General features: G+C 70.8%; 100 protein-coding genes, 4 tRNA genes, 9 pseudogenes and 1 riboswitch (2 of these 114 running past the window's edge). Of the genes and pseudogenes, 48 read left to right on the top strand and 65 right to left on the bottom strand.

Annotated elements, in window-relative coordinates:
- Together ACQY0Z_RS11595 and ACQY0Z_RS11590 are read left to right on the top strand one after the other, a co-directional pair.
- Nucleotides 1-241 carry the 3' end of a carbohydrate ABC transporter permease gene (locus ACQY0Z_RS11595; protein ID WP_347225390.1) on the top strand. The gene continues 665 nt to the left of window position 1, outside the view, so 241 of the gene's 906 nt are visible here — the last part of the coding sequence; its start codon lies off the left edge, out of view; it ends in the stop codon at nt 239-241.
- Between the two features lie 115 nt (nt 242-356).
- Nucleotides 357-1796, top strand: coding sequence for a GH1 family beta-glucosidase (locus ACQY0Z_RS11590; protein WP_254586099.1), 1440 nt, complete (start codon nt 357-359; stop codon nt 1794-1796).
- Between the two features lie 228 nt (nt 1797-2024).
- Here the strand turns inward: ACQY0Z_RS11590 and ACQY0Z_RS11585 are convergent.
- The 3 genes and pseudogenes from ACQY0Z_RS11585 to ACQY0Z_RS11575 form a co-directional block, all read right to left on the bottom strand.
- Nucleotides 2025-2924, bottom strand: a pseudogene (locus tag ACQY0Z_RS11585) (chitinase); the annotation flags it as partial.
- A gap of 250 nt (nt 2925-3174) precedes the next feature.
- Nucleotides 3175-4584, bottom strand: coding sequence for a sensor histidine kinase (locus ACQY0Z_RS11580; protein ID WP_439812212.1), 1410 nt, complete (start codon nt 4582-4584; stop codon nt 3175-3177).
- Nucleotides 4581-5315 (bottom strand): response regulator transcription factor, encoded by a 735-nt coding sequence (locus ACQY0Z_RS11575; protein ID WP_439812211.1) that lies wholly within the window; start codon nt 5313-5315, stop codon nt 4581-4583. The genes ACQY0Z_RS11580 and ACQY0Z_RS11575 overlap by 4 nt, the downstream gene beginning before the upstream one ends.
- A gap of 145 nt (nt 5316-5460) precedes the next feature.
- On the opposite strand from ACQY0Z_RS11575, the gene ACQY0Z_RS11570 reads away from it, so the two are divergent.
- Nucleotides 5461-6018 carry a hypothetical protein gene (locus tag ACQY0Z_RS11570; protein WP_254586096.1) on the top strand — a complete coding sequence of 186 codons (558 nt, stop codon included), beginning with the start codon at nt 5461-5463 and terminating at the stop codon, nt 6016-6018.
- A 38-nt stretch (nt 6019-6056) separates the two neighbouring features.
- Here the strand turns inward: ACQY0Z_RS11570 and ACQY0Z_RS11565 are convergent, their stop codons facing one another.
- A complete protein-coding gene (locus ACQY0Z_RS11565; protein WP_189897958.1) occupies nt 6057-6926 on the bottom strand; it encodes a spermidine synthase in 870 nt (289 codons plus the stop codon).
- 76 nt (nt 6927-7002) lie between these two features.
- Complete coding sequence (locus ACQY0Z_RS11560; RefSeq protein ID WP_439813356.1) at nt 7003-7389, bottom strand: hypothetical protein; 387 nt, start codon at nt 7387-7389, stop codon at nt 7003-7005.
- A 284-nt stretch (nt 7390-7673) separates the two neighbouring features.
- Between ACQY0Z_RS11560 and ACQY0Z_RS11555 the strand changes: the two genes are divergently transcribed.
- A complete protein-coding gene (locus tag ACQY0Z_RS11555; RefSeq protein ID WP_189897956.1) occupies nt 7674-9128 on the top strand; it encodes a hypothetical protein in 1455 nt (484 codons plus the stop codon).
- Nucleotides 9129-9204: 76 nt separating this feature from the next.
- Here the strand turns inward: ACQY0Z_RS11555 and ACQY0Z_RS11550 are convergent, their stop codons facing one another.
- Nucleotides 9205-9777 (bottom strand): hypothetical protein, encoded by a 573-nt coding sequence (locus ACQY0Z_RS11550; RefSeq protein ID WP_439812210.1) that lies wholly within the window; start codon nt 9775-9777, stop codon nt 9205-9207.
- Nucleotides 9778-9901: 124 nt separating this feature from the next.
- On the opposite strand from ACQY0Z_RS11550, the gene ACQY0Z_RS11545 reads away from it, so the two are divergent.
- A complete protein-coding gene (locus ACQY0Z_RS11545) occupies nt 9902-10498 on the top strand; it encodes a TetR/AcrR family transcriptional regulator (RefSeq protein ID WP_381730798.1) in 597 nt (198 codons plus the stop codon).
- 92 nt (nt 10499-10590) lie between these two features.
- On the opposite strand, the gene ACQY0Z_RS11540 is transcribed toward ACQY0Z_RS11545, so the two are convergent.
- A complete protein-coding gene (locus tag ACQY0Z_RS11540) occupies nt 10591-11187 on the bottom strand; it encodes a histidine phosphatase family protein (RefSeq protein ID WP_189897951.1) in 597 nt (198 codons plus the stop codon).
- A 185-nt stretch (nt 11188-11372) separates the two neighbouring features.
- On the opposite strand from ACQY0Z_RS11540, the gene ACQY0Z_RS11535 reads away from it, so the two are divergent.
- From ACQY0Z_RS11535 to ACQY0Z_RS11515, 5 genes and pseudogenes are all read left to right on the top strand, one after another.
- A complete protein-coding gene (locus tag ACQY0Z_RS11535; protein ID WP_439812209.1) occupies nt 11373-12365 on the top strand; it encodes a phosphatase PAP2 family protein in 993 nt (330 codons plus the stop codon).
- Nucleotides 12316-13458, top strand: coding sequence for a hypothetical protein (locus ACQY0Z_RS11530; protein ID WP_439812208.1), 1143 nt, complete (start codon nt 12316-12318; stop codon nt 13456-13458). Before ACQY0Z_RS11535 ends, ACQY0Z_RS11530 begins: the two co-directional genes overlap by 50 nt.
- Complete coding sequence (locus ACQY0Z_RS11525; protein ID WP_439812207.1) at nt 13449-15050, top strand: hypothetical protein; 1602 nt, start codon at nt 13449-13451, stop codon at nt 15048-15050. Before ACQY0Z_RS11530 ends, ACQY0Z_RS11525 begins: the two co-directional genes overlap by 10 nt.
- A complete protein-coding gene (locus ACQY0Z_RS11520) occupies nt 15047-16396 on the top strand; it encodes an AAA domain-containing protein (protein ID WP_439812206.1) in 1350 nt (449 codons plus the stop codon). Before ACQY0Z_RS11525 ends, ACQY0Z_RS11520 begins: the two co-directional genes overlap by 4 nt.
- A 212-nt stretch (nt 16397-16608) precedes the next feature.
- A pseudogene (locus ACQY0Z_RS11515) lies at nt 16609-17007 on the top strand (IS5 family transposase); the annotation flags it as partial.
- Between the two features lie 10 nt (nt 17008-17017).
- Here ACQY0Z_RS11515 and ACQY0Z_RS11510 read toward each other — a convergent pair.
- A pseudogene (locus tag ACQY0Z_RS11510) lies at nt 17018-17476 on the bottom strand (IS630 family transposase); the annotation flags it as partial.
- Nucleotides 17477-17569: 93 nt separating this feature from the next.
- On the opposite strand from ACQY0Z_RS11510, the pseudogene ACQY0Z_RS11505 reads away from it, so the two are divergent.
- Nucleotides 17570-18352, top strand: a pseudogene (locus tag ACQY0Z_RS11505) (tyrosine-type recombinase/integrase); the annotation flags it as partial.
- Nucleotides 18353-18458: 106 nt separating this feature from the next.
- Here the strand turns inward: ACQY0Z_RS11505 and ACQY0Z_RS11500 are convergent.
- From ACQY0Z_RS11500 to ACQY0Z_RS11485, 4 genes are all read right to left on the bottom strand, one after another.
- Complete coding sequence (locus tag ACQY0Z_RS11500) at nt 18459-18788, bottom strand: hypothetical protein (RefSeq protein WP_189897943.1); 330 nt, start codon at nt 18786-18788, stop codon at nt 18459-18461.
- 13 nt (nt 18789-18801) lie between these two features.
- Nucleotides 18802-19095 (bottom strand): hypothetical protein, encoded by a 294-nt coding sequence (locus ACQY0Z_RS11495; RefSeq protein ID WP_381730793.1) that lies wholly within the window; start codon nt 19093-19095, stop codon nt 18802-18804.
- A 200-nt stretch (nt 19096-19295) separates the two neighbouring features.
- Nucleotides 19296-19706, bottom strand: a complete 411-nt coding sequence (locus tag ACQY0Z_RS11490; protein WP_189897941.1) for a type II toxin-antitoxin system VapC family toxin — start codon at nt 19704-19706, stop codon at nt 19296-19298.
- Nucleotides 19703-19978 (bottom strand): hypothetical protein, encoded by a 276-nt coding sequence (locus ACQY0Z_RS11485; protein WP_254705840.1) that lies wholly within the window; start codon nt 19976-19978, stop codon nt 19703-19705. Before ACQY0Z_RS11485 ends, ACQY0Z_RS11490 begins: the two co-directional genes overlap by 4 nt.
- A 408-nt stretch (nt 19979-20386) precedes the next feature.
- On the opposite strand from ACQY0Z_RS11485, the pseudogene ACQY0Z_RS11480 reads away from it, so the two are divergent.
- The 3 genes and pseudogenes from ACQY0Z_RS11480 to ACQY0Z_RS11470 form a co-directional block, all read left to right on the top strand.
- Nucleotides 20387-20817, top strand: a pseudogene (locus ACQY0Z_RS11480) (replication initiator); the annotation flags it as partial.
- Nucleotides 20814-21038 carry a helix-turn-helix domain-containing protein gene (locus tag ACQY0Z_RS11475; RefSeq protein WP_189897940.1) on the top strand — a complete coding sequence of 75 codons (225 nt, stop codon included), beginning with the start codon at nt 20814-20816 and terminating at the stop codon, nt 21036-21038. The pseudogene ACQY0Z_RS11480 and the gene ACQY0Z_RS11475, both read left to right, overlap by 4 nt.
- Before the next feature lie 36 nt (nt 21039-21074).
- Nucleotides 21075-22335 (top strand): annotated as a pseudogene (locus tag ACQY0Z_RS11470) (tyrosine-type recombinase/integrase).
- Nucleotides 22336-22932: 597 nt separating this feature from the next.
- On the opposite strand, the gene ACQY0Z_RS11465 reads toward ACQY0Z_RS11470, so the two are convergent.
- Entirely contained in the window at nt 22933-25920 is a 2988-nt protein-coding gene (locus ACQY0Z_RS11465; protein WP_439812205.1) for a polymorphic toxin-type HINT domain-containing protein, read from the bottom strand.
- Nucleotides 25921-26074: 154 nt separating this feature from the next.
- Here ACQY0Z_RS11465 and ACQY0Z_RS11460 point away from each other — a divergent pair, with 154 nt between their 5' ends.
- Nucleotides 26075-27322: an IS256 family transposase gene (locus tag ACQY0Z_RS11460; RefSeq protein WP_439812191.1), complete on the top strand. Its 1248-nt coding sequence runs from the start codon at nt 26075-26077 to the stop codon at nt 27320-27322.
- 30 nt (nt 27323-27352) lie between these two features.
- On the opposite strand, the pseudogene ACQY0Z_RS11455 reads toward ACQY0Z_RS11460, so the two are convergent.
- Both ACQY0Z_RS11455 and ACQY0Z_RS11450 read right to left on the bottom strand, forming a co-directional pair.
- A pseudogene (locus ACQY0Z_RS11455) lies at nt 27353-31215 on the bottom strand (sugar-binding protein); the annotation flags it as partial.
- Nucleotides 31216-31278: 63 nt separating this feature from the next.
- Nucleotides 31279-35526: a LamG-like jellyroll fold domain-containing protein gene (locus tag ACQY0Z_RS11450; RefSeq protein WP_439812204.1), complete on the bottom strand. Its 4248-nt coding sequence runs from the start codon at nt 35524-35526 to the stop codon at nt 31279-31281.
- A gap of 450 nt (nt 35527-35976) precedes the next feature.
- Between ACQY0Z_RS11450 and ACQY0Z_RS11445 the strand changes: the two genes are divergently transcribed.
- Nucleotides 35977-37110 (top strand): LLM class flavin-dependent oxidoreductase, encoded by a 1134-nt coding sequence (locus tag ACQY0Z_RS11445; RefSeq protein ID WP_347225402.1) that lies wholly within the window; start codon nt 35977-35979, stop codon nt 37108-37110.
- Here ACQY0Z_RS11445 and ACQY0Z_RS11440 read toward each other — a convergent pair.
- Nucleotides 37086-39107, bottom strand: coding sequence for an EAL domain-containing protein (locus ACQY0Z_RS11440; RefSeq protein WP_439812203.1), 2022 nt, complete (start codon nt 39105-39107; stop codon nt 37086-37088). The genes ACQY0Z_RS11445 and ACQY0Z_RS11440 overlap by 25 nt on opposite strands.
- 387 nt (nt 39108-39494) lie before the next feature.
- Here ACQY0Z_RS11440 and ACQY0Z_RS11435 point away from each other — a divergent pair, with 387 nt between their 5' ends.
- Entirely contained in the window at nt 39495-40733 is a 1239-nt protein-coding gene (locus tag ACQY0Z_RS11435) for a M6 family metalloprotease domain-containing protein (protein ID WP_439812202.1), read from the top strand.
- A 200-nt stretch (nt 40734-40933) separates the two neighbouring features.
- Here the strand turns inward: ACQY0Z_RS11435 and ACQY0Z_RS11430 are convergent.
- The 5 genes from ACQY0Z_RS11430 to ACQY0Z_RS11410 form a co-directional block, all read right to left on the bottom strand.
- Nucleotides 40934-41007 (bottom strand) — tRNA-Lys (locus ACQY0Z_RS11430).
- Nucleotides 40998-41582: a hypothetical protein gene (locus ACQY0Z_RS11425; protein ID WP_347225403.1), complete on the bottom strand. Its 585-nt coding sequence runs from the start codon at nt 41580-41582 to the stop codon at nt 40998-41000. Before ACQY0Z_RS11425 ends, ACQY0Z_RS11430 begins: the two co-directional genes overlap by 10 nt.
- A gap of 155 nt (nt 41583-41737) precedes the next feature.
- A complete protein-coding gene (locus tag ACQY0Z_RS11420; RefSeq protein WP_189897930.1) occupies nt 41738-42103 on the bottom strand; it encodes a hypothetical protein in 366 nt (121 codons plus the stop codon).
- A 259-nt stretch (nt 42104-42362) separates the two neighbouring features.
- A complete protein-coding gene (locus tag ACQY0Z_RS11415) occupies nt 42363-43094 on the bottom strand; it encodes a maleate cis-trans isomerase family protein (RefSeq protein ID WP_439812201.1) in 732 nt (243 codons plus the stop codon).
- The gene (locus tag ACQY0Z_RS11410) at nt 43091-43948 is read right to left on the bottom strand and encodes a maleate cis-trans isomerase family protein (protein WP_254586086.1); all 858 of its coding nucleotides are present in this window, start codon (nt 43946-43948) and stop codon (nt 43091-43093) included. Before ACQY0Z_RS11410 ends, ACQY0Z_RS11415 begins: the two co-directional genes overlap by 4 nt.
- 194 nt (nt 43949-44142) lie before the next feature.
- Here ACQY0Z_RS11410 and ACQY0Z_RS11405 point away from each other — a divergent pair, with 194 nt between their 5' ends.
- A complete protein-coding gene (locus ACQY0Z_RS11405; protein ID WP_189897925.1) occupies nt 44143-45090 on the top strand; it encodes a D-2-hydroxyacid dehydrogenase in 948 nt (315 codons plus the stop codon).
- Nucleotides 45091-45110: 20 nt separating this feature from the next.
- The gene (locus ACQY0Z_RS11400; protein WP_439812200.1) at nt 45111-46499 is read left to right on the top strand and encodes an amidase; all 1389 of its coding nucleotides are present in this window, start codon (nt 45111-45113) and stop codon (nt 46497-46499) included.
- On the opposite strand, the gene ACQY0Z_RS11395 is transcribed toward ACQY0Z_RS11400, so the two are convergent.
- Nucleotides 46480-46974, bottom strand: coding sequence for a DUF3830 family protein (locus ACQY0Z_RS11395; protein ID WP_189897922.1), 495 nt, complete (start codon nt 46972-46974; stop codon nt 46480-46482). The two genes, ACQY0Z_RS11400 and ACQY0Z_RS11395, sit on opposite strands and share 20 nt — an antisense overlap.
- Before the next feature lie 97 nt (nt 46975-47071).
- On the opposite strand from ACQY0Z_RS11395, the gene ehuB reads away from it, so the two are divergent.
- From ehuB to ACQY0Z_RS11370, 5 genes are all read left to right on the top strand, one after another.
- Nucleotides 47072-47986: an ectoine/hydroxyectoine ABC transporter substrate-binding protein EhuB gene (gene ehuB / locus ACQY0Z_RS11390; protein WP_439812199.1), complete on the top strand. Its 915-nt coding sequence runs from the start codon at nt 47072-47074 to the stop codon at nt 47984-47986.
- On the top strand, nt 47983-48687 hold the full coding sequence (gene ehuC / locus ACQY0Z_RS11385) for an ectoine/hydroxyectoine ABC transporter permease subunit EhuC (RefSeq protein ID WP_019525145.1): 705 nt from the start codon (nt 47983-47985) through the stop codon (nt 48685-48687). The genes ehuB and ehuC overlap by 4 nt, the downstream gene beginning before the upstream one ends.
- Nucleotides 48684-49334, top strand: a complete 651-nt coding sequence (gene ehuD, locus ACQY0Z_RS11380) for an ectoine/hydroxyectoine ABC transporter permease subunit EhuD (protein WP_028959193.1) — start codon at nt 48684-48686, stop codon at nt 49332-49334. Before ehuC ends, ehuD begins: the two co-directional genes overlap by 4 nt.
- On the top strand, nt 49324-50115 hold the full coding sequence (ehuA, locus tag ACQY0Z_RS11375) for an ectoine/hydroxyectoine ABC transporter ATP-binding protein EhuA (RefSeq protein ID WP_381730784.1): 792 nt from the start codon (nt 49324-49326) through the stop codon (nt 50113-50115). Before ehuD ends, ehuA begins: the two co-directional genes overlap by 11 nt.
- Nucleotides 50116-50310: 195 nt before the next feature.
- The gene (locus tag ACQY0Z_RS11370; protein WP_189897913.1) at nt 50311-51069 is read left to right on the top strand and encodes an IclR family transcriptional regulator domain-containing protein; all 759 of its coding nucleotides are present in this window, start codon (nt 50311-50313) and stop codon (nt 51067-51069) included.
- A 15-nt stretch (nt 51070-51084) separates the two neighbouring features.
- On the opposite strand, the gene ACQY0Z_RS11365 is transcribed toward ACQY0Z_RS11370, so the two are convergent.
- Complete coding sequence (locus ACQY0Z_RS11365) at nt 51085-51636, bottom strand: DUF2690 domain-containing protein (protein ID WP_439812198.1); 552 nt, start codon at nt 51634-51636, stop codon at nt 51085-51087.
- 351 nt (nt 51637-51987) lie between these two features.
- Here ACQY0Z_RS11365 and ACQY0Z_RS11360 point away from each other — a divergent pair.
- Nucleotides 51988-52061 (top strand) — tRNA-Lys (locus ACQY0Z_RS11360).
- 61 nt (nt 52062-52122) lie between these two features.
- On the opposite strand, the gene ACQY0Z_RS11355 is transcribed toward ACQY0Z_RS11360, so the two are convergent.
- The 3 genes from ACQY0Z_RS11355 to ACQY0Z_RS11345 form a co-directional block, all read right to left on the bottom strand.
- Entirely contained in the window at nt 52123-52728 is a 606-nt protein-coding gene (locus ACQY0Z_RS11355) for a lytic polysaccharide monooxygenase auxiliary activity family 9 protein (RefSeq protein WP_189897912.1), read from the bottom strand.
- Nucleotides 52729-52876: 148 nt separating this feature from the next.
- On the bottom strand, nt 52877-54052 hold the full coding sequence (locus ACQY0Z_RS11350) for an SPFH domain-containing protein (protein WP_439812197.1): 1176 nt from the start codon (nt 54050-54052) through the stop codon (nt 52877-52879).
- An 81-nt stretch (nt 54053-54133) separates the two neighbouring features.
- On the bottom strand, nt 54134-55435 hold the full coding sequence (locus ACQY0Z_RS11345) for a peptidoglycan-binding protein (protein WP_189897908.1): 1302 nt from the start codon (nt 55433-55435) through the stop codon (nt 54134-54136).
- Between the two features lie 196 nt (nt 55436-55631).
- Between ACQY0Z_RS11345 and ACQY0Z_RS11340 the strand changes: the two genes are divergently transcribed.
- The 3 genes from ACQY0Z_RS11340 to ACQY0Z_RS11330 all read left to right on the top strand — a co-directional run bounded on the left by ACQY0Z_RS11340 (nt 55632) and on the right by ACQY0Z_RS11330 (nt 60150).
- Nucleotides 55632-55705 (top strand) — tRNA-Lys (locus tag ACQY0Z_RS11340).
- A 471-nt stretch (nt 55706-56176) separates the two neighbouring features.
- The gene (locus ACQY0Z_RS11335; RefSeq protein ID WP_189897906.1) at nt 56177-58213 is read left to right on the top strand and encodes a glycosyltransferase family 2 protein; all 2037 of its coding nucleotides are present in this window, start codon (nt 56177-56179) and stop codon (nt 58211-58213) included.
- Nucleotides 58210-60150, top strand: coding sequence for a galactose oxidase-like domain-containing protein (locus tag ACQY0Z_RS11330; RefSeq protein ID WP_254586079.1), 1941 nt, complete (start codon nt 58210-58212; stop codon nt 60148-60150). The genes ACQY0Z_RS11335 and ACQY0Z_RS11330 overlap by 4 nt, the downstream gene beginning before the upstream one ends.
- 79 nt (nt 60151-60229) lie before the next feature.
- Here ACQY0Z_RS11330 and ACQY0Z_RS11325 read toward each other — a convergent pair whose 3' ends face one another.
- The 5 genes from ACQY0Z_RS11325 to ACQY0Z_RS11305 form a co-directional block, all read right to left on the bottom strand.
- Complete coding sequence (locus ACQY0Z_RS11325; RefSeq protein ID WP_439812196.1) at nt 60230-61261, bottom strand: glycoside hydrolase family 6 protein; 1032 nt, start codon at nt 61259-61261, stop codon at nt 60230-60232.
- A gap of 416 nt (nt 61262-61677) precedes the next feature.
- A complete protein-coding gene (locus ACQY0Z_RS11320; protein WP_189897900.1) occupies nt 61678-62343 on the bottom strand; it encodes a class F sortase in 666 nt (221 codons plus the stop codon).
- An 8-nt stretch (nt 62344-62351) separates the two neighbouring features.
- Complete coding sequence (locus ACQY0Z_RS11315; RefSeq protein WP_189897898.1) at nt 62352-62912, bottom strand: hypothetical protein; 561 nt, start codon at nt 62910-62912, stop codon at nt 62352-62354.
- Between the two features lie 168 nt (nt 62913-63080).
- Nucleotides 63081-63860 (bottom strand): HAD-IIA family hydrolase, encoded by a 780-nt coding sequence (locus tag ACQY0Z_RS11310; protein WP_189897896.1) that lies wholly within the window; start codon nt 63858-63860, stop codon nt 63081-63083.
- Between the two features lie 352 nt (nt 63861-64212).
- Nucleotides 64213-65298 carry an ROK family transcriptional regulator gene (locus ACQY0Z_RS11305; RefSeq protein ID WP_439813355.1) on the bottom strand — a complete coding sequence of 362 codons (1086 nt, stop codon included), beginning with the start codon at nt 65296-65298 and terminating at the stop codon, nt 64213-64215.
- Nucleotides 65299-65377: 79 nt separating this feature from the next.
- Between ACQY0Z_RS11305 and ACQY0Z_RS11300 the strand changes: the two genes are divergently transcribed.
- Both ACQY0Z_RS11300 and ACQY0Z_RS11295 read left to right on the top strand, forming a co-directional pair.
- Complete coding sequence (locus ACQY0Z_RS11300; protein ID WP_254588399.1) at nt 65378-66454, top strand: Gfo/Idh/MocA family oxidoreductase; 1077 nt, start codon at nt 65378-65380, stop codon at nt 66452-66454.
- On the top strand, nt 66451-66942 hold the full coding sequence (locus ACQY0Z_RS11295; protein ID WP_189897892.1) for a heme-degrading domain-containing protein: 492 nt from the start codon (nt 66451-66453) through the stop codon (nt 66940-66942). Before ACQY0Z_RS11300 ends, ACQY0Z_RS11295 begins: the two co-directional genes overlap by 4 nt.
- Before the next feature lie 67 nt (nt 66943-67009).
- Here ACQY0Z_RS11295 and ACQY0Z_RS11290 read toward each other — a convergent pair whose 3' ends face one another.
- The 4 genes from ACQY0Z_RS11290 to ACQY0Z_RS11275 form a co-directional block, all read right to left on the bottom strand.
- The gene (locus ACQY0Z_RS11290; protein ID WP_439812195.1) at nt 67010-67867 is read right to left on the bottom strand and encodes a fumarylacetoacetate hydrolase family protein; all 858 of its coding nucleotides are present in this window, start codon (nt 67865-67867) and stop codon (nt 67010-67012) included.
- A gap of 148 nt (nt 67868-68015) precedes the next feature.
- Nucleotides 68016-68753, bottom strand: a complete 738-nt coding sequence (locus ACQY0Z_RS11285; protein ID WP_254588401.1) for a membrane protein insertase YidC — start codon at nt 68751-68753, stop codon at nt 68016-68018.
- A gap of 151 nt (nt 68754-68904) precedes the next feature.
- A complete protein-coding gene (locus tag ACQY0Z_RS11280) occupies nt 68905-69264 on the bottom strand; it encodes a DUF6412 domain-containing protein (protein ID WP_254588402.1) in 360 nt (119 codons plus the stop codon).
- A 104-nt stretch (nt 69265-69368) separates the two neighbouring features.
- Nucleotides 69369-69896: a winged helix-turn-helix transcriptional regulator gene (locus tag ACQY0Z_RS11275; RefSeq protein WP_381727094.1), complete on the bottom strand. Its 528-nt coding sequence runs from the start codon at nt 69894-69896 to the stop codon at nt 69369-69371.
- Between the two features lie 152 nt (nt 69897-70048).
- On the opposite strand from ACQY0Z_RS11275, the gene ACQY0Z_RS11270 reads away from it, so the two are divergent.
- Nucleotides 70049-71449 (top strand): MFS transporter, encoded by a 1401-nt coding sequence (locus ACQY0Z_RS11270; RefSeq protein WP_347225414.1) that lies wholly within the window; start codon nt 70049-70051, stop codon nt 71447-71449.
- A 141-nt stretch (nt 71450-71590) separates the two neighbouring features.
- Complete coding sequence (locus tag ACQY0Z_RS11265) at nt 71591-72601, top strand: SEC-C metal-binding domain-containing protein (RefSeq protein ID WP_439812194.1); 1011 nt, start codon at nt 71591-71593, stop codon at nt 72599-72601.
- 111 nt (nt 72602-72712) lie between these two features.
- Here the strand turns inward: ACQY0Z_RS11265 and ACQY0Z_RS11260 are convergent, their stop codons facing one another.
- The 3 genes from ACQY0Z_RS11260 to ACQY0Z_RS11250 form a co-directional block, all read right to left on the bottom strand.
- A complete protein-coding gene (locus tag ACQY0Z_RS11260) occupies nt 72713-73546 on the bottom strand; it encodes an alpha/beta fold hydrolase (RefSeq protein WP_439812193.1) in 834 nt (277 codons plus the stop codon).
- Nucleotides 73547-73699: 153 nt separating this feature from the next.
- Entirely contained in the window at nt 73700-74068 is a 369-nt protein-coding gene (locus ACQY0Z_RS11255; RefSeq protein WP_439812192.1) for an iron chaperone, read from the bottom strand.
- Nucleotides 74069-74116: 48 nt separating this feature from the next.
- Nucleotides 74117-75103 carry a YDG/SRA domain-containing protein gene (locus tag ACQY0Z_RS11250; RefSeq protein ID WP_347225417.1) on the bottom strand — a complete coding sequence of 329 codons (987 nt, stop codon included), beginning with the start codon at nt 75101-75103 and terminating at the stop codon, nt 74117-74119.
- 274 nt (nt 75104-75377) lie between these two features.
- Here ACQY0Z_RS11250 and ACQY0Z_RS11245 point away from each other — a divergent pair, with 274 nt between their 5' ends.
- On the top strand, nt 75378-76625 hold the full coding sequence (locus tag ACQY0Z_RS11245) for an IS256 family transposase (RefSeq protein ID WP_439812191.1): 1248 nt from the start codon (nt 75378-75380) through the stop codon (nt 76623-76625).
- A 57-nt stretch (nt 76626-76682) separates the two neighbouring features.
- Nucleotides 76683-79838, top strand: a complete 3156-nt coding sequence (locus ACQY0Z_RS11240) for a DUF3427 domain-containing protein (RefSeq protein WP_347225418.1) — start codon at nt 76683-76685, stop codon at nt 79836-79838.
- Between the two features lie 3 nt (nt 79839-79841).
- Here the strand turns inward: ACQY0Z_RS11240 and ACQY0Z_RS11235 are convergent, their stop codons facing one another.
- A complete protein-coding gene (locus ACQY0Z_RS11235; protein WP_381727084.1) occupies nt 79842-80501 on the bottom strand; it encodes an ATP-binding protein in 660 nt (219 codons plus the stop codon).
- Nucleotides 80502-80702: 201 nt separating this feature from the next.
- Here ACQY0Z_RS11235 and ACQY0Z_RS11230 point away from each other — a divergent pair, with 201 nt between their 5' ends.
- Together ACQY0Z_RS11230 and ACQY0Z_RS11225 are read left to right on the top strand one after the other, a co-directional pair.
- On the top strand, nt 80703-81548 hold the full coding sequence (locus ACQY0Z_RS11230; RefSeq protein ID WP_347225420.1) for a helix-turn-helix domain-containing protein: 846 nt from the start codon (nt 80703-80705) through the stop codon (nt 81546-81548).
- Nucleotides 81548-81748 carry a DUF397 domain-containing protein gene (locus ACQY0Z_RS11225; protein ID WP_347225421.1) on the top strand — a complete coding sequence of 67 codons (201 nt, stop codon included), beginning with the start codon at nt 81548-81550 and terminating at the stop codon, nt 81746-81748. Before ACQY0Z_RS11230 ends, ACQY0Z_RS11225 begins: the two co-directional genes overlap by 1 nt.
- A gap of 25 nt (nt 81749-81773) precedes the next feature.
- Here ACQY0Z_RS11225 and ACQY0Z_RS11220 read toward each other — a convergent pair whose 3' ends face one another.
- Nucleotides 81774-82310 carry a GNAT family N-acetyltransferase gene (locus ACQY0Z_RS11220; RefSeq protein ID WP_439812190.1) on the bottom strand — a complete coding sequence of 179 codons (537 nt, stop codon included), beginning with the start codon at nt 82308-82310 and terminating at the stop codon, nt 81774-81776.
- A 270-nt stretch (nt 82311-82580) separates the two neighbouring features.
- On the opposite strand from ACQY0Z_RS11220, the gene ACQY0Z_RS11215 reads away from it, so the two are divergent.
- Nucleotides 82581-83063, top strand: coding sequence for a GNAT family N-acetyltransferase (locus ACQY0Z_RS11215; protein ID WP_439812189.1), 483 nt, complete (start codon nt 82581-82583; stop codon nt 83061-83063).
- A 50-nt stretch (nt 83064-83113) separates the two neighbouring features.
- On the opposite strand, the pseudogene ACQY0Z_RS11210 reads toward ACQY0Z_RS11215, so the two are convergent.
- Nucleotides 83114-83601 (bottom strand): annotated as a pseudogene (locus tag ACQY0Z_RS11210) (LysE family translocator); the annotation flags it as partial.
- On the opposite strand from ACQY0Z_RS11210, the gene ACQY0Z_RS11205 reads away from it, so the two are divergent.
- The gene (locus tag ACQY0Z_RS11205; RefSeq protein WP_439812188.1) at nt 83537-83854 is read left to right on the top strand and encodes a hypothetical protein; all 318 of its coding nucleotides are present in this window, start codon (nt 83537-83539) and stop codon (nt 83852-83854) included. The pseudogene ACQY0Z_RS11210 and the gene ACQY0Z_RS11205 overlap by 65 nt on opposite strands.
- A 54-nt stretch (nt 83855-83908) precedes the next feature.
- Here ACQY0Z_RS11205 and ACQY0Z_RS11200 read toward each other — a convergent pair whose 3' ends face one another.
- The 5 genes from ACQY0Z_RS11200 to ACQY0Z_RS11180 form a co-directional block, all read right to left on the bottom strand.
- Complete coding sequence (locus ACQY0Z_RS11200; RefSeq protein WP_381727076.1) at nt 83909-84499, bottom strand: hypothetical protein; 591 nt, start codon at nt 84497-84499, stop codon at nt 83909-83911.
- A 97-nt stretch (nt 84500-84596) separates the two neighbouring features.
- Complete coding sequence (locus ACQY0Z_RS11195) at nt 84597-85142, bottom strand: TetR/AcrR family transcriptional regulator (RefSeq protein ID WP_439812187.1); 546 nt, start codon at nt 85140-85142, stop codon at nt 84597-84599.
- A 9-nt stretch (nt 85143-85151) separates the two neighbouring features.
- Nucleotides 85152-85733: a sugar O-acetyltransferase gene (locus ACQY0Z_RS11190; protein WP_254588056.1), complete on the bottom strand. Its 582-nt coding sequence runs from the start codon at nt 85731-85733 to the stop codon at nt 85152-85154.
- Between the two features lie 138 nt (nt 85734-85871).
- The gene (locus ACQY0Z_RS11185) at nt 85872-86411 is read right to left on the bottom strand and encodes a DUF2267 domain-containing protein (protein ID WP_254588055.1); all 540 of its coding nucleotides are present in this window, start codon (nt 86409-86411) and stop codon (nt 85872-85874) included.
- 369 nt (nt 86412-86780) lie between these two features.
- Nucleotides 86781-87200, bottom strand: coding sequence for an Hsp20/alpha crystallin family protein (locus ACQY0Z_RS11180; RefSeq protein ID WP_210633940.1), 420 nt, complete (start codon nt 87198-87200; stop codon nt 86781-86783).
- Nucleotides 87201-87416: 216 nt separating this feature from the next.
- On the opposite strand from ACQY0Z_RS11180, the gene ACQY0Z_RS11175 reads away from it, so the two are divergent.
- Nucleotides 87417-87719, top strand: a complete 303-nt coding sequence (locus tag ACQY0Z_RS11175) for a hypothetical protein (protein ID WP_019525107.1) — start codon at nt 87417-87419, stop codon at nt 87717-87719.
- Nucleotides 87720-87772: 53 nt separating this feature from the next.
- On the opposite strand, the gene ACQY0Z_RS11170 is transcribed toward ACQY0Z_RS11175, so the two are convergent.
- Both ACQY0Z_RS11170 and ACQY0Z_RS11165 read right to left on the bottom strand, forming a co-directional pair.
- A complete protein-coding gene (locus ACQY0Z_RS11170) occupies nt 87773-89251 on the bottom strand; it encodes an MFS transporter (RefSeq protein WP_381727072.1) in 1479 nt (492 codons plus the stop codon).
- 92 nt (nt 89252-89343) lie between these two features.
- Nucleotides 89344-90702 carry a DUF445 domain-containing protein gene (locus ACQY0Z_RS11165; protein ID WP_439812186.1) on the bottom strand — a complete coding sequence of 453 codons (1359 nt, stop codon included), beginning with the start codon at nt 90700-90702 and terminating at the stop codon, nt 89344-89346.
- A 315-nt stretch (nt 90703-91017) separates the two neighbouring features.
- Between ACQY0Z_RS11165 and ACQY0Z_RS11160 the strand changes: the two genes are divergently transcribed.
- Complete coding sequence (locus ACQY0Z_RS11160; RefSeq protein WP_381727071.1) at nt 91018-92412, top strand: SGNH/GDSL hydrolase family protein; 1395 nt, start codon at nt 91018-91020, stop codon at nt 92410-92412.
- A gap of 24 nt (nt 92413-92436) precedes the next feature.
- On the opposite strand, the gene ACQY0Z_RS11155 is transcribed toward ACQY0Z_RS11160, so the two are convergent.
- The 4 genes from ACQY0Z_RS11155 to ACQY0Z_RS11140 are packed head-to-tail and all read right to left on the bottom strand — an operon-like array spanning nt 92437 to nt 95956.
- Nucleotides 92437-93285: a DUF1707 SHOCT-like domain-containing protein gene (locus tag ACQY0Z_RS11155; RefSeq protein ID WP_347225430.1), complete on the bottom strand. Its 849-nt coding sequence runs from the start codon at nt 93283-93285 to the stop codon at nt 92437-92439.
- 34 nt (nt 93286-93319) lie between these two features.
- Nucleotides 93320-94333 (bottom strand): ABC transporter ATP-binding protein, encoded by a 1014-nt coding sequence (locus tag ACQY0Z_RS11150; protein ID WP_439812185.1) that lies wholly within the window; start codon nt 94331-94333, stop codon nt 93320-93322.
- Nucleotides 94334-94341: 8 nt separating this feature from the next.
- Nucleotides 94342-95163 carry an ABC transporter permease gene (locus tag ACQY0Z_RS11145; protein ID WP_266473533.1) on the bottom strand — a complete coding sequence of 274 codons (822 nt, stop codon included), beginning with the start codon at nt 95161-95163 and terminating at the stop codon, nt 94342-94344.
- Nucleotides 95156-95956 carry an ABC transporter permease gene (locus ACQY0Z_RS11140; protein ID WP_266473535.1) on the bottom strand — a complete coding sequence of 267 codons (801 nt, stop codon included), beginning with the start codon at nt 95954-95956 and terminating at the stop codon, nt 95156-95158. The genes ACQY0Z_RS11145 and ACQY0Z_RS11140 overlap by 8 nt, the downstream gene beginning before the upstream one ends.
- 289 nt (nt 95957-96245) lie before the next feature.
- On the opposite strand from ACQY0Z_RS11140, the gene ACQY0Z_RS11135 reads away from it, so the two are divergent.
- A complete protein-coding gene (locus ACQY0Z_RS11135; RefSeq protein WP_439812184.1) occupies nt 96246-98807 on the top strand; it encodes a transglycosylase domain-containing protein in 2562 nt (853 codons plus the stop codon).
- Nucleotides 98808-98835: 28 nt separating this feature from the next.
- On the opposite strand, the gene ACQY0Z_RS11130 is transcribed toward ACQY0Z_RS11135, so the two are convergent.
- The 3 genes from ACQY0Z_RS11130 to ACQY0Z_RS11120 all read right to left on the bottom strand — a co-directional run bounded on the left by ACQY0Z_RS11130 (nt 98836) and on the right by ACQY0Z_RS11120 (nt 100084).
- Nucleotides 98836-99156: a DMT family transporter gene (locus tag ACQY0Z_RS11130; RefSeq protein ID WP_189897839.1), complete on the bottom strand. Its 321-nt coding sequence runs from the start codon at nt 99154-99156 to the stop codon at nt 98836-98838.
- Between the two features lie 33 nt (nt 99157-99189).
- A riboswitch (guanidine-III (ykkC-III) riboswitch) is annotated at nt 99190-99254 on the bottom strand.
- A gap of 83 nt (nt 99255-99337) precedes the next feature.
- Entirely contained in the window at nt 99338-99691 is a 354-nt protein-coding gene (locus ACQY0Z_RS11125) for a GroES family chaperonin (protein WP_189897838.1), read from the bottom strand.
- A 63-nt stretch (nt 99692-99754) separates the two neighbouring features.
- A complete protein-coding gene (locus ACQY0Z_RS11120; protein ID WP_189897836.1) occupies nt 99755-100084 on the bottom strand; it encodes a DUF3618 domain-containing protein in 330 nt (109 codons plus the stop codon).
- A 139-nt stretch (nt 100085-100223) separates the two neighbouring features.
- Between ACQY0Z_RS11120 and bcp the strand changes: the two genes are divergently transcribed.
- The 3 genes and pseudogenes from bcp to ACQY0Z_RS11105 all read left to right on the top strand — a co-directional run bounded on the left by bcp (nt 100224) and on the right by ACQY0Z_RS11105 (nt 101688).
- Nucleotides 100224-100691: a thioredoxin-dependent thiol peroxidase gene (bcp, locus tag ACQY0Z_RS11115; protein WP_019525095.1), complete on the top strand. Its 468-nt coding sequence runs from the start codon at nt 100224-100226 to the stop codon at nt 100689-100691.
- Nucleotides 100692-100827: 136 nt separating this feature from the next.
- Nucleotides 100828-101601: pseudogene (locus tag ACQY0Z_RS11110) on the top strand (HNH endonuclease signature motif containing protein).
- A 15-nt stretch (nt 101602-101616) separates the two neighbouring features.
- Nucleotides 101617-101688 (top strand) — tRNA-Leu (locus ACQY0Z_RS11105).
- A 46-nt stretch (nt 101689-101734) separates the two neighbouring features.
- Here ACQY0Z_RS11105 and rdgB read toward each other — a convergent pair.
- The 4 genes from rdgB to ACQY0Z_RS11085 form a co-directional block, all read right to left on the bottom strand.
- A complete protein-coding gene (gene rdgB / locus ACQY0Z_RS11100) occupies nt 101735-102337 on the bottom strand; it encodes an RdgB/HAM1 family non-canonical purine NTP pyrophosphatase (protein WP_189897834.1) in 603 nt (200 codons plus the stop codon).
- A 37-nt stretch (nt 102338-102374) separates the two neighbouring features.
- Nucleotides 102375-102773, bottom strand: a complete 399-nt coding sequence (locus tag ACQY0Z_RS11095; protein ID WP_189897833.1) for a hypothetical protein — start codon at nt 102771-102773, stop codon at nt 102375-102377.
- A gap of 141 nt (nt 102774-102914) precedes the next feature.
- Nucleotides 102915-103652, bottom strand: coding sequence for a ribonuclease PH (gene rph, locus ACQY0Z_RS11090; RefSeq protein ID WP_019525090.1), 738 nt, complete (start codon nt 103650-103652; stop codon nt 102915-102917).
- A 112-nt stretch (nt 103653-103764) separates the two neighbouring features.
- A complete protein-coding gene (locus tag ACQY0Z_RS11085) occupies nt 103765-103998 on the bottom strand; it encodes a glucose PTS transporter subunit EIIB (protein ID WP_006131663.1) in 234 nt (77 codons plus the stop codon).
- A 184-nt stretch (nt 103999-104182) separates the two neighbouring features.
- Here ACQY0Z_RS11085 and ACQY0Z_RS11080 point away from each other — a divergent pair, with 184 nt between their 5' ends.
- Both ACQY0Z_RS11080 and ACQY0Z_RS11075 read left to right on the top strand, forming a co-directional pair.
- Complete coding sequence (locus tag ACQY0Z_RS11080) at nt 104183-105490, top strand: PTS transporter subunit EIIC (protein WP_347225433.1); 1308 nt, start codon at nt 104183-104185, stop codon at nt 105488-105490.
- 210 nt (nt 105491-105700) lie between these two features.
- The gene (locus ACQY0Z_RS11075; protein WP_189897830.1) at nt 105701-106951 is read left to right on the top strand and encodes a PTS transporter subunit EIIC; all 1251 of its coding nucleotides are present in this window, start codon (nt 105701-105703) and stop codon (nt 106949-106951) included.
- A 107-nt stretch (nt 106952-107058) separates the two neighbouring features.
- Here ACQY0Z_RS11075 and ACQY0Z_RS11070 read toward each other — a convergent pair whose 3' ends face one another.
- Nucleotides 107059-107811 (bottom strand): MBL fold metallo-hydrolase, encoded by a 753-nt coding sequence (locus tag ACQY0Z_RS11070; RefSeq protein ID WP_254587562.1) that lies wholly within the window; start codon nt 107809-107811, stop codon nt 107059-107061.
- Between the two features lie 202 nt (nt 107812-108013).
- Here ACQY0Z_RS11070 and ACQY0Z_RS11065 point away from each other — a divergent pair, with 202 nt between their 5' ends.
- Both ACQY0Z_RS11065 and ACQY0Z_RS11060 read left to right on the top strand, forming a co-directional pair.
- A complete protein-coding gene (locus tag ACQY0Z_RS11065; RefSeq protein WP_347225439.1) occupies nt 108014-108178 on the top strand; it encodes a hypothetical protein in 165 nt (54 codons plus the stop codon).
- A 138-nt stretch (nt 108179-108316) separates the two neighbouring features.
- Complete coding sequence (locus ACQY0Z_RS11060) at nt 108317-108511, top strand: hypothetical protein (protein WP_439812183.1); 195 nt, start codon at nt 108317-108319, stop codon at nt 108509-108511.
- Nucleotides 108512-108587: 76 nt separating this feature from the next.
- Here ACQY0Z_RS11060 and ACQY0Z_RS11055 read toward each other — a convergent pair whose 3' ends face one another.
- From ACQY0Z_RS11055 to ACQY0Z_RS11035, 5 genes are all read right to left on the bottom strand, one after another.
- Nucleotides 108588-109538 carry a cysteine synthase gene (locus ACQY0Z_RS11055; RefSeq protein ID WP_137210281.1) on the bottom strand — a complete coding sequence of 317 codons (951 nt, stop codon included), beginning with the start codon at nt 109536-109538 and terminating at the stop codon, nt 108588-108590.
- Between the two features lie 5 nt (nt 109539-109543).
- Complete coding sequence (locus ACQY0Z_RS11050; protein WP_019525083.1) at nt 109544-109822, bottom strand: MoaD/ThiS family protein; 279 nt, start codon at nt 109820-109822, stop codon at nt 109544-109546.
- Between the two features lie 89 nt (nt 109823-109911).
- Nucleotides 109912-110007 carry a putative leader peptide gene (locus ACQY0Z_RS11045; RefSeq protein WP_019525082.1) on the bottom strand — a complete coding sequence of 32 codons (96 nt, stop codon included), beginning with the start codon at nt 110005-110007 and terminating at the stop codon, nt 109912-109914.
- 96 nt (nt 110008-110103) lie between these two features.
- Nucleotides 110104-110526 carry a Mov34/MPN/PAD-1 family protein gene (locus tag ACQY0Z_RS11040; RefSeq protein ID WP_189897822.1) on the bottom strand — a complete coding sequence of 141 codons (423 nt, stop codon included), beginning with the start codon at nt 110524-110526 and terminating at the stop codon, nt 110104-110106.
- A gap of 133 nt (nt 110527-110659) precedes the next feature.
- Nucleotides 110660-112002 carry the 3' portion of an amino acid permease gene (locus tag ACQY0Z_RS11035; protein ID WP_189897820.1) on the bottom strand. Its footprint extends 76 nt past the window's final position, so only the last 1343 of its 1419 coding nucleotides appear in the window; its start codon lies off the right edge, out of view; it ends in the stop codon at nt 110660-110662.

The following is a 112002-nucleotide window of genomic DNA, read 5'->3' as shown; positions in this document are numbered from 1 at the left end:
GCTGGGCATGCTGATGTTCGTGCAGGCGTGGAACGACTTCCTGTGGCCGTTCCTGGTGCTGACGCAGACCGGCAACCCGACCGTGCAGGTCGCCGTCGCGGGTCTCGGCCGCGGGTACACCCCCGACCAGTCCCTGATCATGGCGGGTGCGCTGCTCGGCACGCTGCCCCTGCTGCTGGTCTTCGCGATCTTCGGCAAGCAGATCGTGGGCGGCATCATGCAGGGCGCGGTCAAGGGCTGACGCCCGCACCCGATTCCGGTGGGGCCGGGTCGCCGCCGCCTCGGCCCCCTTTCCTTCCTCTCACGTATCCGTCGGTCTTCCACGACCCCTATGCGACCTCTATGGGAGCGCTTCCATGTCTGACTCCGCCACGCCGGCGACCCCGGTGACCTTTCCTCCGGCCTTCCTCTGGGGCGCCGCGACCTCCGCGTACCAGATCGAGGGGGCGGTGCGGGAGGACGGACGTACCCCTTCCATCTGGGACACCTTCAGTCACACGCCGGGAAAGACGGCGGGCGGCGACACCGGTGACGTCGCCGTCGACCACTACCACCGCTACCGCGACGACGTGGCGCTGATGGCCGACCTCAACCTCCAGGCCTACCGCTTCTCCGTGTCCTGGTCCCGGGTGCAGCCCACCGGACGCGGCCCTGCCGTGCAGCGCGGCCTGGACTTCTACCGCCGGCTGGTCGACGAGCTGCTGGACAAGGGCATCAAGCCGGCCGTCACCCTCTACCACTGGGACCTGCCGCAGGAACTGGAGGACGCGGGCGGCTGGCCCGAGCGCGACACCGCCTACCGCTTCGCCGAGTACGCGCAGATCGTCGGCGAGGCGCTCGGCGACCGCGTCGAGTCGTGGATGACGCTCAACGAGCCCTGGTGCGCCGCCTTCCTCGGTTACGCCTCCGGTGTGCACGCCCCCGGCCGCACCGAGCCTGCCGCCGCCCTGAAGGCCGCCCACCACCTGAACCTGGCGCACGGCCTGGGCACCAAGGCGCTGCGCTCGGTGCTGCCGGCCCGCAACGAGATCTCCCTCAGCCTCAACACCTCCGTGGTGCGCCCGCTGAACCCGGGGTCCCCGGCGGACCTGGTGGCGGCCCGCAAGATCGACGACCTGTCGGGCGGCATCTTCCACGGCCCGATCCTGCACGGCGCCTACCCGGAGACGCTGCTGGAGGCGACCTCCTCGGTGACCGACTGGTCGTGCATCCAGGACGGCGACCTGGACACGATCCACCAGCCGATCGACGCGCTGGGCCTCAACTACTACACGCCGACCCTGGTGTCGGCCGCCGACCCCGACGACAAGGGCCCGCGCGCCGACGGCCACGGGGCGAGCGAGCACTCGCCGTGGCCGGCCGCCGACGACGTGGCGTTCCACCAGTCGCCGGGCGACCAGACGGAGATGGGCTGGTCGGTCGACCCGACCGGGCTGCACGAGCTGATCATGCGCTACCACCGCGAGGCTCCCGGTCTGCCCCTCTACATCACGGAGAACGGCGCCGCCTACGACGACAAGCCGGACGCCGACGGCAGGGTCCACGACCCGGAGCGCGTGTCCTACCTGCACGGCCACCTCTCCGCGGTGCGCCGCGCCATCGCCGACGGCGCCGACGTGCGCGGGTACTTCCTGTGGTCGCTGCTGGACAACTTCGAGTGGGCGTACGGCTACGAGAAGCGCTTCGGCGCGGTGTACGTCGACTACGTCAGCCAGATGCGGACGCCGAAGTCGAGCGCGCTCTGGTACGCGAAGGCGGCCAAGGCCGGTGAGCTTCCGGACCCCGAGGGCATCTGACCTCCCTCGGCGGCCCGGAGGGAACGGGGCGCGAGGTTCGGGGGGCGGGGCGCGGCGGTCCCTTAGGAGTGCCGCGCCCCGCTCGTGCGCGTCCGGGTCCTGCCACGCGGGCCGCCGGAGGTCTGTCGCCGGACGCACGGGTGCCCCGGCCGGGTGGGGGGAAGGGTCCGGCCGGGGCACGCGCTCCCCGTTCTCTTCAGGTGGCTCGCAAAGCTGTCCCTGGAGTGCTCAGTTGTAGGCCGCGAACGCCTTCGAGAAGGCGAACTTGTCTTGAAGGACCGAGCTGCAGGTGGCGTCGGCGGCCGGCTTCTCGCCCTCGGGGCACTGCTGGTCGCGGGTGCCGGACCACATCGACAGCCGGCCAAGGCCCTTGGCCTTGGCGAACTCCACCAGCTGGGTGGCGTCCTCGACCGTGAAGATCTCGGTGACGACGTCGTTCACGCCGATCATCGGGGTGACCGCGACCGCCTTCCACGCCTCTTCCTCGCCGAGCCCGAGGACCTCCTTGAGCTGCGCCTGGGTGGCGGTGGCGGCCTGCTCGGCGTAGGTGCCCATGTCGTCGCTGTACGCCGGGCCGTAGTCCATCGCCATGATGTTGACGGCGTCGATCCGCACGCCGTTGGCCTTGGCGTCGGCGAGGAGGTTCACGCCGTCCTGGGTGAGCCCTTCCGGCATCACCGGGAGGGTGAAGGAGACGTCCAGGCCCGGGTGGGACCTCTGCAGGGCCGCGATCGCCTGGGCGCGGCGGGTGTTGGCCTCGGCGTTGGGCAGCGCGCCGCCCTCGACGTCGAAGTCCACCTTGGTGAGCTGGTAGGTGTCGACGACCTCGGTGTAGGCGGCGGTGAGCGCCTCCACCGAGCCGCAGGTGGTGCCGAGTTCGGAGCCGGCCGCGCCGCCGAAGGAGACGCGGACGTCGCCGCCCGCCTCACGCAGCGCGCCGATCCGCGCGGCCACCGGGTTGTCGCCGAGGCCGCCGGTGCCGCCCCACGTGGGGGTGCAGCCGCCGCCGTCGGTGACGAACGCGAGGGTGTACTCCTTCACGCCGGTCGCCTCGGCGCTCGCCAGCAGGTCGAACGCCGGGCTGAGCGAGGTGTCGACGTACGGGGCGAAGCCCGCGCCGGCCGCCTCGGGGGATGCGGGGGCCGTCTCGTCGGTGGCCAGTGCGGTGTTCGTGAACAGGAACGCTCCGCCGGCGGCGACGGCCGCGGCCGCCACCGCGCCGATCGCCTTGTTCCTGCCGCTGATCCTGCGCCGGTGCGTGCTCATCGCATGCCTGCCTTCGTTGCCGTTCGTGGGGGGAGGTCGCGGCAGCACGCTAGTGATCCGGAAAGGGACAACTCACCTGATCCGGACGGCGGCAGGGAACCTTAGGGTCCGCTTAAGGAAGGGATCGGGAGCGGTTAAAGGACAGGGCGCCGCGGCCCGTCCTGCGGCGGCGGACGCTCCCCCGGTGCCCGCGTCTGCGCGGCGGGCGGTCGCGGCCGTCGAGCTGGACCCAGATGCGCACCTCGGTCCCGCCGAGCACCGAGCGGCCGATGCGCACGTCGCCGCCGGTGGACTCGGCGAGACGGCGCACGATGTCCAGGCCGAGCCCCGTGGAGCCGTCCGTGCCGGAGCCCCGGCCGCGGGCGATCGCCGTCTCGGGGTCGGCTATGCCGGGGCCCGCGTCGGAGACGAGCACGATCACCGCGTCCTCGCCGTTGTGCACGTCGACCGCGAAGGCGGTGCCCTCGGGGGTGTGCCGGAAGACGTTGCCGAGCAGGGCGTCGAGGGCGGCGGCCAGGTCGGCGCGGGCGACGGGTATGCGCACGGGCCGGTCCGCGCCGGCCACGCGCCACTTGCGGCCCTCGTCCTCGGCGAGCGCCGACCAGAACGCCATCCGCTCGCGCACCACCTCGGCCGCGTCGCAGCCCGCGCCGGGCCCGGCGGCGGCCGTCTGGGGCTTGGCGTCCCGGGCGGTGCGGATGATGGTGTCGACCTCGCGCTCCAGCTGCTCGACGGCTGCGCGGGTCTGCTCGGCGGCCGGACCGTCGCCCAGGGAGGCGGCGTTGAGCCGCAGCACGGTGAGCGGGGTGCGCAGCCGGTGGGACAGGTCGGCGGCCAGCTCCCGCTCGTTGGCGAGGAGCTGGACGACCTGGTCGGCCATGGAGTTGAACGCCACGGCGGCCAGGCGCAGTTCGGTCGGCCCCTCCTCGGGCACGCGGGCGCCGAGCTTGCCCTCGCCCAGTTCGTGCGCCCCCTCGACCAGCCGCTGGGCGGGCCGCACCATGCGCACGCCCAGCCGGTCGGCGACCGCGACGGAGCCGACGACCAGGGCGGCGCCCACGGCCGCGAGGACCGCCCAGGCGGTGCCGACGCCGTTGGTGACGGCGGACTCCGGGACGAACACCTCGACGACGGCGATCTCGCCGGAGCTGAGCGCGACCGGCTGGAGCAGCGCCGAACCGCCGGGCACGGTGGAGGTGGAGGCGCGGCCGAGCTGCCGCACGGCGGCGATGTCCTCGTCGGAGGCCCGCCGCTCCCCTATGTCCAGGGCCTGCTCACCGCCCGTGGCCGGGAGGTGCACGGCCATGGCCGTGCCGGAGCCGGCGGAGGCGACGACCCGCTCCAGCTGGGCGCGGTCGGTGGTGATGGACAGCGCGGGGGCGACGGCCGCCGCCTCCCGCTCGGCGCCGGCGAAGGCGCGGTCACGGGCCATCTCCCGGATGACCAGGCCGAGCGGGACGGCGAAGGCCACCACGACCATCGCGGTCACCGCCAGCGACACCTTCACCAGGGCCCATCTCATCGCGGCGGCTCCGCTCCGGGCGCGTGCACGGGTCCGGCCGCGTCGGCCGGGGGCTCCAGCTTCACGCCGACGCCCCGGAGCGTGTGCAGATAGCGGGGGCGGGCGGCGGTCTCGCCCAGCTTCCGGCGCAGCCACGACAGATGGACGTCGATGGTCTGGTCGTCGCCGTAGGACTGCTGCCACACCTCGGCGAGCAGCTCCCGCCGGGGCACGACCACGCCGGGACGTCCGGCGAGGAAGGCGAGCAGGTCGAACTCGCGTCTGGTGAGGTCCAGTTGGATGCCGTCCAGTTCGGCCTGGCGGCGCAGCGGGTCGACGGTGAGGCCGCCGACCCGGATCACCGGGGAGGGCGCGGCCTCGCCGCCGCCGGCGCGGGCGCGGCGCAGCACGGCGGCCATCCGGGCCGAGAGGTGCTCCACCGAGAACGGCTTGGTCAGATAGTCGTCCGCGCCGGCGTTGAGCAGCCGCACGATCTCCGTCTCGTCGTCGCGGGCGGTGGCGACGATGACCGGGACGTCGGTGATGCCGCGGAGCATCTTCAGGGCCTCGGAGCCGTCGAGATCCGGCAGTCCGAGGTCCAGGACGACCACGTCGAAGCGGAAATGGGCGACCTCGCGCAGCGCCTCCAGCGCGGTCCCGACGCTGCGCACGGAGTGCGAGGCGTCGGTCAGCTGCCGTATGAGCGCCGAACGTACGAACTGGTCGTCCTCGACCACGAGAACACTTGCCATGGGCGGCACCGTACGCCATGCCGGGCGGGGGCGGCCGGGGCCTGTGGACAACTCCGGACGACCTTCCCGAAGCCTGTGGACGGGCGGTCCGGACCGTCCACAGGGCGCGACACGGGTGGGGCGTGTGGGGCACTATGGGCCGACGATGCGCAGAGGACTCCTACACGTACTGGCCTGGCTGCTCGCCACGGGCGCGGCGGTCACGCTGTCGTGGTGGGGCGTCAGCACGGTGATGGAGGGCACGGCCTACGACCCGCCGCGCGCCCTGCCGATCCCGGCGGGCGAGGAGAAGGCGCGGGCGGTGTCGTCGTCCACGCACCGCCCGGCCCCCGAGCCGTCGAAGGACGAGGACGACAAGGGGCCGGACAAGTCCCGTGAGCCGTCGGAGACTCCGTCCACCGGGTCCGCGCCGCCCGACCCGACGCCCTCGCGCGCCGCCTCCCCCTCGAAGACCCCGTCCGCGCCGGAGACGACCGCCGCCGGCGAGGTCAAGAGCTACGACACCCGGGGCGGCCGGGCGGTGTTCGACCTCGGGGAGACCTCCGCGTCGCTGGTGTCCGCGACGCCGGGGGCCGGCTGGTCGATGCAGGTGTGGAAGACGGAGACGTGGATCCGCGTGGAGTTCGCCTCGGGCGCGGACCGGGTGACGGTGTTCTGCACCTGGCACGACGGCCCGCCGCGGGTGGAGATCGCCACGTACTGACGCCCCCGGAGAGGGTGTTCGGCCTCCGGAGCGGGCGTTCAGCGGAACGCGTCGGCGGGCGGCGGAGGTGAGGCGACCGCCCTGAGGTCGGTCACGGGGACCGCGCCGCCGGCGAAGTCGGTGAGCTCCCGGCCGTGCAGGACCCGGCCGGAGTGCGGGTCGGAGGCGGCCCTGCGGGTCAGCTCGGCGACCGGCAGCGGCGCGTCGGAGGCGACCAGGACCGCGTTGCCGAACCGCTTGCCGCGCAGCACGGCCGGGTCGGTGATCAGCGCGAGTTCCGCGAACCGGGCGGCGGCGGTGGCGATCTGGCCGCGCAGATGCGTGAGCGGCGGCCCGTCGGCGAGGTTGGCGGTGTAGATCCCGCCGGGGGCGAGCGCCCTGCGGACCTCGTCGAGGAACTCGGTGGAGGTCAGATGGGCCGGGGTGCGGGCCCCGCTGAAGACGTCGGCGACGACGAGGTCGGCCCAGCCGTCGGGCACCTTGGCGAGCCCCTCGCGGGCGTCCGCCGTGCGCACCCGGATCCGCGCCCGGGGGTCGAGCGGCAGCTCCCGCCGCACCAACTGGACCAGCGCCCCGTCCCGCTCGACGACCTGCTGGGTGGAGCGTGGGCGGGTGGCGGCGACGTACCGGGCGAGGGTGAGGGCGCCGCCGCCGAGGTGCACGGCCCGCAGAGGCTTTCCGGGCGGGGCCGCGAGGTCGACGACGTGCCCGAAGCGGCGCTGGTACTCGAAGGAGAGGTGGGCGGGGTCGTCGAGGTCGACGTGCGACTGGGGCGCGTCGTCGATCAACAGCGTCCAGGCGCGGGGCCGGTCGCGGTCCGGGACCAGCCGGGCGGTCCCTCCGTCGACCTGCTCGGTGACGGCCTCGACGGCCGCCTGTCCCCGTCCGCTGCTCCTGCCCCGTGCCATGCGGCCATTGTCCCAGGCGGGGCGTCCGCACCCCGCCGGGGCCCGGCGGCCGACCGCTCCCCGGCCGCCGGGGCGCTCAACTGCAGCTGTCGGCCGCCTCGATCATCCGCTGGGCCTGACCGAGGGCCTCGCGCAGCACCGCGGGGTCCGTCGCCAGGTCGGCCTCGCCGGGCGGCACCAGCCAGCCGGAGTCCTCCGCCGGGCGGTCGGGCGTCAGACAGATGCCGCGGCCGTCGGTCTCCGTGCACACGCTGCCGGGGACGTCCCACGCGGCGGCGGTGCCGGGCGGCACCAGGAAGCCGAGGGTGTCGCAGCCGCCGTCGTGCAGCACCGGACCCACCGCGTCCCCGGCTCCGCGCCGCAGGATGTCCACCGCCTCGAGTCCCTGCCGGGCCGGGACGGTGACCACGTCACAGTCCGGGCCGACGGGTTCAAGGGGGTCGTTGTTCCGGCTGGTCATCATCCCGGCCTCCACCACACGGATCACGCTCGGACGAGGGGTCGGGAGTCGGGGGGCTCCCGTTCCACAGAGTCCAACGAGCCGCGCCGTCAAGGGCTACGCCGGAAGTCCGCCGCAAAGGATGGCACTTCATGGCAGATCGCGGACGACATATCCGGTATGTAGCCAAACTCAGCGTACCCAGCTCGTCACAGCAGGTACGTTCATGCCCGCCGGAAACAGGGTGGCACTCGGACAAGCCGCCCCGTTCCCGGCATGGTTCGACGGTTCGCAGAGAGGACCCGGCCATGGCGTCGTCAACGGTGCCCTCGTCCCAGCCAGCTCGGCCACCGCGGCCGAATCTCGTCTTCCGGCAACTGCGCGGTTCGCGCTCGCCGGCCGAGTTCGCCGCGGCGGTACGGCGGGCCGCCCGCGAGATCGGCGAGCGGGTCAGCTGTGACGCGCGGTACGTGCACCGGGTGGAGGCAGGCGAGATCCGCTGCCCCAACTACGCCTACGAACGGGTCTTCCTGCACATGTTCCCCGGCCGCACGCTGACCGACCTGGGCTTCGCGCCCCGCTCGTCGGTCCGCGGGCGCCGGACCCGGGCCGCCGGGGACCAGCCCACGGCCCGTCCCGAGAACCCGGCGAACGCCACGAGTGAGACCAGCGGGGCGTGCGAGCCGTATGAGACGCACGACAGGTACGACCCGTACGACGAGTACGACCCGCACGACCACGAGGAGAGCGACGTGCTGCGTCGCGCATTCATGACCGGCGGCGGGGCCACGGTGGCCGCCGCCCTGGGCCCGTACGGGCTCACCCCGGAGGCTTCGGCGGCACAGCGCCCGGTGCGCCGTGCGGGGACGTCGGACGCGTGCGCCCTGGAGGAGGCCGTACGCCGGATCCGGGTGCTCGACGACCGCCACGGGGCGGACGGGCTGTACCGCCGTGCGGCCGCCCCGCTGCGGGCCGCGTACGAACTGCTGGAGGCCGGGACGACCCGGCAGCGCACCGCGGACCGGCTGTACGCGGGCGCCGGGGAGCTGGCCATCTCGGTGGGCTGGCTGGCGCACGACTCGGGCCGCTTCGACGACGCCCGCTCGCACTACGCGGAGGCGCTCGCGACCGCCCGGGTGACGGGCGACGCGGCGCTGGAGGCGCACGCGTTCTGCAACACGGCGTTCCTGGCCCGGGACGCGGGCCGCCCCCGGGAGGCGGTGCGGGCGGCGCAGGCGGCGCAGCGGGCGGCGCGGCCGCTCGGATCGTCCCGGCTGATGTCGCTGCTGGCGCTGCGCGAGGCCGGCGGCTGGGCCGGGCTCGCCGACCGCACGGGGTGCGAGCAGGCGCTGGCCCGGGCCCACGCGTACTTCGGTCGCGGTCCCGCGGAGGCCGACCCCGAGTGGATGACGTTCTACGGGGAGGCCGAGCTGGAGGGCCTGGAGGCGCAGTGCTGGTCCACGCTCGGCGACTGGACACGCGCGGCGCGGCACGCCCGGCGGGCGGCGGAGCTCCAAGATCCGCACTTCACCCGCAACATCGCCCTGTACACCGCGGAGCTGGCCGACGACCTGGCCCGCGGCGGACATCCCGAGGAGGCCGCGCAGGCCGGGATGCGCGCCCTGGACCTGCTGGGCGAGGTCCAGTCGTCCCGCGTCCGCTCGATGCTGTCCGGCACCTCGCGCGTGCTGCTGCCGCACCGCCGTACGTCCGGCGTCTCGGAGTTCCTGGACCGCCACGCCTCGCTGCCGCGCATGGTGTGACCGCACGGGACACGGGCCGCGGGACCCCGCCGGCGCAGGGGGAACGCCGGCGGGGCCCCGCGGTGTCCGGGCCGGGTCACGCGCCCTTGGCGGCGCGGCCCAGGCGGAGGGCGGAGACGAGGAAGAACACGCCGCCGAGGAAGGCGTAGCCTGCCAGCGACGTGAGGTTCGCGTCGGTGGCTCCCGCCTGCGCGGCGAAGGACGCACCGGCGAGGGTGGAGATGCCGCCGCTCGCGATCATCGCCCACTGCCCGCCCATCCGGCGCCGGGCGACGCCCACCACGAGCTGGACCAGGCCGGCGGTGACGGCCCAGGCGCCCCAGACCCGCAGCACCGCCGGGATGCCGGAGGTCGCGGCGAGGGCGAGGCCGACGGTGGTGGCGGCGCTGAGCGCGATGTTCAGGTACAGGTGCCGCACGGGACCGCCGTCCGCGGCGGCGGAGCGTACGTCGACGACGGCGCAGGCGACGTCGAACAGCGGGTAGATCACCAGGAGCGTCGCGCTGAGCGGGCCGAGGGTGTCGGCGGTGGCGAACAGCAGGGCGGCCCAGACGGCGGCGAAGGCGAAGCGCACGAAGTACAGCCGGCGCAGGGCGGCGGGGGCCGCGGTGGGTGCGGGGGCCGGGGCGGTGGTGACGACGGTGTCCACGGGTGTGCCTCTCGATGGGCGCGAAGGAGGAGGGAGAACGTTCGGTCTTCTTCGATTCAAGACCCGCACCCACCCGTCCGTCAAGACCGAACGTTCTCCTTCACACTTTTGGTACGCTCGCCCCATGAGTCGGGGCACACGAAGCGGCAGGCCGTCCGAGGCGCGGACCAGGCTGCTCGGAACGGCGACGAGGATCTTCTACGCCGAGGGGATCCACTCGGTGGGCGTCGACCGGATCATCGAGGAGGCCCAGGTCACCCGGGCCACGCTGTACCGGCACTTCTCGGGCAAGGAGGAGCTGGTCCTCGCCTATCTCGGCGAAGCCGACCAGGGCATGCGGGCGCAGATCACCGGCGCCCTGTCGCCGGACGTCTCGCCGGAGGACGACGTACGGGCGGTCGCGCGGGCCATCGCCGACGGCATCCGCTCCCCCGGCTTCCGCGGCTGCGCGTTCCTCAACGCGGTGGCGGAGTATCCCGACCCGGACCACCGGGTGCACCGGGCCGTGCTGGCGCACCGGGAGTGGTTCCTGGAGACCGTCACGGAGCTGCTCGGCCGCGCGGGCGTCGAGCCCGCCGACGCGGCGGGGCGGCACTTCGTGATGCTGAGGGACGGCGCGATGGCCGCCGGCTGCCTCTTCGACCCCGAGCTGGTCTGCGAGACCTTCCTGAACGGCGTCGAGTCGTTGCTCACAGCGGGCGCCGTCACGTCACGCGCCTGACGCGCGCGTGCCGGCTCGTCCCGAGGAGATGCGCCGCGAGGAGATTCGTCGCGAGGAGATTCGCGTCACGCGCGCGTAGGCGCACACGCGGGTCAGGGGACGAGGTGCCCCACGTCGTTCCAGCTCTCCACGGCCGGTTCGCCGTAGGCCCAGCCCAGGACCGACAGGGACGTCGGGTTGAGGCGGATGCGAGCCGCGAAGTCAAGCGGCAGGCCCAGCCAGCGGGCGCCTATGGAGCGCAGGATGTGGCCGTGCGCGAAGACCAGCACGTCACGGTCGGCGGAGCGCGCCCAGGCGACCACCTCGTCCGCGCGGGCCGTCACCTCCGCGAGCGTCTCCCCCTCCGGAACCCCGTCCCGCCAGATGAGCCAGCCAGGGCGCACCGCCTGGATCTCCGCCGGGGTCATCCCCTCGTACGCGCCGTAGTCCCACTCCAGGAGCGCGTCCCAGTGCTGGGCGCGGTCGCCGAAACCGGCCAGTTCGCAGGTCTCCCGCGCGCGGGAGAGCGGGCTGGTGCGCACCTCGACGTCCGGCAGCCCGTCGTACGGCGGCCGGTGCAGGCGCTCGCCCAGCAGCTTCGCCCCCTGGCGGCCCTCCTCCAGCAACGGCACGTCCGTCCTGCCGGTGTGTTTGCCGGACAACGACCACGCGGTCTGTCCGTGCCGGGCCAGCAGGATGCGCGGAGCCATGGGGAACCTTCCGGGAATGTCACAGGCGGGACCCGTCCATCATCGCTCACCCTGGTCGGGGGCAACCCGGGGGGCGATCTCCGCGTCTATCCGGTTCCGAAGAGGTGTACGCGGGAAGACGCGCACACACCGTAGAGTGGCTGGCCGCCGACCAGGACAGCACGAGGACAAGGGGGAGCGATCGGATGCCGCACACCGAGACACCGGGCACCGAGGCGGTCCCGGCGACCCGGATGCGCTGGTGGACGGAGCTGCCGCTCATCCTCCTCGTGTACGCCTGCTACTCCGCGGGACGGCTCGTCGTGCGCGGCGACGTCTCCGACGCCGTCGACCACGGCCTGGCGCTGCTGCGCATAGAAAAGGCGTTGTCCCTCAACGCCGAACACCCGCTGAACCGCCTGTTCACCCGCGAACCGTGGATCGGCATACCCGCCGACTTCTGGTACGCCTCCCTGCACTACCTGGTCACCCCGGCGCTCCTCGTGTGGCTGTTCCGCTCCCGGGCGGTGCGCTACCGGGCGGCCAGGACCTGGCTGATGACGTCGACGTTCATCGGCCTCATCGGCTTCACCCTGCTGCCCACCTGCCCGCCCCGGCTGCTCGACCCGAGCCACGGCTTCGTCGACACGATGGCCCACTACAGCTCGTGGGGCTGGTGGGGCGGCGAGGCCAGCGCCCCGCGCGGCCTCGGCGGCATGACCAACCAGTACGCGGCGATGCCCAGCCTGCATGTGGGATGGGCGCTGTGGTGCGGCGTGATCCTGTGGAAGTACGGGCGCGGGCGCTGGGCCAGGACGGCCGCGGTGGTCTACCCGCTGGTCACCACGATCGTGGTGATGGGCACCGCCAACCACTACTTCCTCGACGCGGTCGCGGGCGCCGCCGTGATGGGCGCCGGCTATCTGCTCGCCCCGTACGTGATGCGGTACGCGGACGTCCTGAAGGCCCGCTACCGGATCGGCGCGACGGCGGTCCCGGCGGTCGCGTCCGCCACGGATGAGGCCGTCCCGGCGGTCGCGTCCGCCACGGATGCCACGATTGTCAGTGCCGGATGCCAGACTTCCGCGGGTGAGCGAATTCCACGGCAGCGGCATCCCGAGTCGCGGTACGGACCAGGAGCCGAACCGGGTGCCTCCCCCTCGGACGCGGGGGAAGGGGCTCCGGCACCGGCTCGCTGAGCTGCGCGGTCCCGAGACGCAGGCCAAGGCGCTGGACGCGCGTGCCCTGGCCGCCCTCGCCGCCAACCCGGGCTGCAGACGGCGCGCGATCCTCGACGGCGCCGGGGTGAACAAGGCGGCGCTGGCGAGCGCGCTGGGCTCGCCCTCGGTCTTCGGTCAGTCGCAGTTCGCGTTCGTCCGGGGCAACGCCTTCGAGGCGAAGGTCAAGGCCGACGGCGGCACGGAGCTGCTGCGCCTCGCCCACGAGAAGCTGGACCGCGGCGCCGAGCCGCCCGCCGAGGCGCGTGTGCCCGACCTCACCGCGCAGGGCCCCGAGGGCCGCACCGGGCGTACGGAGCTGGCGCTGCGCGAGGCCGCCGCCGAGCCCGGCGTCTGGACGCTGCTGGACCATCCGATGCTCGCCCTCGACGTGGCGGGCTCCCCTGCGTTCCTGGAGCCGGACGCGGTGGTCGTGCACCCCGACGGCAGCTGGACGGTCGTCGAGATCAAGTCGTTCCCCATGCTGGACGGGGCCGCCGACCCGGCGAAGGTCGGCGCGGCCGCCCGCCAGGCCGCGGTGTACGTGCTGGCGCTGGAGCGGGTCGCCGAGCGGCTCGACCCGCCGCCCCGGGTGCGTCACCGGGTGCTGCTGGTGTGCCCGAAGGACTTCTCCAACCTGCCCACCGCCTCCGCCGTGGACGTGCGCAAGCAGCGCGCGGTGACCGCGCGCCAGCTGGCCCGGCTCACCCGTATCGAGGAGATCGCCGACACCCTCCCCGAGGGCATCTGCTTGTCCCCCGAACTCCCCGCCGAGCAGCTCGAACAGGCCGTGGAGGCGGTCCCCGCGACGTACGCGCCGGAGTGCCTGTCCGCGTGCGAGCTGGCCTTCCACTGCCGTGACCGCTCCCGCGCGGCCGGTGCCGTGACCTCCCTGGGCCGCCCGGTGCGGGCCGAGCTGGGCGGTCTGACGACCGTCGGGGACGTGCTGGCGGCGGCCCGCGGCGAGGCGGGCGACCCCGACGACCCGGCGGTGGCCGCACTGCGCCGGGCCGCCGCCCTGCGCGCGGAGGCGCTGGCGTCCGCCGCCGAGCGGGAGGTGGCCGGGTGTCGCTGATCTCCACCCTCGCCCGGCTCGAGGCGGTCGACACCGGCCGCGCGCAGCCCGCCGCGACCGTCCGGCACCGGCATCTGTCCGAGCGGCCGCTGGTGTTCGTGCCGCTCATCACCGCCGGCGAGGCGGGCGCTCCGCTGGGCGCGCTGGTGGGCACCGACCGGGACGCGCCGCGGCTGCTGGTGGTGCCGCAGCCGCGCGACCGCGAGCTGCGGTTCGCGTTCCTCGCCGAACTGGCGGACGTCGTCCTGCCGTACGTGGACGGGTTCGCGGACGCCGTGGAGGCGGCCGAGCGCTCGGAGACCGACCCGGAGACCGGCAAGCGGGTCAAGGTCGAGGTCGAGCTGTGCGCGGACGCGCCGCAGCTGATCGTGCCCAGCCGGGCCGGCGTCGACCTCGTGCGCCTCCTCGGCCGGTCCATGCGGTTCCGGCGCACGGCGGAGCAGGACCCGGAGACGCCGTTCCCGGCGCCGCCCCGGGTGCCGCTGCTCGGCCGGTGGCTCACGCACTTCGGGGAGCGGGCCCGGGTGCCCGGGTCCTGTCTGCTGCTCGCCATGACGGACGTGCTGGGCCGGCACTGGGCGACCGGGCAGTCCACGCTGGAGGACCAGCACCTGGGGGCCTTGCTCGCCTGGATCGACCCGCCCGAGGGGCGCTCCGGCGCGGAGGCCGCCCAGGAGGCGGAGCTGGCGCGGGACGCCGACGGGCAGTTGGTGTGCCCGCCTGCGGGCCCGGCCACCGACCCGGCGTTCGACAACAAGCTGCTCGCCCCCGCCATCGAGCGCTACGACCGCGCGCGTACGGCGCTGGCCGCCGCCGAGGACGGCGTGGAGGCCGACGACCGGCTGGGCGCGCTGACCGCCGCCGAGCGGGAGATCCACGCCCTGGTCGAGAGCCGGACCCGGCCCACGTGGGACGCGGTGTGGCGGGGCCTCGACCTGCTGCGGGAGCTGCCGGAGGGCGCCCGCGTGGAGGAGCGCTGGACGCGCGACCGCTGGTCGTTCACGAGCCACCGGGACCGGGTGGCGGCCGGGGAGCCGCCGCAGCCGCGCCGCGACGACGCGGTGACGGCGGCGAACAAGCTGGCGGCCCGTGAGCGGGAGCAGGCGCGGCTGGAGGCACAGGAGGCGCTCGACGACCCGCTGGTGATGGCGGCCCGGCGGCTGTCCGGTGAGGCGTTCGCCGGGGAGGTCGTCGATGTGGTGATGGCGTACAGCGAGAGCAAGCGGCCGAGCCCCCGCCCGCTGGTCACGGTCCGCACGGACGACCGGCCGCACCTGGGCGAGCGCGTGAAGGCGTACCGCTCGCTGGGCGGGAAGCCGCAGACGGCGGAGTTCGTGGAGTACGCGGCGGGGCCCGAGGACGGTCTGCTGGTACTGCGGATCATGGACAAGATGGGGCGGGGCAAGGAGCCGGAGCCCGGTTCGGTGCCGGAGAAGGGCGACCGGCTGTGCTTCACGCTCTTCGAGCACGAACCGCGCGGCGGCGCGAAGCTGCCCGACCCGGAGGAGACCCCGTGGACCCACGGCGGCCCGCCCGGTGAGGAGCCCGCCCCCGAGCCCGCCGACCCGGTGACCGAGGAGGACGTGCTGTGACCGCCCCCGTCGAGGAGACGGTGTTCGACCCCGGCTCCGCGGCCGCCCGCGCCACGGACGCGATCCTCCACGACACACTCCACGGCGCCGCGCGCGGTGTCGTCGTCGACTCCCCGCCCGGCGCCGGCAAGTCCACGCTGGTGGTGCGCGCGGCGCTGGAGCTGGCGGAGGCGGGCCGCCCGCTGATGGTGGTCGCGCAGACGAACGCGCAGGTGGACGACCTGGTGCTGCGTCTCGCCGAGAAGAACCCCGACCTGCCGGTGGGTCGCCTGCACAGCAGCGACTCCGACCCGTACGACAAGGCGCTGGACGGCCTGGACCAGGTGCGCACGTCGGCGAAGGCGGCGGACCTCGCCGGGCTGCCGGTGGTGCTGTCGACGGCGGCGAAGTGGGCTCACGTGAAGAACGTGGAGCCGTGGCGGCACGCGATCGTCGACGAGGCGTACCAGATGCGCTCGGACGCGCTGCTCGCGGTGGCCGGGCTGTTCGAGCGGGCGCTGTTCGTGGGCGACCCGGGTCAGCTGGACCCGTTCTCCATCGTGGGCGCCGAGCAGTGGGCGGGCCTGTCGTACGACCCGTCGGGCTCGGCCGTCACGACGCTGCTCGCGCACAACCCCGACCTGCCGCAGCACCGCCTTCCGGTGTCCTGGCGGCTGCCCGCCTCGGCGGCGCCGCTGGTGTCGGACGCGTTCTACCCGTTCACGCCGTTCCGCAGCGGCACGGACCACGGCGACCGCGCCCTGACCCTGGCCGTCCCGTCGGACGGATCGGGCCCGGACCGGGTGATCGACGAGGCCGCCGAGTCCGGCTGGGGCCTGCTGGAGCTGCCCGCCCGCCACACCCCGCATACCGACCCGGAGGCGGTGGGGGCGGTCGCCCGAGTGGTCCGCCGGCTGCTGGACCGGGGCGGCGCGGCGGTCTCCGAACGCTCCCCCGACCCGACCCCGCTCACCGCGGACCGCGTCGCGGTCGGCACGGCCCACCGCGACCAGGCGGCGGCGATCCGTGCGGCGCTGGCGGACCTGGGCGTGCCCGACGTGACCGTCGACACGGCGAACCGCCTCCAGGGCCGCGAGTACGACGTGACGGTCGTCCTCCACCCGCTGTCCGGCCGCCCCGACGCGACGGCGTTCCACCTGGAGACGGGCCGCCTCTGCGTCCTCGCCTCCCGCCACCGCCACGCGTGCATCGTGGTCTGCCGCGAGGGCGTGACGGACCTCCTGGACGACTACCCGTCCACGGAACCGGTCCAGCTGGGAACGCTGGTGAAGTTCCCGGACGGCTGGGAGGCCAACCACGCGGTGCTGTCGCATCTGACGGAGCACAGGGTGCGGTGGCGGCCGTAGGGAGCGGCTTCCGGCGACCGCAGTCGTAGTTCCCGTAGACCGTCGGCCAACGACGAAGTGAGGTATTCCGCACCACACTCTTAGACGTCATCTCATTTGGCGAGTCTGTGCGACGATTCGTCGGCCAGTGGAAAGTCATGAGGGGGGCGAAGGTCGATGGAGTACGTCAGTCTCGATGCGCAGGTCTGCGACCTGTCAGGGGTCTTGGACCCGTCACCGAGCGGAACGGTCTGCCCCTGTCCGTCGGCATCTCGGGTGCCAACGTCCACGACAGCCAGGCCTTGATCCCACTGGTGCAAGGTATACCGCCCGTCCGGTCCCGGCGCGGCCGACGGCGGCGCCGGCCGGACAAGCTCCACGGGGACAAAGGCTACGACTACGACCACCTGCGCCGATGGTTACGCGGCCGTGGCATCACACCGCGTATCGCGCGCAAAGGCACGGACTCCAGCCAACGCCTTGGCCGACACCGCTGGACAATCGAACGCACCATGGCCTGGCTCGCGGGGTGCCGACGCCTGCACCGTCGCTACGAGCGCAAAGCCGATCACTTCCTGGCCTTCACCAGCATCGCCTGCACCCTCATCTGCTACCGCAGACTCACCAATTGAGATGGCTTGTTAGGACGAGGGCCTTCTCCGGCGGATCCAGGTAGAGACCCACTACGTCACGGACGTTATCGATGAACAACGGGTCCGTGGACAGCTTGAACGTCTGCGAGCGGTGCGGGGCCAGGGCGAACGCCCGCCAGATCCGCGAGATCGCGGACTGGGACATGCCGGTGGCCGCGGCCATCGACCTCGTCGACCAGTGGGTGGCGCTTTTCGGCTTCTCCTCCAGCGTCTTGTCGATGACCCGCTCGACGTCTGCGTCGGTGATCTTCCGGGGGACACCGGGCCACGGCTCGTCGGCCAGGCCGTCCAGGCCCCTTTCGATAAAACGCCGCCGCCAGGTGCGGACCGTATCCGGAGAGGCGCCCAGCCGGCGCGACACCTCCATGATCGAGCGCCCTTCGGCACACTCCAGCACGATCCGCGACCTCTGGACCAGCGCCTGAGCCGTCGAGCGACGACGCACCCAACCCTCCCTGGTCGCTGGCCGGCCCGCGGTGGCGGAGCCGAGACGGGCCGGGTGGGCGGCCGTGCCGCGCGCGACCCGCGTCAGCGGGTCGCCTTGACCGTGACCTACGTGCACTCGGTGCTCAAGTCGGCTCTGGAACACGCCGTCCGCGAGGACGAGCTGCCGCGCAACGTCGCCCGGAACGTCAAAGCCGCCACGTCCCGGCCCAGGCGCTTCCGGCCCCTGACTGCGACGGAGGCTCGTCAGTTCCTCGACGCCGCCCGCACTGACCGGCTCCACGCGCTGTACGAACTCGCGCTGCGCACCGGACTTCGCAAGGGCGAATTCCTGGGCCTCCTCTGGGAAGACCTCGACCTCACAACCGGAACGGCCAGCATCCGCCGCTCGCTCCAGCGCACCCGCACCGGCGGCCTCACGCATCTGCCCACCAAGACCCGGGCGTCTGAGCGCCGTATCGCGCTCCCGACCGAATGCCTCCACTCCCTCAAGGAGCACAAACAGCAGCAGGACAAGGAGCGCGGGACAGCAGGGTCAGCCTGGCAGGACAGCAGCCCCGTCTTCACCACCCCTACCGGCCGGCCTCTCGACCCGGCCAACCTCACCCGCCGCTTCCGCAGCTTCCTCGACCGGGCCGGACTCCGACGCATCCGCTTCCACGACCTCCGGCACTCGACCGCCACCCTGCTCCTGGAACAGGGCGTCGACCTCGTCGTGATCAAGGAACTCCTCGGACACGCCCACATCGGCGTCACCGCCGGCGTCTACGCCCACGTCCGACTCCGCCTCCAACGCCAAGCCATCGACGCTCTCAGCAACGCCCTCAGCGGCCAGGACGACGACCCCGACGATCCGCCCACCGCAGCCATCGTCCGTTGACGTTGCCGTCAGCGTTGCCGTCAGACGACCGGAAGCTCCACCGAACAATGCGTCGGTGGAGCTTCCAGAATTGACGGAACGGCCCGGCAAGAGGGCCTAAATCGCGCTACTCCAGATTACCAAGAGTCCCCTGCGGACCCTCCGCCACGATCGCGCGGAAAGCCTCGACCATGGCTGCCACTCCACCCTTGGGCACGATCACGAGATCAGAACACTGGAAGAAGACTCCACCGCCATACTCGGCGGATTCCCTCCATCGATTCATCACCGTTTCGATCGCACCGAGAGTCATGAAACTCGCACTCCACCGGGTGCCGTCAGGGAGTCTCAACTCGGCATCAACATCCTCTACTGTTTCCGGCGCGTCATCAGTACCGAGCATGAAAAGCGCAGTGAACTCAGGTTCCCTGACGACGTGGTAGATGTCGTCTTCCACAGGTTCTACGTAATCACTGTCCATAAATCTGCTTCAGCCTCGCGATCACCTTGTCGTTCCCCTTGTCCGCCTTGCCGACAACTTGTATGCCGCCGTCAACATTCCGGAAGAAGAGTCGCCCACCGTTTCGCCCTCGCGCGTAGGTCACATCCGTGCCAGTCAACGCTTTACTCCCTCTACCCGGGTTCATGTTTTCGCGGGGAAGCTGCTCAAACAGGTGGTCCAAGTCTCTTTGCATATCCTGATTCTTCCCTGCCTGCTGCGCCGCTTTCGTCAGTAGCGAATCCTGGCCGATAGCAGACGACATTGGAATGCATCCGCCAGAGTTATGAACCAGGACCGGCGTCTGCCCAGCCAGCACATAGTACGTATGCTACGCAGCCCACCCTCACCTGCGTTTTCGCAGGTCATCGGGGGTTTTGTGCTCCGCTGGCGTCCGTGACTGTGCCCTGGCGTCCGCCTTGTTGCCGTCAGTACCGCCGTCAGGGGTATAGACCACTGGTCGGGCTACGGCAGGAGCGTCAGCGCGGGGACGTGGGCGGGCTTGACGACGCTGAAGTGCCGCCGGTCGAGGGTGGCCACCCGGTCCACGCCGAAGCGCTCGGCCACCGCGATGACCGAGGCGTCGACCCCGCCGAGCGGGAAGTCGGCGTACTGGAGGACCAGCTCACCCATGCGCGTCAGGTCGGTGGGAGTGAGGTGGACCAGCTCGAATGTTCCCCGTGCGACCTCGGCAAGGAACGCCGCTTCGACCTGGGGCCAGCGCTCCAGCAGCCAGCAGACCTCGGTCATGACCGGGCTGGGCAGCAGACGGCGGCCGGTCAGCGACGTCAGCAGGGAGGCGCACTCCGGATGGCGCCGGTCGGCCGCGTTGAACGCCGCAGCCAGCGGTCCGGTGTCCAGGACCGTGGCGATCACGCCGAGTCGCCGAAGCGCTCGCGCATCCGCTCGCGGATGTAGTCGTCGTGCCGTTCAGCCAGATCCTCTGGGCCGTTCACGCTGCCGATCAGGGCGAGCAGCCCGGCCGGGACCGACTCCTCGTCCTCGTTCGCCTCGACTGCCGGCAGCGACTGGGCGACCTGGGACAGTTCCTCGTCCTGGGTGACGAGCAGGCGCAGGCGTCGCACCTGGGTCGGGGTGAGCCGGTCCACTAGGTGGTGCATGTCCTCGTAGTCGTATGCAGCGGTCACGCCAGCAGTGTAGGACGGCCCCCCTGCCTCGGGTAGCTAGATCGGCAGAGGTTCACCCCCGCTGGCGTGGTGCCAGCCACCGCCCTCGGTGAGCCTGCGCGACGCATGCGAAGGGTCGGCCCCCTGGTCGGCCCTTGCCTGCGATCCGGCCGTAGGACGGTCGTAGGCGATAGCTTGCTGTGCCAGGAGCCCGGCTCCGGTCATCCCGGCGATCTCGCCGGTTGCCCCTCCCGCAGCCCGGCTACCGCGTCGGCTCGGTGCCTCCGGTAGCGCCTGATCGCGGGAGCGGACGGCGGGGTTCGCCGGCGACGGCGGCCAGCCTTGGCGGGCGCGGGCGGTGCACGCCTTGAACCTCGCATAGAGAATCTGAACGCACCGTCCTGGCCAGCGTCAGTTGCGCAGCTCTAAACCCCGCTCCCATGCACCGCCTGCGACGGAACTGGACCGTCCCGCCCGCTGCCCCGGCTCGCGGTCGCCCGGCACGTGCGGCAGATGATCCGCACCTGCTGGGAGCTTGGCAGGCTGCCGGAATTCGCCGCCCTCAAGCTCTGGAAGTGGGCGCACATGCTCGGCTTCCGGGGCCACTTCTCCACCAAGTCCCGCCGCTACTCCCCCACCCTCGGCGCGCTGCGCGACGCCCGCCGCGCCTGGCACACCGAACAAGCCCGCGCCCACGCCGGCCTGCCCGAGCCCGACCCGGAGACCACCCTCGTCCTCGGCCACTGGGCTTACCAGGGCTCGGGCTACAGCCCCGGCGGCGCGGCGCGCTCCTCGGCACCGCCGTCTGGCACCGCCGGGAATTGGAACGCCGGTTCATCGCCGAAGGAGGCTGCGGATGAACGCGCAGGACCCCGCCCCGACCCGGCGGGGACTCAGTGCGCCGGAAGAGCTGCTGACCGTGCCCCAGGTCATGGCACGGCTCCAGCTCGGCCGTTCCGCCGTCTACGACCTGCTCCGAACCCGCCAGCTCGCCTCGATCACCCTCGGCCGCGCCCGCCGCATCCCCGCCCACGCCCTCACCCGCACCCGCACCCGCCTCGACCAGGGAGCCGCCGCCTGATGACCACACCCCCGAGACACTCCCGCCTCCCGCCGTGTGCGCGCCAACGGCGACGGGACCGTCTACCAGCGCAAGTGTGGCCGCTGGGAAGCCGCCGGATACGTCCTCGCACAGGGCAACACCCGCCGCCGCGTCCGCGTCTACGGCACCACCCGCAAGGACGCCCTGGCCAAGCTCACCGAGAAGATCGCCGCCAGCAACCGCGGCGTCCCCGTCCCGTGCTCGGCAGGCAGCGTTGCCGCGTACCTGACGTACTGGCTGGAGAACGTCGCCGTCCACCACCTCCGCGCAACCACCCACGCCTGCTACACCGCTTGCGTCCACCGGTACCTCATCCCGGGCCTGGGCAAGAAGAAGCTCGCCAAGCTCACCGCCAAGGACGTCCGCCCCTGGTTCAACCAGCTCCGCACCACCTGCCAGTGCTGCACGCGCGGCACCGACACCCGGCGCGACCAGCCCCGCTGCTGCGCCGCTGGCCGGTGCTGCTCCAAGCTGCTCTCCCCGCTGCCCCTCACCTACATCCACTCCGTCCTCAGTCCGCCCTGGAGCACGCCGTCTGCGAGGAAGAGACCACGCACAACTTCGCCCGCAACGTCCACACCGGCACCCCACGCCCCCGACGCTTCGAACTCCTCACCGCCGACGAAGCCCGCTGACTCATCACCACCGCCCAGGGCCACCGGCTGCACACGCTGTTCGAACTCGCCCTCCACACCGGACTCCGCAAGGGGGAACTCCTCGGCCTGAGCTGGGAAGACCTCGACCTCAACGCGGGCACCGCCGCCATCCGCCGCACCCTTCAGCGAACCGCCGCAGGCGGGCTCACCACGCTGCCCACCAAGACGCGGGCCTCCGAGCGCTGCATCGCCCTTCCCACCCGCTGCGTCCAGTCGCTGAAGCTCCACCACGAACAGCAGCAACGCGATCAAGAGGCCGCGGGCACCACGTGGCAGCACGACGGGCACGTGTTCACCACCGCGCGGGGCCGACCGATCGACCCGACCAACCTCACCCGCGCCTTCCTCACGCTCCTCCGAAAGGCCGGCCTCCGCCGCATTCGCTTCCACGACCTCAGGCACTCCACCGCCACGAGGCGGAGCCTCACGTGGGCGTAGACGGTGGCGGCGACCCCAATGTGGGCATGGCCGAGGAGTTCCTTGATCACGACGAGTTCGACGCCCTGTTCCAGGAGCAGGGGCAGCGCGACGCCATCGACACCCTCGGCACCGCGCTCGACGGTCCCGCTGACCACGAGCCGATCCGCGTCGGTCCACTGTGCGGAGCCACCGTCCGCTGACGTTGCCGTCAACTACTGCCGTCACCCCATGCAGAAGCCCCGCCAGGACACACCTGACGGGGCCTCAACTCTACAGTTCGAAATGACACGGGAAGGTCGACATCCCCAGCGGAACGACGCCCTCACGCCGCATTCGACGAACGGGCGAGACCCTCGAATAGAGCCTCGCCCGTTCCTGCGAACGTCAAGAAGCTACTTGCCTTCACCTCTCAGCAAGATCTGAACCTTTGACGGAAATTGCAAATCGTCCACCATTACCGAACAGATCACAGAGCCGCGGAATCCCGTGAATTGCATTCGGGCGTACTCGTTCGGATCGTGCAGTACGAGCCACCCGGACGGACACGGGAGCGACACCTCAAAGAGGTTCGCAGGAAGCACCACAGGCGGAGCCGACTTCCATACCTCGCATTCGACAGGACCGTCGACACTAGCCTGAACACCGAAGATGAGTGAACTGCCCTCTCGATGCCAGTTGCTCGACGCCGGGTCCCAGTCGCTGACGTCGTCGTCACTTCCCGCGTCCTGCAGGATCAGGCAGCCGTGCTCGATTTTCGCCAGGAATGCAACCACAGGGCTATTAGCTACCATTCCTTCTTACTCTTTTCTTGTGAAAGTTGTGAGACAAACTCCACCTTGCCGTCTAGCGCAGGGCACACAGTGAGGATACGCCGTCTGAGGAGACCCTGGAGCGACGAGACTAGACGGCGGCTGGTGATCTGGAATCCAGTCCCCGTCCTTGGTGCCCGGGGTCGTGGCATCGCAAGTGTGGCAGCCGTACTTATTTCCGGATTCGTTGACCAGATCTCGAACGCCATCTGCCTCAATGTCGCCGTTCTCCAGCCCTACTCCCTCGCGGGCATTCGGACCAGCACCCAGCGTCAGATCGCACTTCTGGCCCGGCGTTGCATTGTGAACGAGTACCGGAGTCTGTCCCGCCAGCACATAGTACGTGTGCAGGTCGGTGACAGTCAGGTTGTGGACGGTAGCCGGACGCTGCGTTAGGGAGATGCTGCTGATGCGTAGGGTCTTTCCGCTGACAGTGTGCAGTTCTTGGCCAGCAGTCAGCCGGCCGGCGTCAACCCACTCTTCGAGACCAGGCACCCAGAAGGGATGGCCGTCCGTCGCGGTGACCCTCACCTCCTCCCCGCCCACGGAGATGGAGAGCGTCACCAGGTTCTTCGGGCCCTCGCCGGTGATTTCAGCGGTGACCGTCTCTATCTCGGTCTTCCCCGTCTCCGGATCCGTGGCCACGACCTCATCGCCGACTTTGACGTCCTCGATGGGTTTCCTACTGCCGTCCGCCATCAGGACTTCGGTACCAGAGGCGAAGCTGTTGCAGGGCGGATCCACCTTGAGAACCTTCAACCCCTTGAACACTCGCCCCCAGGGCAAATCAGTCATCGCCCAGCCGCAAGCCCCGAGGCTTTCTCCGCTCAAGCAGCTCTTCCACGCGTCGACGTCGGGGGCAACCAGGGATATGACGATCTGCTGGAACAGGGTCTGTTCGTGGTGGACGATGCCGAGAGCTTCGGCCGCGCCGCAGAACGCATCGAGGCTGTCATCCATTTGCGAGCACTTGCGCTCTGCCCACGCTTCGAGTTGCTGCTCCCTTTCCTGGTACTGCGGGAACATTGCCGCCAGCTCCCGCGCTGCCGGTATTTGAATGTTCTCGATGAAGACCGCGCCATTCTTCTCGGTGACGTTGATCGTCACCGCCGGCGAGCTCGTCGCCCCCCCACCTCCCCCGGACCCGCTCGCTAGGTCGTTGCCGTCCTGGTCATAACAGGTGTAATGCGTGCAGCCCGGCCCGTTGCCCTTACTGGGGTGCCAAACCGAGTCCGGGTTGTTGGCGCTGCATCCGTCGCAGTACAGACCCGACGGGTCGGAGAAGGTGAGCGGGTTGTTGTTGCTGTACGTGTAGCCGTTGATCTGCTGCGGGTCGGTCAAGTCCATGATCGGGTCGACCGAGAGGAAACGGCCCGTGGACGGGTCGTACTCACGGGCGCCCAGATGCGTCAGGCCTGTGGATGTGTCCCGTGTGCCACCGACGAAGCCCTTGGTACCTGGCCAGTCCACCGGTTCCTCGCCCCGGATTCCACCGAAGGGGGAAGTACGGCGCTGGGTCAGCTTCTGGGTGGACGCCTCGATGGCGAGCAGGGCTGTGCCGTGGTGGTCCGCTGTGGTGAAGGAGACCGTGCCGTCGTCCTCTTGGACGGCTGTGTGTCCTCCGCCGAGGTCGATGTAGCGGGTGCCACGGGGTGTGCTGCTGCCCTTGGCGACCGTGATCTCGGTGCTTCCGAGGTAGAGCGTGGTCTCGGTGGGAGCCCGGGAGATCAGACGGTTGCCGTCGGCGTCGTAGACGTACTCGGTGACCTTGGGCGAGCTTCCTTCGACGGGTTCGGTGACCTTGGCGAGCTTGCCTTCGGCGTCCCACTCCAGATCCTGTGTGGTGCCGTCACCCAGGGTGCGGGCGTCGGTGTTGCCGATGGCGTCGTAGGTGTACGAGTCGCCGGACGTCACACCGGCCCCCACGCGGGTGACCGCCTTCAGGCCGTGCGGGCGGACCGAGGCCGCACCCGGCTCCGGGTAGGCGTACGTGCTGGTGACGTCCTTCGTGGTGTCACCGGTGGTGTCGTGCTGGACTTCGGTGCTGCGGTTGCCGGTCTTGTCGTAACCGTAAGAGGTCCAGTACGGGGCTGGGCCGCCAAGCACCGGGGCGCTGGGCGTGCTCGCGCAGGCGGTGGTGGACTGAGTCCAGGCCTCTGTCAGACGGCGCAGGTGGTCGTAAGTGAAGCACTGGGTGTCCGTGCCGGAGCGGGAGGTGTCCGAGACGGAGAGGACGTTGCCGGCCTCGTCGTAGTGGAAGGTGGAGGCTTGGTCGACGCCGGGGACGTCCTGGCGGTCAACGCGGGTGGACGCCAGCCGCTGAGTGCCTGGCTCGTACTCGTTGGTTACCCAGGAATTCTTGCTGCCAGAGTCGGACAGTTCGTACTGCAGCGGCTTCCCGGTGAGGCTGTACGACGTGGTGGCCTTGAGGTTCACGGGGCCTTCCACCGCGATGGGCCGCAGTGTGTCGTCCTCGTAGGCGTAGGCCATCGTCGACGCGGCCAGGGAGCCTGCCTTGGGCAGGCCCACAGTGAAGAGCAGACCGGACGACTTGTATGAGGCACCCGAGAGGTACGTGCCGGCCAGGCCGATGTTGGCCTCGGACTCCGGGATCGTCACCGAGGTGCGCAGCGGCCGGTAAAGCCCGTCACGGGCCAGCACCTGGGATGTGTAGGGCAGTCCGTCGTCGGCATAACGGGTGGTCTTTGCGAGGTACCCCTTGGTTCTACTGAGCGTGTCGTAGGTCCATTTGGCGCGCAGTGGGCCAGTTACGGAACCGGAGCGCAATTCGGTCTTGCGGCCGAGGCCGTCGTAGACATTGACGAGCGTGGTGTCACGGGCGTCGACCGTGGAGGTAAGCCGGCCCCGGTCGTCGTAGTGGTAGCGAGTGGTGCCCTTGTCCGGGTCGTCGGACCGTGTCATCCCGCCGAGCAGGTCGTACGCGAAATCCCACTCGTTGCCTGCCGGATCAGTCACCTTGGACAGGTAACCCGCAGGGGTGAAGGAGCAATGCTCATGACTTGTGGATCGGTCTTCGGGACGGCACGCGAAGGGCGTACCTTCCCGAATGATCCTGTATCGGTCACCAAGTCAGGCCCGCGTTCGCAGCGCGGGTCGGGAAGGCACGCCCGTGCTCAGCGTAGTCAACGAAGACGGCTCCACCGCTACCGGTTCGCTGATCGACGAGATCGTGCGGGAAGGCGCCCGCCGGATGCTCGCCGCCGCTCTGGAAGCGGAAGTCGACCAGTACATAGCCGAGTTGGCTGCCGAGCGGGACGAACGCTGCCACCGTCTGGTGGTGCGTAACGGTCACCACCGTCCCCGCACCGTGACGACAGCGGCCGGCCCGGTCGAGGTCCGCGCCCCGCGAGTGAACGACCGCCGCGTCGACGAGGCGACCGGTGAACGGCAGCGGTTCTCCTCGAAAATCCTTCCGCCCTGGTGCCGCAAGTCCCCGAAGATCAGCGAGGTCCTGCCGCTGCTCTACCTGCACGGGCTGTCCAGCGGTGACTTCGTGCCCGCCCTTGAGCAGTTCCTCGGCTCCGCGGCCGGCCTGTCGGCGGCCACCGTGAACCGGCTCACGAAGCAGTGGCAGGACGACCACACGGCCTTCCAGAACCGGGACCTGTCCGGCACCGACTACGTCTACGTGTGGGCCGACGGCGTCCACCCCAAGGTCCGCCTCGGCCAGGCCCACTCCTGCGTCCTGGTCCTGATGGGCGTGCGTCTGGACGGCACCAAGGAGCTGATCGCGCTGGCCGAGGGGCTGCGGGAGTCGACGGAGTCGTGGGCCGACCTGCTGCGGGACTGCCGACGGCGTGGCATGCGCGATCCGGCCCTCGTCGTGGGCGACGGTGCCATGGGCCTGTGGCGGGCCCTGGCGGAGGTGTTCCCGCAGGCCAGGCACCAAAGGTGCTGGGTCCACAAGACCCGTAATGTCATGAACACGCTACCGAAGTCCACGCAGCCCGGAGCGAAGAAGGCCCTGCAGGAGATCTACAACGCCGAGGACCGCACCCACGCCGAGAAGGCGGCCCGCGCGTTCGAGAAGACCTACGGGGCGAAGTGGCCCAAGGCCGTGAAGAAGATCACCGACGACCTGGACGAGCTCCTGGCGTTCTACGACTTCCCCGCCGAGCACTGGATCCATCTGCGGACCACGAACCCCATCGAGTCCACGTTCTCCACGATCAGGCTGCGGACGAAGGTCACCCGAGGAGCGGGCAGCCCGGCCGCCGCCCTGGCGATGGTGTTCAAGCTCGCCGAGGCCGCCCAGGCCCGCTGGCGGGCGGTCACCGCACCCCACCTCGTCGCCCTCGTCCGCTCCGGCGCCCGCTTCGAAAACGGCCACCTCGTCGAGGACCTCGAAGCCGCCTGAAACTCAACTCACCCACAAGTCTTGACAATTACTCGGGGTGAAGGCGTACTTGGTGGTGTCGTACGAGGCCTCCGGGATGCGCTGATGGTGCTGGCGCAGTTCTGTGGTCTGCCCGCGGGCATCGTTGAGGGTGGTGGTGGCGGTGCCGCCCTCGGGTGGGATCACGGTGGTGCGGTCGCCGCCGTGAAGAGTACGGGTAGTGCCAAGGAGCTTGCCGCCGTCTCCGTTGCCGGAGATCTGCCGGTGCTCGGTCTGCCGACCGAGACCGTCGTGGGCATATCGGTTCTGGGTCTCCACACTGAGCGCGTCCTCCGGTGCAACCAGGGATGTGGAGGGCGCGGAGGTAGCGTAATAGGGCAGAAACTCCGTTACTGTCAGGCCGCGTTCGTCATAGAAGGTATCGGTGAGCAGCCGTCCGCCGTCGGGACCCGGGGATTGGGACTGGCGAGGTCGCAGGAAACCGTCATAGAGGACGTACGAGGCGACCTGGGAATTGTCGTTACCGATGACTTTGGTACCGACCGCGATAGGTGCGTCCCCGGTGACCTTGTAGGTGTACTCGTACGTGGGGATGTCACTCGTACGCCGGTCGGCGAGCCAGACCTTGGTGGTGCGGCCGAGCGCATCGTAAGCGAAGTTGGTGACTCTGTCGTTGCTGTCGGTCTGGGTCAGCGGCACTCCGCGTGCCGGGTCGTTCGTCGTGGTCGTGGACAGCGCGGTGCTGCTGTCACCAGACTTCGCAGGAGGCGTGGTGACCTTTGCGGAGGTGGGGAATCCGGTCGACGGGGTGTAGGCAGTGGTCGTCGTAAGGCCGTCTGTGCGCACGGTGCGGGTCAGGGTGCCGGAGGCGACGGTGAGGGTGCCGGTAAGGTCGGTGCTGGTGAGCTTGCGGCCGTAAGCGTCGTAGGTCGCACCGCTCTCCGCGTAGGTGGCCGTTGTGCCGTCGTGGGACTTGAGGACCGCGGTCGCCGTTGCGTCGCCCTTGGTCGGCGCGGCATCGTAGGCCCGGCCGTCATAAGCGGTGCGCAGGTCGGAGATGACGTCCTCGGCGCGGTCAGGCGTCCCGGCGCAGTTCATGGCGACGGTCTCAGCCCGAGAGGGCAGAGTGAGGATCGCGCCGGCCGCCGGAAAGGTTGTACGGGTGCACCGGTCGTCGGCAGTGGTGGCATCGTCGCCGCGGTCGTCGATACGGGTGATGCGGCCTGCGACGGTGTCGAAGGAATTGTTCACCGTGGTCGTACGCCACTTGGCGCCCGCGCCGTCGTCCAGCGAGGTCCACGAGCGAACCTGGGCGGTGCCGGCGAGGTTGGCGGTCACCGTGCCCCAGGAGCGGGTTCGCTTCGCGGTCTCATGGTGCCAGGGCCGGTTCACGACCTTGCTCAATACCCGGCCGCCGGGGCCGGAGTACTGCACGGTCTTGTAGGCGAAGCCTGCGGCCGACTCGTGGTCGGTGATCGGGTCACCTTCACCGCTGCCGAGAGTAACGTCGACCGACTTGGTGCCGCCGCTGGGCGCGAGGCGGTCGCCGTCCATGCCGCGCAGGAAGTAGGTGTCGGCCTGCGATTTCATCGCCGCCGCGCCACCCAGTCCACCTGTCTTCACCCGGACGTGGCCGTAACCACGCCACTGTGACCAGGTCTTCTCCTTCTCCTTGGTCAGCCCGTCATCGTCGTCGTAATGCCAGGCCGCGCCATCCAGGTACTCGTACGAAGTGACCTGGTCGGTGCGCCGCCGGTGCGGTCGGTGAGAGTGACGGTGGAAACGACGTACTTGTTGAACCAGTGCAAGTCCGGATCGTCGGAGGAGCTGCCGCCGATGTACTGAGGGAAGCAACGGGTGGTGTTGGTCTGCGGAGTGGGCAGGGCCCCCGCGTCGCAGGCCGCCGCCGAATAGCCGACGTCGATCTGCCCGCCCGCCTCGTCGGCGACGCTGCTCAGTCGTGCCTTGATGAACGGCGCATATCCGTCACCGGTCTTGTCAAGCCGGTTGGCCCGCTGGACGTACCCGAACGTGGTCTTCGGGAGAGTGATCGCCGGAGTGGCGCTGTGGCCGGTGCGCTGTACGGAGTCAAGCAGCAGTTGGTAATCGGTGTCGGCCATACCCCAGCGGTGGACGAGTTCCCAGGAATCGACGTTCGTATAGTCGCCGGACTTCAGTACCTGGGTGGCGACAGAGGTCAGTCGTTTTTGGGTGAAGAACACCGGGGCGAGTCGGCCCTGATCACAGGTGGCGCCTTCGTCGCAGTTCAGGTCCCACGGTGTGTCGTACCAGTGAGAGGCGTCCTCGTCGATGTCGTCGCAGGTGGAGTTCCCTTCAGGCAGGCAGCGTTTACCGCTGGTGAAGTCGACCTTTGCCAGCGGCTGTGCGTACATGGCGGAGGAGCGCAGACCGTACTCGATCCGGTCGAGGCTGCCGCCTCGCACGTATCGCGTGTTGGCCTTCTCATCCAGGTTGCGGCCGTAAGAGTTCCACTCCTTGTCGTAGTAGTACGCGATCGCGTTGCCGTGCGGGTCGACGACGTAGTCGAGATTCCACCGCCAGCCCTGCTGGCACCAGGATTCGGCGAACGACGAGGCATGGCACGGTTCATTGACGTCATCGCCGAAGACCGGAGCGGTCCACGTGGAGTTGGTGGTCTCCTTGCCGTCGGTCCAGCCGGGCAGCCGGTTGTAGCCGAAGTAGTACTGCACTCCGTCCGGAGTGGTGACTTTCCAGTACTCGTCGTTCCGCGCATCGTTGGCTCGCACGTCGGAGGAGGAGCCGCGCATCCGCTGGATCTTGGTGCCGTCGTCGTCGCGCAGCCGGAAGAGGTCGGTGCCGTCCGGCACCAGCTCACCCCCCTTGCCGTTGAAGGAGATGAACGCGTTGTCGTACGCCCAGCACAGGTCGGCCGGCTTCCCACCGTCGGCGTGCTCGATTCCGTCGTCCATGCAGGACTTGTAGCGCCGCTCGATGGAGCCGGGCCACATGTCGAAACCGTCGCCGACCCAGGATCCCTGGTTGTTGGAGTTGCCGGACCGGCCGTCGACAGACCCTGAGGAGTACGAGATCCCCACGCTCGGCAGCAACCCGCCCGGTACATCAGGCACGTTCATCGCGTACGACCACGAGAAGTCGCCGGTGTTGAGGCTGGTACTCCACTGCGCCGACGACGACAACGGAGTGGCCTTGTAGTCGCCGCCCATGCTCGCGTCGTCGGCGACGGCCGCAAGGACGGTGGCGCCGGAAGCCTTCAGCGGGACGCTCGATGCGGTGAGGGTCGCCGACTCGGTGTCGTTGACGGCCTCGATGGGAGTGGCCTTACGGCAGGCGGCCTTGGCCGGGGTGGTGAGCGCGCAGGTCGGCAACTCGACCAGGCGCAGCCGGTCGGCATAACCGCCACCGAACGCCTCGGCGATGGAGGAATAGTCGAGCCGAGCCCGTACGACGCCCCCCTTCCTCTTCGTGGTCGTGTCGGGCTCCTCGGTTTCCAGACTGAACAGCAGACCGTCCGCGCCAACCTGTCTGGCGCTCTCCCGATCGAATATCCGGGCCCGCACCTTCTCGGGCGCTTGCTTGCCGCCGACCGCCAGCGGCAGCCCTTTCGCCCGTACGACGGACGATGAGTCCTCTGGCGGGTCGATGGTCGCCACGCCTGCCAGCGGCCAGGCCGCCCGCGGGGCCTTCGCGGGAGTGCGCGGGCCCTTCGTCGGAGTACGCGGGATCACCGGGACGGCCGAGACCTCCACCGGCTTCTCCGACGCGGGCAGGTCGGGGCGGCCGGAGTCGCGGTCGGCTGCGACCGACGCGGGCTGGGCCGCCGCCTGGAGCAAGGTACCGATCATCACCGTGGCCGAGGCCAGAGCGATGCGGCGGCGCAGGGCAGGGACTCGCGTCCGGGATCTACCGTTCATCCTCGTCCTTCGTCATACGCGGTCGGTGCGGCGGGGTGGGAGATGCGGGAGACCGACGGCAGGTCAGCCATCGCCGGGTACCTCGGTGGGGATCCCCGGCCAGCCCAGCGACAGGCGGGCGATCTGCAGCTCACTCAGCGCACCCTGGAAAACCCACACGTCATCGACAGACCCGGGCCAGTACTCGCCCCACTCCCCGGAGGTCCTGGCCCGGCCGATCTGCAGTCCGCCCGTGGCCTTGTACGACAGCACGTTCTCGGCCCACGACATTCGGTCGGCGCAGGTGGTGTCGTCGGACTCGCCGTCGCCGTCCCCGTCCGCGCAGGCGACCTCTTCCAACTCGCCGTTCACGTAGAGCCGGACTTCCTTGGTGGAGCCGTCGGACACGAGCGTCAAGTGGTTCCAGTCCCGTGCGTCGTAGAACCGGTGGTTCTCCACTCGCACGACTGTGGCACCCGCCGAGTCGGAATCCGGCATCGAGATTTCCCAGCGTCCAGCGTCGTCCTCATCCTCGGGCGCAGGTACATGTCGTACCGCGAAAGCGCTGTTGGTCGTGCCGGGCATACTCAGGACGGCCGCACTGTCGGCAGGCGTGCCTGCGGCCTGGGCCCAGCCCATCACTGTGAAGCTGGCGTTCGTGTCAACGACGGCCGTGGCGGTCGCGGCATGGTCGTCGATGCCGTCCAGTTCCAGCGCTCCGTCGTCAACCCAGCCGAAGCCGGTCCTTGCACCGCCGCCCAGGACCAGTGCCCGGTTCTCGGCCGAGGCGTCAGGACTGGTGGCCGGGGTGGTCGTGGTGGCTTGGTCCAGCATCCAACGGCCCTTGACCAGTGGCCGCTGCTTGAACATCTGCTGCACCTCCTCGGCGGAGACCGGTCGGTCCTGTACCCGTACGTCGTCGACGGTGCCGGGGAAGTGGTACTGCCTCGCTCCGCTGAAGTCACCGACGCCGATGTACATCGATCTGTCGGCGTAGAAGGGGCTGTTCTGGGTGACAGAGCCGGCCTTCGTGCCGTTCACATACAGCGTGAGCGTGTTGTCGTCCGTGTCGTGCACGCCGACCAAATGCGCCCATTCCCCGGCGTAAGCCTTCGCGCCGGCGGGCTGCGTGACCCGGGTGATGCCTGCGTCCGCCGAGTCCGCCGTGTACTGGGCGAAGGCCCACTGCTGGGCGGCGGCGGAGTAGTACAGCTCCATCCCGGGCCGTTCCTTGCCGGCCTGCAGCACCACCACGCCACTCTCAGACGCCAGGGAGTCCAGTTTCGCCCAGGCCGAGACGGTGAAGCTGCGGAAGGTGTTCACGTGTGGGGCACTCGTTTCGCCGACCTTCGCGTAGCCGGTGGTGCCGTCGAAGCGGGCGGCCTTGCCCGCGACTCCCGGCACGCCCGTGGTGACCGTTCCGTGGTAGGTCGCGGGAATCACTCCGCCGTGTCCGACGATCTCCGTCGCGCCGACTGCCTCGTCCATGGGGAACACCGCGATCGCGGGCGAGCCTGGGTCACCGACGTTCTGCTTCGCGTGCAGCTGAGTGACCTCGCTGTCCTCCAGCTGCCGATTGAAGATCTGCACGTCGTCGATGGCGCCCGAGAAGAAGTTGCCAGGCGTTCCGCTGTAGGACCCGGCCCCGATTCTGAGACCGCGGCGGGCGTTCCAGGGGGTCGACCAGGACTTCTCGCCGACCAGTTGACCGTCGACGTACAGGCGCAGCCGGTCCAGGGTCGCGTCGTAGGATCCGGCGACGTGCGTCCACTTGCCCACCGTGACCGGGGCGGGCGTGGCAGCCTTCGCCATGACCGATGCGGCACCGGCGGTGTCCGATGCGTGCTGGTTGAACACCCATCCGTGGACCGGGGAGTAGTAGAGCTCGAAACCGGCCGTGATGTTGCCCGGCTGGGTCGCCACCACCATCGATCGGGTGGGCTGCTGATCGAAGTTGACCCACGCGGAGACGGTGAAGCCCTGTGTGGTGTTGACCGGTGAGAGGTCGGTGTCGGCATATCCGTCCGTGCCGTTGAACCGCACCGCCGTGCCGACCGCGCCTTCGGCTTCGGCGGTCGTGCCACCGAGCAGCTTCAGGGTGCGCGGGGGTGTCGATCCCTTCGCCTGGTTCGCCCCCGCGCCCTCGTCCATCTGCCATGTCGCCCGGTCGGGCTGCCCGGCCTTCACCCGGTACTGGTAGGTGCGGATCTCACTGCCGTTACCGGCCGAATCGAAGGCCTGTGCCGTGAAGAAGTTCACGCCGGGTCTGGCCGGCAGCACCTTCGCGATCCGCGCGGCACCGCCCGAGGTGGTGATCTTGTTTCTTGAGGTCGGATCCCCGTTGATGCCGTACCAGTACGTCGTCACGTCCGAGTCGACTCCGTCGACGGTGAACGACCCGTACTGGCCCACCCCGTCGTACCAGGGGTCCTCGGGGTTGGCCGGATCCGATTCCGGATACTCGCCCGAGCTCACGGTCGGCGCCTGAGGCACGCTGGTGTCATAGACGAAGTAGCACGCCGACGCGGCCCCCGCATGTGACCACGGTGAGTACTGCGCCCCGTCGAAGACCCTGGCGTACCAGCGGACGGTCTTGTTCTTCGGGATCGACGACGGCAGAGAGATCGCGAACGACGAGCCCGATGCCTTGCCCGCCGCACGAGTCGGACTCCACGAGCCTCCGTCCCACTTCGCCTGGAACTGCACACCGACGTTGTCCCCGTCAGGATCGGTGACGTTGTTCGCGCGGATCGTGCCAAGAGTGCGGACGCGGGCAGGGGGGTACGGGGTCTTGCAGGTACCACCGTAAGTCATCGTGAGCTGCGACATCTTCAGCTGGGCCGGCGGACGGTTGTACTCGACCCGGAGATAGGCGTTGTCCGAGAACCGCTTCCAGCCGTAGCCGTCACTTTCGCTCGACGCCCGCAGACCGAAGGTCATCGTCGACCACTTGCCGTTCGCGGCCTGCTGGACAGCCGACTTCACCTCGAACTCGGCGTCCTTGGCAGCGCACCCCTCGTACCCGTACGCGAACTCCTCGGTCTTGAGGTGGTCAATCCAGAAGCCCGAGGCGTTCTGGGAGTTCCACGTGGTGGACGAGCTGATGTCCTTGGTACGCCACAGTTGCACGCCACGGTCGGAGCACGACGCCGACCAGGTGTTGCGTACGACGAATTCCGCCGACAGGATGCTGCGTCCCGCGAACTTGGACACGGGGATGCGGTAGAAGAGACGCTTGGTGTCATGGGGCTTGCAGTAGTTCCAGTTGCAGTAGCCCAGGCCCGAATCAGAGTCACCGTTGAACTTCCACTGTGGTGAATCCGCCCAGTACTTGGACACCATCGTCCATGCGGAGGCCTTGGGGGTGTACCACTGAGGGTCGATGAACACCGGGTACTCGGTGTCCTCTCCCTTCAGCACATCCGCGTCCGGCGTCAGAACCAGTTCGTCCTGCCCCTCCGCCACGTCAACCCCGACAGGGGCGAGCTTGCCCGACTCCCCCGCGCCCGGCTGATCGCCCGACCCCGCTGCCGCGCCGGCCGACGCGCTCCTGCCGTCGGCTTTCTCACCTGGCGCTGCCTTGCTCGGTTCCGCGCCTGCCGGGCTCTCTCCTGGGCTCGAATCCCACATCATCGGCCGTGGAGCCTCGAAGACCGGCGACTCGGCTCCCCGGTCGAGTGCCTGCAGTCCCCCCTCTTCGGTCTCCTCCACCGACAGACCACGTGTCTCCAGCTCCAGCCGCAGCTGGGCGAGCTCCGGGCTCGCGGCGGCTTCCGCCGTCTTGACCACCAGCAACTGGGTGAACCCGTCCTGCTGCGCCGTCATCCGCAAATCGACATCCGGCAGCACCGACGGGTACGTGGCGACCGGACCCTCGACCTCGGGCTTCGGCAGCGGCGTGGGCCAGGTCAGGCTCAGTTCACGCCCGGCGCGCTCCATACGCACCAGCGGGCTCTCTCCTCCGCCGGAAAACTCCAGATTTATGGCCGACGCCTCGGGGGCGATGGTGCCCTCGCTCGTAGACGTCAGGTCGGTGTCGACCCGCTTCCAGCCGCCGTGGATGCGGGTCCACACCGGGCGCAGATATTCACGCGCTTGCAACCGACCGTCCGGAGTCGCGAAGACCTCACTCGCCTCCCCGCGCAGCGACACAACTTCCACGGGCTCGCCGGTCTTCTTGGCCTTGGCCAGCGCTTCGGCCTCCGTGAGGCCACCGCCGCCGTGGTCGGCAGTCTTCGCCGTGCTTGTCGGCGAATCCGGTGAATCCGGCATGCCCGCCACGGCCTCACCGGTCAGCGCCGGAGTCGACCCGACGGCCAACGCTGCGCCCATCAGGACGCCAACGATCTTCGCCCTGCCTCGACTTCGGCCCCACATCCCCGCCACACCCCACCCACAGAGCCCACATAGTTGCCTTCCGTACCCCACCCCGTTACCGAACGTCAGGTCAATGGGCAGCAAACGGGCATTGACGTCGGAGATTCATGTAGCGCGCGTGATGATCGTTACGTTTGAGAAGGGGCCTGTGAGGCTTGATCACGCTATGGACCGGTGTGGGATGCACCACACCGAGTCGGCGACGCACCGTCTCAATGGGCCGTTGAGTGCGGATACCGGACGCGTACCCCACAACTTCACCCGACCGCTCCATACGGCTCCCCGATGTCACGCCCTGCCCCGGTTCGCACTGGATGTACGTGCCCCAGAGTGGTCGAGCATGCATAGGGCACACCCCCGGCCGGGGGAATAACCGGGAACCACCGCCTGTTCCTCCCACCGCACATGCACCGAGTGCGAGGACGTTCGACAGGAGGCACCCACGTGACCGCAGGCGACGAGATCAGGGGCACGACGCACGGCACCGCCCCCGTTCCCCTCTCCGTTCTCGACCTGGTCACGGTGGGTGCCGGGCGGACCGCGTCCGACGCGTTGCGGACCAGTGTGGAGCTGGCGAAGCTCACCGAGGCGCGCGGGTTCCACCGGTACTGGGTGGCCGAGCACCACTCCATGCCGGGCGTGGCCTCCTCCTCGCCGGCGGTGATCCTCGCGCACCTGGCCGCCCACACGGAGCGGATCCGGCTCGGGTCGGGCGGGGTCATGCTGCCCAACCACGCGCCCCTCGTGATCGCCGAGCAGTTCGGCACGCTGGAGGCCATGGCGCCGGGACGGATCGACCTGGGGCTGGGGCGGGCGCCCGGCACCGACGGCGCCACCGCCGCCGCCCTGCGCCGCACCGACCGGCTGAACGAGGGCGCCGACGACTTCCCGCAGCAGCTCGCCGAGCTGACCCGGTTCCTGGACGACGACTTCCCCGACGGGCACCCGTACCGGCGGATCCACGCCGTGCCCGGGCCGGTGCAGGCCACCTCACCCGGCGGGGTGCAGTCCCCGCACCGGCCGCCCGTCTGGCTGCTCGGCTCCTCCGGATTCAGCGCCCGGCTGGCCGGCATGCTCGGCCTGCCGTTCGCCTTCGCCCACCACTTCTCCGCGCAGAACACGATCCCCGCGCTCGACCTGTACCGGGAGAGCTTCCGGCCGAGCGAGGTGCTCGACGCGCCCTACGCGCTGATCGGGGTCGCCGCGCTCGCCGCCGACGACGAGAAGGAGGCGCGCCGCCAGGTGCTGGCCGCCGCGCTGAACATGGTGCGGCTGCGCACCGGACGCCCGGGGCTCGTACCCACGCCGGAGGAGGCGGAGGCGTACGACTTCAGCCCGATGGAGCGGGAGTTCGTGGAGTCCTGGAACGCCAACGTCGTCCACGGCACCGCGGACGAGGTCCGGGCCGGGCTGGACGACCTGCAGAAGCGCACCGGCGCCGACGAGCTGATGCTCACCGCCAACGCGCACGGCGGTGACGTCCGGGTGCGGTCGTACGAACTGATCGCGGACGCCTACGGGTTGCCGACGCCCGCCTGAACGCCGGGGGTGCCGAGGAGCTCGGAGATGCGGTCGGGCGGGACGGGCCGTGAGTACAGCCAGCCCTGCCCGGTGTCGCAGCCGATCCGGCGCAGCCGGGTGGCCTGCGCGGAGGTCTCCACGCACTCCGCGGTGACGGTCAGCCCCAGCCGGTGGGCGAGTTGCACCATCGCCTCGACGATGACCTCGTCCGCCGGGCTGCCCTGGCCGGCGCGGTCCTCGATCTGGAAGCCGCGGACGAAGGAGCCGTCGAGCTTCAGCACGGACACCGGCAGCCTGCTGAGGTAGGCGAGGTTGGAGTAGCCGGTGCCGAAGTCGTCGATGGCGATGCGGACGCCCATGTCGCTGAGGGCCTTGAGCGCCTGCAACGGCCTGCCCGAGGAGCCCATCACCGCGGACTCGGTCAGCTCCAGCTGGAGCAGGTGCGGGGGCAGCCCGGTCTCCTCCAGGGTGTCGGCGACGTCCGCGACCAGGTCGGAGTCCCAGACCTGACGGACCGCCACGTTCACGCTGACGAAGATCGGCGGTTCGTCCGGGTACCGCGTCTGCCAGTCGCGCGCCTGCCGGCAGGCGGTGCGCAGCACCCAGCGACCGAGCGGAACGATCGAACCGTCCTCCTCCGCCAGGGAGATGAACCGATTCGGCGTGAGCGTGCCGAAGCGGGGATGGTGCCAGCGGATCAGGGCCTCCACCCCGTGCACGCGGTCGTCGTCCATGCCGACCAGCGGCTGGTACTCCAGGGCGAACTCGCCGCGGTCGATGGCCGGGCGGAGGGAGGAGGCGAGTGCCTGCCGGGTGACGCGGGAGGCGTTGCGCTCGGGGTCGAACAGCGTCCAGCGGGCCTTGCCGTCGGCTTTCGCCCAGTACAGCGTGGTGTCGGCGGCCTGCATCAGCGCGGTGGGCGTGGTCCCGGCGGCGTGCCGTTCGACCACGCCGATGGAGGCGGACACCTTGAGACGGCGGCCGGACAGGTCGAACGGCTCCTGGATCGCGTCGAGCAGCGACTCGGCGAGGTCGGCGAGCTGTTCGGTGCCGGTGGAGTCCTCCACGAGCAGCGCGAACTCGTCGCCGCCGAGCCGTGCCACCAGCGGAATCCCGGCGCGGGCCCGGCCGGCGTCCTGCGCGCACCGGGTGAGCCGGTCGGCGACGGCGGCGAGCAACTGGTCGCCGACGCGGTGGCCGAGGGTGTCGTTGACGGCCTTGAAGCCGTCCAGGTCGAGGTAGCAGACCCCGATCCGGCCGGTGCCGCTCTCCGCGTACGACTCCGCCTCCAGGGCGGTGGTCAGCCGTTCGAAGAACAGGGTGCGGTTGGGCAGCCGGGTCACCGGGTCGTGCATACGGAGGTGGCGCAGCCGGGCCTGGAGGGCGCGGTGGTCGCTGATGTCGGCGACGGACACGAGGACCCCGCCGCCGTCGGGGGGCAGCGGGGCGACCGTGACCCGCACCCACAGGGCGTGCCCCTCGGGGTGCTTCAGCCGGCGGGTGCAGCGCAGCCGGGCCCGGCGGCCGCGCAGCAGTTCGCGGTAGGCGTGCCAGGTGCGGGCGTCGGAAGCGAGGGCGACCAGGTCGGCGGCGACGGCGCCGGTGAGGCTGTCCTGGTCGCGGCCGAGCAGGTCGGCGAGGGCGGCGTTGGCGCCGGTGACCATGCCCTCACGGTCGACGACGGCCATGGCGAGCGGGGCGGCGGTGAAGACGGAGCGGTAGGACGGGGGCGCGGGCGAGTGGGAGGAGGCGGGCTCGGCGGAGTCGACCAGCCGCACCGGATCGGCCTGGTCCACCGGCCCAGCCGGCTCGACAGGCTCGGGGCCGGCCGGATCCACCGGCTCGACGGCCTCAACAGGCTCGGAGAACTCCGCACCGGAAGCCGACGGGATCTCACTCTCCGTGACGACCGGCCGGTTGAGCTCAGTCGCGGGCGTCGGCCCTTCGGACGTTCCGCTCACCACTCGCTCCCGCAGTGCACTCGCTCGCTGTCGGGCAGGAAACACCTTCCGCATCCGGAAAGTGTGCCGATCATAGAGGCCCGCGTCGGGCCCTTCCAGCCACTGTCCGGCCTCGGAGCCGGTTCCGCATCTCTGCCAGATCGTTTCTGCGCGGGTGCGAACGGCTGCTGCCGGGGCTCCGACCAGTTGTGACGTTCCGTGAGTGCGGGCGGTGCACAGTGCGCGCGGTCCCGCCCGTTTCGCCGCCGTTCTCACCCGACCGGTGCAGTTGAACAGGGCGTAGTACGACAAATCATCCCACTCTGGGTGCGGTGTCCCGCGAACCGTCTCCCGGAGGTCCTTGTGCCGCCTCAGCTCACCCCGAGAGGACTCGGTCGTGAGGCACTGCGGAGGAGGCTCGGCCGTTCGGGTGTCCGGCCCCGGCTGCGGACCACGGCGGCGATGTGCACGACGATGTCGGCGCTCGCGGCGACGTCCCTGGTGAGCGTGCCGTCGGCTCCCGAGCCGTTCTCGGCGGAGCCGTGCGTGCTGACCCGGACCGACGCCCATCACTCGGAAGGCCTGGACACCTGGAACGCGGCCTATCCGCGTCCGACGAGCCGGCTGGACGCGGTGATGGTGTTCCTGTCGTTCCCCGACTCGCACCCGCTGACCTCGCCGGACGAGCTCGAGGCCGACCACTTCCCCATGACCAGCCTCTTCTTCGAGCGGGCCTCCTACGGGAAGTTCAGCCTGCGGGCGCATCCGGTGAAGCGGTGGATCCGGATGCCGCGCCCTTCGACGGCGTACGCCATACAGCGTGACTGGACGGTGGCGCACCGGGCGGCCTACCTGCGGGACGCGCTCGCCGCGTCCGATCCGCACGTCGACTACTCGGCGTACGACATCGTGTACTTCGTCGCCGATCCGGACGCGCCGGGGGTGGACTCCGACGCCACGAAGGTGGTCAACCTGGACCGGCCGATGCGGGCGGACGGGGCGGACATCCGGCGGGTGGTCACCGTGTTCGAGAACCATCCTCCGGACCGGCTGGTGCTGGCGCACGAGACGGGGCACGTCTTCGACCTGCCGGATCTGTACCACCGGCCGGTGGACGGCAAGGGCGACTGGGACACGCATGTCGGGGACTGGGATCTGATGGGCAGCCAGTTCGCGCTGGCCCCGGATCTGTTCGGCTGGCACAAGTGGAAGCTGGGCTGGCTGGAGCCGCGGCAGGTGCGGTGCGTGCAGGAGGGCGGTCCGGTGCGGCTGACGCTGGAGCCGCTCGGTGCGGGGCCGGGGACGCCGGTGACGGGCGCGGCGGGGGCGCCGTCGTTCGGTCTGGGGCGCGGCACCAAACTGGCGGTGGTGCGCACGGGCGCGGACACCGCTCTGGCCTTCGAGGTGCGCGGCCCGTTCGGCAACGACCGCGCGGCCTGCCGGCCGGGGGTGCTGGTCTACCGGGTGTCCAGCGGCACCCGCTCGGGCCGCGGCCCGGTCGAGGTGATCGACGCCCACCCGCACACCGAGGCGTGCTGGGAGGACTCGGTCTATCCCCCGCTGGCGGACGCGCCGGTCGCCCTGGGCGAGAGCTTCACGGTCCCGGGCGAGTCGGTCCGCGTCGACGTGGAGGGCCGTACGCCGTCCGGGGCGTGGACGGTCAAGATCACCACGGGTGAGCGGGCGGCCGGGGCGTCCTGAGGCACACTCCGCCTGGGCGGCGGCGCCTGTTCCAGCCGGCAGCCGGCACGGAGGGCATGGCCCGGCGATCACGGCGATGCGGGCGCCCGCCCCGGGATCACGCGCCGCGAGGCTCCGCGCGCCCGGGAGCGCGTAGCGGGGCCGCAGATCTCGCAGACGCGAAAAAGCCCCTCGCTTCCGCGAGGGGCCTTCCGTGTCTGTGCGCCGCCAGGGACTCGAACCCCGGACCCGCTGATTAAGAGTCAGCTGCTCTAACCAACTGAGCTAGCGGCGCCTGCTGACGTCGTAGACATTAGCATCACGATCGGCGGGAGGAAAAATCGATATCCGCACCGCCGCCCGGGCCGCCCTCACCGCCGCCCAGAGCAGCACCTCCGGGCCCGGCAGCCAGGGGCTCCGGCTGTCGGGGGCGACCAGCCAGCGGGCCGGGGAGCCCGTGTCGGAGCGGGCGGGGCCCGACGGGGCGGGGACGGTCACCGCGTCGCCGGCGCCGTGGCACAGCAGGGGCGGGACGCCGTCCGTGCGGCCGCCGTGGGCGCCCCACTCCTCCCACTTCAGCAGGGCGGGCAGCCGCTGGGCCGTGCCCACGGCGCCGAACAGCAGCATCCGGCCCCGGTACTCCGCGACGGGACCCGAGCCCGGCCCCTCCTCCCACAGACGGTCCAGCATCCGGCGCCCGAAGATCGCGGGCACGCTCACCACGTCGAAGACGACGCCGCAGGGCAGGACCACCGGGGCGTCCGGCCGCTCGCAGCCGAAGGAGCGGACGGCGTCGGAGGCCGAGGCGAGCCAGGCGGCTCCGTCCGGGGTGACACCGCTGACGTCGGAGACATTCGGTGCGCTGCTCATACAGATATTTCTACGTGCCGTGAGGGAACGCTTCCGCAGAGTTGCCGAAATCCGGGACGAGGGCCCCGACGGACGCGTACCCTGTCGTCCGGCATATGCCACACGCGTTCGACAGCCCGGAGGCCGACCAGAAGGCCAGGAAGGGCCGGCGCGGCTCACACGGGGTCGACGTGCCCCGGGCCCTCGCCGCCGCGCATCAGGTCGCGGCCGAACTCGACCATCTTCTTCGCGTAGTCCTCGGTCCACTCGGCGCGCTCGGCGATGTCGGCCGTCGACAGCCGGTCGAAGCGCCGGGGGTCGGCGAGCTGGGCCGCCGCCATCGCCTGGAACTCCGTCGCCCGGTCCGCGGCGGCCCGGAACGCGAGCGTCAGCTCCGTGGCCCGCTCGAGCAGCGCGCGCGGATCCTCGATCGACTCCAGGTCGAAGAAGTGCTCGGGGTCCGAGGCCGCCTGCGCGGGCTCGAACAGCAGGGGCGCGGGGCGTAGCCGCGGCTGGTCCGGGCGCGGCGTGTGCTCCGCCATGACTTCTCCTTCGTACGTCGCGGTGGCCCCCGGGTGCCGGAGGGCCACCGTCCATTGTCCCGCGCCCCCGCAAGAGGACGTCCGGCCCGCGGGGACCGGCCGGCCCCGGCCGTGCGGGCGCGCCGACCGGTGACTACCCAGCTCGCGGGGCGCACAAAGACGGCGACGGGAACGCGCTCCGGGCGCGTGGAAGGGCGTACGCCGGTGTCAGTGGCGTTCCTCACGTCCCTGCAGATCCCTGCAGGGGCATACGGACGCGTCACACCTGGACGACCGGCTCCCGGGTGAAGAGGGCGCCCAGTCGGGGCGCGTTGACGCGGCGGTCGGTGAGGCGCAGGCACTCCCAGACGGAGACCTGGTTGGCGGTGAGGACCGGCTTGCCCAGCTCCTTCTCCAGGGCGGGGATGTGGGCGACGGTGTGCAGGGCGGTGTCCGGCAGGAGCAGCGCCTCCGCGTCGGGGGTGTCGGCGGCGCGGGCCAGCGCGAACAGCTCCCGTTCGCCCCAGGCGCCGACCTCGGCGGCCGTGACGATGCCCGAGCTGTGCACCCCGGTGACCTCCGCTCCGCCGGCCCGCAGGAAGTCGGCGAACAGCTGGGCGACGTCCTCGGGGTAGGTCGCGCCGACGGCGACCCGGCGCACCTCGATCTCCCGGATCGCGTTGACGAAGGCGAACGAGGTGGAGGAGGCGGGCATGCCGGCGGCGAGGGCGAGCCGGCGCACCTGGTCGCGGGCCCCGTCCCAGCCGAGCACGAAGCTGCCGCTGGTGCACGCCCACACCACGGCCTCGGCGCCGGCCAGACGCAGTTCCTCCAGGCCGGCCGCAAGCCGCTCGGGCGAGCCCATCTCGCGCAGGGCGTCCACCCGGTGCGCGTCCTCGCCGATGTCGGTGTGCACCAGGTCCACGCGGATGTCGCCGCCCAGCAAGAGCTCGATGCGCGGATACTCGTCCTCCGCGGAGTGGCCGGGGTAGAGGAATCCCAGTGCGGTCATGTCCAGCCTTCCTGCTGCTTCTCTCCGGGTGCGTCCGGCAGCACCGGTCCGGGCGCCGTCTGGCCGGGCAGTACGGTCGGCGCCTGGCCCGGCATGACGGTCCCGGGGCGTGCGGACGCGTCGATCAGCGCCTGATACGGTCCCACCGCCCGGGTACCCAATCGGCGCAGCGCCGCCCACATGGTCACCTGGTTGGCCGAGATGACCGGTATGCGCAGTTCCGCCTCCAGTTGGGGGATCACGTCGTACGTCGGCAGGTTGGTGCAGGAGAGGAACAGCACGTCGGCCGTGCCGGGCCGGTCGCGGACCGCCTGCCGGGCCATGTCCACCACCTCGCGGTAGGTGACCTTCCAGATGTGCCGGGTCAGTCCCATGTACGCGCAGCCGGTGACGGTGACGCCGGCCCGTGCCACGTAGGTCTCCAGGGCCCGGGTGACCGACACCGTGTACGGGGTGACCAGGGCGACCCGGCGTACGTCCAGCTCCACCAGGGCTTCGAGGAGCGCGCCCGAGGTGGTGATCGCGGGGACCGCGCCGGCCCGGCTCATCGCCTCGCACATGGCGCGTTCGCCGACGATCCCGCCGACGAAGCTGCCGGAGGTGCAGGCGTAGGCGACGACCTCGGGGGCGACGGCGGTGAGGGTGCGGACCGCGTCGCCGAGCGTCTCGTGCTCGCTGATCAGCCTGGCCAGATCGAGACTGACCTCGACGGGCACGTACGGGGTACGCGTGACGTGCAGGGAGACGCCGTCCGGGGTCCAGCGCCACAGCTCCCGGTCCAGCGCGAAGTCGAAGGGGGCCACCACCCCGACCCCGCGCTGCGGGCTCGGGCCGCCGAGAAGGGAGACGTCCATGACAGGCACCGGCCTCACGCTGGGAGACGAGCACACGAGGGAGCGCGGAAAGACCCGTGTCGACGACGGTAGGTTCGGGTAGGGGCGCGGTCAATCCGCCCGGGTCACCCCACGGTCAACACCCGGTTAACTCGTCGTCACCGGCCTTCGCCGGGGCCGCCGCACCGCATCCGAGCCACCTGGAGACGAGGCCCATGACCACGCCCACGCTGCTCGTCCTGGACGCCGAACCGCTCCCCCGCCTCGGCAGGCTCACCGGCCGGGCGCGGATCGAGCACGCGGACGAGTCGACGCTCGCCGAGCGGCTGCCGCACGCGGACGTGCTGCTGGTGTGGGACTTCACCTCGCACGCGGTGCGCCGGGCGTGGCCGGGCGAGGGTCCCCGGCCGCGCTGGGTGCACACGGCGAGCGCCGGTGTGGACCATCTGCTCTGTCCGGAACTCGCCGCGTCCGACACGGTGGTGACCAACGCGCGCGGTGTCTTCGACGGTCCGATCGCCGAGTACGTCGCCGGTCTCGTCCTCGCGTTCGCCAAGGACCTGCCGCGGACGCTGGCGCTTCAGCGGGAGCGGACCTGGCTGCACCGGGCGACGCGCCGGGTGGCGGGGACGCGGGCGTGCGTGGTGGGGTCCGGGCCGATCGGCCGGGCGGTGGCCGGCACGCTGGAGGCGCTCGGCGTGCGGACCGCGCTGGTGGGACGTGCCGCGCGGGACGGGGTGCACGGCCCTGAGGACCTGGACCGGCTGCTGGCGCGCGCGGACTGGGTAGTGGCCGCGGCGCCGCTGACCGAACAGACGCGGGGGATGTTCGACGCCCGCCGGTTCGGTCTGATGCAGCCGTCGGCGCACTTCGTGAACGTGGGCCGGGGCGAGCTGGTGGTGGAGAAGGCGCTGGTGCGGGCGGTGCGGGAGCGGTGGATCGCGGGGGCGGCGCTGGACGTGTTCACGGCCGAGCCACTGGCCGCCGGCAGCCCGCTGTGGGAGCTGGAGGGCGTGGTCGTCTCGCCGCACATGAGCGGGGACACGGTCGGCTGGCGGGACGAACTGGCCGCGCAGTTCGTGGAGTTGTACGAGCTGTGGGAGGCGGGCCGGCCGCTGGTGAACGTGGTGGACAAGCGACGCGGGTATGTACCGGGTCACTGACGTCTTCCCAGGGAGTGCGGATGTCCGAGCTCACCGAACTGACCGCGACCCGGCTTCTCGACGGCTACCGCAAGGGCGAGTTCGGCCCCGTGGAGGTGACCCGCGCCGCGCTGCGCCGGGCCGAGGAGATCCAGCCCGAGGTGAACGCGTTCGTGCGGCTGCTCGCCGACGACGCGCTTCGGCGGGCGGCCGCCTCCGAGGAGCGGTGGCGGAGGGGCGGGCAACTGGGGCCGCTGGACGGGGTGCCGGTCACGGTGAAGGACATCCTGCTGCTGCGCGGCGCCCCGACCCTGAAGGGCTCGCGGACGATCGACCCGGCGGGGCGGTGGGACGAGGACGCGCCGTCGGTCGCCCGGCTGCGGGAGCGGGGCGCGGTGTTCCTCGGCAAGACGACGACGCCCGAGTTCGGCTGGAAGGGCGTGACGGACTCCCCGCTCAGCGGGACCACCCGCAACCCGCACGACCCGTCCCGTACGGCGGGCGGGTCCAGCGGGGGCGCGGCGGCGGCCGTGGCGCTGGGCGCGGGGCCGCTGGCGCTGGGCACGGACGGCGGGGGCAGCGTGCGCATCCCGGCGGCGTTCTGCGGGATCTTCGCGCTGAAGCCGACGTACGGGAGGGTGCCGCTGTATCCGGCGAGCGCGTTCGGGACGCTGGCGCACGTCGGTCCGATGACCCGGACCGCGGCGGACGCGGCGCTGCTGCTCGACGCGATCGCCGCGCCGGACTCCCGTGACTGGTCGGCGCTTCCGCCGGCGCCGGGATCGTTCTCGGAGGCGCTGGGCGACGGGGTGCGCGGGCTGCGGGTGGCGTTCTCGCCGTCGCTGGGCGGACAGGTGCGGGTGGACCCGGGTGTCGCGGCCGTGGTGCGGCGGGCGGTGGAGCGGCTGGCGGGGCTCGGCGCGTACGTCGAGGAGACCGACCCGGACCTGGCCGACCCTGTGGAGGCCTTCCACACCCTGTGGTTCGCGGGCGCGGCGCGGGTGACGCAGGCGCTGGGCCGGGAGCAGCGGGAGCGGCTCGACCCGGGGCTGCGGGAGATCGTCCGGGAGGGGAGCCGGCTGTCGGCTCTGGACTATCTGGCCGCGGTGGACGCGCGGATGGACCTGGGCCGGCGGATGGGCCGCTTCCACGACGCCTACGACCTGCTGGTCACGCCGACGCTGCCGGTCACGGCGTTCGAGGCGGGCGCGGAGGTGCCGCGCGGGTCGGGGCACCGGCGCTGGACGGGGTGGACGCCGTTCACGTACCCGTTCAACATGACGCAGCAGCCTGCCGCCAGCGTGCCGGTGGGCCTGGCGGACGGGCTGCCGGTCGGGCTGCAGCTGGTGGCCGCGCGGCACCGGGACGACCTGGTGCTGCGGGCGGCGCACGCGCTGGACGAGGCGGGGGTCACGCTCTGCGGAAGCTGAGCGTCTCCCCGGCGGCGCCGGTGCGCCACAGGTCGTTGCAGGCGTCGGCCAGGGCGTCGAGGCCCTCCACCACCTGCCCCCAGACGATGCCGGGGACCCAGCCGACGTCGCCGTTGAGCAGCAGGTTGTTCCGTTCGTAGAAGAGCGCGAGGTCCACCACGGTGGAGCCGGGGCGGACCTCGCGGTCGTAGCCGTAGGACGTGGTGCCCAACTCGGCCCCGGGGAAGGTGAAATAGCACAGATCGCCCGGTATGGGAGTGACCGTGGGGTTTTCCAGGGGTGGCTCCCGGTCCGCGAAGGGCGGGAACAGGGCGTAGACCTCGTTGCGTGCGTACTTGGCGTGGTAGACGTCGCCGGACAGCGGAAGAGATTTCCAGACGGCTTCGCAGGTGATCGGGGCGCGGTCGTCGAGCAGCCGCGCGATGCCGGTCACCTCACGCTTGACCAGGGAGATCTCGAGGAATCGGTCGGCCATGCACTCCATGGTCCCGTGCCGGTCAAGACCGCCCCACCGCCGGACGGGGCCGAAACTGGCCGGAATAACTCGCATCGGTTCGGGTAGCCGCGCCGCCATGGCTCCACCACTTCAACCACTGAGACGAATCACAGGGACCTCCGGGCCCTCGCGTCGGTCGCTGCTCGCGGGGGCCGCGGCGCTCGGCGCGCTGGGCGCGGCGGGGTGCTCGCGGGTTCCGACGGCGTCCACGACGGACGGCGGCGACCTGCTCGAGCGGCTCAGGGCGGCGGGCGTGGTCCGGCTGGGCATCGCCGGCGAGATCCCGTTCGGCTACATCGACAAGGACGGTGAGCTGACCGGCGAGGCGCCCGAGCTGGCCAAGGTCATCTTCGAACGGCTGGGGGTGGACCGGGTGCAGCCCGTGCCCACCGAGTTCGGCTCGCTCATACCCGGGCTGAACTCCCAGCAGTTCGACGTCGTGGCCGCGGGCATGTACGTGAACCCCGAGCGCTGTGAGCAGGTCATCTTCTCCGACCCCGACTACCAGATGCTCGACTCGTTCATCGTCCGCAAGGGCAACCCGCTGGGGCTGCGCGACTACCAGGACGTGGTGAAGAAGAAGGCGAAGTTCGCCACCGGCACCGGCTACGCGGAGATCGCGTACGCCGTGGAGGCCGGCTACAAGGAGAGCGACATCCTGATCGTCCCCGATCAGGTGGCCGGCCTGAACGCCGTCGAGGCCGGGCGTGTCGACGTCTTCGCCGGTACCGCGCTCACCACCCGCGAGGTGGTCAAGAAGTCGAACAAGGCCGAGGCGACCGAGCCGTTCAAGCCCCTCGTCGGCGGCAAACCGCACGTGGACGGCGGGGCGTTCGCGTTCCGGCCGACCGAGACCAGGCTGCGGGACGCCTTCAACGTGGAGCTGGCGAAGCTCAAGAAGAGCGGCGAGCTGCTGCGGATCCTCAAGCCGTTCGGGTTCACCGAGGACGAGATGACCGATCTGACCGCGAAGGAGCTCTGCGGCGGATGACTTCCGGACTCTGGGAACGCGTACTCGAGGGCGTCTGGGTCACGATCCAGCTGCTCGTGCTCAGCGGACTGCTCGCCACCGCGGTGTCGTTCGTCGTCGGCGTCGCCCGCACCCACCGGCTGTGGATCGTCCGCTTCCTCGCGGGCTTCTACACCGAGGTGTTCCGCGGCACCTCCGCGCTGGTGATGATCTTCTGGGTGTTCTTCGTGCTGCCTCCGGCCTTCGGCTGGCAGCTCGTGCCGCTGTGGGCGGGCACCCTGGCGCTCGGCCTGACCTACGGGGCGTACGGTTCGGAGATCGTGCGCGGCGCGCTCGCCGCGGTCGACCCGGCCCAGCGCGAGGGCGGCATCGCCCTCAGCTTCACGCCCTGGCAGCGGATGAAGCTCATCCTGCTGCCGCAGGCGGTGCCGGAGATGATCCCGCCGTTCTCCAACCTGCTGATCGAGCTGCTCAAGGGCACCGCCCTGGTGTCGGTCATGGGCATGGGCGACCTGGCGTTCAGCGCCAACCTGGTGCGCCTGGCGCTGCAGGAGAGCGCGGAGATCTACACGTACATCCTGCTCATCTACTTCGTCATCGCCTTCCTGCTCACCCGGTCGATGCGCGGGCTGGAGAAGAAGCTGAAGGCGGGCGTCGGCAAGGCGCCGAAGAAGACGGTCACCGCCGCCGGGCGCGTGCCTGAGGGAAGTGGTGTCCTGTGACGTGGGACTGGGGCGCTGTCGCCGACTTCATGCCGTACTTCTGGGACGGTCTGTGGGTCACCCTGCAGATCCTGGTGTTCGGCTCGCTGATCTCCTTCGCGCTGGGCCTGGTGTGGGCGCTGCTGATGCGGGCGCCGACGCGCTGGGTGACCTGGCCGGTCGGCGGCGTCACGGAGTTCATCCGCAACACCCCGCTGCTGGTGCAGCTGTTCTTCCTCTTCTACGTGCTGCCCGAGTGGGGGATCACCTTCTCGGCGCTGACCACCGGCGTCTTCGCCATCGGGCTGCACTACTCGACGTACACGATGCAGGTCTACCGCGCCGGTATCGAGGCCGTGCCGGTGGGCCAGTGGGAGGCGGCGACGGCGCTGAACCTGCCGCTGCGCCGGACGTGGACCGTGGTGATCCTGCCGCAGGCCGTGCGCCGGGTGGTGCCCGCGCTCGGCAACTACGTCATCTCGATGCTGAAGGACACCCCGCTGCTGATGGCCATCACCGTGCTGGAGATGCTCGGCCAGGCGCGGCTGTTCGCCCAGCAGAACTTCCAGTTCACCGAGCCCCTGACGGTGATCGGCGTGGCCTTCATCGTCATCTCCTACCTGGCCTCCCTTGCCCTGCGAGCCCTGGAGCGACGCCTTGTCCACTGACACCCACGCCCCGTTCGAAGACAAGCCCGGGACCCCGCGCGCGACCGGTGAGCTGATCCGGCTGGAGCGGGTCACCAAGCGGTTCGGCGACCACACGGTCCTGGACAACCTGGACTTCTCCGTCGACGCCGGCAAGCACGTGACGCTGATCGGCCCGTCCGGGTCCGGCAAGACCACGATCCTGCGGCTGCTGATGACGCTGCTGAAGCCCGACGAGGGCGTGATCACCGTCGACGGGCAGCAGCTGTTCCCGGCGTCGGAGAAGCAGGTCCGCGAGGTCCGCAAGAAGATCGGCATGGTCTTCCAGCAGTTCAACCTGTTCCCGAACATGACCGTGCTGCGGAACATCACCGAGGCCCCGGTCACCGTGCTCGGCATGTCCAAGGACGCGGCCGAGGAGCGGGCTCGGGAGCTGCTGGAGATGGTCGGGCTGACCGACCACCTCGACAAGCACCCGGCCCAGCTCTCCGGCGGCCAGCAGCAGCGGGTGGCGATCGCCCGGGCGCTGGCGATGCGCCCGCAGGTGCTGCTGCTGGACGAGGTCACCTCGGCCCTGGACCCGGAGCTGGTGGCCGGCGTGCTGGACGTGCTGCGGGACATCGCCCGCTCCACGGACATCACGATGCTGTGCGTGACCCACGAGATGAACTTCGCCCGGGACATCTCCGACCAGGTGCTGATGTTCGACTCGGGCCGGGTCATCGAGGCGGGCTCGCCGGAGAAGATCTTCAACGAGCCCGAGCACGACCGGACGCGGGAATTCCTGAGCGCGGTCCTGTAGTCACGGAGCGCGCCCGGGACATCATCCGAGGTCCACGGCATGGGTCATACCCCCGGCATATGCCAGGGGTCCTGTGTCGCAGTTCAGAGGGCCGCAATCTTGTCAACCCCCGCCGTCCACAAGGCCCTTGACGGCTATCGTGGAGGGGATTCGTTGACCGGATTGCGGCCCTACGAGCGAGCGCAGGGGGAAACCGTGGCGCTGAGGCACGAGCCGACCGCGTCGTACCACTCGGTCCAGGACGCACTGCGCGTCCTGGAGACGGTGGCGCGGCGCAGCACAGGAATCAACGAGACCGAACTGGCCCGCGAGACAGGCGTCGCCACGGAGCGGCTGACCACCCTCCTGCGCATGCTGCGCCGCGAGGCCTACGTCGAGCAGATCGCCGACGGCGGCTACGTCACCGGGGCGGCCTTCGTCCGGCTCGGCTCCGCCGCCGGACACCACCAGGCCCTGCGGGAGACCCTCCAGCGCACCCTCGACCGGCTGCGCGACTCCGTGGGCGCCGCCGTCTACCTCAGCCGGTACGTCGACGGCGAGGTCAGCGTCACCCAGTACGCCGACTCCCCGGCCACCCCGAAGGTGAACGAGTGGGTGGACTTCCGCTACTCCGCGCACGCCACGGCGGTCGGCAAGAGTCTGCTCACCCAGCTGGACCACGACGGCCGGCGCGACCACCTGGCCCGGCACCGCCCGGCCCGGCTCACCTCCCGCACCATCACCAGCGACCGCCTGCTGCTGTCGAAGCTCGCCGCGCAGCCGCCGACGGCGCCGGTCCTCGACCTCCAGGAGTACGCGGTCGGCACGGTCTGCGCGGCCGTCCCCCTCACCGCCGGGTCCACCGCCGGGTGCCTGGCGCTGTCCCTGCCGCTGGAGCACGCCCACCGGCTGCGCCGGGCCGCCGACACCCTCAACCGCAACGCCGCGCCGGTGCTGCTGTCGCTGGCGATCTGAGCGGCGGCCCGTCCGTCACCGCCACGCGGTCACCTCGGACCCGTGGATGCAGTAGTGCTCGTACGTGCTCTCGCCGCCGGCCTTGGGGACCGCGCACACGATGACCTCGAACTCGCCGTCGCCCACGCGCACCATGGGGGTGTACGTGTCGTCGCCGTACTTGATCTCGGTGGCGCGCTCGGCGCCTCCGACGGCCTCGACCGTGACCAGGTCCCCCTTGGCTCCGTGCTCGATCTTCCCCCAGACCGCCTGGCACTCCTTGCTGTAGCGGATCGAGAGTTCGGCGGGGTTGCCGGCGGGCGGCTTGAAGGTGGCGGCGCCGCCGTCGCAGCCCTGGCGGCCGGGGTTCTTCCCCTCGCAGGCCTCACCCGGGCAGGTGGGCTCGTCGAGGACCGCGTTCATGACGTGCTCGCCGAGCGGAGTGAGAAGGGCGGCCGCCACGGCGCCGACGACCGCCACGGCGAGGGTCACGGAGGTCGGGCCGTTCCACCAGCGCCGCCCCTGGGGCGGCCGCGCCGAGGGCTCGGAAGGGGTCGTGGAACCGTTGTCGGAACTGCCAGTCGTCATGGGTCTCGCCTTGGTGCTCGTCTCATTGCGCACGCGCCCTCGCCCATGCGCCTCTCACCCCGCCAAACGATCTCCCGCCCGGCCGGGCAACAGGCGCACGGTCGCTCCACGGGCGCACAAGGGAGCGGGAATGCCCGACGGTGACGTCGACGACGCGCTGGGCCCCGGGACGAGCGGCCGCGTGGTCCGGGTCCTGGGCCGCCTGCCACGTCGGCACTCGCCAGGCCGGCGGGCGGCGCGCGACGGCGGCGGAGCGCCACCGCGTTCCGCCCGGCGGTGGTCCGGAGCACCCTCGAGAACCAGGTACTATTTTCTTCGTCGCCGACCGCGGAAGCGGACGGCGGGAGTCATGCGCCGCTAGCTCAGTTGGTTAGAGCAGCTGACTCTTAATCAGCGGGTCCGGGGTTCGAGTCCCTGGCGGCGCACCGAGAAGGGCCTCTCGTGGGAGCGAGAGGCCCTTTGGCGTGTCCGGGGTCGCGGCGGACGCTAGAAGGTCACGTCCGAGCAGGCGTAGAACGCGTTGCCCGTGTCGTGGACCGTCCACACCGCGAGGATCACGTGGTGGCCGCTGAGCCCGGTGGGCAGCCGGCCGCTGTGCGACAGGGTCTGCGGCGGACGCTGGCCGTTGTAGGGGACGGTCAGGAACGGCGTGAGGTTGAGGTCGGACCGGGACAGGTTGTGGTTCTGGTTCCAGCCCGGCTTGGTGACGTAGTACTTGAAGTCCGTGGTGGCGTGCATGGCCGTGAACTGCCACCGGAAGGTGTACTCCTGGCCGCCGGTCACCCGGGTGGTGGGCCAGGCGCCGCCGGACGGGGTGCGCGGTGCGTCGAGGGGGGCGAACGACGCGTTGCCGGCCGAACAGAGCTTGCCGTCGGCGGGGCCCGCGCCGGGGAAGCCCTTCGGGCCCTCGACGCTCTGCGGCTCCCACTGGATGGCGCCGCAGTTGGAGACGCCGCCGTTCTGGCAGAGCTTCTGCCTGCTGACCGGCAGGTCGGTGTAGCCGTGGCCGCTGGCGCCGCCGGAGGAGAGCATGAGCGCTCCGGTCGTGGCCAGTCCCACCGCGGCCGCGTACAGCTTGGTCCGTTTACGCATGCTGCCGCTCCTGGAGTGTGGGGGTTGTCAGGGGGTGCAGGTCTAGACCAAGTCTCAGCGTAGGGACGTTAGTTGAACATGTCCATACCAATCGCGGAGCCTGTTTTCCCGCTGTCGAGCCCCGCCCACTCCTGCGCTGTCCCGCCCTTCAGGCCCCGGTGTCCCCCCGTCCCGCGCAGAACGCCACCGTCAGGTCCTTCACCAGCGTCCGGCGCTCGTAGTCGTCCAGGTCCAGCAGACCGCGCATGGTCAGCCGGGTCACCGTGTCCTCCACCGAGTCCACGACCGAGCCGATCACGCTCGCCCGGTGCCGGGCGTCCAGCGCCGCGACCCTGCGCCGGTGCATCGCGGCGGCCACCTCCGGCGCGTACTCCACCCGCAGCGGACGCACCGCGCACACCTCCACCCCGACCGGCCCGGCGTCCGCCGCCACCAGCCGGGTCAGCGCGTCCTGGGTCGCCTGCACCGCGCCCCGTCCGGCGCCCGGCGCGGCCACCGGCACCCGCAGCAGCGCCGCCTCCACGCACGCCCGCAGATACCCCTCGTGGTCCTCGACGCCCAGGGTCGCCCGCGCGGTGTCCCGCACCCGCCACACCACCAGCACCGCCACCCGCAGCGCGACCCCGCCCCGGTCGGCGGCCGGGAGCGGGTCGCCGCGCCAGTGCCGCAGCCGCACGTCGACGCGGCGGCGCAGCAACAACGGGTTCACCCACAGCAGTCCGGTCCCGCGCACGGTCCCCCGGTAGCGGCCGAACAGCTCCAGCACCCAGGCGCGCCCGGTCCGTCCGCGGGCCAGACCGCCGAAGCCGAACAGCCCGAGCGCCCCGGCCCCGGCGAACGCCGCCCACTGCGCGGGTCGGAGGCCGCCGGCCCCGGCGGTCCCTCCGAGCGCCTCGACCACGAGCGGCGGCAGTACGCCCGCCCACCACGCGGTGACCGCGCAGCCCGCCGCGCCGAACGTCCCCGCGAGCACCCCGGCGATCCCCGGCAGCACCCGCGCGGGCCGCTCCACGATCTCCGGGTCGACGCCGGGCGCGGACGGGCGGGCCCGCAGACCGATGTCGCGCGTGTCCCGGTCGTCCCCCTCCGCCTTCTCCCGCTTCTCCGGCAGGGGACGGTGTGCGACGACCGCGGGCCGCAGCTTCACCTCCGCGGGAGACGCCGAGGAGGACGGTGCGGGTTCCTCGCGGAACAGCAGGTGGACGGGGATCTCGGTGGTGGACTCGGTGTGGATCAGCCGGGCCGGGCGTACGGCCGCGACGCCGTCGTCGGGCCCCACCGACTCGGGGACGTGCTCGGGGATGTGGGATGTGGTGGTGGTCATGCGTGCCTCCAGCCTCCGCGCCAGATGCGTCACATCGAGGGACTCGGGCGGGGGCGGACCGCCCGGCGCCCCGGTAGGGGGTCAGGCGAAGAGCCGCCGCCAGGTCTCCGGGCCCGGGACGCCGTCCGCCGCCCTGCCCCGCCAGCCCTGCGCCCGCTGGAAGTCGGCCACGGCGCGCCGGTCCTCCTCGCCCCAGCGCGGGCCGGGCCCCTGGGTGTAGTGCCGGCCGAACCCCTTCGACACCAGTTGCCGGCCCAGCCGGGTGACGTGCTCGTTCTCCGCACCGGGACGGAACAGCGCCCGGCCCGGACAGCCCGGCACCCCGTGCGGGGCGGGCGCGGCGAGAACGCCCGCCGGGACAGAAGCGGAACCTCCGTTTGAGCCACCCGAGGTCCCTGCGGACCGCGCGCCCGACGAACCGGGAGCACCGTCCACGGCGGCACTCCGCCGCGACGGCGCCGCACCGGCCGGCCCCTCGCCGGCGTCCGTTCCGCGAGGACCCTCCGGCAGGGCGGGCACGAGCGCCCCTGCGCCCGGCGCGACGGTGTCCGCGTCCTCGGTGACAGGTGGGGATTCCGCCACCGCCGACCCGTCCGGAAGCGCGGACTGGGCGGGCGCGGCGGTCTCCGGAGCGGCCCCCGCGGCACCGTCGGTCACGCCCTTGTAGCGATAGGGCACATAGCGCGCCGAGTTGTTCCAGTAGGCGTACGGGGTCGTCATCTTGCGGGCGCGCGGCGGGGTCTGCTCGTAGGCGACGTACTGGGTGCGGGCGGAGTTCGCCCATCCGCCGAAAATGACGACGTGCGAACCGTTGTACGGGTCGGACGCATTGTGGAACAGGAGGATGTCGCCCGGCTGGAGTTCCGCCTTGGTGATTTTCTCGGCGTATTGCGCGAGGCTCCCCGTCCATTCGTTGCCGGGCAGTTTCCAGGCCATCGACACATAGCCCGAGCAGTCCTGCCGGTATCCGTCCGACCAGTAGGAGGACACGCCGTAGGGGACCTTCTGGGTGACCCAGGAGGCGGCCCGCCTGACGATGTCCGTCCTGCTGATCGCGGGGAGCGTCCCGGGCGGCAGCGCGGGACCCGTGCGCCCCTCCTGCCCGAACAGCGGGCCCGGCGCGCCCTGCCCTCCGCCGCTGCCCTGGTCTGCGGGGACGCCCTGGCCGGCGGAGACCCGGGTGTCCTGGCCGGCGACCGCGGGGACCGGGTGGGTGCCGAGCGCGGCGGACGTGACCGCGGCCACCACGAGGGCCGTGCGGTGCGCCAGGGAGCGCCGCAGCCGTCCCGCGCGGGGAAGCGGCCGCTCCCGCCGTTCACCCGTGCGGCCGGGCCGCGCGCGGTCTGCGGCCGGACCGAATTCCTCGCACACCGGAGACCCCATGCGATTTCCCTCACATTCCCGGAACGTTTCTCCGCATCTGCGCACGAGCGTCAGTGTGGCAACGGTCATCCGGGCGCGCACTTTGACGGTCCGAATGATGTAAAGCGCCCCTCCACCGGACGCCCCGGGTGGCGGGGGCCGGACCGGGGTGGTCACGGGCACCTTCCGGAGTCCTGTAGAGTTCTGCCGTCAGCAGGCGCCGCTAGCTCAGTTGGTTAGAGCAGCTGACTCTTAATCAGCGGGTCCGGGGTTCGAGTCCCTGGCGGCGCACCGACACGACGGGCCCCTCGTTACTCACGAGGGGCCCGTCGGTTTTTGGCCGGAAACTCTCTCGCCCCCGTTGAGCGCCACGCTCTCGCGCCCCGTACGGAACTGTGACACCACAGGACACCCTCGGGCGTCCCAAAGGCCCCCTTTGCCCGGTCCGCGCCCTCTTTCGCACCTTGCGATCATGAGGAGCGAACCGGGAACCTGGTCCCTTCAACGAACCGTGCCATCGCGGCCGTTGGGGGGGAAACGGGGAGTACCGGCCACCGGCCGGGACGGGGTGAGGGACCCCGTTCCCTCGCGTCGGCACCGAAGGGGGATCATGCAACCGGAAGGCACGGGATCGTGTCTATAAGGTGTGCGTGACGTGGTGACCGCGGTCCGCCACTGACACGTCCGGAGGTCGAGGGGGACCGGCGCGGACGTAAGGAAGCGACGAAACACGCGCTCTTGCCGCGTGTGGGGGGATGACTCATGACGTCGACGCCGACGGGCGCCCACCGGGACGACGACCCGTCCCAGACCACCCAGCTGCGGGTGCCCGGCCATCGGAACTGGAACACGGGTACGTTCCGCAGGATCAAGAAAGCGCTGCCCAGATACGACTACGAGCACTACAGCCGCCTCGCGGGTCCCCTCACCCAGCCCGATCCGAACAAGCCGTACAAGGTCCAGTACCGCTCGCTGATCTCGCAGGAGCCGCACCGCATCCGCATCGCGCTGATGCTGCTGGCGGCCCCCGTGCTGTCGCTGGTGCTGCTGGTGTGGCTGCTCCAGCCGTCGCACTGGACGGAGCGCGACCATCCGGCGTTCGAGTGGCTGCCCGCCCTCGACATCGTGATGCTCGTGTCGATCGGTCTGATCGAGTTCTTCCGCTGCATGAACGTGCTGTCGAACGCGCACGCCACGCTCGTCGCCCGCGACCCGATCCCGGTGGTGCCCGAGACCGGCACCCGGGTGGCCTTCCTCACCTCCTTCGTGCCCGGCAAGGAGCCGCTGGAGATGGTGACGAAGACCCTGGAGGCGGCCGTGAAGATCCGCCACCGGGGCCTGATGCACGTCTGGCTGCTCGACGAGGGCGACGATCCCGAGGTGAAGGCGGTCTGCGAGCGCCTCGGCGTGCACCACTTCTCCCGCAAGGGCGTGGCGAAGTGGAACCGGAAGAAGGGCCCGCACCGTGCCAAGACCAAGCACGGCAACTACAACGCCTGGCTGGACGCGCACGGCGACAACTACGACTACTTCGCCTCGGTGGACACCGACCACGTGCCGCTGCCGAACTACCTGGAGCGGATGCTCGGCTTCTTCCGCGACCCGGACGTAGGCTTCGTCATCGGCCCGCAGGTCTACGGCAACTACGACAACTTCGTCACCAAGGCCGCCGAGTCCCAGCAGTTCCTCTTCCACGCGCTGATCCAGCGCGCCGGCAACCGCTACGGCTCGCCGATGTTCGTGGGCACGTCCAACGCGGTGCGCATCAAGGCGCTGAAGCAGATCGGCGGCCTGTACGACTCGATCACCGAGGACATGGCGACCGGGTTCGAGATGCACCGGGCGAAGAACCCGGAGACCGGACGGAAGTGGCGCTCGGTCTACACCCCGGACGTGCTGGCGGTCGGCGAGGGCCCCAACGCCTGGACCGACTTCTTCACCCAGCAGATGCGCTGGTCGCGCGGCACGTACGAGACGATCCTGAAGCAGTACTGGAAGGGCTGGTTCTCGCTCCCGCCGAGCAAGCTCTTCAACTACACGATGATGATCATCTTCTATCCGATGTCCGCCCTGAACTGGATCCTCGCGGCGCTCAGCTGCGCGCTGTTCCTGGGCCTGGGCGCCTCGGGTGTGAACATCGACCCGGCCGTCTGGCTGATGCTCTACGGCAACGCCTCCGCGCTGCAGATCGGCCTGTACGTCTGGAACCGCCGGCACAACGTCTCGCCGCACGAGCCGGAGGGCTCCGGCGGTGTGGCCGGCATGGTGATGTCGGCGCTGTCGGCCCCGCTCTACGCGAAGGCGCTGATCGACTCGGTGCTGCGCCGCAAGAGCAAGTTCGTGGTCACCCCGAAGGGCGACTCGGCCAGCCCGGACACCTGGTTCGGCACCTTCCGCTACCACTGGTACTTCATCCTGATCTTCGCCGGCTCCATCGCCGCGGGCTTCGTCTTCGGACACTCCCACCCGGCGATGGTCATCTGGGCCACCTTCGCCCTGCTCATCACCGCGGCGCCGATGTTCGCCTGGCGTCACGGCATGCGGCAGGACCGGAAGAAGCCCGGCGCGCACGCGGCGGGGCAGCGGCGCGACGACGCGACCCCGGCCGACGGCGTGCGGATGCCGCAGCAGCAGCACGCCCCGCACCAGCCGCAGCCCCGGCCCCACTGGGCCGGCTCCCACGGCGCACCGGGTGGATCAGGGGGCCCCGAAGGGCCGGGAGGCCCCGGGGGCGGCAACCCCGGTGACGACCAGACCATGCAGATCGCCCTTGGTGGACTTGGGGGACGTAAGGAATGACTGACCGTGCAGGCCGCCGTCGCGCCCGTCGGATCGCGATAGGCACGGCGGTGGTGCTCGCGCTGGCCGGGATGAACGGCCCGTGGCTCTACCGCTTCGGGTCGGAGAAATACCACCAGTACAAGATCAATCAGCCGGAGTACAAGGCCGCGAACGGCAAGTGGGAGATCGTCGAGTTTCCCGAGGAGTACCGGCAGAACACCATCCACGCGGCGCTGCTGCGCACCGGCAAGGTGCTGCTCGTCGCGGGGTCGGGCAACAACCAGGACAACTTCGACGCCAAGAAGTACGACACCCGGATCTGGGACCCGGTGAAGGGCACCATCAAGAAGGTGCCCACGCCGAACGACCTGTTCTGCACCGGGCACACGCAGCTCGCGAACGGCAATCTGCTGATCGCGGGCGGCACCAAGCGGTACGAGAAGCTCCAGGGTGACGTGAAGAAGGCCGGCGGCCTGATGCTCGTCCACAACGAGAACCCGGACAAGCCGATCACCCTGCCGGCGGGCACCAAGTTCACCGGCAAGGAGAACGGCAAGACCTTCGTCTCGAAGGACCCGGTGCTCGTGCCGCGCGCCGAGAAGAACTTCGACCCGGACACGGGCGAGTTCCTCGGCAACACCCCGGGCGTGGGCCGTATCTACGTCGAGGCGCAGAAGGAGGGCGCCAAGTACGAGACCGGCACGCAGGACAACTACCGGGTGCAGGGGCTCACCGGCGCCGACGCGCGCAACACGTACGGCATCGCGGAGAAGCTCGCCCTGGACAAGAAGGACTTCCAGGGGATCCGCGACGCCTACGAGTTCGACCCGGTCGCCGAGAAGTACGTCAAGGTCGACCCGATGAAGGAGGCCCGCTGGTACCCGACGCTCACCACCCTGAGCGACGGGAAGATCCTCAGCGTCTCCGGCCTCGACGACATCGGCCAGCTCGTCCCGGGCAAGAACGAGATCTACGACCCGGAGACCAAGGAGTGGGAGTACACCGACAAGGAGCGGCAGTTCCCCACCTACCCGGCGCTGTTCCTGATGCAGAACGGCAAGATCTTCTACTCGGGGTCCAACGCGGGCTACGGGCCGGACGACGTCGGCCGTGAGCCGGGCATCTGGGACGTGGAGACCAACAAGTTCAAGAAGGTCCCCGGCCTGAGCGACCCGAACCTGATGGAGACGTCCGGCACGGTGCTGCTGCCGCCCGCCCAGAACGAGAAGTACATGGTCATCGGCGGCGGCGGGGTGGGCGAGTCCGAGCTGTCCAGCAACAGGACCCGGATCGCCGATCTGAAGGCCGACGACCCGAAGTTCGTCGACGGGCCGTCGCTGGACAAGGGCACCCGCTACCCGCAGGCGTCGATCCTGCCGAACGACGAGGTGCTGATCTCCGGCGGCTCGGAGGACTACCGGGGCCGCGGTGACTCCAACATCCTCGAGGCGCGGATCTACGACACGGAGAAGAACGAGCTGCGGAGGGTCGCCGACCCGCTGGTGGGCCGCAACTACCACTCGGGCTCGATCCTGCTGCCCGACGGCCGCGTGATGTTCTTCGGCTCGGACTCGCTGTTCGCCGACAAGGCCAACACCAAGCCGGGCAAGTTCGAGCAGCGCATCGAGATCTACACCCCGCCGTACCTGTACGGGGACGAGGAGCAGCCCGACCTGTCGGGCGGGCCGCAGACCATCGAGCGCGGCGGGTCCGGCACGTTCACCTCGCGGGACGCGGCGTCGGTCAAGAAGGTCCGGCTGATCCGGCCGAGCGCCACCACCCATGTCACCGACGTGGACCAGCGGTCGATCGCCCTGGACTTCACGACCGACGGCGACCAGGTCACGGTGACCGTGCCGAAGAACAAGAACCTGGTGCAGTCCGGCTGGTACATGCTGTTCGTCACCGACGGCGACGGCACGCCCAGCAAGGCCCAGTGGGTGCAGGTGCCGTAGCGCTCCTGCCGGTACGACGAAGGGGGCGCCGTGCGATCCGCACGGCGCCCCCTCTCGTTCTCCGTGGGCTGTCCCGCCGTCAGTCGGCCGACGCGCGCGCCAGGCCGAGGGCGTAGTCCTCCCACCACTCGCCGGCCTTGGGGCCGCCCTTGCACTCGCCGTCCGACTCCCCGGGGCGCTTGATCCACAGGTAGGCGTCGACGAGCGGGTCGGCCGTGCGGGTCGTCGGGGTCTCGCCGAGCGCCCGGCCCGGCGGGTTGCACCAGCGCTCGTCCGGATCGCCCTCCGTGTAGGGTCCGTTGCCGTTGCGGCTGGTGTCGACGACGAAGTGCTTTCCGCCGACCTTGGCGGACAGCTCCTTGCCGTAGGCGATGGAGTCCTCGGTGGTGTAGAAGTTCGAGACGTTCACCGCGAAGCCGTCGGCCTGGTCGATCCCGGCCCGCTTCAGCGGCTCGTGGATCTGGTCGGGGTTGCCCCAGCCCGCGTTGCCCGCGTCCAGGTACACCTTGGTGTCCTTCAGGCCCTTCAGCTTGGAGACGGCGCCGTCCAGCAGGTCGTAGCGCTCCTCGTGGAACTCCTTCGGGGTGCAGCCGTCGACCAGGTGCAGCACCGCGTCCGGCTCCAGCACCACCGTCGCCGGGCGGTCCCCGATGCCCTCGGCCACCGCGTCCACGAAGTCCCGGTAGGCGTCCCCGTCGGCCGCCCCGCCCTGCGAGTACTGGCCGCAGTCGCGGTGGGGGATATTGTAGAGGACCAGCACCGCGCGGCGGCCCACCTCGTCGGCGCTCTCGGTGAACTCCCGGGCCTGCTCCTCGGCCTGCTCCGGGTTGATCCACTCCGCGACCGGCTGCTCGGCGATCTTCCGCAGCTGCTGAGCCTCGGACTTCCTGCCGTCCCCCAGCAGCTTGCCGACCTCGCGCGCCGCGACGCCCTGCGGGTTGGCCCAGAAGGGGTCCGCCTCCTTCGGCTGCTGCGTGACGACGGCCGCCGCCGAGCCCTCCTTGCCGTCGTCACCCCCGGAGGAACATCCCGCGAGCAGCAGCGCCGCCCCCAGCACCGCTGCGGACGCCCGCCCCCCGGCGAACGCCCCGACCCCCCTGCTGCCGTACATCCAACCCCCTTGGGTGCACTTGTTCCACGTGATCCGAGCCCCAATCCTGGCATATCTCACGGCCCGCCAGGACGGCCGAGTGCCGCTTGTCCACGGCCTGTTACAGCGGACAGGGCCACATCTCGGCGCCCTCCGCGCGCCACATGGCCGGATCGCACCCACCTGCGCCGATCACGGAATGCGACCGGTCCGGGACTTGACGTGGAACAGACCCTGGGCCGGGCCCGGCTTTGCCTCTAGAGTCGTGTGCGCGGCCGGCCGACCGTCGGGCCGGCGCTTCCGCGCGCCTTCCGAAGACCTCCCGCGCGTCCGCCGGGTCACCTCCCGCGGCCCGTGCTCAGCGCGGTCGAGGACCGGCCCGGCCGACGGCCTCCGGGGAGCAGGCCGCAGGCCGGGCCGGATGCCTCCCGCCCGTGTCACGCGTCGGTGCGGGGCGCCGAGGCGTCGGTGAGGTACGCGGAGACGACGACGTTGGCCTCGTAGGCGCCGGCCTCCGGGTCGAAGGCGCCGCCGCAGGTGATCAGGCGGAGTTCGGCGCGCCCGTCGTGGCGCGGGCCGTACGCCTCCTGGGCGTCGAAGCCGTCCCGGTCGAGCACGCGGACGTCCTCGACGGTGAACTCGGCGACCGTGCCGTCGCTGCGGGCGACCCGGATCTCCTGCCCGGGCTCCAGGGTGTCCAGCCGGTGGAAGACGGCGGGCCGCGTCTCGGTGTCGACGTGCCCCACCAGCAGCGCGGCGCCCTCCGCGCCGGGGGCGATGCCGGCCGCGTACCAGCCGACCTCGCCCGCGCGGTCCAGCGGCGGCGGGTCGGGGGCGCCGCGCCCGTCCAGGCCGCGGGCGACGACCGGGGCGCGCAGGTCCAGGCCTGGGATGTCGAGGGCGAGCGGGTCCGCGGCCTTCAACGGCCGGTGCACGGTGGGCAGATCGGTCAGGGGCGGGCGTCCGGCCGCCGCCATGTCGCCGGTGGCGGGCCCGGCCGTCCCGGCGGGCACCTCGGTGAGGCTCTGCCCCCACAGCCACAGTCCGAGCAGCAGCGCCACCCAGACCGCGCCGGCGGGCAGCCGCTTCGTCAGGTCACGCATGATGCCGGTCAAACCGTCCCCCGGCCGTGCCGCGCCTGACGGCGGGCCGCCCGGTGCGCCGTGAGGGCGGCGGTCCCGGCCAGGGCGAGCGCGACGACCGTCTGCGCGGTGCCGGGTCCGTGCCGCTCGGGGCCTCCGGCGAGCTCCCGCGCGGCGCCGCCAGCGCCGGCGTTCACGGGAGCGACGGGCGAGGGGTGCGCGGTGGCTTCGGCGCCGGCGGCGGGCGTGCGCTTCCGGACGACCTCGACGGTGCCCTTGTGCTCGGTGCCGTCGCAGGCGACGGTCACCGTGTACGTCCCGGCGGTGAGCGTGGACCGGACCCGCCCGTCACCCGTGAGGCCGTCGCCGTCGGGGGTGAGGCGGGCGTCGGACACCAGCGCCGGGGACTGCGCGACCGCCTCGCGCGCGTCGCACCCGGTCAGCCTGAGGGCGACGTCGGCGCCGGGCACGGGAGCCGCGGGGACCACCGAGACGCCCCCGCCGTCCGCCGCGTACGCCGCACACGCCGCCGGACCGAACCCGGTGACGGCCAGGACACCCGCGCAGAGAGCGAGTCGCCGCTTACCCATCGTGAACCTCCAGACACTCTGGAGGTTCCCCCGCCCGGTCCGGCCCCGCACCCCCTTACGCGCGGCACTGGACCGGTCGGGTGAACGAAGTACGGCGAAATGGCCGTACGACGAGTACGACGAATGTGACGTGTACGACGTGTACGACGGTCGGACGGGGTCCGGCGATCAGATGTGGTCGACGATGTCCGCGATGGAGTCGACGACCATGCTCGGCCGGTACGGGAAGTTCTCCACCTGCTCCGGCCGGGTCAGCCCGGTCAGCACCAGGTACGTCTTCATGCCGGCCTCGATGCCCGCCAGCACGTCGGTGTCCATCCGGTCGCCGATCATCGCGCTGCTCTCGGAGTGCGCGCCGATGGTGTTGAGCCCGGTGCGCATCATCAGCGGGTTCGGCTTGCCCGCGAAGTAGGGCTGCCGGCCGCTCGCCTTGGTGATGAGCGCGGCCACCGCGCCGGTCGCCGGGAGCGGGCCCTCGGTGGAGGGGCCGGTCTCGTCGGGGTTGGTGCAGATGAACCGGGCCCCGGCGTTGATCAGCCGCACGGCCTTGGTCATCGCTTCGAACGAGTACGTGCGGGTCTCGCCCAGGACCACGTAGTCGGGTTCGTGGTCGGTGAGGATGTAGCCGATGTCGTGCAGCGCGGTGGTGAGGCCGGCCTCGCCGATGACGTACGCGGAGCCGCCGGGGCGCTGGTCGTCGAGGAACTTGGCGGTGGCCAGGGCGGACGTCCAGATGTTCTCGATCGGCACCTCGAGCCCCATCCGGCGCAGCCGGGCGTGCAGGTCGCGCGGGGTGTAGATCGAGTTGTTGGTCAGCACGAGGAAGGGGCGGCCGGACTCACGCAGCTTCTTGATGAAAGCGTCCGCGCCGGGGATCGGCACGCCTTCGTGGATGAGCACCCCGTCCATGTCGGTGAGCCAGGACTCAATGGGCTTGCGATCTGCCATGTGCACGCTCTCCTGCCGTCAGCGGTCCCGTGGGGCCCAGCCTAAATCGTCCTGGGTGCGGGCCGTCCATGGCCGGTCGCGCAGTTCCCCGCGCCCCTGAAGGGTGCTGCAGCTGCGCGACCGCTGACAGCGCACCCCCGCTCACTGATGACAGTCGTGCCGGCGCAACGCCGGGTGCGGGTCGTCCGTGGCCGGTCGCGCAGTTCCCCGCGCCCCTGAGGGGCGCCCAGCTGCGGGCGGTCGTGCCTCTTGGGGCGGCACGGGTGGGCGCGGCGGCACCCCGCCAGCGCCGGGTTGCGCAGTCCCCCCGGCCCGCACCGACACCGCCGTGTCTCAACCCACGCCCGCGCAGCTAACCGTCCTGCCCGAACACCGGCGCCAGCACCAACTGCGCCGCGCCTTCCGCAACCCGCTCCTCCCCCGACACCAGCCCGACCCCCACACACTCCTCCCCCGTCCGCCGCGCCCGCGCCTCAAGAACCCCCCGCACGCCCTCCACGAACACCCCCGGCGCCCCCTCCACCGTCCGCCCGCCCACCAGCACGCGGTCGATGTCCAGCAACCCCACCAGATTCGCCGCCCCGGTCCCCAGCACCCGAGCCGCCTCCCCCACGTCCCCCCGGGCCACCGCCGCCAGGCACAACGCCTCCACGCACCCCCGGTCCCCGCACCCGCACACCGGCCCGTCGAGCTGCACCACCTGATGCCCGAACTCCCCCGCCCCGGTCCGCGGCCCCCGATGCACACTCCCGCCGATCACCAGGCCGGCCCCCAGCCCCGTACCGAGGTGCAGATAGGCGAAGGACCCGCCCTCACCCCCCACAGCCAGCCCCAGCGCCACCGCGTTGGTGTCCTTGTCCACCACCACCGGCACACCCCCCAGCCGCGCCGACAAGGCATCCCGCAACGGGAACCCGTCCCACTCGGGAAACCCCGTCACCCGATGCAGCACCCCCCGCCGGTGATCGAGCGGCCCGGGCAGCGCAACCCCTACTCCCCAAGGCGACGCCCCCGCGACCTCAGCCACCAACTCCCCCACCACACCGGCGACCCGCCCCAGCACCGCCTCCGAGCCCGCCCCCAGATCGAGCGGCGCGTGCCGACGCGCTACCACCGTGCCGTCCAGATCCGCCAGCACCGCCCGCAACTCGTCCCGGTCCAGCTGCACCCCCACCGCGTGCCCCGCCTCCGGCACCAGCCGCAGCACCGTCCGCGGCTTGCCGCCCGTCGACGCCCGCCGCCCGGCCTCCGCCGCGAGGCCCTCCTCGCGCAGCCGCGCGGTTATCTTGCTGACCGCCTGCGGGGTGAGCCCCGTGCGCTCGGCGAGTTCCAGCCGGCTGATGCCCTCCGCCCCGGCCGTGCGCAGCAGATCCAGCACCAGCGTGGTGTTGTGGCTGCGCAGGGCGAGCAGATTGGCCCCGCCGCCCGCGCCGCGCATGCCACCGCCGTACGTCCTGTTCACCCGCCCATTGTGTCCCGCTCTTGCACTTTGGCAACAGCGTTGCGAAAGTAGACGCATGACTGGCACTCCCCTCCGCGTCGGCCTCGTCGGCTACGGCCTCGCGGGTTCCGTGTTCCACGCCCCGCTGATCGCCGCGACCCAGGGCCTCGCGCTCGACACGGTCGTCACCTCGAACCCCGAGCGGCAGGCCCAGGCCCGCGCCGAGTACCCGGACGTACGGGTCGCCGCCTCGGCGGACGAGCTGTGGGCGCGCGCGGACGAACTGGACCTGATCGTGATCGCGTCCCCGAACAGGACGCACGTCCCGCTCGCCACCGCCGCCCTGGAGGCCGGTCTGCCGGTCGTCGTGGACAAGCCCGTCGCGGGCACGGCGGCGGAGGCCCGCGCGCTGGCCGAGCTGGCCGAGAAGCGCGGCCTGCTGCTGTCGGTCTTCCAGAACCGCCGCTGGGACAACGACTTCCTCACCCTGCGCAAGCTGATCGCCGACGGCGAGCTGGGCGAGGTGTACCGGTTCGAGTCGCGCTTCGAGCGCTGGCGCCCGCAGCTCAAGGGCGGCTGGCGGGAGTCGGGCGACCCGGCGGAGATCGGCGGCCTGCTGTACGACCTCGGCAGCCATGTCGTCGACCAGGCACTGGTCCTGTTCGGCCCGGTGACGTCGGTGTACGCGGAGACGGACGTCCGCCGCGAGGGCGCCCAGGCCGACGACGACACGTTCCTCGCGCTCACCCATGAGAACGGCGTCCGCTCCCACCTGTACGTCTCCGCGACCACCGCCCAGCTCGGCCCGCGCTTCCGCGTCCTCGGCTCGAAGGCCGGGTACGTCAAGCACGGCCTGGACCCGCAGGAGGCCGCCCTGCGCGAGGGCGCGCGCCCCGGCTCGCCCGACGTCGAGTGGGGCACGGAGCCGGAGGAGCTGTGGGGCCGTCTCGGCGCCGGCGAGTCCCCGGTGACCGGCGGCGGCACCCCCGTCCGCACCCTGCCGGGCGACTACCCCGCCTACTACGCGGCCGTGGCGCGGGCGCTGCTCTCCGACGGCCCCAACCCGGTGACCGCACCGGAGGCCGCCGCCGCGCTGGACATCCTGGAGGCGGCGCGCCGTTCGGCCGCCGAGAAGGTGACGGTGACGCTGTGACCACCCCGAAGCAGTCCCCCGAGCTGACCCCGACGGTGGAGGAGCTGGAGGCGCAGGAACGCCGCCTGGTGTTCCGGCAGTTCACGCACGACGACGCGTGGGCGCTCGGCTCGCTGCTGGTGGAGCTGGCGCGTGAGCGGCAGGCGCCGGTCGCGGTCGACATCCACCGCGCGGGCCAGCAGTTGTTCCACGCCGCGCTGCCGGGCTCCACGCCGGACAACGACGCGTGGATCGCCCGCAAGCGCCGGGTGGTGGAGCGCTACGGTTCCGCGTCCTACCTGGTGGGCGCGCGGTTCCGGGCGAAGGGCACGACGTTCGAGGAGTCGTCCCGCCTCGACCCGGACACGTACGCGGCGCACGGCGGCTCCTTCCCGGTCACCGTCGAGGGCGTGGGCGTCGTCGGCGCGGTGACGGTCTCGGGCCTGCCGCAGCTCCAGGACCACCGGCTGGTGGTGGAGGCCCTGGAGCACTTCCTGTCACGGGCGTAGCCGGGTCGGCGGACGGGGAGCAGGACGACCGTGCTGTCCTGCTCCCCCTCCTGCTGTCGCAAGGCTCCTACGCCTGCGCCAGCACCTGCCGCTGCCGCCCCAGCCCCGTGACCTCCAGCTCCACCACGTCCCCGGCCCTCAGGTACGGCTTGGGTTCGGGGTGGCCCATGGCGACGCCGGCCGGGGTGCCGGTGTTGATGACGTCGCCCAGGTACAGGGTCATGAACCGGCTGACATAGCGGACGACTTCGCCGACCGGGAAGATCTGTTCCGCCGTCGTGCCGTCCTGCTTCAGCTCGCCGTTGACCCACAGCCGCAGGGAGAGGTTCTGCGGGTCGGGCACCTCGTCGGCGGTGACGAGCCAGGGGCCGAGGGGGTTGAACGTCTCGCAGTTCTTGCCCTTGTCCCAGGTGCCGCCGCGTTCGATCTGGAACGCGCGCTCGGAGACGTCGTGGGCGACGGCGTATCCGGCGACGTGCGCGAGTCCGTCCTCCGCCGACTCCAGGTACCGGGCGGTCCGCCCGATCACGACGGCCAGTTCGACCTCCCAGTCGGTCTTCACCGAGCCGCGCGGGACGAGCACGGTGTCGTCGGGGCCGACGACGGTGTCCGGCGCCTTGAAGAAGATCACCGGCTCGGAAGGAGGCTCGGTGCCGGTCTCGCGGGCGTGGTCGTGGTAGTTCAGCCCGACGCACACGATCTTGCCGATCCGTGCGAGCGGCGGCCCGGTGCGCAGTCCCGTCGCGTCCAGCGCGGGCAGGTCGCCGGCTTCGGCGGCGCTCCTGATCCGGCCGAGGGCGTCCTCGTCGGCGAGGAGCGTCCCGTCGATGTCCGTGACGAGTCCGGACAGGTCGCGCAGGGTTCCGTCCGGGTCGAGCAGCGCGGGGCGTTCCCGTCCCGCCGTACCGACGCGCAGCAGCTTCATGGTCGTGTCTCCCTCGCTCGCGGGCGCCCGCCCGACGGGGACGACCGGTGCGGCGGGCGCGGCCGTCGGAGGACCGGCCGATCTTCCAGGCCGGGCCCTCCACTCCGCAAGACCCGGTTCACGTACTGGACCGCGCCCGCCGCACCCCTCACCGGTACAGCACGGACCGTTCGATGACGCTCCAGGTGGTGGAGGTGACCACGTAGAGCGCGGCGGCGAGGGGCACGACGGCGACCGTGACCAGGGTGAAGAAGGACATGAACGGCATCACCTTCATCACTCCGCCCATGGCGGCGGCGCCCGGCACCTGCGGGTCCGCGCCCGTCCCCGTTCCCGTGCCCGCGAGAGCCGCCGAGGCCGCCGTCATCCGGCGGGACAGCCGGTAGCTGAAGTACGCGACGACGGTGACGACCGCGAAGAGGCCGAGGTACACCAGTCCTGCCCCGCCGAACACGCCGCCGTCGTCGAGGGCGTCCGCCCACCGGCCGCCGAGAGGGGCGTCGAGGAGCTGGTGGGTGAGCAGGGCGTTGGGCTCGCCGCCGATCGAGCCGCTGGAGAAGAGGTGGTAGAGCAGGAAGAACGCGGGGAGCTGGAGCAGGCTGGGCAGACAGCCGGAGAGCGGGGACACCTTCTCCTCGGCGTGCAGCTCCATCACGGCCTTCTGGAGCTTCTCCGGGTTCTTGCCGTGCTTGCGGCGCAGTTCGGCGATGCGCGGCTGGAGCGCGGCCCGCGCCTTCTGCCCGCGCGCGGCGGCCCGCGACAGGGGGTGGACGAGGAACCGTACGAGGGCGGTGAACGCGATGATCGCGGCGGCCGCGGCGGACAGGCCGAACAGGGGACGGAGCAGGTCGGCGAGCTGCTCGACCAGGGTGGCGAAGACAGACAAGGGTGAGCCCTCCGGGGGTCTCGTCGTGCCGGGGGTCCCGGCGCGGCGGACGGCCGGGACGGGACGGGGAAGGTCGGCATGACGACCCACGCGCGGGGCGTGCGGAAGGAACGTGGAGCGAGAACTGAGAGAACGTCCTGCGGAAGCAGCCCTACGCGGCGGTCGCCGGGAGGGCGTGACCGGGTGCTCGGGGGCGGGTGCGCCCCTTGGCGTCGGGATCTCGCTGAGGCAGGAAGGCCGTACGCCGGTCGCGGTCGCGCAGGGCGGTGCGGACCCGGGTGGGCGGCACGGCGGGCGCGCTGCGGGCGGCGATCACGGCGCAGACCGTGAGAGCCGCCCCGGCCGCGGCGGTCGCGGCGAGCGTGACGTGGACCAGGGAGAGGCCGCCGTCGGGGGCCGGGCTGAGCAGCAGGGCGATCTGGAGCAGCGGGAAGAGCACGGCGAGGAGGGTGCGCGCGGAGCGCGTGGCCGGACGCCCGTCGGGCGTGTGCCGCGTGGTGAACCCTGTCATGGGCCGTGTCCCCCTCTCTCCGTCTCGCGCTGCGTGGCTCGCGTGCACCGCATTGTGCCAGGCCCCTCTGTCAGCGCGGCGTGAGCTGAGCTGCCAGGCAGGGTTCAGGCGGGGTCGACCTCGACGGGCTGCAGCAGCCGCTTCGGCTTCAGCAGGGCCCGGCTGACCGGGTCGGCCGGGTCCCTGCTGATGTCCGGCCCCGGCACCACTTCGACGTCCGGGACGGCCACGACGGTTCCGCAGGCGGGGCAGTCGCTGTACGGGCCGAGCTCGGTGCCGCAGGCGGCGTGCCGGAAGATCCGCAGCTGCCGCTTGGTGAGGTGCTCGCGGCCCCAGAGTCCGAGGGCACGGAGGGTGGGCCACAGGGCGATACCGCGGTCGGTGAGGACGTACTCGTCGCGGGGCGGGGACTCCTGGTAGCGGCGCTTCTCGAGGATGCCCTGGGCGGTGAGCGCCTGGAGGCGGGAGGCGAGGACCGCGCGCGGGATGCCGAGGTGGACGAGGAAGTCGTTGTAGCGGCGCACGCCGTAGAACGCGTCCCGGATGACGAGCAGCGTCCAGCGTTCGCCGATGACCTCCAGGGCGCTCGCGATGGAGCACTCCTGTGTCGCGTAGTCCTTGCCCAGTGCCATGCCGTCCACTGTAACCACTTTTCCGCTTGTTGGTTCATTGACCGAACCTAGTGGTGCTACGGTGGCCGGGCTGGTGAGTTCAATGAGCGAACCTGACCCTCCTCATCGGCCTCACCACGCCTCCCTCCCCGAGCCCGCAGAGGACCCCGAAGATGACCGCCACCCCCGCCACCGCCGCACAGGCGCAGGCCGCCACCGCGCGCGCCGCCGGCCCCGGATCACCTCCGCGCCCCGGCGCGACCCTGGCCCTGACCAGCGCCGCCACGGCCGTGGCGCTGATGACGTACACCGCCCCGATCGTCACGCTGCCCGCGACCGCGGCGGCCCTGCACACCCCGCTGTCCGCGCAGGCGTGGCTGCTCAACGGCACCCCGCTGGGGCTCGCCGCGCTGCTCCTGGTGGCCGGCAGCCTCGCCGACGACTACGGCCGCCGCCGGATCTTCGTCTGGGGCACCCTGGCGCTCGGCATCACCACGGCGCTCAGCGCCCTCGCGACGGACACCTGGCTGTTCACCCTGACCCGGATCGCGCAGGGCGCGGCCAGCGCGGCCCTGCTCGCGAGCAGTCTCGGCCTGATCGTGCACGCCTTCCCGACGGCCGCCGGACGGCTGAAGGCGACGGGGGTGTGGGGCGCGTTCGTCACCGGAGGCATCGCGGTGGGCCCGCTGCTCGCCGCCGGGATACCGCATTGGCGCGCGGTCTACGGCGTCCTGGGCGCCGCCGCCCTGGTCATCGCCCTCCTCGGAACCCGAGGGCTCACCGAGTCGAAGTCCCCGCGCGGCGGCCGCCCCGACTTCGCGGGGGCCGCGACCTTCGGGCCGGCCCTCGTCTCCCTGGTGGCGGCCCTCACGCTGGGCCGGGACGGCTGGCTGCGGGCGCCGGTGTGGCTGCTGCTGGGCGCGGCGGTCGTCCTCCTCGCCGGTTTCGCGCTGGTGGAACGGCGCTCGGCGACCCCGATGATCGACCTCTCCCTGCTCCGCCACCGCGGCTTCCTCGCCTCGTCCGTGGGCGGCCTGTTCACAGGCCTCGCGGTGATCGGCCTGTTCAGCTTCCTGCCGGCGGTGCTGCAGCGGGTGCTGGGTATGTCCGCGATGCAGACGGCGCTGCTGACCCTGCTGTGGGCGGGGCTCGCCTTCGCCGTCGCGCTGCAGGCCCGCCGCCTGGCCGGGCGCGTCCCGACGCGCGTCCAGCTCGCCATCGGCTTCGCGCTGCACGCCGTCGGCGTGGTCACGATGCTGGGCGCGGTCGACGCGGGCTCCACGGCGCGGTTCGTGCCCGGCATGCTGATCGCCGGTGTCGGCAGCGGCCTGCTCAACGCGGCGCTGCCGCTGCTCGCCGTCGAGTCGGTCCCGGCCGCGCGGGCCGCGATGGGCTCCGGCGCGCAGCAGACCCTGCGGTACATCGGCTCGTGCGCCGGCGTCTCGCTCACGATCGCCGTGGCGACGTCGTCGAGCGGCGGCCCGGCGCACGGCACGGACATCGCGATGGTGGTGTCCGCTGTGCTGGCGCTGGTCGCGGCGGTGGCGGTGCTGGGGTTGCGGGAGCGGGCGTAGGGCGGCGGCGGGAACGGTCGTAGGGCGGCTGCGGGAGCGGTCGTAGGACCGTGGGGAGTGGGCAACGGGTCGGCCGTGGACGGGCGGCGGAGGGCCGTGGGGCCCTCACTTCTGTCACCCGTCGGCAGTACGGTGTCCCCCATGCGCCCCGACACGCCTGCCGAAAACGTCGACCACATCAACGAGGCCGCCCGTCTGGAGCGGACCGCCGACCGCTACCCCGAGGACGCCGAGGCCCTGCTGCTGCGGGCCGCCGCGCACCGGGAGCTGGCCGGCGACCGCCCGGCCGCGACGGCGCTCTACGACCGCCTGCTGACCTCGGGCGCGGACCTGGACAACCCGTACCTGGTCCGCGCCCTGAAGGCCTCCAACCTGTGGGAGTACGGCCACGAGGCGGAGGCCCGCGCGATCATCGACGGCATCCGCACGGCGTCCCCGCGCGACCCCGCCCCCTGGGTGATCGTCGCGGAGGCGCTGGAGGCGCACGACGAACTGGAGCAGGCGCACGAGACGTTCACCGAGGCGGTACGCCTGCTGCTGGCCGGCGTGAGTGAGCCGCCGCGCGCCACGCATCCGCTGCTGTTCGGCCGCCACCGGGTGCGCAGGATGCTGGGCGCGGCGCACGACGAGTGGGACGCGCTCGCCGACTCCGTGCACAGGCACCCCATCGGCCTGGACGAGCTGCACGACCCGAAGCGCGTGTGGTCGCTCGGCTCGGAGAACCCGGAGGAGCTGGAGGCGGAGATCCTGCGGCTGCGCGCGGAACTGGGCGCGTACCGGGAGGCGCTGTCCCGCCCGTTCCCCGTGGCGGTGCTGCACTGGCCGGCCGACGAGCTGGCGGAGCTGACGGAGGCGTACCCGGACCTCGCCGAGGAGTACCCGTCCTACGAGGCGCACCTCGGGACGATAGAAGCGGCCCTGCGCGAACTGGCCGCGTCCGGCACGCCGAACCTGGGCATCGTGCGGGGCACGGTCCCGTCGTACGAGGCGTTCGCCGCCTCGGAGTTGACGTCCCCCTCGGACGCGTCGCTCCTCCCCCAGTACGCGACGACGCTGGCGGCGCGGGGCCGTGCGGTGGCGTGGCCGCCGGAGCGGTCGGAGGCGTGCTGGTGCGGGTCGGGGACGGCGTACGGGGAGTGCCACGGGGTGTAGGCGTTTTGCGCTTCGCGCTGACGCGTACGGACGCGTACAGGGGTGCGCGCCCGGCTGCCGGTTCGTCCGGCGGCCGGGCGCGCTTGTCGTTCCGCCGGTGTCGCTACCGGCTCACTTGGCGAGGAAGGCCAGAAGGGCGTCGGTGACCTCCTGGGCGTGGGTCCAGAGCAGGCCGTGCGGGGCGCCCTCGACGACGACGTAGTCGGCCTGGGGCAGGGCCTGGTGGAAGGGCTCGCCGGTGGCCTCGATGGGGAGGATCCGGTCGGCGGTGCCGTGCAGGATCAGCGCCGGGACGTCGATCTTGGCCAGGTCGGCACGGAAGTCCGTGGTCCAGGTGGCGACGGCGGCGATGGACGCGTACGGGGAGGATCCGGCGGCCACGTTCCAGCTGTTGCGCAGGGCCTCTTCGCTGATGCGGGTGCCGAGGTTCTCGTCCAGGTTGTAGAAGTCCTGGTAGAACGCGGTGAAGTAGGCGTACCGGTCCGCGGTGACGGCCTTCTCGATGCCCTCGAAGACGGAGCCGTCGACGCCGGTCGGGTTGTCGTCCGTCTTGAGCAGGTACGGCTCGAGCGAGGCGAGGAAGGCGGCCTTGGCGACGCGCTCCGACCCGTAGGTGCCGAGGTAGCGGCCGACCTCGCCGGTGCCCATGGAGAACCCGACGAGGACCGCGTCGCGCAGGTCCAGGGTCTCCATGACGGCGTTCAGGTCGGCGGCGAAGGTGTCGTAGTCGTAGCCGGTGGTGGGCTGGCTGGACTGCCCGAACCCGCGCCGGTCGTAGGTGATGACCCGGTAGCCGGCGGCGAGCAGAGCGGCGGTCTGCTTCTCCCAGGAGTGACCGTCGAGCGGGTACCCGTGGATGAGCACGACGGGCTGCCCGGTGCCGTGGTCCTCGTAGTACAGGTCGATGTTGGTCGAGTTCTCCTGGCCGACGGTGATGAACGGCATGGTGTGTGCCCCTCTCTTGAGGTCTCGGTGCGCTGAGCACTGATGAAGAAGATAGCGCGCCATTTAGTTGTGCGCAACTAGATCGCACACAATTAATGTGGGTGGAGTGCGCCTGAGAGGGGAGGGCGCCGGGGGTGCGGGGGCGCGGTGGGGCTACTGGGCGACCGGGCCGGAGGCGGCCGCGGTGGCCCGCACCAGGTCGCGGACGAGGTCGAGGTCGACGCCGCCGGACTTACGGAAGCGGAGGCAGCTCTTGCCCATGTCCTGGCCGGCGAGCCGCTCGGCGAAGGCGTCCCTGACGTCACCGCGCAGCAGATAGAGGGAGATGTACTGCTTCTGACTGGCGAACGCGACCTCGGCGACGCCGTCCCGCTGGTACGTGGGCATCCCGTAGGCCATGACCTCCGCGAACCCCTCGAGCTCGGCCCGGCACAGCTCCCGCAGCCGCGTCAGGACGACCTTGCGGTCGCCGGGAAGCTCGGCGAGGTAGGCGTCGACGTCGGTCGCACTGCTTTGCACCATGCGGTGAGCTTATGCCGGGCCGCGGGCGGCGCCCCCTTTAAGTACGAGCTACCGAGCCTTCCTGCCCTGCCCCTCCCAGTACTCGCGGTGATAGCGCAGGTAGGCGGGGTGGACGTGGTGCCCCTCTCGCACCGTGAGCTGCGGCAGCAGACTGACTCCCGACAGAGGCGCTCGCGGAATCACGTTTCCGTCGTCATCCAAAGCCACAGCTCCCATATCGAGCCGCACATGGCAGTTGGGACAGAGGCAGAGGATGTTGGGCTCGACGTCAGGTCCGTGATGCGGCTTCCCCAGGGGGCGTATGTGCGCGCCTTCGCAGTAGGGCCTGCCGTCGGGTCCCAGCAAGCGGAGACCGCACAGCTGGCACTCTCCGCCGTAGAGCTGCTTGATCCGTTGCGTGGCTGCCGTATCGCGAATCAGTCGACGCACTCGCACGCTGCGCGCCTGGGGGAACTTCTCCTCGTACTGCGGTTCGTCGCCCAGCTCATCCAGCACGTCCATCACGCGTCGCTCGAGCTTCGTCTGCACTTGCTCCTGATTAGGCAGGCGCCGCAGGTCGAATTGGCAGATGTTGACCGGCGAACCGTCCGGAGCCGGGTACTTGGAGATCGCGGTGCGCACGTCCGTGATCTCGTACAGGCCGTCGTAGCGGTAGGCGTCAGACGGGGAGTAGCGAGGGTCGCCCTCATAGCCTCGGATCACGCGGATGGGATAGCCCCGCTCGAAGCTGAGACGCAACGCAGCGTTGTCTGTGTAGGACCAGGACTGGCTGCTCAGCAGCCGGCCGCTTGGGTCCTTTTCCCTCCCCGGCGAGGCTCCGGTGTACTGGATGCGGTCCCACTCGTCTTCGTCGTCCACGTATCCGCCGTTCAGGACGATCGCATCGCTGACCCTGTGGCCGTCCTGGTCCTGTAGCCAGGAGATGCCCCGCTGGTTCGTCTGGTGCAGCAGAGCCTCCTGCACATCCTTCCGCCGGCGGAAGACCGTGCCCACGGGCACGCCCTCAATGTGTCCGATGACGCGTTCGACAGTCATCCACCCATGCTGGAACACAGGTGATCATTTATGTCGAACTCTCGCTTGATGAGGTCAAGTTGAGATCAGTCAGTGCACCATCTCGGCCATCACGGCATCCGACTGTCAGAGCCCTCTGTTACACATAGGCCCAGTTGTCCACCTGTGAGAGCAATGCTCATGACTTGTGGATCGGTCTTCGGGACGGCACGCGAAGGGCGTACCTTCCCGAATGATCCTGTATCGGTCACCAAGTCAGGCCCGCGTTCGCAGCGCGGGTCGGGAAGGCACGCCCGTGCTCAGCGTAGTCAACGAAGACGGCTCCACCGCTACCGGTTCGCTGATCGACGAGATCGTGCGGGAAGGCGCCCGCCGGATGCTCGCCGCCGCTCTGGAAGCGGAAGTCGACCAGTACATAGCCGAGTTGGCTGCCGAGCGGGACGAACGCTGCCACCGTCTGGTGGTGCGTAACGGTCACCACCGTCCCCGCACCGTGACGACAGCGGCCGGCCCGGTCGAGGTCCGCGCCCCGCGAGTGAACGACCGCCGCGTCGACGAGGCGACCGGTGAACGGCAGCGGTTCTCCTCGAAAATCCTTCCGCCCTGGTGCCGCAAGTCCCCGAAGATCAGCGAGGTCCTGCCGCTGCTCTACCTGCACGGGCTGTCCAGCGGTGACTTCGTGCCCGCCCTTGAGCAGTTCCTCGGCTCCGCGGCCGGCCTGTCGGCGGCCACCGTGAACCGGCTCACGAAGCAGTGGCAGGACGACCACACGGCCTTCCAGAACCGGGACCTGTCCGGCACCGACTACGTCTACGTGTGGGCCGACGGCGTCCACCCCAAGGTCCGCCTCGGCCAGGCCCACTCCTGCGTCCTGGTCCTGATGGGCGTGCGTCTGGACGGCACCAAGGAGCTGATCGCGCTGGCCGAGGGGCTGCGGGAGTCGACGGAGTCGTGGGCCGACCTGCTGCGGGACTGCCGACGGCGTGGCATGCGCGATCCGGCCCTCGTCGTGGGCGACGGTGCCATGGGCCTGTGGCGGGCCCTGGCGGAGGTGTTCCCGCAGGCCAGGCACCAAAGGTGCTGGGTCCACAAGACCCGTAATGTCATGAACACGCTACCGAAGTCCACGCAGCCCGGAGCGAAGAAGGCCCTGCAGGAGATCTACAACGCCGAGGACCGCACCCACGCCGAGAAGGCGGCCCGCGCGTTCGAGAAGACCTACGGGGCGAAGTGGCCCAAGGCCGTGAAGAAGATCACCGACGACCTGGACGAGCTCCTGGCGTTCTACGACTTCCCCGCCGAGCACTGGATCCATCTGCGGACCACGAACCCCATCGAGTCCACGTTCTCCACGATCAGGCTGCGGACGAAGGTCACCCGAGGAGCGGGCAGCCCGGCCGCCGCCCTGGCGATGGTGTTCAAGCTCGCCGAGGCCGCCCAGGCCCGCTGGCGGGCGGTCACCGCACCCCACCTCGTCGCCCTCGTCCGCTCCGGCGCCCGCTTCGAAAACGGCCACCTCGTCGAGGACCTCGAAGCCGCCTGAAACTCAACTCACCCACAAGTCTTGACAATTACTCCACCTGTGATCAAAGGAGCGTGTGTGTCTGAGCTGGAGGATCTGTCCCACCCCGCCGCAGGCCTCTACGAGCAACTGATCACGCTCCGTTTTGAGCAACAGCTACGCGAGCTTTCCCAGCTTGGCTGGTATCCACTGCGGGAGGACGTGGGCGCCGAGTCGGTTCCGCACGTGCTCGCCCGGCATGTCGCACGCACCGTGCACCGTGTCTTGCAGAACCTCCCCGCGGAGGAGCGGGTGCACGCCGCCAACCACATCCTGGACTCCATCAGCACCCTGAAGGGCGCGCAGGAGTGGGTGGACCTCATCGCTGACGGCCCTCAGCAGCTGCTAGCGATCACGCGTCAAGAGGCGCCCGGGGTGTTCGCCCTGCGCCCCGGCATTCCGCTCTCCGACGCCGCGCTTCTGACCAACGCACCTGAGGACCCAAGCCTCGGCTTTGAACTGCGCGCTGAACTCGCCACAGCGGATCGCGTCGACCTGCTCTGTGCTTTCGTCAAGTGGCATGGGCTTCGTGTGATCGAGCGATCACTCCAGGCTGCCGCTGAGCGAGGCGTACCCATTCGCGTCCTCACCACGACGTACATCGGCGCCACAGAACGGCGAGCCTTGGACCGACTGGTTCGCGACTTCCAAGCCGAGGTGAAGGTCAACTACGAGACGCGCTCCACGCGCCTACATGCCAAGGCATGGCTCTTCCGCCGAGACAGCGGCTACGACACCGCGTACGTCGGTAGCTCCAACCTCTCGAAGGCCGCTCTGCTCGACGGCCTGGAGTGGAACGTGCGCTTGTCCTCCGTCGCCACTCCCGAGGTGATGAGGAAGTTCGAGGCAACCTTCGAGTCGTACTGGAACGACCCGTCTTTCGAGACCTACGACCCTGACGCCGACGGTTCTCGGCTGCGTGACGCACTCGCTATGGCTGGCGGTGCCCCGGTGACAGGGAAGGCCATCACGCTAGCCGGACTGGAAGTACGGCCGTACCCCTATCAGCGGGACATGCTGGAACGCCTCAATGTGGAGCGCGAAGTGCACGACGTGCACCGCAACCTCTTGGTCGCAGCGACGGGCACCGGCAAGACGGTCATGGCCGCGTTGGACTACAAGCAACTACGCCAGAGGCATGAGCGCGACCTGCGCCTCCTCTTCGTGGCGCACCGCAAGGAGATCTTGCAGCAGTCCCTCCGCACCTACCAGGAGATCCTGCTGCACGCAGATTTCGGGGAACTGCTGTACAGCAGCGAGATCCCGGAGCGCTGGACGCACGTCTTCGCGAGCGTCCAGTCGCTCAATCCAAAGACCCTGGACCGTCTCGACCCGACCCATTTCGATGTCATCGTGATCGATGAGTTCCACCACGGAACTTCACCGACCTACCGGAAGATCATCGATCACTTCAGACCCAAGGAGCTATTGGGTCTCACCGCCACGCCGGAGCGCATGGACGGGAAGAACGTCCAGGACGAATTCTTTGAGGGGCGTATCGCCGCAGAAATGCGCCTCTGGGAAGCTCTCGACAACAAGCTTTTGAGTCCCTTCCACTACTTCGGGATCAGCGACACCACCGACCTCAGCTCAGTGGAGTGGAAGCGCGGGTCGTACGACTTGAGCTCGCTCAGCAACGTCCTGACAGGGAACAAGACACGCGCAGCCCTCGTCGTGAAGGCGGTCGAAGACAAGGTCTCCGATCCGAGCCGCATGCGCGCCTTGGGGTTCTGCGTCTCCGTCGCCCATGCGCACTTCATGGCCGAGTCCTTCCGCACGGCAGGCTTCCAGGCCGTTGCGGTCTCTGGAGAAACTCCGCCCGAGCAGCGACGGCAAGCACTGGCCGACCTGAGGTCCGGGGCACTGCAGGTGGTCTTCTCCGTCGACTTGTTCAACGAAGGTGTCGACATCCCGGACGTCGACACACTGCTACTCCTCCGGCCCACGTCAAGCTCGACCGTCTTCCTGCAACAGTTGGGCCGAGGATTGCGCCGTTCCCACAACAAGGCCGTACTGACAGTCTTGGACTTCATCGGTCAGCACCGTCGAGAATTCCGCTTCGAGAACCAGTTCCGCGCTCTGACCAACTTCACGCGGAAGCGACTCCTGCATCACATCGAGCGTGACTTCCCGAAGCTCCCCTCTGGCTGCGAAATCATGCTCGAGGAAAAGGCGAAGCGCACCATCATCGCCAACATCAAGGAACAGCTCAACGTCAATGTGAAAACGCTGGCACGTGAAGTGGCGGACTACCGCGAGCCGCTTCTCGGCCGGTACCTGGAGGAGAGCGGCCGGGACATCAAGGAGGTGTATCGAGGCACGGGGAACTCCTGGACTGGGCTTCTCCGCCGGTCGGGCTTGTTGGCTGAGGAGGCACCCGAGGGGGAGGCTGCGCTGCTCAGGCGGGTGCCCGCCTTCCTTCACGTCGACGATCCGCTCCGCGTGCAGGCGTACACGCGTCTCCTGGAAGACGATGCGCCCGCGTACCGCGACCTCGATGAGCAGACCCAGGCCTACGCCCGCATGCTCTTTTTCCAGCTCTGGCCGCTGGGTGGGGTGACCCGCAAGGGGTTCGCGAGCTATGACGCCGGCTTCGCGGTCCTGCGCAAGCAGCGAGCGTTCCGCAGTGAGCTGCGCCAAGTGCTGGCCCACAATCTCGCCCACACCGAGCACGTCCCGATCCCGCTGCTTGGAGTCGCTCGCGACCACCCCATCCCTCTGACGGTACACGCCTCCTACAGCCGCGAAGAGATCCTCCCTGCTCTTGGCCAAGCCGAGATTGGAGGCCAGATGCCTGGGGACTTCCGCGAAGGGGTGCTGTGGTGCGAACCCATCGCCACGGATGCGCTCTTCGTCACGCTGGAGAAGGACGAGAAGGACTTCTCCCCGCAGACCCGCTACCGCGACTTCGCGTTGAGCGACAGGCGCTTCCACTGGGAGTCCCAAAACCGGACCTCGGAGTCGTCCCCGACCGGCCTGCGGTACCAGCGTCACGCCAGCCAGGGCAGTCAGGTGCTGCTCTTCGTCCGCCGCTACAAGAGCACCGACATAGGAGGCCCGCAGCCGTGGATGCTGCTGGGCCGGGCTGAGTACGAGCGGCACGAGGGCAGCAGGCCCATGGCCATCACCTGGAAGCTGGAGCACGCTCTCCCGGCGGACGTGCTGTCGTACGCCCAAGCCGTGGCGGCAGGCTGAGCATTAGCTCGAACCAGGGGCTGCGCCCAGCTCGGCTTCGAAGTGCGTCTGGGCGCGGTCCAATACGTCATCGGCGTCATGGCCGTGCGCCCTCAGCCAGTGCAAGAGGTCGGAGATGAGGTCGATGGCCGCCGCCTCCGTCGCCAGAGCGCCAATCCGGCTGTGACGCGGTCCGCTGGCCAGCCGCCCATCGCTGTAGGAGCTGAGCATCTTCTCGGCTCTCGCCACACGGCTGCTTCCTACGCCGCCGCCCTGCGGAGTGACCGGGGCAGCGACGATCTCGCACCACGTGACCTTGCCGTCTCGGTGCAGGTCGACGCCCCAGCGGTCCGACAAGGCGTCGACCAGGGCCATGCCTCGTCCGTTCTCGGCGTCCTCGGTGGTCTCCACGAGCGTGGGCAGCACGCGGGCGTCTGGGTCCCGCACCTCGATGCGCAGGCGAGCGCTGCGGAGCGAGAGGGCGAGGCTGGCTGGGGTGCCCTGACCCACGTGAGTAATCACGTTGGACACAAGCTCACTCACGCATAGCTGAGCCGCGTCAACGACGTCTTGCACGCCCCAGTCTTGGAGTCGAGCCCGTACGTCCGCTCGCAGCGCCGAGACCTCCTCGGGCTCGGCGAGGAACTGAACCCGCCAGAGGGGGATGTGAGCTGCTTCCTCCACGCTTCTCCTCCTAAGTAGGCCACGATAGTGACGCCTTGAACGCGGTCACATACTGAGAGTTGCACTGAAACTCTCAAAATGAAACTCTCACCAGGTGCTTGGTGGAGCGCGAGGTGCCGTACGCGCCCCCAGCGCACACCGCCTTGCCGTGATGAGCGCAGGGAGGCAACTATCGATCGACTCGCACGAAGGGCTTGTGCCATGGCAGTTGGACCCACTACCCGACGACGCCAGTTGGGCGCCGACCTCCGCCGACTCCGCGAACTCGCGGGCCTAACGCTGGAGGAAGCGGGAGCACGCGTGGGCATCTCGAAGGCGACCCTGAGCCGCTACGAGACCAAGGAAGGCGTGGTCAAGTGGCCGGCCGTGGACGCGCTGTGTCGGGAGTACGGAGCTACCGACGAGGAGCGTCTGGCCCTGGTTGAACTGGCCAAGGGCGCACGCATTCAGGGCTGGTGGCGTTCCCTCGCCGACCCGATCCCCGAGTCCATGAACCTCATGCTGACCCTCGAGGATGAGGTGGTACGCGAGGACCACTACGCCTGCATGTACGTTCCGGGTCTGCTCCAGACACGCGCGTACGCCGAGGCCGTGCACCGGGCTTCCGAAGTGCGGTGCGAGGAACGTGAAGTGCAGCACATGGTCGACATTCGCATGAAGCGCCAGGAGTTGCTGGAGCGCCAAGACCCTCCGCACCTTTGGGCGGTGATCGATGAAGCCGCGCTACGGCGACGAGTGGGCGGCCGAGACGTGATGCGCGAGCAGTTGAAGCACCTACTCACCATGACTGAGCGGTCGCGCATCACCGTGCAGGTGCTGCCGTTCGACCGAGGCGCGCACGCCGCGGCGGTCGGAAGCTTCGCGGTACTGCGCGGTCAGGCACCCGAACTCGACGTGGTGTACGTGGATCTCCTGGGCGGTGGGCTCTTTATGGAGAAGCCCGAGGAACTCGAGCGTTATAAGTTGGCGTTCGAGTACCTCAGCGCCCAGGCGCTCGACTTCGAGTCCTCCACCGATCTCATCGACCGGATCAGCAAGGAGACCTGATGACTGCCCCGTCCCAGCTCACCTGGATCACCTCGTCCTACAGCGGCGGCAGTGGCACGGAGTGCGTCCAATGCGCCCGCAATGAGGCTGGCACGCTGATACGCGACTCAAAGTGGGCTGACGGGCCGATAGTTCGTGTGGGCGCTGAGCCGTGGAGCGCTTTCGTGCGCTCCTTGAGGCGGGGCGGCCCGAGCGCGTAAGAAGCAGTACAGACGAGGCGACCGACTAGGCCACCCCACGCCCCTTCCACTCCCCCGCCAACAGCCCCAACACCACCTCGTCCATGAACTCCCCCAACACCCAAGCCGACGACCGCAGCACCCCCTCCCGTACGAAGCCGTTGCGTTCCGCCGCGCGGATCATGCCCTCGTTGTCGGAGAGGGTCTCGATCTGGAGGCGTTGCAGGCCGCGCACGGCGAAGCCGTAGTAGCAGAGGGTCGCGACGACGTCCGTGCCGTAGCCCTTGCCGCGGGCGGCGGGGAGCAGGCCGATGCCGATGTGGGCGTTGCGGTTGTGGGTGTCGATGCCCCACAGGTTCGCCGTGCCGATGAGGGTGCCACCCTCCAGCTCCATCACGGAGAAGGACGCCAGGTTCTCCGGTGGGTCGTCGAAGGCGAGCTGCGGGCTGTTCGCCGTGACGGGGCGCCACGGGCCGCCCTCGGCACGCGCGGCGTTGATCACGTCGTTGTAGAGCTCGGCCCGCAGCACCGGTATGTCGTCCTCGTGCCGCGCCCGCAGGCCGACCCTGGTTCCCTTCAGCATGCGGCCTTCCTATCCCCGCGCGCCGGCCGGCCGCAAACGATTAGCCGCAAACGATTAAGGGGGCCGTACGCGCACCGGTTCCCGCACGTCGAAAGCCGGGTGCCCCGGGCGGTCCCCAGGACTACCCTGGGCGCCATGGAGTGCTTCGCCGCCTTTCGTACGCGTCACTGAGGGCCCCGCTCACCATCGCCGCGTCACGGCCGGGAGCGGGCCGACCGATGCCCCCTTCCCACCCGGGCGTCCAGCCCTCAGCCCGAAAGGCACACTCCCATGCGCATCCGCGCGTTCACCCCGCAGGACCTCACGGCCGTGACCGACCTGACCATCGAGACGTTCCGGCCGTTCTACGAGGACTCCTTCCGTACCCTCGTCGGCGAGGCCGTCTTCGCCAACCAGCACGGCGACTGGCGTGACGACTACCGTCGCGAGATACCTCAACTCCACGCCCCCGAGCGGCACCTGTACGTCGCGGTCGCCGAGGCCGACGACGGCCTCGCCGGTTACGTGGCCTGGAGCGTCGACCCCGGCCGCCGGAACGGCAGGGTCAGCCACCTCGCCGTCTCGGCACGCCACCGCCGCGGCCACCTCGGCACCGCCCTCTGCGAGAACGCCTTCGCGCACATGCGGAGCCTCGGCGCGGTGGTGGTCGAGATCGGCACCGGCGGCGACCCCTTCCACGCACCCGCCCGCGGACTCTACGAGCGCCTCGGGTGCACGGCGCTTCCTACGGCTGTCTACTACCGGCAGCTCTGAGGGGTCCGGGGCGGGCACGGCCTCCGGGCCCGCCCCGAATGGTGCCTCCCTCACTCGGCGCGGCCGGTGAACGCCACCGACGCGCCGAGGCCGATCATGGCCAGGCCGCCGGTGCCGCCGATCGCCGCCGTCCTGCGTGGCGACCGGCCCAGCCAGTCCCGCGCGGTGGCGGCGCCCAGACCCCAGATCCCGTCCGACAGCAGCTGCAAGAGGGCGCCGGCCAGACCGAGTACGAGCATCTGCGCCGTCGCGTGGCCGGCCTCGCGGTCGACGAACTGGGGCAGTACGGCGGTGAGGAAGACGACGCTCTTCGGGTTCGTCACCCCGCCCCAGAAGCCCGCCCGTACCGAACCGGCCGTCCCGTCATCGCCCTTGCCGTCCGCCGGCCGCCCGGCCACGTCCCGGCCCCGCCAACTCGCCTGACCGCCCTCACACCGAGGACGATCAGGTACGCGGCGCCGAGCAGTTTGATCGTGTGGAAGAGCACCGCCGACCGCTCGACGAGGCTCCCCACGCCCAGCGCGACGGCCACGACCAAGACGGCCGGCCGACCCAGCCCGCTGCGGGCGACTGGGGAGGCGCGCCGGCTGGAGCTGGGCGAACCGGAGTGCACCGGCGGCTGCTGCGGGTTCCTGACCGTGGTCGTGCAGCGCTGCGGGGGCATCGTGCAGTGGTCGGACTGGGAGCTTCCCGCGACAGCGCCGACCCGGTTGCTGGATCTGCATTTCGACGCCGACCAGTACGACGCCGAGGTGGCCCGCGCGGAGGCCGACAGGGCAACGGCCAGTTGAGCGTCGGGCAACGGCACACTTGGATCAACAAGTCACCGACCTCGGCGAAACTGCTCAGGAGACCGCTTCGGTGTCCGCCTCCTCGCCGGTGCGATCGCCGATCAACAGCGTCAGGCCGCACAAGCCACCGGCCAGCCAACTGAGGAGTACCCACCCACCCCGACCGAAGCCGAAGCAGACGGTGAAGGCGACAAGCGACGCGCTGAGACCCGCAATGGCGGCACGTCGCAGGACGCCGCCGGCAATCCACTCACGACGCAGCACACCGGAACGCCGCCACATCCACCAGAGGAAGGCTGCGACGACCACGGCTTCCGCCACGGCGAACCAGGCGGGGATGGGAGGCAGCCCGTACGCCTCCGCCTCGCCGCGCCAGACGTCCATGACCCCGGTGACCAGAATAACCGGACCGACCAGGGCGAACACCCCTGCCACGAAGCGGAGGAAGCCGACGCCCGCCACCGGCGCTCCGCCACCGCCGAACGGGACGACGGTGTGGGACAACGCGTGGAAGCGCTGGGCGGCTTGACGGAAGTCCGTCGCGACGATCCAGCCGAAGGCTGTCGCACCAACCCCCCAAGCCACATCGAACATCGCTCCCCCTTCCGCCATGGGTCCGCCCCGGCCAGTGCCGGAACTGGACATGCCCGCACGGTACGGCGGCGTGATCGGCTTCCGACATGCCGGAATCCGGAAAGGACTCGCACGAAAGAGTGCTGAGAGAGAGCAGCGGGCACCCGCCTCAGTCCTCCCCCGAGATCCTCCCCACCGCCTCCCGTGTCAGCGACCGGTCCGGCGGATCGTCGTCCAGGGCTCGGTGGAGGGTGAGGCCCTCGATCAGGGCGTCCAGCCGGCGGGCCGTGTCCGGGGAGAAGTGGGTTTCCAGCAGGGCGCGGCTGCGGCGCATCCAGCGGACGCACAGCGCGCGGTACGGCTCCCGGCGCGCGGCGAGGGTGTACAGCTCCTGGACCAGGATCAGGTCGCGGCGCGGGCCCTCCGAGAGGGTGTGGACGAGGTCGGTGACAGCCTCGCACGCCTCCGCCGGGGTCGCGGCGCCCGCGAGGTGCTGTTCGAAGACGGCGACCACGTGGTCGGCGTACTCCGTGAACGCCTCCAGCAGCAGCTCGTCGATGCCGGTGAAGTGGTACGTCATCGAGCCGAGCGGCACCCCGGCCCGCGCGGCGATCTTGCGGTGGGAGACGCCGGCGACGCCCTCCTCGGCGATCAGGTCGAGAGCCGCCGCGAGGATCCGTTCACGGCGGCGGGGGTCGGTCTGTCCGGTGGCCATACGGCGCGCTCAGATGGTGCGGACCGGGCGGGCCGGGTTGCCGACCGCCACCACGTTCGCCGGGACGTCCTTCGTGACCACCGCGCCCGCGCCGATGACCGCGTTGTCGCCGATGGTGACCCCTGGGCAGACGATCGCGCCGCCGCCGATCCACACGTTGTCCCCGATGGTGATCGGCCGCGCCGCCTCCAGCTTGTCGCGGCGCGGCTGCGGCTCCACTGGGTGGGTGGGCGTGAGGAGTTGGACGTTCGGGCCGATCTGGCAGTCCTCGCCGATGGTGATCGCGGCGACGTCCAGCGCGGTGAGGTGGTAGTTGACGAACGTGCGGGCCCCGACGGTGATGTTGCTGCCGTAGTCGACGTAGAGCGGCGGGCGGATCTCGACGTCCTCGCCGACCGAGCCGAGGAGTTCCGCCAGAACCGCCTTCGCCTGGTCCCGCTCCTCCACGAAGGTGGCCTGGTAGCGGGCCGCGAGCCGCATCGCGCGCTGCTGTCTGCGGCCGATCTCCGGGTCGTCCGCGATGTACAGGTCGCCGGCGAGCATCCGCTCCAGGTTCGTGCGCGGATCGCCCGCGAAGTAGTCCGTCGTCATGCGTACGATCGTACGCTTCATGCCGTCCCGAGCGTACGGCCGTACGCCCCCCTGCCCGGGGCAACGCGGCGAGCGCCCCCGCGCCGTGTCGGGCACGGGGGCGCTCGCCGGTGAGGAAGGGGAGCTACGGCGTGGTCGTCACGCCGCCGGTGTCAGCTCCGCCCGGCCGAAGAGGAGCGCGTAGCCGGGTGGGAGCTGGTCGAGGATGCGCGTCACCAGTTCGTCACCGACCAGCGGCGGCAGGACGCTGAGCACGGAGCTGACGTCCCAGCGGGCCGTCGCCGGGGTCGCGCCCTCGATACGGGCCGCCACCGAGTCGACGAACTCGGACGCCGTCAGCTGGCGCGTCGCCGGGATCTGCGAGGCGACCACCCGCGCGGCCTCCTCGGGCAGGGCGCGGGCCAGATCGACGCGCTCGTCCCCGACGACGTGGCCGCCCAGGGCGGACAGGACGATCCGGGTGACGCTCTCCGCCTCCGACCACGTCCGGTACTGCCCGGCCTCCCGCACGGCGTCGACGAGTTCACGCCAGGCGGGATCCTGCGCCGGGCGCGGCCCGGCCGCCGGGGCGGTGGCGCCTACCGACTGCGGGACGACTTCCGGCTGCGGGACGGCTTCCGGCTGCGAGATGCCTCCCGTCTGCGGGATCGCGGGCTTCTGCGGCGTCAGCGTGGTCATCCGAAGCTCCTCTCCTTCTCCGGTATTCGGTTCTTCGTGGCCGGCCGGCCTGGACGGTCGGGCCGGGCGGGCCGGTCGGGCCGGTCGGACCAGGCGGGCCGGTCGGACCAGGCGGGCCGGTCGGACCGGGCGCGGTCCGGCGGCGGGTCGGGCCGGCGCGGGCCGGTGGCCGGTCGGACCGAGCGGGTCCGGTGGCGGGTCGGGCCGTCGGGCCGGGCGGGCCGGCGGCCCCGTCCCCGGGGTCGGGCGACCCGGCGACCCCACCGACCCCGGCCCGTTCGCGCCGGCGCCCGCCCCCGGGCGTCCGGCGCGTAGCTGCGCCCCGCGGACCGGAAACGCCCGCGGGACGCACGGAAGGGGCTGGTGTGATCAGCCGGCGATCTGCTTGCGGTCGCCGCCCGTGATCTGGATACGGCGCGGCTTCGCCGACTCGGCCACCGGGATGCGCAGGGTCAGGACACCCGCGTCGTACTGGGCGTCGATGCGCTCGGTGTCCAGGGTGTCGCCGAGGAACAGCTGGCGGCTGAAGTTGCCGGTCGGACGCTCGGCGACCACCACGTCCGCGTCCTCGGGGACCGGCGAACGGCGCTCGGCGCGGACGTTCAGGACGTTGCGGTCGACGTCGATCTCGATGGACTCCGGGTCGATGCCGGGGATGTCGAAGTGGACGATGTAGTCGTCCCCCGCCCGGTACGCGTCCATCGGCATCGCCGAGGTGCTGGTGCCCGGGCCGAAGACCTGCTGCGCGAGACGGTCGAACTCACGGAACGGGTCGGTACGCATGAGCATCACAGTCCACTCCTCTCCATGAAAGTCGTCTGTGCGATGCCCTACGGATCACTTCCTTATATAGCCCATCGGCTGGAAAGTTGACAACCCGAGGCTCAGCTTTTTTCCGCGGTCCTTCCGGGGCTGGTGGAAGGGGGCGGCACCGGGCGCGTTAGCCTCGGAGATCCGTGGTTTCCCGCGCCCCCGCGTGGGGCGCAGTGGCAGGAGGCAGCAGGCATGGCGAAGGTTCCCAGTTCGGTCGTGGCCGCGAGCGGGCTCGTCGGCGGGTACGGCGTGGCCCGCTGGACCCGTAAGCGGCAGCTCGGCGGGGTCGTGCTCGCCGCCGCCGGGGTCGCCGCCGCCCAGCAGTGGCGCGAGCGGGCCGGCGGCACGGCGGCCGGTGTGCTGTCGGCGGCGTACGTGGCCGCCTTCGCCGGGTCGCACCCGCTGGCGAAGAAGGTCGGCGCCTGGCCGGCCGTGTTCTCGGTGGCCGGCGCGGTCGCCCTCGCGTCGTGGGCGGTGGCCGACCGGCGGGGCTGACACCATCCCCGCGGCCCCACCGCCCCCGTCGCAGGCGCCCGTCCCTCGGGGACTCAGGGGCGGGCCGCCGCCGGCTTCGGTTCGGCCGCCGACAGCGGCGTCGCGATGTCCTCCAGCGACCGCCGCTCCGCGTTCACCGCGAGAAGCGCCGCGACGACGCCCGCCGCGACCATCAGCCCCGCGCCGATCTGGAACGCGAGCACCGTGTCACCGACCTTGCCCGTGTTGGTCAGCTCGGCGAACAGCAGCGGGCCGCTGATGCCGCCCGCGGCGGTGCCGATCGCGTAGAAGAAGGCGATGGACATGGCCCGGGTCTCCATCGGGAAGATCTCGGAGACCGTCAGGTAGGCGCTGGACGCGCCGGCCGAGGCGAAGAACAGCACCACGCACCAGCACGCCGTCATCGTCGCCGCGGTGAGCGAGCCCCGGTCGAACAGCCAGGCCGTGCCGAACAGCAGCGCGCCCGACAGGACGTACGTACCGGAGATCATGATCCGGCGGCCGACCGTGTCGAACAGCTTGCCCAGCAGCAGCGGCCCGAGGAAGTTGCCGGCCGCGATGACGGCGAAGTAGTAGCCGGTGTGCCCGGACGGCACGTCGAAGAACTGGGTGAGGATCGCGCCGAAGCCGAAGGTGATCGCGTTGTAGAGGAACGCCTGCCCGATGAACAGGGCGAAGCCGAGCGTGGAGCGCCTGCGGTAGCGGGCGAAGACGGTGCGGGCGATCTCGGTGAACGTGGTACGGCTGCGCTGGTGGATCGTCATCTCGTCCTCGGCGGGCGGCAGTTCCCTGCCCCCGTCGGCCGTGACACGCTTCTCGATACCGGCGACGATCCGCTCGGCCTCCTCGTGCCGGCCGTGGATCAGCAGCCACCGCGGGCTCTCCGGGACGTGCCGCCGTACGAGCAGGATGGCCAGGGAGAGGACCGCGCCCAGGGCGAAGGTGAGGCGCCAGCCGACGTCGGCCGGGAAGATCGAGGTGTCCAGGGCGACGATCGACAGCAGCGCCCCGGCGACCGCGCCGAGCCAGTAGCTGCCGTTGATCAGCAGGTCCACGCGGCCCCGGTACTGCGCCGGGATCAGCTCGTCGATCGCGGAGTTGATGGCCGCGTACTCGCCGCCGATGCCGAAGCCGGTGAGGAAGCGGAAGAGGAAGAACCACCAGGTGTCGAAGGACAGCGCGGTCATCGCCGTCGCGCCCAGGTAGACGGCCAGGGTGATCAGGAACAGCTTCTTGCGGCCGTAGATGTCGGTGAGCCGCCCCCAGAAGAGGGCGCCCAGGCAGGCGCCCGTGACGTAGAGGGCGGCGGAGATGCCGGTGACCTCGCCGGAGGTGATGGGCAGTCCGCTGCCGGGCTCGGACAGGCGGGCCGCGATGTTGCCGACGACGGTGACTTCCATCCCGTCGAGGATCCATACGGTGCCGAGGCCGATGACGACGGACCAGTGCCACCGCGACCACGGCAGGCGGTCCAGGCGGGCGGGGATTCTGGTGGTGACGGTGCGTCCGGTCCCGGACTGCGCGGTGGCCATGGGCTCCCTCCTCGACGAAGTGAACCTCGTGTGCCCCGCGCCCGCCGGTTTCACGCCCGGCCGGTTCGCGGCCGGTACGCCCGTACGTGCCCCTACGCCCCCAGCGCCCGCGACACCGTGTAGATCAGCAGGCCCGCCAGCGAGCCGACCACCGTGCCGTTGATGCGGATGAACTGCAGGTCGCGGCCGATGTTGGCCTCGATCTTCTTCGTCGTGTGCTCCGCGTCCCAGCTCGCCACCGTGTCCGTGATCAGGGACGTGATCTCCTTGCGGTAGGTCGTCACCACGTACACCGCGGCGCTCTCCAGCCAGGCGTCGACCTTGCCCTGGAGCTTCGGGTCGAGGGACATGCGGGCGCCCAGCGACAGCAGCGACGCGCGCAGGCGCAGCCGCAGCTCGCTGCGCTCGTCCTCCGCCGCCGAGACGATCATGCCCCGTACGGCCGTCCAGGCGGACGCGATCAGGTCCTGCACCTCGCTGCGGCCGAGGATGTCGCCCTTGAGGCGCTCCACGCGGGCGCGGGTGTCCGTGTCGGACTGGAGGTCGGTCGCGAAGTCCGTGAGGAAGCGGTCCAGGGCGCCGCGCGCGGGGTGGCTCGGCATGTCCCGCATCTCCGTGACGAAGCGCAGCAGCTCCTTGTAGACGCGCTCGCCGACCTTGCGGTCCACGAACTTGGGCGTCCAGCCGGGGGCGCCGCCGTGCACCGCGTCCATCACGGTGTCGCTGTGCAGGATCAGCCAGTCGTGGGCGCGGGAGACCACCACGTCCACCGCGCGTTTGTGGCCGCCGTCGGCGACGATCCGCTCCAGCATCTTGCCCATGCCGGGCGCGATCTCCTGGGTGTTGGCCCGGCGGGTGATGGCCTCCCCGACGACCGCCTGGACGTCGGAGTCGCGCAGCACGGTCAGCGCGCCGCGCAGGGCCGCCGACACCTCGGCGGTGACCCGGTCCGCGTGCTCGGGGACGGCCAGCCAGGCGCCGAGCCGGCTGCCGATGCCGACGGCCCGGAGCCGTCTGCGGACGACGTCCTCGGAGAGGAAGTTCTCCCCGACGAAGTCACCGAGGGCCGTGCCGAGCTGGTCCTTCTTGGTGGGGATGATCGCCGTGTGCGGGATGGGCAGGCCCAGCGGGTGCCGGAACAGCGCCGTGACGGCGAACCAGTCGGCCAGCGCGCCCACCATGCCCGCCTCCGCCGCCGCGGCCACGTATCCCGCCCAGGCGCCGGCGCCCTGGTGGGAGGCCCACTCGGCGAGGACGTACACGAGGGCGACGAACAGCAGCAGGCCCGTCGCCATGAGCTTCATCTGCCGCACCCCGCGCCGCTTCTCCTCGTCCGCGAGGCTGAACGTGGTCATCGCGCGGTTCGTCGCGGCACCGGTGCGGGCATGCTGCTCGGCGGCGTCCCGGTCCTCGGCGTCGCCCTCGGTACCTGCCGTCTCAGTCCGTTCCATCCGCTCCACCCGTTCGGTGATCTCTCACACATTGTCCCTTCCTGACCGACTCCTGGAACGGAACAGGAGTTCCCGGCGTCTGTCCGTGGGGGGAATGTCCAGGGACGTCACCTAGGGGTACCCCGAGCCGGCCCCGGACACCCCGGGCTGTCCGGACCGACCACCCGAAGGCCCCGCCCGGGGTCGCACCGCGGCTTGTCCGGGTCCGCCCGGATGATCTTCGGCCGCGTCCCGCACCCGGCCTCCCCCGCCCTGACCGACCATGGTGCGACGGAGCCGCGAGCGGCTCCCGCTTCCCGAGGAGAACAGAACAGCATGACCCGTGACGGGGACACGGCGGCACCGCCCCGCGCACCGCGGCACCCCGCCCCGCAGGGGCGGCCCGGACGGCACGCGGCCCTGCTCGCCGCGATGCTCGCGGCGGTCCTCGCCGTGTCCGCCGTGATCTTCGTCGGGGTGTCCGCCGACGGCCTGCGCGGGCGGACCACCCCCGCCCGGGACGGCGGCGGGGCCGGAAACCCGGTCTCGCCCGCCTCCGCCGGAACCTGGGTCACCGCCTGGGCCGCCTCACCGGGCGGCGGCGAACCCGGCACGGAGACGGCGGGGCTGGCGGGCCGGTCCGTACGCAACGTCGTCCGCACCACCGCCGGCGGCAGCCGCGCCCGCGTCACCCTGTCCAACCTCTACGGCCGCGCCCCGCTCACCCTCACGCACGCGTCGATCGCCGTCTCCGCCGACCCGGACACCGCCGCCGCGCTCGCCGGCACCATGCGGCCCCTCACCTTCGCCGGGAACCCGTCCGTCGTCGTCCCGGCGGGCGGACAGGTCGTCAGCGACGCCGTGAGCGTCCTGATCCCCCGCGACGCGCACGTGCTGATCAGCGTGTACTCCCCCGCCCCCTCCGGCCCGGTGACGTACCACAAGCACGCCCGGCAGATCTCCTGGGTCGCCGAGGGCGAGCACACCCGCGACACCACCGGTGCCGCCTACGGCGGGCAGAGCACCGTCTGGCGGTACGTCACCGCGCTGGACGTGCTCAGCGACGACTCCGAGGGCACGGTCGTCGTCCTCGGCGACTCCCTCACCGACGGCATCTCCGCGACCATGGGCGCCGACGCCCGCTGGCCCGACGTGCTCTCCGACCGGCTGCGCACGGCCCTCGCGTCCGGCCGGGACCTCCCCCGCTACAGCGTCGTCAACGCCGGGATCAGCGGGAACCGGGTCCTCGCCGACGGGCCCGGCCGGCCCCCGCGCAACCCGAGCGCGCCGCGCCGCTTCGACCGGGACGTGCTGGGCCACGCCAACGTGCGGGTCGTGGTCGTCGTGCTCGGCATCAACGACATCCTCCGCGCCCCGGACACCGCCGACCCGGAGCGGATCCTGGACGGGCTGACGGCCCTGACGGAGCGGGCGCACGCGCGGGGGCTCAAGGTCGTCGGGGCGACCCTGATGCCGTACCGCGGGCACCACGGGTACACCCCGTACGGCGAGGACGTACGGCAGCGGGTGAACGCGGAGATCCGCGACGGCGGCGTGTTCGACGAGGTCGTGGACTTCGACGAGGCGGTGCGCGACGCGTACGACCCGCGCCGCTTCCGGGCCGGCTACGACTCCGGGGACGGGCTGCACCCCAGCGACGCGGGCTACGCGCGCATGGCGGAGTCGTTCGAGCTGAAGGCGCTGAAGGGCGGGGCGCCGGCGCGGCTGTGACCGCCGCCGGGCCGGTGGGCGCGGTCAGCGGTCCTCGGGCCGCCGCTCGTGCTGCTTGTGCGGGCTGTGCAGGTTCAGCGGGTCGTGCGGTCGCCGCGACTCCTCCAGCTCACGGCGGTGCCGCTCGGCGCTGTCCAGATGCTCCTGCCGCTGCCGCTCGGCACGCTCCAGGTGCTCCCGCCGCAGCTCCTCCTTGAGCGCCTGCTTCTCCCGGCGCCGCTCCTCACGCAGCCGCTGCCGCTCCGCGCGGGGCAGTTTGCGCTGCACGCCGACGCCGCCCCAGAAGGCGAGCCCGGAGACGATCACGCGCGGGGCGCCCGGCTCCGGCGGCACGCCCTCCTCGCGGTGGTCGAAGCCGCCCATGATGCCGACGCCGCGCACCACCACCTCCACGCCCGGCGGCACGATCACGTCGACGCCGCCCATGATGGCGACGGCGTTGATGACGATCTCCCGGTCGGCGAAGTTCGCCTCGCGCAGGTCGATCTCGCCGCCGCCCCAGAAGGCGAAGCAGTTGAACCGCCGGGGCGCCGTCCACCGGCCCTTGCGCTGGAAGCCGCTCATCACGGCGACCGCCCAGGTCGACGTCCCCGAGTCGTCCCCGCCGACGATCCGGTCCGCCCAACTGCCGCTCGCCCCCGGGTCCTTCGTCAGGGAGACGGAGGGCGCGACGACCGTGCCGGACGCGGGCAGGTCGCGGGTGATGGGGGCCAGTTCCCCGTAGGTGCGCGCCTGGTAGGTGGCGTCCAGCCGCTCCTGGAACTCCTCCATGTCCAGGCGGCCCTCGGCGAGGGCGTCCCGGAGGACTTCGGCGACCCGTTCACGGTCGGCGTCGGAGGCGCGGAGGTCCGGTGCGGGTGCGTCGTCGGTCATACCCAGCAGCCTACGAGTTGTCCCCGTCACACGGCTACGAGGACTGCGGGGACCGCGAGGGCGCCCGCCCGGCGCGCTCCGCGTACATCTTCGCGATCACCGCCTCGATGTCGGGCTCCCGCACCGACAGGTCGACCAGCGGGTAGCGCCCGGCGATCCGGGTCACCAGCGCGGCCGCGGGCTCCGACGCGGGGAACGCCACCCACTGGCGGGGCCCGTCCACCCGTACCACCCGGGCGGGCGCGGGCACCTCCACCGGCGGGCAGTCCCGCTCCAGGTCCACCACCAGCGTCCGCTCGCTCTCCCCCACCTCGTGCAGCCCGGCGAGCGCCCCGTCGTACACCAGCCGGCCCTGGTCGATGACCATCACGCGGGAGCAGACCTGCTCGATGTCCTGGAGGTCGTGCGTGGTCAGCAGGACCGTCGTGTCGCGTTCGGCGTTCACCTGGCGCAGGAACTCCCGCACGCGGGTCTTGGAGACGACGTCCAGGCCGATCGTCGGCTCGTCCAGGTACAGCACCTCCGGGTCGTGCAGCAGCGCCGCCACGATGTCCCCGCGCATCCGCTGCCCCAGCGACAGCTGCCGCACCGGCACCTCCAACAGGTCGCCCAGATCGAGCAGTTCGACCAGCCGGGCCAGGTTCTCCCGGTAGCGGGCGTCCGGGATGCGGTACATGCGGTGCATCAGCTTGTACGAGTCGATCAGCGGAAGGTCCCACCACAGGGTCGTGCGCTGCCCGAACACCACCCCTATCCGGTGCGCCAGCCGCGTCCGCTCCCGCGACGGGTCGATCCCCGCCACCCGCAGCCGGCCCCCGCTCGGCGTAAGGATGCCCGTCAGCATCTTGATCGTCGTCGACTTCCCGGCGCCGTTCGGCCCGATGTAGCCGACCATCTCGCCGCGCGCCACCGTGAAGGAGATCGAGTCCACCGCCCGCACCTGGTGCCGCTCCCGCCGCAGCAGCCCCTTGCGCCGGCGCACGTCGAAGACCTTCTCGACCCCGTCCACCTCGATGAACGCGTCTCCGGACCCCGCTGCCGTTTCCATCCGCCCGCTCAACTCCCCACGCTCCTGTACGCCCTGAGTCCCGTCCGCCACGCCAGCCCCGCCAGCCCGCAGCACACGGCCGCCACCAGCGGCGACGCGAACGCCACCCACCCCGGCAGCTCCAGCGGATACGGGCGCCCCAGGACGTGCGCGGCGGGCACCCAGTTCACGAAGGCCAGCGGCAGCACGAACGTCACCCCGCGCACCAGGTCCTTCCCGAACACCGCCGGCGGGTACTGCAGCATCGTCGTCCCGCCGTACGTGAACGCGTTCTGCACCTCCGCCGCGTCCTGTGCGTAGATCTGGAACGCCGCGCCCGCCACGAACACCGCCACGAAGATCGCGGCGCCCGACACCACCATCAGCGGCACCAGCAGCACCTTCGCCACCGTCCAGTCGACGTCAGCCGCCACCAGCGCCCAGCCCAGCACCGCCCCGCCCTGCGCGATCCGCCCCAGGCGGCGCAGCGAGAAACGGTCCCCGCCGACCTGAGCGAGCACCGGCACCGGACGCACCAGCAGCACGTCGAAGGATCCGTCCCGGATCCGCGTGCCGAGGTGCGGCATCGACCCCGCCGCGAGATGCGCCAGCCCGAACGACGTCACCGACGCCGCGTACAGGAACGCCACCTCGGGCAGCGACCAGCCTGCCAGCGAGTCGACCTGCGAGAACATCAGCAGAATCCCGACGAAGTCCATCCCCGTCAGCACCAGGTTGCCGAACAGGGTGAAGACGAACGACGTCCGGTAGGTCATCCCGGACCGCACCCACATCCCGGCGATCATCCGGTACGCCCGCAGCCCCTCGGGCACCGCTCCGCGTTCAGCCACCCTGCACCACCACCCGGCGCGTCGCCGCCGCCTGCACCAGCCGGCCCGCCGCGAGCAGCAGCACCGCCCACATCGCCTGGAACGCGAGCGCCCCCGCCACGGCCGTCTCCCCCATCAGCACGTCCGCCGGGACCTGCAGCTGCGCCGCCCACGGCAGCGCCCGCGCCACCTCCCCGAACCCGCCGGGGAAGACGTTCAGCGGCAGCACCATGCCCGAGAAGAACACCCCGAGGATCATCATCAGCTGGCTCACGCCCGTGCCGTCCAGCAGCCAGAACACGCTCAGCGCCATCAGATAGCGGATGCCGAAGCTCACCAGCGCCGCCAGCGTCAGCGCCACCGCGAACCACACCCACGTGTCGAAGCGTGTGGGCAGCGCCGTCGGGAAGAACAGCCCGCCCACCAGGAACGGCACCACCCCGCGCCCCAGCAGCTGGAACGCCGCCCGGCCGAGGTCACCTGCCAGCCACCAGAGCTGCAGATCCGCCGGCCGGTACAGGTCCACCGCGATCTCGCCGGAGCGGATCCGCTCCATCAGCTCCGCCTCGACGCCCCCGCCCTGGATCGCCAGCGCCGCGAACAGGCACTGGCCCAGCCACACGTACGTCACCGCCTGCGCCTGGTCGTACCCGCCGAGGCCCGGACGCTCGTCCCACAGCGCCAGATACGTGTACACGAGGATCAGCCCGAACACCGTGTTGGTGAACACCCCGGCCGCGGTCGCCGCCCGGTACGACGCGTACCGCCGGAACCCCCGGGCCGCCACGGCCAGGTACAACCGTGCCGAACCCACCGTTTCCCTCCCCTCACCGCCGCGACACCGAAGCGCAGGAGCCTATTGCGCGCGGCGGATGCGCCGCCACGGGTTTTCCGGCCCGTCCTCCGGTCAGGTGAACACCCGGCGCGGCCGTGCGGCGGGAGCCGCAGGGTGCACGACGCGCGTCGCCGCCCGGCGAACGCGGCGACGGATGCGACAGTCTTCAATAAGAGGCACGCACGGGGCGTACGCGCACAGAAGACGCGTACGCCCATGCATGAGGCGTACGGGAACGAACGAGGCGAATCAGGAGTCCGTGCACGACATGAGCGACGAGCCGCAGCCGAAGAAGCCCCGCCCGGGCTGGGCATCGCACGAGCCTCAGGCGGCCGACACGCCCGACGACGCCCGGGACGACACCCGGACGGACGAAGCCGCCCTCCCACGATCGGATGAATTCGACGGGGAACCCGGCGGGAAGGACGGGACCGGCTCAGCCCCCGCGCAATCCGGCGGTTCAGCGAAGGTCGGCGTCTCCGCGAAGAAGGCCGCCCGCGAGGAACGCCGGGCCGCCCTGAAGGCCCGCCGCACCGGCTGGCGCCGCCTCGTCCCCACCTGGCGCATGGTCGCCGGCGCGTTCCTCGTCACCGCCGTGCTCCTCGTCGGCGGCTTCCTCCTCGGCTACGCCCTCGTCCAGATCCCCGCCGCCAACGCCCTCGCCACCCAGCAGGCCAACGTCTACCTCTACGCCGACGGCACCGTCATCGCCCGCGACGGCGAGGTCAACCGGGAGAACGTCACGCTCTCCCAGATCTCCGAGGACGCCCAGCACGCCGTCCTCGCCGCCGAGGACCGCGACTTCTACACCGAGTCCGCCGTCGACCCCCAGGCCATGGTCCGCGGGGCCTGGAACACCGTCACCGGCAAGGGCAAGCAGTCCGGGTCCACCATCACCCAGCAGTACGTGAAGAACTACTACCTGCGCCAGGAGCAGACCGTCACCCGCAAGGTGAAGGAGTTCTTCATCGCCATCAAGCTGGACCGCAACCAGTCCAAGGACGAGATCCTCGAGGGCTACCTCAACACCAGCTTCTTCGGCCGCGGCGCCTACGGCATCCAGGCCGCCGCCCATGCCTACTACGACATGGACGCCTCCGAACTCGACGCCGGCCGCGCCGCCTACCTCGCCGCCCTCGTCAACGCCCCCAGCCAGTACGACGTGATCGCCCACCCCGAGAACCGCGGCTTCGTCGAGAAGCGCTGGAACTACGTCCTCGACGGCATGGTCGACGAAGGGTGGCTCGACCCGGCCGAACGCGCCCGCCTCACCTTCCCCGTGCCCAAGCGGACCACCCACTCCACCGGCATGTCCGGGCAGCGCGGCTACATCGTCAACATCGTCAAGCAGCACCTCACCGACAACAAGATCGTCGACGAGGCCGCCCTCGACGCCGGCGGCTACCGCATCACCACCACCCTGCAGAAGAGCAAGCAGGACGCCTTCGTCGAGTCCGTCAACGACAACCTCATGGACCGGCTCGACAAGAAGAACCGCAAGGTCGACACCTACGTCCGCGCCGGCGGCGCCTCCGTCGAACCCAAGACCGGCAAGGTCGTGGCGATGTACAACGGCATCGACTACGTCAAGCAGTACACCCCCAACGCCACCCGCCGGGACTTCCAGGTCGGCTCCAGCTTCAAGCCGTTCGTCCTCACCGCCGCCGTCGAGAACGGCTCCCGCACCCAGGACGGCCGCCGCATCACCCCCCAGACCCGCTACGACGGCACCAGCGAACGCCCCGTCCAGGGCTGGGCGGGACCCCGCTACGCGCCCGAGAACGAGGACCACGAGGACTACGGCGACATCACCGTCAGCGAGGCCACCGACAAGTCCGTCAACGCCGTCTACGCCCAGATGGCCGTCGACGTCGGCCCCGACAAGGTCCGCGAGACCGCCGTCGCCCTCGGCCTCTCCCCCGACACGCCCGACCTCGACGGCGGCGGACCCTCCATCGCCCTCGGCGTCGCCAACGCCAGCGTCCTCGACATGGCGCAGGCGTACGCGACCCTCGCCAACCACGGCAAGCACACCCCGTACACCCTCGTCGAGAAGATCACCCAGAACGGCCGCGACATCGCCCTCCCCGAGCGGCGCACCCGGCAGGCCGTCAGCCGCGAGGCCGCCGACACCACCACGTCCGTCCTCAAGGGCGTCGTCGAGAAGGGCACCGCCACCGCCGCCCAGACCTCCGGACGCCCCGCCGCCGGCAAGACCGGCACCGCCGAGGAGGACACCGCGGCCTGGTTCGCCGGCTACACCCCCGACCTCGCCACCGTCGTCGCCGTCATGGGCCAGGACCCCGTCACCGCGGGACACAAGTCCCTCTACGGCGCGATGGGCCTGCCCCGCGTGAACGGCGGCGGCGCCCCCGCCGAGATCTGGGGCCAGTACACCAGCGACGCCCTCAAGGGCGTGCCCGTCAGCTCCTTCAGCCTGCGGCTCCAGCCCGGCGCCAACGAGAGCCAGCCCCCGGCCCCCGACTCCAGCGGCGGGCCGTCCTCCTCCGACGGCCCGTCCTCCTCCGCCGGCGACGACGCCGACGGCACCGACGACGGGGACACCGACGGCGGCACCCCCGAGGACGGCGGCAGCAGCACCGGCGAGGAGGACGGCACGGAGAGCGAGGGCCAGGACTCCACCGGAGGCACCGCCACCGGCTCCCCCACCGGCGGCCAGACCGGCGACACCGGCGACGGCGCAGGCACCGGCACGGACGGCACGGACACAGGCGGCGGCGGGAACACCGACGACGGCGGCTCCAACCGCGACGAACTCCCCGGCCCCGGCGGACTCAGCGGCGCCCTCGACGGACGCCGCTGGAACTAGACGCCGCCTGGTGTCCGGGGGTGGCCTTCTAGTGACCCGAGGTGGCCTTCAGACCCACCACGGCGACCAGCAGCAGCGAGATGAAGAAGATCCGGGCGGCGGTCACCGGCTCACCCAGCACCACCATGCCCAGCACCGCCGCCCCGGCCGCGCCGATCCCCACCCACACGCCGTACGCCGTCCCGATCGGCAGCGTCCGCGCCGCGTACGACAGCAGCAGCATGCTCGTGACGATGCCGGCGCCCGTCAGCACACTCGGCCACAGACGGGTGAAACCGTCCGTGTACTTCATGCCGACCGACCAGCCGACCTCCAGCAGACCGGCGACCACCAGCAGAACCCAGGCCATGACGACACCTCCGGGACACGACAGCGAAACGGGGGTGCGTCGTCTTTGCCTTCACCCCGGTACGGCGCGTCTCGTCGGGGCCCGCACGGCGGAACCGCACAGGACCTCCCACGGTAGCCGACCACGCGCGAAGGGCCGGTGACGGCTGTCACCGGCCCTCCTGTCCACGAGGAAACGCGGACTACAGATACAGCCCGGTCGAGTCCTCCGCCCCCTCGAACCGGTCCGCGGCCACCGCGTGCAGATCGCGCTCACGCATCAGCACGTACGCCGTCCCGCGCACCTCGACCTCCGCCCGGTCCTCCGGGTCGAACAGCACCCGGTCACCGGGCTCCACCGTCCGCACGTTCTGCCCCACCGCGACCACCTCGGCCCAGGCCAGCCGGCGGCCCACCGCCGCCGTCGCGGGAATCAGAATGCCGCCCCCCGAACGCCGCTCGCCCTCACCGGTCTCCTGCCGCACGAGCACACGGTCGTGCAGCATCCGGATCGGCAGCTTGTCGTGCTGGGAACTGTCGTTTCTGTTGGCGCTCACAGCCTGAAACCTACCTGCCTCGACGACGGACGCACGCGGGAGGGGGACCCGTCCGAGGGCACCTCAGCGCCGCCGCTTACGGGTACCCAGGGCCAGCAGACCCACGACCCCCACCACCAGCAGCCCCACCGGGATCACCCGCTCCAGCCGCGGCGACCCCGTCTCGTCCACGAACTGCGCCTTCACATCGCTCACCACACGGTTGACGCCCACATAGGCGCGCCCCAGCGTGTGGTCCACGTTCGACACGACCCTGGCCTTCGCGTCCCCCACGATCGTCTTCGGGTGCACCCGCACCCCGATCTCGTCCAGGGTCTCGGCCAGCACCGCACGGCGACGCGCGATGTCCGCCTCGATCTGCGCCGGGGTCCTGGTGTCCGCCGTGTCCGCCACCGTGTCGCCTCCACGATCCGCTGTGTTGCCTGTGCCGGACAGTCTGTCAGCTTCAGGCCGCGCCGCACTGTCAGGACCCCCGGTTACCCTCGATCCCGGCACCCGATCCACGCAGTGCACGTAAGAGGAGACGAGACCCATGAGCGCACGCCTCACGCCCGGGGACGAGGCCCCCGCCTTCACCCTGCCCGACGCCGACGGCAACGAGGTGTCGCTGGCCGACCACAAGGGCCGCAAGGTCATCGTCTACTTCTACCCGGCGGCGCTGACGCCCGGCTGCACCAAGCAGGCGTGCGACTTCACCGACAACCTCGACGTGCTGGCCGGGGCGGGGTACGACGTGATCGGCATCTCCCCGGACGCCCCGGAGAAGCTCGCGAAGTTCCGCGAGAAGGAGAACCTGAAGGTCACCCTGCTCGCCGACCCGGACAAGAAGGTCCTGGACGCGTACGGCGCGTACGGCGAGAAGAAGAACTACGGCAAGACCTACATGGGCGTCATCCGCTCCACGATCGTCGTCGACGAGCAGGGCAAGGTCGAACACGCCCTCTACAACGTCCGCGCGACGGGCCACGTGGCCAAGATCATCAAGGACCTGGGCATCTGACCCGGCTCCTCTTTCGGAACGGCCTGTACCGGGGTGCCGGTACAGGCCGTTCCGCTTTCCGTGCGTGACCGTCCGATATCCGGTTCGTTGCTCCGTACGAGACCACGAACACGTGGCCGGACGACGGAGGGGATCGGTGGGGGCGAGCGTGTACACGAAGGAACGGCTGGAGGAAGCCGCCCGGGAAGCACGGACGCTGTCGGAGGCACTGGTGCGGCTGGGGTGGATCCGAGGAGTTCGACACGGCGGTACGTGCTGACCCGCATGAAGCGGCTCGGCGTCGACACCTCTCACTTCCAGCGGGAAGGTGTGAAATGGACGCCGGAGATCCTCCGGGAGGCGGTCGCGGCGTCGACGAACATGTGCGAGGTGCTGCGCCGCCTGGGACTTGAGGTGGTCGGCGGGCACCACACGCACATCAGCCGCAGGATCAAGGCGTACGGCATCGACACGTCGCACTTCCGGACGCCGACCCGGCGTGGCATTCCCCGGCAGCGGAGGACACCCGAGACCGTACTGCGGCACTCAGCGCGCCCTCCTTCGTCGTCGGGTCGCCGAGGAGAACCTCTCGACGGCCCACTTCCTGGGGCAGGCCCACCAGCGGGGCAAGCCGGGTACGACCCCGCTCAGGCCGCCCGAGGACATCCTGGTCAAGCACGACGGCAGTCGCCGGACCCGCACCGTGCTGCTACGCCGGGCGCTACTCGAAGTCGGCGTACCGAACGAGTGCGCCGAATGCGGTACGGGGCCCGAGTGGCTCGGCAAGCCGATGATCCTGGAGATCGATCACATCAACGGGGACTGGAGCGACGACCGCAGGGACAATTTGCGCCTGCTCTGCCCCAATTGTCACTCGACGACAGACACATGGTGCCGCGGAGGCCAGCGACAGCGGACGTCCGCCCAGTAAAGTGGATCCGTGCTTGCGCCCGTACGCCAACGGCGAGCGGCGACCTTTAGGTGGTCGTGTTTGTCGGTTCGAATCCGACCGGGCGTACACGAGGAGGGGGCCTGTCTCGAAAGAGGCAGGCCCCCTTACTGCACTAGCCCAACAGCTCCCTGACCACCGGCACCAGCCCCCGGAACGCCTTCCCCCGGTGGCTGATCGCGTTCTTCTCCTCCGGGGTCAGCTCCGCGCACGTCCGCGTCTCGCCCTCCGGCTGGAGGATCGGGTCGTAGCCGAAGCCGTTCGTGCCGGCGGGGGCGTGGCGGAGGGTGCCGTTGAGGCGGCCCTCGACGACCCGTTCCGTGCCGTCCGGCAGCGCGAGGGCCGCGGCGCAGGCGAAGTACGCGCCGCGGTGTTCGTCGGCGATGTCGGCGAGCTGGGCGAGGAGGAGGTCGAGGTTGGCCTTGTCGTCTCCGTGGGTGCCGGCCCAGCGGGCGGAGAAGATGCCGGGGGCGCCGCCGAGGACGTCGACGCAGAGGCCGGAGTCGTCGGCGACGGCGGGCAGGCCGGTGGCCTGGGCCAGGGCGTGGGCCTTGAGGAGGGCGTTCTCGGCGAAGGTGACGCCGGTTTCCTTGACGTCGGGGACGTCGGGGTAGGCGTCGGCGCCGACGAGTTCGTGGGGCAGGCCCGCGTCGGCGAGGATCGAGCGGAGCTCGGTGATCTTTCCGGCGTTGCGGGTGGCGAGGATCAGGCGGGTCATGGGCCCAGTATCCCCGGGCCCATGACGGGCGCCGTCGTTACGGGGTGCAGACCTTGGTGAGTTCGCCGGCCGCGTCGGTGACGGGCTTGAGGTCGGGGGTGGTGTCGCCGTTGTCGACGGAGGTGCGGACGTTGTCGACGGCCTTCTCGAGGTCGTCGACGGCCTTGCTGACGTCGGCGTTGTCGGTCTGGTCGCGGAGTTCGCCGAGGTTCTTGTCGACGGAGTCGAGTGCTTCCTCGAGCTGGGTGACGTCGTTGGAGGCGTTCTCGACGGCCTGCTGCATGTCGGCGACGCTCTCGGCGACGGCGTCGGCGGTGCGGACGCAGTCGAGTGCCTTGTCGACGGCGGAGCAGCCGGTGGTGAGTCCGGCGGTCAGCGCGACGGCTGCCAGGGTGGCGGCGACGGCTGAGGTGCGGCGTCGGCGGCTCGCTGCCATGGGTGGTTCCCTCCCTCGTCGGGCCGGTGGGGCCCGGTGTGTCGGCGGGGCGCGCGGGGGGTGCCCGTGCGCCCGTATCCCTTCAGACGCGGCGGTGGCCGGCGCGGTTGCTCGCGCCGGCCCTGCTTCTTGGGGTGCCCTTTACCTTTGGAGGAGGATATCGAGTGCGGTGCGCTGGGCGGCGGCGAGTTGGGTGCATCCGGTGACGGCGAGGTCGAGGAGGGCGTCGAGTTCGGCGCGGGCGAAGGGTTCGGCCTCGGCGGTGCCCTGGACCTCGACGAAGCGGCCGTCGCCGGTGCAGACGACGTTCATGTCGGTGTCGGCGCGGACGTCCTCCTCGTAGCAGAGGTCGAGGAGGGGGACGCCGGCGACGATGCCGACGGAGACGGCGGCGACGGTGCCGGTCAAGGGCTTGCGGCCGGGCTTGACGAGTTTCTTGTCCTGGGCCCAGCCGATGGCGTCGGCGAGGGCGACGTAGGCGCCGGTGATGGCGGCGGTGCGGGTGCCGCCGTCGGCCTGGAGGACGTCGCAGTCGAGGACGACGGTGTTCTCGCCGAGGGCCTTGTAGTCGATGACGGCGCGCAGGGAGCGGCCGATGAGTCGGCTGATCTCGTGGGTGCGGCCGCCGATGCGGCCGCGGACGGACTCGCGGTCGCCGCGGGTGTTGGTGGCGCGGGGAAGCATGGCGTATTCGGCGGTGACCCAGCCCTCGCCGCTGCCCTTGCGCCACCGGGGGACGCCTTCGGTGACGGAGGCGGTGCAGAGGACCTTGGTGTCGCCGAAGGAGACGAGGACGGAGCCTTCGGCGTGTTTGCTCCAGCCGCGTTCGATGGTGACGGGGCGGAGCTGTTCGGGGGTGCGGCCGTCGATGCGAGACATGGCGCTGAGCCTAGCCGTAGACGCGGCGGGGCCCTTCCCCGTGCTGGGGGAAGGGCCCGTGTGCGGTGGCGGCCCGCGGGGCCGCGGCGCGCGCGTCAGATGTGGGGGTGGGTCACATCATGTCTTCGATCTCGGCGGCGATGGGGTCGGCGTCGGTGCCGATGACGACCTGGATGGCGCTGCCCATCTTGACGACGCCGTGGGCGCCGGCGGCCTTGAGGGCGGCGTCGTCGACCTTGGAGGGGTCCACGACCTCGGTGCGGAGGCGGGTGATGCAGCCCTCGACCTCTTCGATGTTGTCGATGCCGCCGAGCCCGGCAACGATCTTCTCAGCCTTGGTGGCCATGTTCGTTCTCCCTGATCCGAACCGCTTTGTCGCAGTAACCCACAGTTGGCCCATCTTTGCGAGCGGTCATGTCGTGGGCGCTCGATGATGGGCGTCACGACAGCGGAACCGTCCTGCCTCACTGGTCTACACCACCGGGTGGACTGCCGCCAAACCCTCTGGCCCGTCCAGCGAAGGGGACTTGATGAGTACCGAGAGCCCCGCCGGTGCCGATGCCGGGGCGAGCCCGCTGCGGGAGCGCTGGCACCGGCTGTTCCAGGGTCTGCAGAAGATGGGGCGGAGCCTGCAGTTGCCGATCGCGGTGCTGCCGGCGGCGGGCATCCTCAACCGGCTGGGGCAGCCGGACGTGTTCGGGGACGACGGTCTGGGATGGACGAACGTCTCGAAGGTGATGGCGGGGGCGGGCGGGGCGCTGCTGGACGGTTCGCTGGGGCTGCCGCTGCTGTTCTGCGTGGGTGTGGCCATCGGGATGGCGAAGAAGGCGGACGGGTCGACGGCGCTCGCGGCGGTGGCGGGGTTCCTCGTCTACTTCAATGTGCTGCGGCAGTTCCCGAAGGACTGTCCTGAGGGGTCTCAGGCGGTGCCGAACGTCGGCTGTCAGCTGGCGGACGGGACGGTGACGGCGTTCGACTACCAGAATCCGGGGGTGTTCGGGGGCATCGTCATCGGTCTGACGGCGGCGTATCTGTGGCAGCGGTTCCACCGGACGAAGCTGGTGGACTGGCTGGGCTTCTTCAACGGGCGGCGCCTGGTCCCGATCATCATGGCGTTCGCGGCGATCGTGTTCGCGGCGCTGTGCCTGTGGGTGTGGCCTCCGATCGGTGACGCGCTGGAGAGTTTCAGCGACTGGATGACAGGGCTCGGCGCGTGGGGCGCGGGTGTGTTCGGGGTCGCGAACCGGGCGTTGCTGGTGATCGGGCTGCACCAGTTCCTGAACGTGCCCATCTGGTTCCAGTTCGGCACGTACACGAAGCCGGACGGGACGGTGGTGCACGGTGACATCAACATGTTCCTGGCGGGCGACCCGGACGCGGGGCAGTTCCTGTCGGGGTTCTTCCCGATCATGATGTTCGCCCTGCCGGCGGCGGCGCTGGCGATCACGCACTGTGCGCGTCCTGACCGGCGCAAGGAGATCGGCGGTCTGATGCTGTCGGTGGCGCTGACGTCGTTCGTCACGGGCATCACGGAGCCGATCGAGTACTCGTTCCTGTTCGTCGCGCCGCTGCTGTACGCGCTGCACGCGGTGCTGACGGGTGTGTCGATGGCGGTGACGTGGGGGCTCGGGGTGCACGACGGGTTCAGCTTCTCGGCGGGTCTGATCGACTACGTCATCAACTGGAACCTGGCGACGAAGCCGTGGCTGATCATCCCGATCGGGCTGGTGTTCGCGGCGGTGTACTACGTGGTGTTCCGGTTCGCGATCACGAAGTTCGATCTGAAGACTCCGGGGCGGGAGCCGGAGGAGGAGGTGGAGGACGCGACGCGTCGCTGATCTCTTAGGCTGGTGGCGGCTGTCCGAGCCCTCGGGATCTTGAGTTCCGGGGGCTTTTCGGTGTGCTCGCGGAGGTGCCTCGTGGGCGCTTTCGTGAGGGCACGGTGCGTAGTCCTGCGGTCGCGGATTCGCGGGTTCCTTACGTGGCCTTCATCGTGCTACAACAGGTCTACACCACTAGTGGTGTAGACCACCACCGATGGAGGAAGTATGAGCACCGCCACCGACTCGGCGGCCCCCGCAAAGAAGCGGGGATCCGGCCTCTTCCAGGGCCTGCAGAAGGTCGGCCGCAGCCTTCAGCTCCCGATCGCCGTGCTGCCGGCGGCGGGCATCCTGCTGCGCCTCGGCCAGCCGGACGTGTTCGGCGCGGACGGCCTGGGCTGGGACAAGGTCGCGGCCGTCTTCGCCACCGCCGGTGGCGCCATCTTCGACAACCTGCCGATGCTGTTCTGCATCGGTGTGGCCATCGGCTTCGCCAAGAAGTCCGACGGCTCGACCGCTCTCGCCGCGCTCGTCGGCTTCCTGGTCTACAGCAACGTGCTGAAGGCCTTCCCGGTCACCGAGGCCAAGGTGCAGGACGGCGCGGACATAGCCGCGACGTACAACAACCCGGGTGTCCTCGGCGGCATCCTGATGGGTCTGCTGGCCGCGGTGCTGTGGCAGCGGTACCACCGCAAGAAGCTGGTGGACTGGCTCGGCTTCTTCAACGGCCGCCGCCTGGTCCCGATCATCATGGCCTTCGTCGGCACCCTCGTGGGCGTCTTCTTCGGCCTGGTCTGGGAGCCGATCGGCAACCTCATCTCCGACGCGGGCGAGTGGATCACCGGTCTGGGCGCCGCGGGCGCGGGTCTGTTCGGTCTGATCAACCGCGCGCTGATCCCCATCGGCATGCACCAGTTCGTGAACACCGTCTCCTGGTTCCAGATCGGTGACTTCACCAACGCGGCGGGCGAGGTCGTCCACGGCGACCTGAACCGCTTCTTCGCGGGTGACCCGGACGCCGGCCAGTTCATGTCGGGCTTCTTCCCGATCATGATGTTCGGTCTGCCGGCCGCCGCGCTCGCCATCGCGCACGCCGCCCGTCCCGAGCGCCGCAAGGCCGTGCTCGGCATGATGCTCTCGCTCGCGCTGACGTCGTTCGTGACCGGTGTGACCGAGCCGATCGAGTTCGCGTTCATGTTCATCGCCCCGGCGCTGTACGTGATCCACGCGGTGCTGACGGCGCTGTCCATGGCGATCACCTGGGCGCTCGGCGTGCACGCCGGCTTCACCTTCTCGGCGGGCTTCATCGACTACGCCCTGAACTGGAACCTGGCGACCAAGCCCTGGCTGATCATCCCGATCGGCCTGGTGTTCGCGGTGATCTACTACGTGCTCTTCCGCTTCGCCATCACCAAGTTCGACCTGCCCACCCCGGGACGTGAGCCCGAGGAGGAGCTGGAGGACGCCACCAAGGCGTAACCCCTCCCCGTACGACACGGAAGGCCCCGGAACCGCATGGCGGTTCCGGGGCCTTCCGCGTGGTGCCGCAACGTTTCGCGTGGTGCCGCAACGTTTCGCGTGGGTCCTCAGATCTCGTACGTCGCCCCCGGCGCCGCCAGCCCCACCGGGCCGTCGTACGCCGCGCGCGCGTCGGTGAGGTTGACCTGCGGGTCGGTCCACGGCGGGATGTGCGTGAGGATCAGCCGGCGGGCCCCCGCGCGGGCCGCGGACTCGCCCGCCTCGCGGCCGTTGAGGTGCAGGTCCGGGATGTTCTCCTTGCCGTGCGTGAAGGCGGCCTCGCACAGGAAGAGGTCGGAGTCCCGGGCGAGGTCGTCGAGGAGCGGGGTCGTCCCCGTGTCGCCGGAGTAGGTCAGCGTCTTCCCGCCGTGCTCGATGCGGATGCCGTACGCCTCGACCGGGTGCGCGACGCGCTCGGTGTGCACGACGAACGGGCCGATCTCGAAGGTGGACGGCTTGACCGTGTGGAAGTCGAAGACCTCGCTCATGGAGGAGGCCGAGGGGGTGTCGGCGTAGGCGGTCGTCAGCCGGTGCTCGGTGCCCTCGGGGCCGTAGACCGGCAGCGGGGCGCAGCGGCCGCCGTCGTGCCGGTAGTAACGCGCCACGAAGTAGGCGCACATGTCGATGCAGTGGTCGGCGTGCAGATGGCTGAGGAAGATCGCGTCGAGGTCGTAGAGACCGCAGTGGCGCTGCAGCTCGCCCAGGGCGCCGTTGCCCATGTCGAGGAGCAGCCGGAAGCCGTCGGCCTCGACGAGGTAGCTCGAGCAGGCCGATTCCGCGGACGGGAACGACCCCGAGCAGCCGACGACGGTGAGCTTCATGAAGCAGAAACCTCCGCTGGCGGGTGGGAGAAGACGGGGGTCGTGCGGTTTGTCGAGCGTAAGGCGCAAAACCTGCGGTCGCTCCTCCACCAGGCGCTGTTGTGGGCGAACTCACCTGTGCTGTCACCGGTTCGGCTGGAAGGGGCGCGTACCGGGGTGGGCGGGGGCGCGCGCCCTCGCTCCGCGCCGGTACGGTCTGGTCATGAACACGGCCTGGTGGCTCGCACTCGCCGCGGTGGTCCTGCTGGCCCTGGTCACCGCCCTCGTCGACGGCTGGGGCAGAGGCGGCCGCCCCCGCGGAGACCGCCGCCGGGAGCGGGAGAGGGAGCGGGAGGGGGAGGGGGAGGGGGACGCGGAGGCGGAGTGACGAAGGACGGGGAGGTCATCGCGCACTTCGACGGGCGGGGGGCGGGTCGAGATCACCCTCCGCGGCCTGCGGGTCGCGCGCGCCAAGCACGTCGAGGCGATCGCGCACGAGCTGGGTTACGCCCTGCACTCCAGGGAGGTGCGCGGCAGGAACGTCGTGTGCCTGCACTTCGTCCGCGACGACAACCCCCTGGCCCGCAGACGTGCCGAAGAGACGCACGCCCGCGTCGCGGCGGGCGGTCCCGTCCTGCTGCCCCCGGGCGCCTGGCGGCCGCCTCCGCCGCTGCCGCCTCCGCCGCTGCCCCCGCACCTCCGCGAGACCGGCGGTCGCTGAACGACGAAGCCACCCGTACGCACGCCCTTCCGGGCGGCGCGGGTGGCTTCGGTGCGGGCGGCAGCCGGGTGGGCGGTCACGCCCAGAGCTGCCCCTGCAGCGTCTCGATCGCTTCTTCCGTCGTCGCGGCCGTGTAGACGCCCGTCGACAGGTACTTCCAGCCGCCGTCGGCGACGACGAAGACCACGTCGGCGGACTCGCCCGCCTTGAGCGCCTTGTTGGCGACGCCGATCGCCGCGTGGAGGGCGGCGCCGGTGGAGACGCCCGCGAAGATGCCCTCCTGCTGGAGGAGTTCACGGGTGCGGGTGACCGCGTCGGCGGAGCCGACGGAGAAGCGGGTGGTCAGGACCGACGCGTCGTACAGCTCCGGCACGAAGCCCTCGTCGAGGTTGCGCAGGCCGTAGACCAGGTCGTCGTAGCGCGGCTCGGCGGCGACGATCTTCACGTCCGGCTTGTGCTCCCGCAGGTAGCGGCCGACGCCCATGAGGGTGCCGGTGGTGCCGAGGCCCGCGACGAAGTGCGTGACCGACGGGAGGTCGGCGAGGATCTCCGGGCCGGTGGTCGCGTAGTGGGCGCCCGCGTTGTCCGGGTTGCCGTACTGGTAGAGCATCACCCAGTCCGGGTGCTCGGCGGACAGCTCCTTGGCGACGCGCACGGCGGTGTTGGAGCCGCCCGCGGCCGGGGAGGAGATGATCTCCGCGCCCCACATGCCGAGCAGGTCGCGCCGCTCCTGCGAGGTGTTCTCGGGCATCACGCACACCATGCGGTAGCCCTTGAGCTTCGCGGCCATGGCGAGGGAGATGCCGGTGTTGCCGGACGTGGGCTCGAGGATCGTGCAGCCCGGGGTGAGCCGGCCGTCCTTCTCCGCCTGCTCGATCATGAACAGGGCGGGACGGTCCTTGATCGAACCCGTCGGGTTGCGGTCCTCCAGCTTGGCCCAGATACGGACGTCGGCGGACGGCGACAGCCGCGGCAGGCGCACCAGGGGGGTGTTGCCCACCGCGGCCAGCGGGGAGTCGTAACGCATACGGATCAGGCCATACCGCCGGCAACGGCCGGCAGGATCGTCACGTTGTCGCCGTCGCTCAGCTTCGTGTTGATGCCGTCGAGGAAGCGGACGTCCTCGTCGTTCAGGTAGACGTTGACGAAGCGGCGCAGCTGGTCGCCGTCCACGATGCGGGCCTGGATGCCCGAATGCCGGGTCTCGAGGTCGGCGAAGAGCTCGGCGAGGGTGTCCCCGTTGCCCTCCACCGCCTTCTGACCGTCGGTGTACTGGCGGAGGATGGTGGGGATGCGGACCTCGATGGCCATGGCTGAGGGCTCCTGTCGGAAGGTGTCGTGGGTTCTTCGAAGGGCGCACGGCGGCGCCGCGGCTCGAGGCCGCAGGCGGCGGCGGAACGTCAACAGATGGCGCTGTTCAGCCTGCACAGGTCGACGTGGAGCCGCGCCACGAGCAGCATGCCCGGCGCGTTGTCGCCCACGTCGAAGAGAACCATGAACTCATCGTATCGATTCCCGGTCCGGATCCCGGAGTGTGATCCCACACTCCGGACCTGGACCATCCGCCATGCGGGATCGGGCCGCCGTGCGGATCAGTACGCGTCGACGACGCGCACCTCCTCCTCGGTGACCTCGCCCTCCACGATGCGGAAGGAGCGGAACTGGAAGTCTCCGGCGCCGTCGGTGTCGGCGGTGGAGACGAGCACGTAGTGGGCGCCGGGCTCGTTGGCGTAGGTGATGTCGGTGCGCGAGGGGTAGGCCTCGGTCGCGGTGTGCGAGTGGTAGATGACCACCGGCTCCTCGTCGCGGTCGTCCATCTCCCGGTACAGCTTCAGCAGGTCCTGGGAGTCGAACTCGTAGAACGTGGGCGAGCGGGCCGCGTTCAGCATGGGGATGAAACGCTCGGGGCGGCCGGAGCCCACCGGGCCCGCCACCACGCCGCACGCCTCGTCCGGGTGGTCCTCGCGGGCGTGGGCGACGATCTGGTCGTAGAGGGCCTGGGTGATGGTCAGCATGGGCTCAGGATAAGCAGACGGGCCGTACCGTACCGAGGGGTGGTACGGAACGGCCCGTATGCCGGACGCCTTGAGCGGACGGCGGCGGGGAACCCCACGAGTGCTCCCCGTGCGCCGGCGTCCTTCGGGGTGGTCAGCCGACCTTCTCGAACCGGTCCTCGTCGCGGTCCGCGATCGCCGGGTTGCCCTTCTTGAGCACGGTCCAGCCGACGCCCAGGGCGACGGCCCAGCCGGCGGCGACGTAGAGACAGACACGGGCGTCCGCGTCCGCCGCGATCATGCCGGTGACGCCGATCAGGAAGGCCAGGGCGACCCAGCTGAACAGGGCGCCGCCGGGGGCGGGGAAGGACGAGGCGCGCAGCCGTCCGGCCTCGACGGCGCGGCGGTACCGGATATGGCTGACGAGGATCATCATCCAGGTCCAGATGCCGGCCGCGGTGGCGACGGAGGTGACGTAGGCGAACGCCTTCTCCGGGACGACGTAGTTGAGGATCACACCGATGCCCATGAGCGCCACGGAGACGGTGATGCCGACCGCGGGCGTCTTGCGGGCGTTGAGCCGGGCGAAGGCCTGCGGGGCCTCGTTGTTGGCGGCGAGGCCGCGCAGCATCCGGCCGGTGGAGTACATGCCGGAGTTGCAGGAGGACAGGGCCGCGGTGAGCACGACGAAGTTGACGATGCCCGCGGCGAGCGGGATGCCGATCTTGCCGAAGGCGTGCACGAAGGGGCTCTCGCCGGCGGAGAACTCGGTCCACTTCACGACGGAGAGGATCACCAGCAGGGCGCCGACGTAGAAGACGATGATGCGCCAGGGCAGGGTGTTGATGGCCTTGGGCAGGGTCTTCTCGGGGTTCTCGGACTCGCCCGCGGTGACGCCGACGAGCTCGACGGCGAGGTAGGCGAACATGACGCCCTGGAGGGTCATCAGGCTGGAGCCGATGCCGTTGGGGAAGAACCCGTCGTGCGACCAGAGGTTGGAGACGGTGGCGGTGTCACCGGCGTCGGAGAAGCCGAGGGTGAGCACGCCCAGGCCGATGACGATCATGCCGATGATGGCGGTGACCTTGATCATCGAGAACCAGAACTCGACCTCGCCGAAGATCTTGACGGAGATCAGGTTCACGCCGAACAGCACGACGAGGAAGACCAGGGCGCTGACCCACTGCGGGATCTCGGGGAACCAGAAGTGGATGTAGATGGCGGCGGCGGTCAGCTCGGCCATGCCGGTGACCACCCACATCAGCCAGTACGTCCAGCCGGTGACGAAGCCGAAGAACGGGCCGAGGAACTCGCGGGCGTACTCGGCGAAGGAGCCGGAGACGGGCCGGTAGAGGAGGAGCTCTCCCAGGGCCCGCATGATGAAGAAGATGACCACGCCCGCGAGGGCGTACATGAGGATGATGCTGGGACCGGCCTTGGCGATGTTCGCCCCGGCGCCCATGAAGAGGCCGACGCCGATGGCGCCGCCGATGGCGA

It is taken from the genome of Streptomyces sp. P9-2, assembly GCF_051903975.1.
GTDB classification, from domain to species: domain Bacteria; phylum Actinomycetota; class Actinomycetes; order Streptomycetales; family Streptomycetaceae; genus Streptomyces; species Streptomyces cellulosae.
The sequence above is the reverse complement of the archived record's forward strand: the minus strand, read 5'-3'. Positions and strand labels throughout refer to the sequence as shown.

Coding starts and splice junctions, on each gene's coding strand:
- ACQY0Z_RS11355 (WP_189897912.1), bottom strand. CDS start 52,728: ATGCGTAAACGGACCAAGCTGTACGCGGCCGCGGTGGGACTGGCCACG.
- ACQY0Z_RS11450 (WP_439812204.1), bottom strand. CDS start 35,526: ATGGGCGCAGCGTTGGCCGTCGGGTCGACTCCGGCGCTGACCGGTGAG.
- ACQY0Z_RS11150 (WP_439812185.1), bottom strand. CDS start 94,333: ATGGAAACGGCAGCGGGGTCCGGAGACGCGTTCATCGAGGTGGACGGG.
- ACQY0Z_RS11225 (WP_347225421.1), top strand. CDS start 81,548: ATGACTGCCCCGTCCCAGCTCACCTGGATCACCTCGTCCTACAGCGGC.
- ACQY0Z_RS11040 (WP_189897822.1), bottom strand. CDS start 110,526: ATGCTGACCATCACCCAGGCCCTCTACGACCAGATCGTCGCCCACGCC.
- ACQY0Z_RS11580 (WP_439812212.1), bottom strand. CDS start 4,584: ATGAGATGGGCCCTGGTGAAGGTGTCGCTGGCGGTGACCGCGATGGTC.
- ACQY0Z_RS11555 (WP_189897956.1), top strand. CDS start 7,674: ATGGCGTCGTCAACGGTGCCCTCGTCCCAGCCAGCTCGGCCACCGCGG.
- ACQY0Z_RS11155 (WP_347225430.1), bottom strand. CDS start 93,285: ATGACCGACGACGCACCCGCACCGGACCTCCGCGCCTCCGACGCCGAC.
- ACQY0Z_RS11435 (WP_439812202.1), top strand. CDS start 39,495: ATGTGCACGACGATGTCGGCGCTCGCGGCGACGTCCCTGGTGAGCGTG.
- ACQY0Z_RS11575 (WP_439812211.1), bottom strand. CDS start 5,315: ATGGCAAGTGTTCTCGTGGTCGAGGACGACCAGTTCGTACGTTCGGCG.
- ACQY0Z_RS11255 (WP_439812192.1), bottom strand. CDS start 74,068: ATGGTGCAAAGCAGTGCGACCGACGTCGACGCCTACCTCGCCGAGCTT.
- ACQY0Z_RS11085 (WP_006131663.1), bottom strand. CDS start 103,998: ATGGCCACCAAGGCTGAGAAGATCGTTGCCGGGCTCGGCGGCATCGAC.
- ACQY0Z_RS11265 (WP_439812194.1), top strand. CDS start 71,591: ATGCGCCCCGACACGCCTGCCGAAAACGTCGACCACATCAACGAGGCC.
- ACQY0Z_RS11045 (WP_019525082.1), bottom strand. CDS start 110,007: ATGGTTCTCTTCGACGTGGGCGACAACGCGCCGGGCATGCTGCTCGTG.
- ACQY0Z_RS11260 (WP_439812193.1), bottom strand. CDS start 73,546: ATGCCGTTCATCACCGTCGGCCAGGAGAACTCGACCAACATCGACCTG.
- ACQY0Z_RS11545 (WP_381730798.1), top strand. CDS start 9,902: ATGAGTCGGGGCACACGAAGCGGCAGGCCGTCCGAGGCGCGGACCAGG.
- ACQY0Z_RS11220 (WP_439812190.1), bottom strand. CDS start 82,310: ATGCTGAAGGGAACCAGGGTCGGCCTGCGGGCGCGGCACGAGGACGAC.
- ACQY0Z_RS11305 (WP_439813355.1), bottom strand. CDS start 65,298: ATGCGCGGCGCGGGCGGCGGGGCCAATCTGCTCGCCCTGCGCAGCCAC.
- ACQY0Z_RS11415 (WP_439812201.1), bottom strand. CDS start 43,094: ATGACCGCACTGGGATTCCTCTACCCCGGCCACTCCGCGGAGGACGAG.
- ACQY0Z_RS11365 (WP_439812198.1), bottom strand. CDS start 51,636: ATGACGACTGGCAGTTCCGACAACGGTTCCACGACCCCTTCCGAGCCC.
- ACQY0Z_RS11055 (WP_137210281.1), bottom strand. CDS start 109,538: ATGCGTTACGACTCCCCGCTGGCCGCGGTGGGCAACACCCCCCTGGTG.
- ACQY0Z_RS11095 (WP_189897833.1), bottom strand. CDS start 102,773: ATGGCAGCGAGCCGCCGACGCCGCACCTCAGCCGTCGCCGCCACCCTG.
- ACQY0Z_RS11175 (WP_019525107.1), top strand. CDS start 87,417: ATGGCGAAGGTTCCCAGTTCGGTCGTGGCCGCGAGCGGGCTCGTCGGC.
- bcp (WP_019525095.1), top strand. CDS start 100,224: ATGAGCGCACGCCTCACGCCCGGGGACGAGGCCCCCGCCTTCACCCTG.
- ACQY0Z_RS11335 (WP_189897906.1), top strand. CDS start 56,177: ATGACGTCGACGCCGACGGGCGCCCACCGGGACGACGACCCGTCCCAG.
- ACQY0Z_RS11425 (WP_347225403.1), bottom strand. CDS start 41,582: ATGAGCAGCGCACCGAATGTCTCCGACGTCAGCGGTGTCACCCCGGAC.
- ACQY0Z_RS11215 (WP_439812189.1), top strand. CDS start 82,581: ATGCGCATCCGCGCGTTCACCCCGCAGGACCTCACGGCCGTGACCGAC.
- ACQY0Z_RS11190 (WP_254588056.1), bottom strand. CDS start 85,733: ATGACGACGGACTACTTCGCGGGCGATCCGCGCACGAACCTGGAGCGG.
- ACQY0Z_RS11270 (WP_347225414.1), top strand. CDS start 70,049: ATGACCGCCACCCCCGCCACCGCCGCACAGGCGCAGGCCGCCACCGCG.
- ACQY0Z_RS11495 (WP_381730793.1), bottom strand. CDS start 19,095: ATGTCGTCTGCTATCGGCCAGGATTCGCTACTGACGAAAGCGGCGCAG.
- ACQY0Z_RS11590 (WP_254586099.1), top strand. CDS start 357: ATGTCTGACTCCGCCACGCCGGCGACCCCGGTGACCTTTCCTCCGGCC.
- ACQY0Z_RS11250 (WP_347225417.1), bottom strand. CDS start 75,103: ATGACTGTCGAACGCGTCATCGGACACATTGAGGGCGTGCCCGTGGGC.
- ACQY0Z_RS11280 (WP_254588402.1), bottom strand. CDS start 69,264: ATGACAGGGTTCACCACGCGGCACACGCCCGACGGGCGTCCGGCCACG.
- ACQY0Z_RS11275 (WP_381727094.1), bottom strand. CDS start 69,896: ATGGCACTGGGCAAGGACTACGCGACACAGGAGTGCTCCATCGCGAGC.
- ACQY0Z_RS11395 (WP_189897922.1), bottom strand. CDS start 46,974: ATGGCCGACCGATTCCTCGAGATCTCCCTGGTCAAGCGTGAGGTGACC.
- rph (WP_019525090.1), bottom strand. CDS start 103,652: ATGTCTCGCATCGACGGCCGCACCCCCGAACAGCTCCGCCCCGTCACC.
- ACQY0Z_RS11290 (WP_439812195.1), bottom strand. CDS start 67,867: ATGAAGCTGCTGCGCGTCGGTACGGCGGGACGGGAACGCCCCGCGCTG.
- ACQY0Z_RS11445 (WP_347225402.1), top strand. CDS start 35,977: ATGCACCGAGTGCGAGGACGTTCGACAGGAGGCACCCACGTGACCGCA.
- ACQY0Z_RS11405 (WP_189897925.1), top strand. CDS start 44,143: ATGACCACGCCCACGCTGCTCGTCCTGGACGCCGAACCGCTCCCCCGC.
- ACQY0Z_RS11195 (WP_439812187.1), bottom strand. CDS start 85,142: ATGGCCACCGGACAGACCGACCCCCGCCGCCGTGAACGGATCCTCGCG.
- ACQY0Z_RS11130 (WP_189897839.1), bottom strand. CDS start 99,156: ATGGCCTGGGTTCTGCTGGTGGTCGCCGGTCTGCTGGAGGTCGGCTGG.
- ACQY0Z_RS11160 (WP_381727071.1), top strand. CDS start 91,018: ATGACCCGTGACGGGGACACGGCGGCACCGCCCCGCGCACCGCGGCAC.
- ACQY0Z_RS11170 (WP_381727072.1), bottom strand. CDS start 89,251: ATGGCCACCGCGCAGTCCGGGACCGGACGCACCGTCACCACCAGAATC.
- ACQY0Z_RS11300 (WP_254588399.1), top strand. CDS start 65,378: ATGACTGGCACTCCCCTCCGCGTCGGCCTCGTCGGCTACGGCCTCGCG.
- ACQY0Z_RS11330 (WP_254586079.1), top strand. CDS start 58,210: ATGACTGACCGTGCAGGCCGCCGTCGCGCCCGTCGGATCGCGATAGGC.
- ACQY0Z_RS11350 (WP_439812197.1), bottom strand. CDS start 54,052: ATGACCACCACCACATCCCACATCCCCGAGCACGTCCCCGAGTCGGTG.
- ACQY0Z_RS11165 (WP_439812186.1), bottom strand. CDS start 90,702: ATGGAACGGACTGAGACGGCAGGTACCGAGGGCGACGCCGAGGACCGG.
- ACQY0Z_RS11075 (WP_189897830.1), top strand. CDS start 105,701: ATGAGCACCGCCACCGACTCGGCGGCCCCCGCAAAGAAGCGGGGATCC.
- ehuC (WP_019525145.1), top strand. CDS start 47,983: ATGACTTCCGGACTCTGGGAACGCGTACTCGAGGGCGTCTGGGTCACG.
- rdgB (WP_189897834.1), bottom strand. CDS start 102,337: ATGACCCGCCTGATCCTCGCCACCCGCAACGCCGGAAAGATCACCGAG.
- ACQY0Z_RS11200 (WP_381727076.1), bottom strand. CDS start 84,499: ATGTCCAGTTCCGGCACTGGCCGGGGCGGACCCATGGCGGAAGGGGGA.
- ACQY0Z_RS11345 (WP_189897908.1), bottom strand. CDS start 55,435: ATGGGGTCTCCGGTGTGCGAGGAATTCGGTCCGGCCGCAGACCGCGCG.
- ACQY0Z_RS11325 (WP_439812196.1), bottom strand. CDS start 61,261: ATGTACGGCAGCAGGGGGGTCGGGGCGTTCGCCGGGGGGCGGGCGTCC.
- ACQY0Z_RS11560 (WP_439813356.1), bottom strand. CDS start 7,389: ATGATGACCAGCCGGAACAACGACCCCCTTGAACCCGTCGGCCCGGAC.
- ACQY0Z_RS11135 (WP_439812184.1), top strand. CDS start 96,246: ATGAGCGACGAGCCGCAGCCGAAGAAGCCCCGCCCGGGCTGGGCATCG.
- ACQY0Z_RS11185 (WP_254588055.1), bottom strand. CDS start 86,411: ATGACCACGCTGACGCCGCAGAAGCCCGCGATCCCGCAGACGGGAGGC.
- ACQY0Z_RS11050 (WP_019525083.1), bottom strand. CDS start 109,822: ATGGCCATCGAGGTCCGCATCCCCACCATCCTCCGCCAGTACACCGAC.
- ACQY0Z_RS11070 (WP_254587562.1), bottom strand. CDS start 107,811: ATGAAGCTCACCGTCGTCGGCTGCTCGGGGTCGTTCCCGTCCGCGGAA.
- ACQY0Z_RS11310 (WP_189897896.1), bottom strand. CDS start 63,860: ATGGCAGATCGCAAGCCCATTGAGTCCTGGCTCACCGACATGGACGGG.
- ACQY0Z_RS11410 (WP_254586086.1), bottom strand. CDS start 43,948: ATGGACGTCTCCCTTCTCGGCGGCCCGAGCCCGCAGCGCGGGGTCGGG.
- ACQY0Z_RS11475 (WP_189897940.1), top strand. CDS start 20,814: ATGAACGCGCAGGACCCCGCCCCGACCCGGCGGGGACTCAGTGCGCCG.
- ACQY0Z_RS11080 (WP_347225433.1), top strand. CDS start 104,183: ATGAGTACCGAGAGCCCCGCCGGTGCCGATGCCGGGGCGAGCCCGCTG.
- ACQY0Z_RS11565 (WP_189897958.1), bottom strand. CDS start 6,926: ATGGCACGGGGCAGGAGCAGCGGACGGGGACAGGCGGCCGTCGAGGCC.
- ACQY0Z_RS11540 (WP_189897951.1), bottom strand. CDS start 11,187: ATGGCTCCGCGCATCCTGCTGGCCCGGCACGGACAGACCGCGTGGTCG.
- ACQY0Z_RS11570 (WP_254586096.1), top strand. CDS start 5,461: ATGCGCAGAGGACTCCTACACGTACTGGCCTGGCTGCTCGCCACGGGC.
- ACQY0Z_RS11400 (WP_439812200.1), top strand. CDS start 45,111: ATGTCCGAGCTCACCGAACTGACCGCGACCCGGCTTCTCGACGGCTAC.
- ACQY0Z_RS11180 (WP_210633940.1), bottom strand. CDS start 87,200: ATGCTCATGCGTACCGACCCGTTCCGTGAGTTCGACCGTCTCGCGCAG.
- ACQY0Z_RS11440 (WP_439812203.1), bottom strand. CDS start 39,107: ATGCGGAAGGTGTTTCCTGCCCGACAGCGAGCGAGTGCACTGCGGGAG.
- ACQY0Z_RS11315 (WP_189897898.1), bottom strand. CDS start 62,912: ATGGGTAAGCGGCGACTCGCTCTCTGCGCGGGTGTCCTGGCCGTCACC.
- ACQY0Z_RS11230 (WP_347225420.1), top strand. CDS start 80,703: ATGGCAGTTGGACCCACTACCCGACGACGCCAGTTGGGCGCCGACCTC.
- ACQY0Z_RS11420 (WP_189897930.1), bottom strand. CDS start 42,103: ATGGCGGAGCACACGCCGCGCCCGGACCAGCCGCGGCTACGCCCCGCG.
- ACQY0Z_RS11535 (WP_439812209.1), top strand. CDS start 11,373: ATGCCGCACACCGAGACACCGGGCACCGAGGCGGTCCCGGCGACCCGG.
- ACQY0Z_RS11065 (WP_347225439.1), top strand. CDS start 108,014: ATGAACACGGCCTGGTGGCTCGCACTCGCCGCGGTGGTCCTGCTGGCC.
- ACQY0Z_RS11320 (WP_189897900.1), bottom strand. CDS start 62,343: ATGCGTGACCTGACGAAGCGGCTGCCCGCCGGCGCGGTCTGGGTGGCG.
- ehuB (WP_439812199.1), top strand. CDS start 47,072: ATGGCTCCACCACTTCAACCACTGAGACGAATCACAGGGACCTCCGGG.